The 115,343-nt window shown below is 60.3% G+C and carries 104 protein-coding genes and 1 tRNA gene (1 of these 105 running past the window's edge); 56 read left to right on the plus strand and 49 right to left on the minus strand.

What is annotated here, in order from left to right:
* Positions 1–100: 100 nt before the first annotated feature.
* Positions 101–1,300 carry a tyrosine--tRNA ligase gene (tyrS, locus tag BFQ03_RS05770; RefSeq protein ID WP_032858492.1) on the minus strand — a complete coding sequence of 400 codons (1,200 nt, stop codon included), beginning with the start codon at positions 1,298–1,300 and terminating at the stop codon, positions 101–103.
* Positions 1,301–1,509: 209 nt separating this feature from the next.
* Between tyrS and BFQ03_RS05775 the strand changes: the two genes are divergently transcribed.
* The gene (locus BFQ03_RS05775) at positions 1,510–2,922 is read left to right on the plus strand and encodes a peptidoglycan DD-metalloendopeptidase family protein (RefSeq protein ID WP_032858493.1); all 1,413 of its coding nucleotides are present in this window, start codon (positions 1,510–1,512) and stop codon (positions 2,920–2,922) included.
* 3 nt (positions 2,923–2,925) lie between these two features.
* Positions 2,926–4,017: an anhydro-N-acetylmuramic acid kinase gene (locus BFQ03_RS05780; RefSeq protein ID WP_032858495.1), complete on the plus strand. Its 1,092-nt coding sequence runs from the start codon at positions 2,926–2,928 to the stop codon at positions 4,015–4,017.
* Positions 4,018–4,084: 67 nt separating this feature from the next.
* Here BFQ03_RS05780 and erpA read toward each other — a convergent pair whose 3' ends face one another.
* The gene (gene erpA, locus BFQ03_RS05785) at positions 4,085–4,435 is read right to left on the minus strand and encodes an iron-sulfur cluster insertion protein ErpA (protein ID WP_003176443.1); all 351 of its coding nucleotides are present in this window, start codon (positions 4,433–4,435) and stop codon (positions 4,085–4,087) included.
* A gap of 163 nt (positions 4,436–4,598) precedes the next feature.
* Positions 4,599–5,633, minus strand: a complete 1,035-nt coding sequence (gene argC / locus BFQ03_RS05790; protein ID WP_032858497.1) for an N-acetyl-gamma-glutamyl-phosphate reductase — start codon at positions 5,631–5,633, stop codon at positions 4,599–4,601.
* Between the two features lie 136 nt (positions 5,634–5,769).
* On the opposite strand from argC, the gene hemJ reads away from it, so the two are divergent.
* From hemJ to coq7, 6 genes are all read left to right on the plus strand, one after another.
* Complete coding sequence (hemJ, locus tag BFQ03_RS05795; protein WP_032858499.1) at positions 5,770–6,198, plus strand: protoporphyrinogen oxidase HemJ; 429 nt, start codon at positions 5,770–5,772, stop codon at positions 6,196–6,198.
* 35 nt (positions 6,199–6,233) lie between these two features.
* On the plus strand, positions 6,234–7,196 hold the full coding sequence (locus BFQ03_RS05800; RefSeq protein WP_032858500.1) for an NAD(P)H-dependent flavin oxidoreductase: 963 nt from the start codon (positions 6,234–6,236) through the stop codon (positions 7,194–7,196).
* A gap of 70 nt (positions 7,197–7,266) precedes the next feature.
* The gene (locus BFQ03_RS05805) at positions 7,267–8,229 is read left to right on the plus strand and encodes a DUF805 domain-containing protein (protein ID WP_065942661.1); all 963 of its coding nucleotides are present in this window, start codon (positions 7,267–7,269) and stop codon (positions 8,227–8,229) included.
* Positions 8,230–8,292: 63 nt separating this feature from the next.
* Positions 8,293–9,078 carry an SDR family NAD(P)-dependent oxidoreductase gene (locus tag BFQ03_RS05810; protein ID WP_032858504.1) on the plus strand — a complete coding sequence of 262 codons (786 nt, stop codon included), beginning with the start codon at positions 8,293–8,295 and terminating at the stop codon, positions 9,076–9,078.
* A 46-nt stretch (positions 9,079–9,124) separates the two neighbouring features.
* Positions 9,125–9,463, plus strand: a complete 339-nt coding sequence (locus BFQ03_RS05815) for a histidine triad nucleotide-binding protein (RefSeq protein WP_032858506.1) — start codon at positions 9,125–9,127, stop codon at positions 9,461–9,463.
* Positions 9,464–9,575: 112 nt separating this feature from the next.
* A complete protein-coding gene (gene coq7, locus BFQ03_RS05820) occupies positions 9,576–10,223 on the plus strand; it encodes a 2-polyprenyl-3-methyl-6-methoxy-1,4-benzoquinone monooxygenase (protein ID WP_029296753.1) in 648 nt (215 codons plus the stop codon).
* A gap of 120 nt (positions 10,224–10,343) precedes the next feature.
* Here the strand turns inward: coq7 and BFQ03_RS05825 are convergent, their stop codons facing one another.
* Positions 10,344–10,766, minus strand: coding sequence for an OsmC family protein (locus BFQ03_RS05825; RefSeq protein ID WP_005792019.1), 423 nt, complete (start codon positions 10,764–10,766; stop codon positions 10,344–10,346).
* A 234-nt stretch (positions 10,767–11,000) separates the two neighbouring features.
* On the opposite strand from BFQ03_RS05825, the gene crp reads away from it, so the two are divergent.
* Positions 11,001–11,648, plus strand: a complete 648-nt coding sequence (gene crp / locus BFQ03_RS05830) for a cAMP-activated global transcriptional regulator CRP (RefSeq protein WP_032858510.1) — start codon at positions 11,001–11,003, stop codon at positions 11,646–11,648.
* On the opposite strand, the gene BFQ03_RS05835 is transcribed toward crp, so the two are convergent.
* From BFQ03_RS05835 to BFQ03_RS05850, 4 genes are all read right to left on the minus strand, one after another.
* Entirely contained in the window at positions 11,645–12,340 is a 696-nt protein-coding gene (locus BFQ03_RS05835) for a lipoate--protein ligase family protein (protein WP_032858511.1), read from the minus strand. The two genes, crp and BFQ03_RS05835, sit on opposite strands and share 4 nt — an antisense overlap.
* A gap of 157 nt (positions 12,341–12,497) precedes the next feature.
* On the minus strand, positions 12,498–13,334 hold the full coding sequence (gene trpC, locus BFQ03_RS05840; RefSeq protein WP_065942662.1) for an indole-3-glycerol phosphate synthase TrpC: 837 nt from the start codon (positions 13,332–13,334) through the stop codon (positions 12,498–12,500).
* Positions 13,331–14,380: an anthranilate phosphoribosyltransferase gene (gene trpD, locus BFQ03_RS05845; protein ID WP_032858515.1), complete on the minus strand. Its 1,050-nt coding sequence runs from the start codon at positions 14,378–14,380 to the stop codon at positions 13,331–13,333. The genes trpC and trpD overlap by 4 nt, the downstream gene beginning before the upstream one ends.
* Before the next feature lie 9 nt (positions 14,381–14,389).
* A complete protein-coding gene (locus BFQ03_RS05850) occupies positions 14,390–14,983 on the minus strand; it encodes an aminodeoxychorismate/anthranilate synthase component II (RefSeq protein WP_032858516.1) in 594 nt (197 codons plus the stop codon).
* Between the two features lie 420 nt (positions 14,984–15,403).
* On the opposite strand from BFQ03_RS05850, the gene estP reads away from it, so the two are divergent.
* A complete protein-coding gene (gene estP, locus BFQ03_RS05855) occupies positions 15,404–17,326 on the plus strand; it encodes an esterase EstP (protein WP_065942663.1) in 1,923 nt (640 codons plus the stop codon).
* Between the two features lie 136 nt (positions 17,327–17,462).
* On the opposite strand, the gene trpE is transcribed toward estP, so the two are convergent.
* The 10 genes from trpE to BFQ03_RS05905 all read right to left on the minus strand — a co-directional run bounded on the left by trpE (position 17,463) and on the right by BFQ03_RS05905 (position 29,639).
* Positions 17,463–18,944, minus strand: coding sequence for an anthranilate synthase component I (gene trpE, locus BFQ03_RS05860; RefSeq protein ID WP_065942664.1), 1,482 nt, complete (start codon positions 18,942–18,944; stop codon positions 17,463–17,465).
* 68 nt (positions 18,945–19,012) lie between these two features.
* The gene (locus BFQ03_RS05865) at positions 19,013–19,831 is read right to left on the minus strand and encodes a phosphoglycolate phosphatase (protein ID WP_065942665.1); all 819 of its coding nucleotides are present in this window, start codon (positions 19,829–19,831) and stop codon (positions 19,013–19,015) included.
* The gene (rpe, locus tag BFQ03_RS05870) at positions 19,828–20,502 is read right to left on the minus strand and encodes a ribulose-phosphate 3-epimerase (RefSeq protein ID WP_032858521.1); all 675 of its coding nucleotides are present in this window, start codon (positions 20,500–20,502) and stop codon (positions 19,828–19,830) included. The genes BFQ03_RS05865 and rpe overlap by 4 nt, the downstream gene beginning before the upstream one ends.
* A gap of 84 nt (positions 20,503–20,586) precedes the next feature.
* A complete protein-coding gene (locus BFQ03_RS05875; protein ID WP_065942666.1) occupies positions 20,587–21,735 on the minus strand; it encodes an iron-containing alcohol dehydrogenase in 1,149 nt (382 codons plus the stop codon).
* Positions 21,736–21,950: 215 nt separating this feature from the next.
* A complete protein-coding gene (locus BFQ03_RS05880; RefSeq protein ID WP_032858524.1) occupies positions 21,951–22,778 on the minus strand; it encodes an ABC transporter permease in 828 nt (275 codons plus the stop codon).
* Positions 22,779–22,790: 12 nt separating this feature from the next.
* On the minus strand, positions 22,791–24,038 hold the full coding sequence (locus tag BFQ03_RS05885) for an ABC transporter permease (RefSeq protein ID WP_032858526.1): 1,248 nt from the start codon (positions 24,036–24,038) through the stop codon (positions 22,791–22,793).
* 104 nt (positions 24,039–24,142) lie between these two features.
* Positions 24,143–25,183, minus strand: a complete 1,041-nt coding sequence (locus BFQ03_RS05890; protein WP_032858528.1) for an ABC transporter substrate-binding protein — start codon at positions 25,181–25,183, stop codon at positions 24,143–24,145.
* Positions 25,184–25,229: 46 nt separating this feature from the next.
* The gene (locus BFQ03_RS05895; protein WP_065942667.1) at positions 25,230–26,342 is read right to left on the minus strand and encodes an ABC transporter ATP-binding protein; all 1,113 of its coding nucleotides are present in this window, start codon (positions 26,340–26,342) and stop codon (positions 25,230–25,232) included.
* A 252-nt stretch (positions 26,343–26,594) separates the two neighbouring features.
* Complete coding sequence (locus BFQ03_RS05900; protein WP_029296794.1) at positions 26,595–27,224, minus strand: response regulator; 630 nt, start codon at positions 27,222–27,224, stop codon at positions 26,595–26,597.
* Positions 27,225–27,245: 21 nt separating this feature from the next.
* The gene (locus tag BFQ03_RS05905; protein WP_065942668.1) at positions 27,246–29,639 is read right to left on the minus strand and encodes a PAS domain-containing sensor histidine kinase; all 2,394 of its coding nucleotides are present in this window, start codon (positions 29,637–29,639) and stop codon (positions 27,246–27,248) included.
* A gap of 58 nt (positions 29,640–29,697) precedes the next feature.
* On the opposite strand from BFQ03_RS05905, the gene BFQ03_RS05910 reads away from it, so the two are divergent.
* Complete coding sequence (locus BFQ03_RS05910) at positions 29,698–30,675, plus strand: alpha/beta hydrolase family protein (RefSeq protein ID WP_065942669.1); 978 nt, start codon at positions 29,698–29,700, stop codon at positions 30,673–30,675.
* Between the two features lie 114 nt (positions 30,676–30,789).
* Here the strand turns inward: BFQ03_RS05910 and BFQ03_RS05915 are convergent, their stop codons facing one another.
* The 3 genes from BFQ03_RS05915 to BFQ03_RS05925 are packed head-to-tail and all read right to left on the minus strand — an operon-like array spanning position 30,790 to position 33,255.
* The gene (locus tag BFQ03_RS05915; protein ID WP_065942670.1) at positions 30,790–31,557 is read right to left on the minus strand and encodes a TerB family tellurite resistance protein; all 768 of its coding nucleotides are present in this window, start codon (positions 31,555–31,557) and stop codon (positions 30,790–30,792) included.
* A gap of 1 nt (position 31,558) precedes the next feature.
* Positions 31,559–32,233, minus strand: a complete 675-nt coding sequence (gene murU, locus BFQ03_RS05920) for an N-acetylmuramate alpha-1-phosphate uridylyltransferase MurU (RefSeq protein ID WP_065942671.1) — start codon at positions 32,231–32,233, stop codon at positions 31,559–31,561.
* Positions 32,230–33,255 carry an aminoglycoside phosphotransferase family protein gene (locus tag BFQ03_RS05925; RefSeq protein WP_065942672.1) on the minus strand — a complete coding sequence of 342 codons (1,026 nt, stop codon included), beginning with the start codon at positions 33,253–33,255 and terminating at the stop codon, positions 32,230–32,232. The genes murU and BFQ03_RS05925 overlap by 4 nt, the downstream gene beginning before the upstream one ends.
* 130 nt (positions 33,256–33,385) lie before the next feature.
* Here BFQ03_RS05925 and BFQ03_RS05930 point away from each other — a divergent pair, with 130 nt between their 5' ends.
* From BFQ03_RS05930 to BFQ03_RS05980, 11 genes are all read left to right on the plus strand, one after another.
* Positions 33,386–36,157, plus strand: coding sequence for an LPS-assembly protein LptD (locus tag BFQ03_RS05930; protein WP_065942673.1), 2,772 nt, complete (start codon positions 33,386–33,388; stop codon positions 36,155–36,157).
* Positions 36,138–37,472 (plus strand): peptidylprolyl isomerase, encoded by a 1,335-nt coding sequence (locus BFQ03_RS05935; RefSeq protein WP_175403881.1) that lies wholly within the window; start codon positions 36,138–36,140, stop codon positions 37,470–37,472. The genes BFQ03_RS05930 and BFQ03_RS05935 overlap by 20 nt, the downstream gene beginning before the upstream one ends.
* Complete coding sequence (gene pdxA / locus BFQ03_RS05940; protein WP_032858540.1) at positions 37,469–38,458, plus strand: 4-hydroxythreonine-4-phosphate dehydrogenase PdxA; 990 nt, start codon at positions 37,469–37,471, stop codon at positions 38,456–38,458. The genes BFQ03_RS05935 and pdxA overlap by 4 nt, the downstream gene beginning before the upstream one ends.
* Positions 38,455–39,267 (plus strand): 16S rRNA (adenine(1518)-N(6)/adenine(1519)-N(6))-dimethyltransferase RsmA, encoded by an 813-nt coding sequence (gene rsmA, locus BFQ03_RS05945; RefSeq protein ID WP_065942675.1) that lies wholly within the window; start codon positions 38,455–38,457, stop codon positions 39,265–39,267. The genes pdxA and rsmA overlap by 4 nt, the downstream gene beginning before the upstream one ends.
* A 137-nt stretch (positions 39,268–39,404) precedes the next feature.
* Positions 39,405–39,785 carry a Co2+/Mg2+ efflux protein ApaG gene (gene apaG, locus BFQ03_RS05950; protein WP_032858544.1) on the plus strand — a complete coding sequence of 127 codons (381 nt, stop codon included), beginning with the start codon at positions 39,405–39,407 and terminating at the stop codon, positions 39,783–39,785.
* On the plus strand, positions 39,785–40,636 hold the full coding sequence (locus BFQ03_RS05955; protein WP_065942676.1) for a symmetrical bis(5'-nucleosyl)-tetraphosphatase: 852 nt from the start codon (positions 39,785–39,787) through the stop codon (positions 40,634–40,636). Before apaG ends, BFQ03_RS05955 begins: the two co-directional genes overlap by 1 nt.
* A 32-nt stretch (positions 40,637–40,668) precedes the next feature.
* Entirely contained in the window at positions 40,669–40,998 is a 330-nt protein-coding gene (glpE, locus tag BFQ03_RS05960; RefSeq protein WP_032858547.1) for a thiosulfate sulfurtransferase GlpE, read from the plus strand.
* Positions 40,999–41,281: 283 nt separating this feature from the next.
* Positions 41,282–43,204, plus strand: a complete 1,923-nt coding sequence (locus BFQ03_RS05965) for a PrkA family serine protein kinase (protein ID WP_017739508.1) — start codon at positions 41,282–41,284, stop codon at positions 43,202–43,204.
* A gap of 137 nt (positions 43,205–43,341) precedes the next feature.
* A complete protein-coding gene (locus BFQ03_RS05970) occupies positions 43,342–44,613 on the plus strand; it encodes a YeaH/YhbH family protein (RefSeq protein WP_016977872.1) in 1,272 nt (423 codons plus the stop codon).
* Entirely contained in the window at positions 44,610–46,172 is a 1,563-nt protein-coding gene (locus BFQ03_RS05975; RefSeq protein ID WP_032858548.1) for a SpoVR family protein, read from the plus strand. Before BFQ03_RS05970 ends, BFQ03_RS05975 begins: the two co-directional genes overlap by 4 nt.
* A gap of 63 nt (positions 46,173–46,235) precedes the next feature.
* A complete protein-coding gene (locus tag BFQ03_RS05980; protein ID WP_065942677.1) occupies positions 46,236–47,465 on the plus strand; it encodes a multifunctional CCA addition/repair protein in 1,230 nt (409 codons plus the stop codon).
* Positions 47,466–47,555: 90 nt separating this feature from the next.
* On the opposite strand, the gene folK is transcribed toward BFQ03_RS05980, so the two are convergent.
* Both folK and folB read right to left on the minus strand, forming a co-directional pair.
* Positions 47,556–48,074 (minus strand): 2-amino-4-hydroxy-6-hydroxymethyldihydropteridine diphosphokinase, encoded by a 519-nt coding sequence (folK, locus tag BFQ03_RS05985; RefSeq protein ID WP_065942678.1) that lies wholly within the window; start codon positions 48,072–48,074, stop codon positions 47,556–47,558.
* The gene (gene folB / locus BFQ03_RS05990; protein ID WP_032858551.1) at positions 48,065–48,418 is read right to left on the minus strand and encodes a dihydroneopterin aldolase; all 354 of its coding nucleotides are present in this window, start codon (positions 48,416–48,418) and stop codon (positions 48,065–48,067) included. The genes folK and folB overlap by 10 nt, the downstream gene beginning before the upstream one ends.
* Before the next feature lie 74 nt (positions 48,419–48,492).
* On the opposite strand from folB, the gene plsY reads away from it, so the two are divergent.
* Positions 48,493–49,062 (plus strand): glycerol-3-phosphate 1-O-acyltransferase PlsY, encoded by a 570-nt coding sequence (gene plsY, locus BFQ03_RS05995; protein ID WP_029296831.1) that lies wholly within the window; start codon positions 48,493–48,495, stop codon positions 49,060–49,062.
* A 33-nt stretch (positions 49,063–49,095) separates the two neighbouring features.
* Here plsY and tsaD read toward each other — a convergent pair whose 3' ends face one another.
* Positions 49,096–50,121, minus strand: a complete 1,026-nt coding sequence (gene tsaD / locus BFQ03_RS06000) for a tRNA (adenosine(37)-N6)-threonylcarbamoyltransferase complex transferase subunit TsaD (RefSeq protein ID WP_032858553.1) — start codon at positions 50,119–50,121, stop codon at positions 49,096–49,098.
* A 203-nt stretch (positions 50,122–50,324) separates the two neighbouring features.
* Here tsaD and rpsU point away from each other — a divergent pair, with 203 nt between their 5' ends.
* The 16 genes from rpsU to pqqE all read left to right on the plus strand — a co-directional run bounded on the left by rpsU (position 50,325) and on the right by pqqE (position 69,102).
* Positions 50,325–50,540 carry a 30S ribosomal protein S21 gene (gene rpsU, locus BFQ03_RS28865; RefSeq protein ID WP_002551877.1) on the plus strand — a complete coding sequence of 72 codons (216 nt, stop codon included), beginning with the start codon at positions 50,325–50,327 and terminating at the stop codon, positions 50,538–50,540.
* 446 nt (positions 50,541–50,986) lie between these two features.
* Positions 50,987–52,957, plus strand: a complete 1,971-nt coding sequence (gene dnaG / locus BFQ03_RS06010) for a DNA primase (protein WP_032858554.1) — start codon at positions 50,987–50,989, stop codon at positions 52,955–52,957.
* A gap of 67 nt (positions 52,958–53,024) precedes the next feature.
* Entirely contained in the window at positions 53,025–54,875 is a 1,851-nt protein-coding gene (gene rpoD, locus BFQ03_RS06015; RefSeq protein ID WP_032858556.1) for an RNA polymerase sigma factor RpoD, read from the plus strand.
* Between the two features lie 124 nt (positions 54,876–54,999).
* The gene (locus tag BFQ03_RS06020; protein WP_032858558.1) at positions 55,000–58,743 is read left to right on the plus strand and encodes an EAL domain-containing protein; all 3,744 of its coding nucleotides are present in this window, start codon (positions 55,000–55,002) and stop codon (positions 58,741–58,743) included.
* A gap of 15 nt (positions 58,744–58,758) precedes the next feature.
* Positions 58,759–58,835: transfer RNA gene (locus tag BFQ03_RS06025), tRNA-Ile, on the plus strand.
* Between the two features lie 244 nt (positions 58,836–59,079).
* Positions 59,080–59,580 (plus strand): hypothetical protein, encoded by a 501-nt coding sequence (locus BFQ03_RS06030; protein ID WP_065942679.1) that lies wholly within the window; start codon positions 59,080–59,082, stop codon positions 59,578–59,580.
* Between the two features lie 10 nt (positions 59,581–59,590).
* Positions 59,591–59,833, plus strand: coding sequence for a hypothetical protein (locus BFQ03_RS06035; RefSeq protein WP_065942680.1), 243 nt, complete (start codon positions 59,591–59,593; stop codon positions 59,831–59,833).
* Between the two features lie 233 nt (positions 59,834–60,066).
* Positions 60,067–60,528, plus strand: a complete 462-nt coding sequence (locus BFQ03_RS06040; protein WP_032858561.1) for an Lrp/AsnC family transcriptional regulator — start codon at positions 60,067–60,069, stop codon at positions 60,526–60,528.
* Between the two features lie 146 nt (positions 60,529–60,674).
* Positions 60,675–62,366, plus strand: a complete 1,692-nt coding sequence (locus tag BFQ03_RS06045) for a flavin monoamine oxidase family protein (RefSeq protein WP_065942681.1) — start codon at positions 60,675–60,677, stop codon at positions 62,364–62,366.
* Between the two features lie 11 nt (positions 62,367–62,377).
* Positions 62,378–63,172 (plus strand): carbon-nitrogen hydrolase family protein, encoded by a 795-nt coding sequence (locus BFQ03_RS06050; protein ID WP_065942682.1) that lies wholly within the window; start codon positions 62,378–62,380, stop codon positions 63,170–63,172.
* A gap of 50 nt (positions 63,173–63,222) precedes the next feature.
* Positions 63,223–65,622: a pyrroloquinoline quinone biosynthesis protein PqqF gene (pqqF, locus tag BFQ03_RS06055; protein WP_065942683.1), complete on the plus strand. Its 2,400-nt coding sequence runs from the start codon at positions 63,223–63,225 to the stop codon at positions 65,620–65,622.
* A 162-nt stretch (positions 65,623–65,784) separates the two neighbouring features.
* Positions 65,785–65,859, plus strand: coding sequence for a pyrroloquinoline quinone precursor peptide PqqA (gene pqqA, locus BFQ03_RS06060; protein ID WP_003194766.1), 75 nt, complete (start codon positions 65,785–65,787; stop codon positions 65,857–65,859).
* A gap of 75 nt (positions 65,860–65,934) precedes the next feature.
* On the plus strand, positions 65,935–66,846 hold the full coding sequence (pqqB, locus tag BFQ03_RS06065) for a pyrroloquinoline quinone biosynthesis protein PqqB (protein ID WP_032858567.1): 912 nt from the start codon (positions 65,935–65,937) through the stop codon (positions 66,844–66,846).
* Between the two features lie 108 nt (positions 66,847–66,954).
* Positions 66,955–67,707, plus strand: coding sequence for a pyrroloquinoline-quinone synthase PqqC (gene pqqC, locus BFQ03_RS06070; RefSeq protein ID WP_032858569.1), 753 nt, complete (start codon positions 66,955–66,957; stop codon positions 67,705–67,707).
* Positions 67,704–67,979: a pyrroloquinoline quinone biosynthesis peptide chaperone PqqD gene (pqqD, locus tag BFQ03_RS06075; protein WP_032858571.1), complete on the plus strand. Its 276-nt coding sequence runs from the start codon at positions 67,704–67,706 to the stop codon at positions 67,977–67,979. The genes pqqC and pqqD overlap by 4 nt, the downstream gene beginning before the upstream one ends.
* Positions 67,951–69,102 carry a pyrroloquinoline quinone biosynthesis protein PqqE gene (gene pqqE / locus BFQ03_RS06080; protein WP_032858572.1) on the plus strand — a complete coding sequence of 384 codons (1,152 nt, stop codon included), beginning with the start codon at positions 67,951–67,953 and terminating at the stop codon, positions 69,100–69,102. Before pqqD ends, pqqE begins: the two co-directional genes overlap by 29 nt.
* A 4-nt stretch (positions 69,103–69,106) precedes the next feature.
* Here the strand turns inward: pqqE and BFQ03_RS06085 are convergent, their stop codons facing one another.
* The 4 genes from BFQ03_RS06085 to BFQ03_RS06100 form a co-directional block, all read right to left on the minus strand.
* On the minus strand, positions 69,107–69,265 hold the full coding sequence (locus BFQ03_RS06085; RefSeq protein ID WP_032858573.1) for a YqaE/Pmp3 family membrane protein: 159 nt from the start codon (positions 69,263–69,265) through the stop codon (positions 69,107–69,109).
* Positions 69,266–69,363: 98 nt separating this feature from the next.
* Positions 69,364–69,684: a helix-turn-helix domain-containing protein gene (locus tag BFQ03_RS06090; RefSeq protein WP_032858574.1), complete on the minus strand. Its 321-nt coding sequence runs from the start codon at positions 69,682–69,684 to the stop codon at positions 69,364–69,366.
* Complete coding sequence (locus tag BFQ03_RS06095) at positions 69,668–70,033, minus strand: type II toxin-antitoxin system RelE/ParE family toxin (protein WP_032858575.1); 366 nt, start codon at positions 70,031–70,033, stop codon at positions 69,668–69,670. Before BFQ03_RS06095 ends, BFQ03_RS06090 begins: the two co-directional genes overlap by 17 nt.
* Positions 70,034–70,266: 233 nt before the next feature.
* Positions 70,267–71,547, minus strand: coding sequence for an aspartate aminotransferase family protein (locus BFQ03_RS06100; RefSeq protein WP_065942684.1), 1,281 nt, complete (start codon positions 71,545–71,547; stop codon positions 70,267–70,269).
* Between the two features lie 206 nt (positions 71,548–71,753).
* On the opposite strand from BFQ03_RS06100, the gene BFQ03_RS06105 reads away from it, so the two are divergent.
* Positions 71,754–72,674 (plus strand): LysR family transcriptional regulator, encoded by a 921-nt coding sequence (locus tag BFQ03_RS06105; protein WP_032858579.1) that lies wholly within the window; start codon positions 71,754–71,756, stop codon positions 72,672–72,674.
* 226 nt (positions 72,675–72,900) lie between these two features.
* On the opposite strand, the gene BFQ03_RS06110 is transcribed toward BFQ03_RS06105, so the two are convergent.
* The 10 genes from BFQ03_RS06110 to bioB form a co-directional block, all read right to left on the minus strand.
* Positions 72,901–74,679: an acyl-CoA dehydrogenase C-terminal domain-containing protein gene (locus BFQ03_RS06110; protein WP_065942685.1), complete on the minus strand. Its 1,779-nt coding sequence runs from the start codon at positions 74,677–74,679 to the stop codon at positions 72,901–72,903.
* 142 nt (positions 74,680–74,821) lie between these two features.
* Positions 74,822–76,606, minus strand: coding sequence for an acyl-CoA dehydrogenase C-terminal domain-containing protein (locus tag BFQ03_RS06115; protein ID WP_065942686.1), 1,785 nt, complete (start codon positions 76,604–76,606; stop codon positions 74,822–74,824).
* Between the two features lie 90 nt (positions 76,607–76,696).
* Positions 76,697–77,989: a GGDEF domain-containing protein gene (locus tag BFQ03_RS06120; RefSeq protein ID WP_032858583.1), complete on the minus strand. Its 1,293-nt coding sequence runs from the start codon at positions 77,987–77,989 to the stop codon at positions 76,697–76,699.
* Positions 77,990–78,196: 207 nt separating this feature from the next.
* Positions 78,197–80,002, minus strand: coding sequence for a phenylacyl-CoA dehydrogenase (locus BFQ03_RS06125; protein ID WP_029296902.1), 1,806 nt, complete (start codon positions 80,000–80,002; stop codon positions 78,197–78,199).
* Positions 80,003–80,289: 287 nt separating this feature from the next.
* Positions 80,290–80,571 (minus strand): hypothetical protein, encoded by a 282-nt coding sequence (locus tag BFQ03_RS06130; protein ID WP_029296904.1) that lies wholly within the window; start codon positions 80,569–80,571, stop codon positions 80,290–80,292.
* Between the two features lie 107 nt (positions 80,572–80,678).
* The gene (gene bioD, locus BFQ03_RS06135) at positions 80,679–81,359 is read right to left on the minus strand and encodes a dethiobiotin synthase (protein ID WP_032858585.1); all 681 of its coding nucleotides are present in this window, start codon (positions 81,357–81,359) and stop codon (positions 80,679–80,681) included.
* Positions 81,356–82,168 carry a malonyl-ACP O-methyltransferase BioC gene (gene bioC / locus BFQ03_RS06140; protein WP_065942687.1) on the minus strand — a complete coding sequence of 271 codons (813 nt, stop codon included), beginning with the start codon at positions 82,166–82,168 and terminating at the stop codon, positions 81,356–81,358. The genes bioD and bioC overlap by 4 nt, the downstream gene beginning before the upstream one ends.
* Positions 82,161–82,892: an alpha/beta fold hydrolase gene (locus BFQ03_RS06145; RefSeq protein ID WP_032858588.1), complete on the minus strand. Its 732-nt coding sequence runs from the start codon at positions 82,890–82,892 to the stop codon at positions 82,161–82,163. Before BFQ03_RS06145 ends, bioC begins: the two co-directional genes overlap by 8 nt.
* Entirely contained in the window at positions 82,885–84,063 is a 1,179-nt protein-coding gene (gene bioF, locus BFQ03_RS06150) for an 8-amino-7-oxononanoate synthase (RefSeq protein ID WP_065942688.1), read from the minus strand. Before bioF ends, BFQ03_RS06145 begins: the two co-directional genes overlap by 8 nt.
* A 145-nt stretch (positions 84,064–84,208) precedes the next feature.
* A complete protein-coding gene (bioB, locus tag BFQ03_RS06155) occupies positions 84,209–85,264 on the minus strand; it encodes a biotin synthase BioB (RefSeq protein ID WP_029296913.1) in 1,056 nt (351 codons plus the stop codon).
* A gap of 92 nt (positions 85,265–85,356) precedes the next feature.
* On the opposite strand from bioB, the gene BFQ03_RS06160 reads away from it, so the two are divergent.
* The 4 genes from BFQ03_RS06160 to rarD all read left to right on the plus strand — a co-directional run bounded on the left by BFQ03_RS06160 (position 85,357) and on the right by rarD (position 89,169).
* The gene (locus BFQ03_RS06160; RefSeq protein WP_032858592.1) at positions 85,357–86,094 is read left to right on the plus strand and encodes a ComF family protein; all 738 of its coding nucleotides are present in this window, start codon (positions 85,357–85,359) and stop codon (positions 86,092–86,094) included.
* A gap of 65 nt (positions 86,095–86,159) precedes the next feature.
* On the plus strand, positions 86,160–86,924 hold the full coding sequence (locus tag BFQ03_RS06165) for a TOBE domain-containing protein (protein ID WP_032858594.1): 765 nt from the start codon (positions 86,160–86,162) through the stop codon (positions 86,922–86,924).
* Positions 86,925–87,100: 176 nt separating this feature from the next.
* Positions 87,101–88,075: a serine/threonine protein kinase gene (locus BFQ03_RS06170; protein WP_032858595.1), complete on the plus strand. Its 975-nt coding sequence runs from the start codon at positions 87,101–87,103 to the stop codon at positions 88,073–88,075.
* A gap of 209 nt (positions 88,076–88,284) precedes the next feature.
* A complete protein-coding gene (gene rarD, locus BFQ03_RS06175; RefSeq protein ID WP_032858597.1) occupies positions 88,285–89,169 on the plus strand; it encodes an EamA family transporter RarD in 885 nt (294 codons plus the stop codon).
* 222 nt (positions 89,170–89,391) lie between these two features.
* On the opposite strand, the gene BFQ03_RS06180 is transcribed toward rarD, so the two are convergent.
* The gene (locus BFQ03_RS06180; RefSeq protein ID WP_065942689.1) at positions 89,392–89,910 is read right to left on the minus strand and encodes a glycine cleavage system transcriptional repressor; all 519 of its coding nucleotides are present in this window, start codon (positions 89,908–89,910) and stop codon (positions 89,392–89,394) included.
* A gap of 533 nt (positions 89,911–90,443) precedes the next feature.
* On the opposite strand from BFQ03_RS06180, the gene BFQ03_RS06185 reads away from it, so the two are divergent.
* The gene (locus tag BFQ03_RS06185) at positions 90,444–92,621 is read left to right on the plus strand and encodes a malate synthase G (protein WP_032858601.1); all 2,178 of its coding nucleotides are present in this window, start codon (positions 90,444–90,446) and stop codon (positions 92,619–92,621) included.
* Between the two features lie 66 nt (positions 92,622–92,687).
* On the opposite strand, the gene BFQ03_RS06190 is transcribed toward BFQ03_RS06185, so the two are convergent.
* The gene (locus BFQ03_RS06190) at positions 92,688–93,077 is read right to left on the minus strand and encodes a hypothetical protein (protein WP_065942690.1); all 390 of its coding nucleotides are present in this window, start codon (positions 93,075–93,077) and stop codon (positions 92,688–92,690) included.
* Between the two features lie 129 nt (positions 93,078–93,206).
* Positions 93,207–93,653, minus strand: a complete 447-nt coding sequence (locus tag BFQ03_RS06195; protein WP_032858604.1) for a response regulator — start codon at positions 93,651–93,653, stop codon at positions 93,207–93,209.
* Positions 93,654–93,899: 246 nt separating this feature from the next.
* Between BFQ03_RS06195 and BFQ03_RS06200 the strand changes: the two genes are divergently transcribed.
* The 9 genes from BFQ03_RS06200 to BFQ03_RS06245 all read left to right on the plus strand — a co-directional run bounded on the left by BFQ03_RS06200 (position 93,900) and on the right by BFQ03_RS06245 (position 106,210).
* A complete protein-coding gene (locus BFQ03_RS06200) occupies positions 93,900–95,822 on the plus strand; it encodes a putative nucleotidyltransferase substrate binding domain-containing protein (RefSeq protein WP_032858605.1) in 1,923 nt (640 codons plus the stop codon).
* Positions 95,819–96,529: a 3'-5' exonuclease gene (locus tag BFQ03_RS06205; protein WP_065942691.1), complete on the plus strand. Its 711-nt coding sequence runs from the start codon at positions 95,819–95,821 to the stop codon at positions 96,527–96,529. The genes BFQ03_RS06200 and BFQ03_RS06205 overlap by 4 nt, the downstream gene beginning before the upstream one ends.
* A 128-nt stretch (positions 96,530–96,657) precedes the next feature.
* A complete protein-coding gene (locus tag BFQ03_RS06210; RefSeq protein ID WP_065942692.1) occupies positions 96,658–97,176 on the plus strand; it encodes an RNA polymerase sigma factor in 519 nt (172 codons plus the stop codon).
* On the plus strand, positions 97,173–98,153 hold the full coding sequence (locus BFQ03_RS06215) for a FecR domain-containing protein (RefSeq protein ID WP_065942693.1): 981 nt from the start codon (positions 97,173–97,175) through the stop codon (positions 98,151–98,153). Before BFQ03_RS06210 ends, BFQ03_RS06215 begins: the two co-directional genes overlap by 4 nt.
* 146 nt (positions 98,154–98,299) lie before the next feature.
* A complete protein-coding gene (locus tag BFQ03_RS06220) occupies positions 98,300–100,729 on the plus strand; it encodes a TonB-dependent siderophore receptor (RefSeq protein ID WP_065942694.1) in 2,430 nt (809 codons plus the stop codon).
* Between the two features lie 72 nt (positions 100,730–100,801).
* Entirely contained in the window at positions 100,802–101,905 is a 1,104-nt protein-coding gene (locus BFQ03_RS06225) for a PepSY-associated TM helix domain-containing protein (protein ID WP_032858611.1), read from the plus strand.
* Positions 101,902–102,081, plus strand: coding sequence for a hypothetical protein (locus BFQ03_RS30540; protein ID WP_032858613.1), 180 nt, complete (start codon positions 101,902–101,904; stop codon positions 102,079–102,081). The genes BFQ03_RS06225 and BFQ03_RS30540 overlap by 4 nt, the downstream gene beginning before the upstream one ends.
* A gap of 688 nt (positions 102,082–102,769) precedes the next feature.
* On the plus strand, positions 102,770–105,241 hold the full coding sequence (locus BFQ03_RS06235) for an Ig-like domain-containing protein (protein WP_139115650.1): 2,472 nt from the start codon (positions 102,770–102,772) through the stop codon (positions 105,239–105,241).
* Positions 105,242–105,580: 339 nt separating this feature from the next.
* Positions 105,581–106,210, plus strand: a complete 630-nt coding sequence (locus tag BFQ03_RS06245; RefSeq protein WP_032858615.1) for a glutathione S-transferase family protein — start codon at positions 105,581–105,583, stop codon at positions 106,208–106,210.
* A gap of 169 nt (positions 106,211–106,379) precedes the next feature.
* Here BFQ03_RS06245 and creD read toward each other — a convergent pair whose 3' ends face one another.
* The 4 genes from creD to BFQ03_RS06270 are packed head-to-tail and all read right to left on the minus strand — an operon-like array spanning position 106,380 to position 110,480.
* The gene (gene creD / locus BFQ03_RS06255; RefSeq protein ID WP_065942697.1) at positions 106,380–107,753 is read right to left on the minus strand and encodes a cell envelope integrity protein CreD; all 1,374 of its coding nucleotides are present in this window, start codon (positions 107,751–107,753) and stop codon (positions 106,380–106,382) included.
* 51 nt (positions 107,754–107,804) lie between these two features.
* Positions 107,805–109,244 carry a two-component system sensor histidine kinase CreC gene (creC, locus tag BFQ03_RS06260; protein WP_032858619.1) on the minus strand — a complete coding sequence of 480 codons (1,440 nt, stop codon included), beginning with the start codon at positions 109,242–109,244 and terminating at the stop codon, positions 107,805–107,807.
* On the minus strand, positions 109,244–109,921 hold the full coding sequence (gene creB / locus BFQ03_RS06265; protein ID WP_065942698.1) for a two-component system response regulator CreB: 678 nt from the start codon (positions 109,919–109,921) through the stop codon (positions 109,244–109,246). Before creB ends, creC begins: the two co-directional genes overlap by 1 nt.
* Positions 109,922–109,979: 58 nt before the next feature.
* Positions 109,980–110,480, minus strand: a complete 501-nt coding sequence (locus BFQ03_RS06270) for a retropepsin-like aspartic peptidase RloA2 (protein WP_032858623.1) — start codon at positions 110,478–110,480, stop codon at positions 109,980–109,982.
* A gap of 175 nt (positions 110,481–110,655) precedes the next feature.
* Between BFQ03_RS06270 and BFQ03_RS06275 the strand changes: the two genes are divergently transcribed.
* Complete coding sequence (locus tag BFQ03_RS06275; protein ID WP_032858624.1) at positions 110,656–111,534, plus strand: acyltransferase; 879 nt, start codon at positions 110,656–110,658, stop codon at positions 111,532–111,534.
* A gap of 41 nt (positions 111,535–111,575) precedes the next feature.
* On the opposite strand, the gene BFQ03_RS06280 is transcribed toward BFQ03_RS06275, so the two are convergent.
* Complete coding sequence (locus BFQ03_RS06280) at positions 111,576–111,821, minus strand: hypothetical protein (protein WP_032858626.1); 246 nt, start codon at positions 111,819–111,821, stop codon at positions 111,576–111,578.
* Between the two features lie 141 nt (positions 111,822–111,962).
* The gene (locus BFQ03_RS06285) at positions 111,963–112,532 is read right to left on the minus strand and encodes a DUF2780 domain-containing protein (protein WP_032858628.1); all 570 of its coding nucleotides are present in this window, start codon (positions 112,530–112,532) and stop codon (positions 111,963–111,965) included.
* A gap of 181 nt (positions 112,533–112,713) precedes the next feature.
* On the opposite strand from BFQ03_RS06285, the gene BFQ03_RS06290 reads away from it, so the two are divergent.
* A complete protein-coding gene (locus tag BFQ03_RS06290) occupies positions 112,714–113,172 on the plus strand; it encodes an anti-sigma factor domain-containing protein (RefSeq protein WP_065942699.1) in 459 nt (152 codons plus the stop codon).
* Between the two features lie 62 nt (positions 113,173–113,234).
* Here BFQ03_RS06290 and fdhA read toward each other — a convergent pair whose 3' ends face one another.
* The gene (gene fdhA, locus BFQ03_RS06295) at positions 113,235–114,434 is read right to left on the minus strand and encodes a formaldehyde dehydrogenase, glutathione-independent (RefSeq protein WP_032858631.1); all 1,200 of its coding nucleotides are present in this window, start codon (positions 114,432–114,434) and stop codon (positions 113,235–113,237) included.
* A gap of 189 nt (positions 114,435–114,623) precedes the next feature.
* Positions 114,624–115,343, minus strand: the 3' portion of a protein-coding gene (gene purU / locus BFQ03_RS06300) for a formyltetrahydrofolate deformylase (protein ID WP_029296961.1). The gene runs 138 nt beyond the window's last position; only the last 720 of its 858 coding nucleotides appear in the window; its start codon lies off the right edge, out of view — the gene reads right to left on this strand; its stop codon occupies positions 114,624–114,626.

The following is a 115,343-nucleotide window of genomic DNA, read 5'->3' on the forward strand; positions in this document are numbered from 1 at the left end:
CGTAACTCATTGTTTACCAAGGAGTTTTCCGTTTCGACTGCGCCGGAAGTGGGGCGAATTATAGACAGATATAAATCGCCGTCAACCGTTAATTCCAGGTTTATTCGGATTTAAGCGTAATACGCGCAAATGCCTTCTTGCCGGCCTGGCAAACGTGGGTAGCACCCAGTTCGTATATAAAGGTGCGATCGACAACCTCACCATCTATACGCACACCGCCAGACCCCAGAAGGTCGCGCGCCACTGCCGAATTCTTCACCAGGCCCGCCTTATTAAGGACAGCAGCAATCGGCATCGCCTCGGCAGCAGTCAATTCAATCTCCGGCAGATCATCCGGCAACTCGCCATCCTTCATGCGATTGCCCGCAGCACGGTGAGCGCTGGCCGCAGCCTCTTCACCATGGAAGCGCGCAACAATCTCTTCCGCCAGCTTGATCTTGACGTCCCGCGGATTCGCACCCGCCTCTACGTCAGCACGCAATGCGTTGATCTCATCCATCGAGCGGAAACTCAACAGCTCGAAGTAACGCCACATCAACGCATCAGGAATAGAAACCAGCTTGCCGTACATCACACCCGGCGCCTCCTGGATACCGACATAGTTACCCAAGGATTTGGACATTTTCTTGACGCCGTCCAACCCCTCCAGCAAAGGCATGGTCAGAATGCACTGGGCCTCTTGCCCATACGCACGCTGCAACTCACGCCCCATCAACAGGTTGAACTTCTGGTCGGTACCGCCCAACTCGACATCGGCACGCAACGCCACCGAGTCATACCCTTGAACCAGCGGGTACAGGAACTCATGAATGGCGATAGGCTGATTGGTGGAGTAGCGCTTATCGAAGTCATCGCGCTCAAGCATGCGCGCAACGGTGTACTGGGACGTCAGGCGAATGAAGTCCGCCGGCCCCATCTGATCCATCCACGTGGAGTTGAATGCCACTTCAGTCTTGGCCGGATCGAGAATCTTGAAGACCTGGGTCTTGTAGGTTTCGGCGTTTTCGAGAACCTGCTCACGAGTCAGCGGTGGGCGCGTAGCGCTCTTGCCGCTCGGATCGCCGATCATCCCGGTGAAGTCACCTATAAGGAAGATCACCTGATGCCCCAGCTCCTGGAACTGGCGCAGCTTATTAATAAGCACCGTGTGACCCAGATGCAGATCCGGCGCCGTCGGATCAAAGCCAGCCTTAATACGCAGGGGTTGGCCACGCTTGAGCTTTTCGATCAGCTCGGCCTCGACCAACAGTTCTTCCGCACCACGTTTGATCAGCGCTAGCTGCTCTTCAACCGACTTCATAACAGACCCGCAAGGCTCAGATTCAAAGGGAACCAACCATACAAGATCAGGGACTAATTACAAGTTTTGCCCTGCAAACGGACACCATTCGGCGAGCCCGGCATTCGCAAGCTTGCGCCACAGATGATTTGGTTATATTTTATACAGTTATTTCATCTTCATCATGTCATTCATCTTTTCCATTTCATCTTTTCAAAGTCAAATTACCTATGACCACTGAACCGTCTAAAGCGCCGCCGCTTTACCCGAAGACCCACCTGCTCGCCGCAAGTGGTATCGCCGCCCTTCTCAGCCTGGCACTCCTGGTATTCCCTTCCAGTGACGTAGAAGCCAAACGAACGACTCTGAGTCTTGACTTGGAGAGCCCGATTGAACAACTGACACAAGATCAAGACGCTTCTGACGCGCAGCAAGCCACAACCGCAAGCGTCGAGTCTCCCTTTGCACAGATTGAAGACAGTGCGGACGAGACCAAGGAGACCGCCCAGGCAGCACCTGCACCCCAGGTAGCGAAAGGCCCGGAGCACCGCGAAGTGATCGTGGCCAAAGGTGACACGCTGTCGACGCTGTTCGAGAAGGTCGGCCTTCCCGCCACGACCGTTAGCGACGTACTGGCCAGCGACAAGCAAGCCAAGCAATTCACCCAGCTCAAGCGTGGCCAGAAGCTTGAGTTCGAGCTGAACCCGGAAGGTCAACTGACCACCCTGCACACTAAACTCAACGACCTCGAAAGCATCACCCTGACCAAAGGCGCCAAAGGCTTTGCCTTCAATCGTGTGACCACCAAGCCGGTGATGCGCTCTGCCTATATTCATGGCGTGATCAACAGCTCGCTGTCCCAGTCGGCGGCACGCGCAGGCCTGTCCCATAGCATGACCATGGACATGGCCAGCGTATTTGGCTACGACATCGACTTCGCTCAGGATATTCGCCAGGGTGACGAATTCGACGTGATCTACGAGCAAAAGGTGGCCAACGGCAAGGTCGTCGGCACCGGCAATATCCTGTCGGCGCGCTTTACCAACCGCGGCAAGACCTACACCGCCGTGCGCTACACCAACAAACAAGGCAACAGCAGCTACTACACCGCCGATGGCAATAGCATGCGCAAGGCCTTTATTCGTACTCCTGTTGACTTCGCCCGTATTAGCTCGCGTTTCTCCATGGGCCGCAAGCATCCAATTCTGAACAAAATCCGCGCGCACAAAGGCGTGGACTATGCCGCACCGCGCGGCACGCCGATCAAGGCTGCCGGCGATGGCAAGGTACTGCTGGCCGGGCGCCGCGGCGGTTACGGCAATACTGTGATCATCCAGCACGGCAACAGCTACCGGACGCTTTACGGCCACATGCAAGGCTTTGCCAAAGGCGTGAAAACCGGTGGCAACGTCAAGCAAGGCCAGGTGATTGGCTATATCGGCACCACCGGCCTGTCTACCGGCCCGCACCTGCACTATGAGTTCCAGGTCAACGGCGTGCACGTCGACCCGCTGGGTCAGAAGCTGCCAATGGCCGACCCGATCGCCAAGGCCGAGCGCGCGCGCTTCCTTCAGCAAAGCCAACCGCTGATGGCACGCATGGACCAGGAACGCGCCACCATGCTGGCTTCGGCGAAGCGTTAAGCGATGGCGCTCTATATAGGTGTGATGTCCGGGACCAGCCTTGATGGCCTGGACATTGCGCTGATCGAGCAGGACACCGCGGTCAAACTGATCGCCACGCATTACATTCCCATGCCTGAAACTCTGCGTGCGGAGCTGCTGGACCTTTGCGCCAGCGGCCCGGACGAGATTGCCCGCTCGGCGATTGCCCAGCAAAACTGGGTAACACTCGCCGCCCATGGCATTCATGCCTTGCTGAAGCAACAGCAGCTCACTCACCACGACATCCGCGCGATTGGCAGCCATGGGCAAACCATTCGCCATGAACCTGCCCGTGGTTTTACCGTGCAGATTGGCAACCCCGCACTACTGACCGAACTGACCGGGATAACCGTCGTCAGTGACTTTCGAAGCCGCGATGTGGCTGCCGGTGGCCAGGGCGCGCCACTGGTGCCAGCCTTTCACGAAGCACTGTTCGGCGAAGCTCGCGGCAACCGGGCAGTACTGAATGTCGGCGGCTTCAGCAACTTGAGCCTGATCGAGACCGGCAAACCGGTAGCGGGTTTTGACTGCGGTCCGGGCAATGTCCTGCTGGATGCCTGGATTCATCAGCAACAGGGCGTAACTTTTGACCGCGACGGCCAATGGGCAGCTGCAGGCAAGGTCGAGCCACTGCTGCTCAACGCCCTGCTCAGCGACCCTTTCTTCCTGACCCAAGGCCCGAAAAGCACTGGGCGCGAAGTGTTCAACCTGCCCTGGCTGCAACAGCATCTCGGCCAACTGCCAACCTTCAAGGCGCAAGATATCCAGGCCACGTTGCTGGAGCTGACAGCGCAGACCATCGTCGAATCGCTGAAAACCGCACAGCCGCAAACCGAAACCCTGCTGGTGTGCGGCGGCGGCGCTCATAACACGACACTGATGAACCGCCTCGCAGCCATGCTACCCGCCACCCACGTCAGCAGCACCGCCACCCATGGCGTAGACCCCGACTGGGTTGAGGCCATGGCCTTCGCCTGGCTGGCGCATTGCTGCCTTGAAGGCATCGCCGCCAACCGCCCAAGCGTGACAGGTGCCCGCGGCCTTCGCGTACTTGGCGCGATCTACCCCGCCTGAAACGCAGATAGCAAAACGCCGCTTGACCCCATAAGAGTCAAGCGGCGTTTTGCCTAGACGCTATCGATCAGATCGAGAACGACGAACCGCAACCACAGGTCGTGGTGGCATTCGGGTTCTTGATCACAAAGCGCGAGCCTTCCAAACCTTCCTGGTAATCCACCTCGGCACCTGCCAAGTACTGGAAGCTCATCGGATCCACGACCAGGCTTACGCCCTCGCGCTCGACAATGGTGTCGTCATCGGCCACATCTTCATCGAAGGTAAAGCCGTACTGAAACCCTGAACAACCGCCGCCCGTAACGAATACGCGCAGCTTCAAGCGATCATTACCCTCTTCATCGACCAGGCTCTTCACCTTGTGCGCAGCACCGTGGGTGAATTGCAAAGCCGTGGGGGTGAAGGATTCAACGCTCATGCTGATAATCTCCCGGCGTAGCGCCGCCATATGCGTGATGGCGGCCATTATCCGCTTCTCCTAGAAAAGCGGTCAACTATTGTTACGGTATATCAATCTGCGCAGCCGCCCTTAAAAACACAAAAGGCCCGATCAACGGGCCTTTTGCACAGCAGCCAACGTCTTAAGGCAGCATGCCGGCATGGGACAAGCCGAGCTTCTCATCGAGGCCGAACAAGATGTTCAAGTTCTGTACCGCCTGGCCTGACGCGCCCTTGACCAGGTTATCAATGACCGACAACACCACCACCAGGTCGCCATCCTGCGGACGATGCACGGCAATCCGGCACACGTTGGCGCCGCGAACACTGCGGGTTTCCGGATGACTACCAGCCGGCATCACATCGACGAACGGCTCATTGGCGTAACGTTTTTCAAACAATGCCTGCAAATCCACCGAGCGGTCCGTGACGGTTGCATAGAGTGTCGAGTGAATCCCACGGATCATCGGGGTCAGGTGCGGCACGAACGTCAGGCCGACGTCACTGCCGGCAGCCCGACGCAGGCCCTGGCGAATTTCCGGCAGGTGGCGATGCCCCTTAACGGCATACGCCTTCATGCTTTCCGAGGTCTCGGAGTACAAGGAACCTACGGCCGCGCCACGACCAGCGCCGCTGACGCCCGATTTGCAGTCGGCAATCAGGCGCGAGGCATCTGCCAGGCCGGCTTCGAGCAGCGGCAGGAAGCCCAACTGGGTAGCCGTCGGATAGCAACCTGGCACGGCAATCAGGCGCGCCTGTCTGATCTGCTCGCGATTGACCTCAGGCAAACCGTAAACTGCCTCTTCAAGCAGCTCTGGAGCGCCATGGGGCTGGCCATACCACTTGGCCCACTCATCGGCATCCTGCAGGCGGAAGTCCGCCGAGAGATCAATGACCTTGGTCCCGGCGGCCAACAACTCGCCCGCCAACGCATGGGCAACGCCGTGGGGAGTGGCGAAGAACACCACATCGCAGGCGCCCAGGGTCTTGATGTCTGGCACGCTGAATGCCAGGCCATCGTAATGACCGCGCAGGTTGGGGTACATATCGGCAACGGCCAGGCCGGCCTCGGATCGGGAGGTGATGACCACCACCTCTGCCTGCGGATGCTGAGCCAACAGACGCAGTAATTCGACACCGGTGTAACCCGTGCCGCCGACGATACCGACCTTGACCATAAACCTGCCCTCAACGAACCCACTGGAAAGCCGTCGATAATAGGGGCCGTATCGTTCTGCGACAACCGTCAAGGTGACGCGTGGGCGCTCTAACCTCTACTATCTCCAGTTACCGTGAACCTGGGAATAACTAAAAATGCTTTATCTATGGCTCAAAGCTTTTCATATCGTCAGCATTGTCTGCTGGTTTGCCGGGCTTTTTTACCTGCCGCGCCTGTTCGTCTACCACGCACAAAGCCAGGATGCTGTCAGCCAGGAACGCTTCAGTATCATGGAGCGCAAGCTGTACAAGGGCATCATGCTGCCGGCGATGATCGCTACGCTGGTATTCGGCATCTGGCTGATCAGCCTTAACCCGAGCGTTTTCAGCCAGGGTGGCTGGATGCACGCCAAGCTGACCCTGGTGGTGATCCTGATCGGCTACCACCATATGTGCGGCGCCCAGGTAAAACGTTTTGCCCGTGGCGAAAACACCCGCAGCCATGTCTTTTATCGCTGGTTCAATGAAGTGCCAGTTCTGATATTGCTGGCTATTGTAATTTTGGTCGTCGTAAAGCCGTTCTAACTCTAATCAGCCGCACTTAATCCGGGGTACTTCCAATGTCGCTGCCCGCTCTGCTTGAACAACGCCTGCGCCTGCCTGTAGTGGCTGCGCCGATGTTCCTGATTTCCAACCCGCAACTGGTCCTGGCGTGCTGCCGCAATGGCGTGGTCGGGAGCTTCCCGGCACTCAACCAACGCGAAAGCAGCGGTTTCAAGGCCTGGCTGGAAGAAATCGAAGCGGGCCTGGCGCTGCTGGACAACCCCGCGCCCTACGCGGTCAACCTCATTGTGCACAACAGCAACCCGCGCCTTGAGGCTGACCTGGCGATCTGCGTCGAGCACAAGGTGCCGATCGTCATCACCAGCCTGGGGGCGGTCAAGGAGCTGGTAGACGCGGTACACAGTTACGGCGGCCTGGTGTTCCACGACGTCACCACCCGACGCCATGCCGAAAAAGCCGCCGAGGCCGGGGTTGACGGGCTGATCGCCGTAGCCGCAGGGGCTGGTGGCCACGCGGGCACCTGGAGTCCATTCTCGCTGATCGCGGAAATTCGCCAGTTCTTCGACAAGACCCTGCTGCTGGCCGGCTGCCTGAACCATGGGCACGAGATCCTCGCCGCGCAATTGCTCGGTGCCGATCTGGCCTATTTCGGCACGCGGTTTATCGGCACCACTGAAAGCCACGCCCCCGATGCCTACAAAGAGATGCTGCTCACATCCCGCGCAGCCGATATCGTGCACACTCCGGCGGTGTCCGGCGTACCCGCGAGCTTTATGCGCCAGAGCCTGGAAAACGCCGGTTTCGACCTCGCCGCCCTGCAAGGCAAAGGTGAAGTCAACTTCGGCTCCAAGCTCAAACCTCTGAGCGACGAGGCAAAGGCCTGGAAGACGGTATGGTCCGCCGGCCAGGGCGTCGGTGAAATTGACGACTTACCCAGCGTCGATGAACTGGTTGCCCGCCTCGATGCCGAATACCGCAAGGCGCGTGAGCAAGCGGTACAATTGCGCTGGCCACGCTGACCCACCCGCCAGGCCTGCCGATTGAAGCAGGCCTGCATTACTCCCCCTGAAAAGTGACAAGGATGCCCGCATGAGCGACAACCGTTTCAAGATTGTGTTTGATGGAGCCCTGCTCCCGGGTGTCGAAAGCACCACTGCCAAGCTGAACCTGGCCGACTTGTTCAAAAGCGAAGTCGAGGCAATCGAAAAGCTCTTCACCGGACGCCCGGTCGCCCTGAAGCGCGACCTGTCTCGCCCCGATGCCGAAACCTACCTGGCCGCGCTGAAAAACGCCGGGGTTGATGCACGTATCGAAGCCGAACAGCCCGTGTCCTTCAACCTAGCTGAAACCCACGAGACCGATTCCGGCGCCTCTGACTTTTCGCGCCCGGCCGCGTCGCCGTATGCACCACCGCGCGCAGCCGTGGGAGATAACCTTCCTGAGTTTTCCACCCTTAAGGTCTTCACCATCAACGGGCGGATAGGTCGCCTGCGCTTCCTCGCCTGGACGCTGGTATTGAGTATGGTCTTGTCGGCCATCGTTGGCGCCCTGTTCACGGTCGGCCTGGGTGTTGCGGCCGTCTCCCCCACTACGGCAATCATCATTGGCTCACTGCTCGGTATCGCCCTGTTCGTGGCCTCTGTGTGGATCAGTGTCCAGATCACCGTGCAACGCCTGCATGACCTGGGCTGGTCCGGATGGCTATGGTTCCTGAACCTGGTGCCAATCGTAGGCAGCATTTTCCCGATCCTGCTGATCGTGCTGCCAGGCAATGCGGGCGCCAACCAATATGGTGCGCCACCGCCACGCAACTCCACCGCAGTGAAAGTCCTGGCCACTCTGTGGCTGGCAGTCATCCCGCTGATATTCGCCGCCGCAGTGATGCTGGGCATGAGTGGCTATCTGGACCAACTGGAAAGCAGCGTGGACAGCGGCTACGAAAGCAGCGCCATGACCACCGACGAAGAGGCTGACCAGAGCGTCATCGCCGGTGAAGAAGACGTGCAAAGTGCTGACGATGCGGCCGAACCTGTAGACTCTCCAGAAGAATGAAGAAACGCCCCACGCCTGTGACGCATCTGTCGCAGGCTCGGTGGCGTTGCGATGGAGAAACGCATGACCCGTTACGCTCTGATCACCGGTGCCTCCAGCGGCATCGGCCTGGCCTTGGCCGAAGCACTGGCCCGTCGCGGCCGCAGCTTGATTCTGGTGGCCCGCCAGCGTGATCAGTTGGAAAGCATTGCCATTGAACTGACCCAACGCTTTGGCGTCGAGGTGCTGTTCCGTGCCTGCGACCTGGGCGAGCCACTGCGGCTTTCCGGGTTCCTGCTGGAACTGGAAGAGGGTGAGCGACAGATCGACTTGCTGGTCAACTGCGCCGGCATGGGCACCAGCGGCCCGTTTCTCGCCCAGGACTGGATGACCGAGCAGGACCTGATCGAAGTCAACATCCTGGCCCTCACTCGCCTGTGCCATGCACTGGGTAATTCCATGGCCCTGCAGGGTGGCGGGCAGATTCTCAACGTCGCGTCAGTCGCAGCCTTCCAGCCGGGACCATGGATGAGTACTTATTACGCCAGCAAGGCCTATGTACTGCACTTCTCCGAAGGCCTGCGCGAAGAGCTGAAGAGCTGCGGCATCAAGGTTTCAGTGCTTTGCCCAGGCCCGACACGCACCGCGTTCTTCGGTACTGCACAAATGGACACCGTCAAGCTGGAGCGCCAGCAACTGATGAGCCCGGAAGAAGTGGCGCTGCACACCGTGCGTGCCCTGGCAAAGAACAAAGCGATCATTATTCCCGGTCGCCGTAACCGCTGGCTGGCGTTCAGCCCGCGCTTGAGCCCGCGCTGGTTGACCCGCAAGATTGCCGGCGCCATCAACAAGGCCTATTGCCCGCGCTGACCGGCTGAGTACACTCACCCTGCACTTTCATAATGGAGAAACAGCTGTGGATACTCTGTTCACCAAGATCATCAACAGAGAAATACCCGCGAGGATTATCTACGAAGATGACCAGGTCCTGGCCTTCCACGATATTGCGCCAATGGCCCCCGTGCATTTCCTGGTGATTCCGAAAAAACCGATCCGCACCCTCAACGACCTCACGGAAGAAGACAAGGGCCTGGCCGGACATATCCTGTTCACTGCCCAGCGCCTGGCGGTGGAACAAGGCTGTGAAAAAGGTTTTCGCGTGGTGATGAACTGCAATGAGGATGGCGGCCAGACCGTCTATCACATTCATATGCATGTACTGGGTCAGCGCCAGATGAACTGGCCACCGGGCTGAAACCCTATTGTAGGTGCCGGCTTGCCGGCCCCTACAAGAAGCATGACCCAGCGCAAACGCACGCCCCTCTCTTGCGGTAAACTGGCCGCCGAGATTTTTTCCGGAGGTCAGCATGACTACCCAACGTCACTACTCGCCGATTGACCGACTGTTGCTGCAAGCCGACACCGCCATGCGCACACTGCTGCCGTTCAGCGGCCAACCGTATCGCCCGTCACCTGCCATCGTGCAACCCGAAGCACAAATGAGCGAGACGGATACCCGTCATGTCGCCGGCCTGATGCGTATCAACCATACCGGCGAAGTCTGTGCCCAGGCGCTGTACCAAGGCCAGGCCCTGACCGCCAAGCTGCCGCAGGTACGCGCAGCCATGGAGCATGCGGCCGAGGAAGAAATCGACCACTTGGCCTGGTGTGAACAGCGCATCCGTCAGTTGGGCAGCCACCCCAGTGTGTTGAACCCGCTGTTTTATGGTTTGTCGTTTGGTATCGGCGCGGCGGCTGGCTTGATCAGTGACAAGGTCAGCCTGGGTTTTGTCGCGGCGACCGAACATCAGGTGTGCAAGCACCTGGATGAGCACCTGGAACAACTGCCGGCCGAGGACGAAAAATCCCGGGCGATTCTTGAGCAGATGCGTATCGATGAAGAGCACCACGCAGAAAGCGCGCTGGATGCTGGCGGTTTCCGCTTCCCGGCGCCGGTAAGGTTTGGCATGAGCCTGATGGCCAAGGTCATGACCAAAAGCACTTACCGCATTTAAACCTCACACGAACATTGTAGGAGCGAGCTTGCTCGCGAAAAACTCAAGGACACTGCGGGTAGCCTGACTAAACCCGTTATCGTTGGCGTTCTTCGCGAGCAAGCTCGCTCCTACAGAAGGTCAACCCAACTCAATGATCTCGTAATCATGAGTAATGGCCACACCGGCCGCGCCAAGCATGATCGAGGCCGAGCAGTACTTCTCCGCCGACAGTTCGATGGCCCGCTTGACCTGCGCTTCCTTCAGCGCACGCCCCTTGACCACAAAATGCATATGGATCTTGGTAAACACCTTTGGATCTTCAGTGGCGCGTTCGGCCTCCAGAAAGGCTTCGCAGCTTTCCACCGCCTGGCGCGACTTCTTCAGGATGCTGACCACATCGAAGTTGCTGCAACCACCCACGCCGAGCAGGAGCATTTCCATAGGCCGTACACCCAGATTGCGGCCACCGGCTTCCGGCGGGCCATCCATGACCACCACATGGCCACTACCCGATTCACCGAGGAACATGGCTTCGCCCGCCCATTGGATGCGTGCCTTCATCGCCCAGACTCCACTGCTAAAAAAGGGGCGCCAGCTTATCACAGCCCCCCGCAAGCGCAGTGTTCTGCCGGAATACGATCAACAGCAGGCCCTGATAGATAAATTCCCTGATCGAGTCAGAATGTGTCTGTTAAGCTGGCGCCAAATCAATGGCGCATTGCCATCCACTGGATGGACCTCGCTCGATAAAAAAACAAGTCCAACCACACCGTGCAGTCTTTTCGGGATACAACCATGGTTGCTATTACCCCCCTCACACCCAAGATCAAGAACCTCGACAAGTTGCTGACTCATTGTCAGCGGCGTCGCTATCCGGCGAAACAGAACATCATCTGCGCCGGGGAACGCTCGGAAACCCTGTTCTTCATTATCAAAGGCTCGGTCACGATCCTGATCGAGGATGAAGATGGCCGCGAAATGATCATCGCCTACCTCAATACCGGTGACTTTTTCGGAGAGCTGGGGCTGTTTGAGCAGGCCGGGAAAGAACAAGAACGCAGCGCTTGGGTGAGAGCCAAGATCGAGTGTGAGGTCGCGGAAATCAGCTACGCAAAATTTCGCGAACTGGCCCAACAAGATCCAGACATCCTCTATGCCCTGAGCGGTCAGATTGCCCAGCGCTTGCGCAACACCACGCGCAAAGTCGGCGACCTGGCGTTCTTCGACGTCACCGGGCGCGTCGCCCGCTGCCTACTGGAACTGTGCAAGCAACCGGATGCCATGACCCATCCTGACGGCATGCAGATCAAGGTTACGCGCCAGGAAATCGGGCGCATCGTCGGTTGCTCGCGGGAGATGGTCGGTCGAGTGCTCAAGGATCTGGAAGAGCGCAACCTGGTTCACGTCAAAGGCAAGACGATGGTGGTGTTCGGCACTCGCTAAGGCGCAAAGACCTGCGCCAGCATCTGCCGGTATAAACCGTCGAGGCGGCTGATCGCATCTGGCGCAGCAAAGGCTTCATGCAGGGCGATATGACTGTCGGCCCGAACCCGTTGCTCCAGGCCGCACGCCTGGTTAAAGCGATTGACCGCAGCAATCAGCTCCTCGCGATGGTTATCCAGCAACAGTGCGCCATGCACCAGGCCCACCGGGCGCCCACCACTCTGGCGCCAGCGCTGGGCGGTGCCGACCATCTTGCGTCCGTCGAGGTTGACGTTATAGCGGCCATCGCAAAAGGCGCCGTCGATTTCACCCACAGAGGCATCGCCCCCCAACTCGGTCAGCAAATCGCAGATGGGCTGACACAGACGCAAGTATCCGGTTTCAATCCGACCCTGGTCGCTCTCACTGCGCGGCGGGGCGTAGACCAGAGCGATATTGACCGTGGCGCTCGATTGCGGCACCGGCTCACCACCGGTTTCCCGTAGCAACACCGGCCAACCGTGGTCTGCCGACACTTGGCTCGCCGCTTCAAACGCGGGCAAGCGGCTCAGGCGGCGAGGCATCACCAATGCCTGGTCGCTGGGCTGCCAGAACAGCAGGCCGAAGGATTGCTCACCCGCACAGACGGCAGCCAGTAAGTCCTGCTCGGCGGCAAGGCCTGCTTCAACGGTCATCGCTACGGGCTGGATCATCGGGCATCTACCTCTCTGAATAAACACAAAAGCAAATGTGGGAGCTGGCTTGCCTGCGATAGCGGACTTTCAGTCAACACATTGGCGACTGATACATCGCTATCGCAGGCAAGCCAGCTCCCACACAAGCCAGCTCCCACAGTGACCGCGTTTCAAATCAATCCAGCGTCGAACCGCTGACCGGCAGGCCACGCTCCGGGAAAAACAGGCGCTGCAACTCAGCGCCTGGATTCTCCGCACGCATGAAGGTCTCGCCGACCAGGAACGAGTAGACGTCGCTGATTTCCATCAACTCCACATCCGCACGATTGACGATCCCGCTCTCGGTAATCACCAGTCGGTCGCGGGGAATGCGCGGCAGCAAGTCCAAGGTGGTTTCCAGGTTGACTTCAAAGGTGTGCAGATTGCGGTTGTTGACCCCAACCAGCCGTGTATCGAGGGTTTTCAGCGCTCGCTCCAGCTCATCACCGTCGTGGACTTCGACCAGCACATCCAGGCCCACCCCTTTGGCAACTGCCGCCAGCTCGGCCATCTGTACGTCGTCCAGCGCCGAAACGATCAGCAGCACACAATCCGCGCCCAATGCCCGGGCTTCGACGATCTGGTACGGATCGATCATGAAGTCCTTGCGGATCACCGGCAACTTGCACGCAGCGCGGGCTTGTTGCAGGTAAGCGTCGGAGCCCTGGAAATAGTCGATGTCAGTCAGCACCGAAAGACAGGTCGCGCCGCCCTTCTCGTAACTGGCAGCAATCTCTGCCGGTACGAAGTGCTCGCGGATCACACCTTTGCTCGGCGAGGCCTTTTTGATCTCTGCGATCACCGCTGGCTGCTTGAGCTTGGCCTGGGTAATCAGCGCATTGGCAAAGCCACGCGGCGCATCGGCGCTTTTAGCCAGGCCTTCCATCTCGGCAAGGCTCACACGGGCGCGGCGCTCGGCCACCTCCTCAACTTTGCGCGCGAGGATGTTTTCCAGGACTGTTGGCACGCTCATCCTTCATTCTCCATCTTGAATACGGCCGTGAATGCTCCCAGCTCTTCGAGTTTTTCGCGAGCCAGACCCGTATGCAGCGCATCGTGGGCCAAGGCGACACCTTCTGTAAGACTATAGGCGTGATCGGCTGCGTAAAGTGCCGCGCCAGCATTCAGAACAATCATCTCAGCCGCTTTCTGACCGTTTTCGGTCTTGCGACGCCCCAAGGCATCGCGAATCAATTCCAGGGAAGCCGCCGGGCTTTCCACCGCCAGGCCATGCAGGCTCTGGCTCTTCATGCCGAGGTCTTCTGGTTCGACCCAATACTCAGTGACCTGATCGTTTTTCAGCTCCGCCACAAAGGTCGGGGCCGCCAGGCTGAATTCGTCCAGGCCATCCTTGGAATGCACCACCAGCACATGCTTGCTGCCCAGGCGTTGCAGGACTTCGGCCAATGGCCGGCACAGCGCCTGGCTGAACACGCCCACTACCTGATGTTTCACACCGGCCGGATTCGTAAGCGGGCCAAGCATGTTGAACAGGGTACGCAGGCCCAGGTCCTTGCGCGGACCAGCGGCGTGCTTCATCGCCCCATGGTGGGACTGGGCAAACATAAAGCCGATGCCGACGTTATCAATGCAGCGCGCCACCTGGACCGGGGTCAGGTTCAGGTAGATCCCAGCCGCTTCCAGCAGGTCGGCACTGCCGCTCTTGCCCGACACGGCGCGGTTGCCGTGCTTGGCTACGGTACAGCCGGCCGCCGCCACTACAAAGGAAGACGCCGTCGACACGTTGAAGATGTTCGCACCATCGCCACCGGTGCCAACCACATCGACTACGCCATCGAGGGTCTTGAGTTCGACCTTGTCCGCCAACTCGCGCATCACCGAGACGGCGCCGACGATTTCGTCGATGCTCTCGCTTTTCATGCGCATGGCCATCATAAAGGCGCCAATCTGCGCATCGGTGCATTGACCGGTCATGATTTCGCGCATGACATCGCTCATTTCAGCGGTGCTCAGGTCCAGATGGCCGACGATACGGCTCAGGGCAGTCTTGATATCCATGGAAAGTCCTTAGCGCGTGCCGCCGCTCTGCTTGAGAAAGTTGGCGAACAGCTCGTAGCCCTGCTCGGTCAGAATCGATTCAGGGTGAAATTGCACCCCTTCGACATTCAGTGTCTTGTGCCGCAGGCCCATGATCTCATCGACCGAGCCATCTTCCAGTTGGGTCCAGGCCGTCAGTTCCAGGCACTCGGGCAAGGTTTCGCGCTTGACCACCAGCGAGTGGTAGCGGGTCACCGTCACCGGCAGGTTCAGGCCCTGGAACACACCCTGGTCATGATGGAACACCGGGCTGGTCTTGCCGTGCATCACCTGGCGGGCACGCACTACATCGCCACCAAACGCCTGGCCGATCGACTGGTGTCCCAGGCAAACCCCGAGAATCGGCAGCTTGCCGGCGAAATACTTGATCGCTTCAAGGGAAATACCCGCTTCGGTCGGCGTGCACGGCCCGGGCGAAACGACGATGCGCTCCGGGTTCAAGGCAGCGATCTGTGCCACGGTCATTTCATCGTTGCGCACCACCTTGACCTCGGCACCCAGCTCGCCCAGGTATTGCACAACGTTGTAGGTAAAGGAGTCGTAGTTATCAATCATCAGCAACATGTGGGTTCAAACCTCTTGAATTCACTGATTTCGAGTGACCGCCTTCCAAGAGAGTGACCCGCTGCCAGACGCACGTTCCGGTTGCCAGGGTCAGCCGGCAAGGGGCGTCAAACAAAGGGTGAAGAAGGCAAATCGGTACAGGTCCGGCCGGGCCGGCAGAGAAAATTCAGGCGCGCCAACGCCAACGGGCGTGTGCCTTGACTACGTGCATCAAGAGTTTGCTGATGATCAACACGGGGAGGGTCTCATTCATACGTTCAAACACAGTAACGTAGCCTCGCCAGCGGTGCAATATGGAGTAGCAAATACGGGGGCCATGACAAAGGGTTTGTAAGAAAATAACGATTTTCCTTACAGAGAACTCCCACTACATTGCTAGTGTTTCACTTCCGATACAAAAATAATCACATGGAATTTCGTATGCTCAGACCCTCTTTTGTCGCGCCCCTTGCCGGCTGCCTCTTGGCACTGGCCTGCACGCAAGCGTTTGCAGCACCTTCACCGTATTCAACCATGGTCGTTTTTGGCGATAGCCTGGCGGACGCAGGCCAGTTTCCCGATGGGTTGTCCGGCGCCACCCTGCGTTTTACCAACCGTACCGGCCCTACATTCCAGGGCGACTATGGCCAGGTTTCATCGACCCTATTGGGCTCGAAACTGGGCGTCGCAGCAAACGACCTGAATGCCTCCACCTCACCGGTTCGCGCGGCGCAAGGCTTGCCTGACGGCAACAACTGGGCGGTCGGCGGCTACCGTACCGACAACATCCTGGACTCCATCACCTCGGTATCCAACACGGCGATCCCACCTGGCAATGCGGGTGCTGGCACTGTTTTGCGCAGTCGCCAGGGCTATCTGCCGGCTAACGGCGGGCGCGCCGACCCCAACGCCCTGTATTTTCTGTCCGGTGGCGGCAATGACTTCCTGCAACAGCGCATCGGTAGCCCGGGCGACGCCATTGCTGCCGGCGGGCGCCTGGCCGACAGTGCCCAGGCCCTGCAACAAGCGGGCGCACGCTACATCATGGTGTGGATGCTGCCCGACCTGGGCCTGACACCCGCCATCAACGGCACACCGCAGCAGGCAGCGACGTCCGCCCTGAGTAATATTTTCAACCAGGCATTGGTACAACGCCTGTCGCAGATCGATGCGCAGATCATCCCGTTGAATATTCCACTGTTGTTGCAGGAATCCTTCGCCGACCCGGGCCGATTTGGCCTGGCGACCGGGCAGAACCTTACCGGCACCTGCTTCAGTGGCAACAGTTGCACCGCCAACCCGGTCTACGGCATTGGCGGCACCAACCCGGATCCGACCAAGCTGATCTACAACGACTCGGTCCACCCCACCGTCGCAGGGCAACGCTTGATCGCCGACTACGCCTATTCGCTGCTCGCCGCCCCCTGGGAGCTGACCTTGCTGCCGGAGATGGCCCAAGGCACGCTGCGTGCCCATCAGGATGAACTGCGCAACCAATGGCAGGCTGACAACGGCAACTGGCAGGCTGTCGGACAGTGGCGGGCGATTGTCGCCGGCGGTGGCCAGCGTCTGGACTTTGATGGTCAAGACAGCTCGGTCAGTGGTGACGGTAGCGGCTACAACCTGAATGTCGGCACCAGCTATCGACTCGACGAGAGTTGGCGCGTAGGCGTTGCGGCGGGGTTGTATCGCCAGACCCTAGAAGCCGGCGCCAGCGACTCAGACTACAAGCTCAACAGCTACATGGGCAGCGCATTCGCGCAGTATCAGAACAATCACTGGTGGGCCGATGCCACATTGACCGGCGGCCGGCTGGACTTCGACAGCCTCAAGCGCAAGTTCGCCCTGGGCGTCAGCGAAGGCTCCGAAAAAGGCGACACCGATGGCTGGCTCTGGGCCTTGAGCGGCCGCGTGGGCTATGACATTGCCGGGGTCGGCAGCGATTGGCACCTGTCCCCGTTCATCAGCGCCGACTATGCGCGGGTCGAAGTTGATGGCTACTCGGAGAAAGGCAGCCGCTCCACCGCGCTGACGTTTGATGACCAGCAACGCGACTCCAGGCGCCTGGGTGTTGGCCTGCAAGGCAGCTACCGGATCACCCCGCAAACCCAGGTGTTTGGCGAAGTGGCTCACGAGCATGAGTTTGAAAATGACACCCAGAAGGTCAACATTTCGCTCAACAGCGTGCAGGGGATCGACTTCAAGCTGGACGGCTACACCCCTCGCAGCAACTCGGAGCGCTTGAGCCTCGGGGTCAGCCACAAGTTGACCCAGGATCTGGCGTTGCGGGCCGGCTATAACGTGAGGAAGGATGACAGCCTGACCCAGCAAGGGGTCAGTGTCGGGGTGAGCCTGGATTTCTAATGCAGTCGTAAGCCCAACAAAAAACCAATGTGGGAGCGCGGTGGATCAGTCAATACATGTACCGACTGATCCACCGCATTCGCGAGCAAGCCCGCTCCCACATAAGCTCGCTCCACAGTTGGATCTGGATCGGCCGTTAGTCCTGCGGGGTTTGTTCGGCCAACGCCACCGCACGGAACATCGCCCGGCGCTTGTTCAGGGTTTCTTCCCACTCAAGGGCCGGAACCGAGTCGGCAACAATCCCGCCGCCCGCCTGCACATGCAGTTCGCCGTCCTTGATCACCGCCGTGCGGATCGCAATCGCGGTATCCATGTTGCCGTTCCAGGCAAAGTAACCCACCGCCCCGCCGTAGACACCACGCTTGACCGGCTCCAGTTCGTCGATGATTTCCATCGCGCGGATCTTCGGTGCGCCAGACAAGGTGCCCGCCGGCAGAATCGCGCGCAACGCATCCATCGCCGTCAGGCCGGCCTTTAGCTCGCCGGTGACGTTGGAGACGATATGCATCACATTGGAATAACGCTCGATCACCATTTTCTCGGTGAGCTTCACCGAGCCGATCTCTGAAACGCGCCCGGTGTCGTTACGCCCCAGGTCGATCAGCATCAGGTGCTCGGCAATTTCCTTGTCGTCGGACAGCAGGTCCTGTTCCAGGGCCAGGTCCGCCTCTTCGGTCGCGCCGCGAGGACGAGTCCCGGCAATCGGGCGTACGGTGATCAGGTTGTCTTCAACACGCACCAGCACTTCCGGCGAGCTGCCGACCACGTGGAAATCGCCAAAGTTGAAGAAGTACATGTACGGCGTCGGGTTGAAGCAGCGCAGTGCCCGATACAGATCAATCGGCGCGGCCTTGAAGTCGATGGACATACGCTGCGACGGCACCACTTGCATGCAATCACCGGCGAGGATGTATTCCTTGATGGTATCGACCGCGCGCTCGTAGTCATCCTGGGTAAAGCTTGAACGAAAGATCGGATCGGCCGCCGGCGGACGACTGAGGTCCAGGCCACGACGCGGGGTGATCGGCTGGCGCAGTTTTTCCAGCAGGGCTTCGAGGCTGGCCTGGCCTTGTTCGAACGCATCGGCCTGGGCCGGGTCGGCCAGGACAATCGCGTGCATCTTGCCGGCAAGGTTGTCGAATACCACCACCGCGTCGGAAACCATCAGCAGGATGTCCGGCACGCCCAACGGATCGGGGTTCGGGCATTTGCCCAGGCGCTGTTCCACATAGCGTACGCAGTCGTAGCCGAAATAACCGACAAGGCCGCCGTTGAAACGCGGCAAGCCGGGAATGGTCGGCACGTTGTAGCGCGCCTTGAAGGCTTCGACAAAGGCCAGCGGGTCTTCGACATCGTGGCTTTCGATCTCGACGCCATCACACGTGATGCTGACGTGATGGTCATGCACCCGCAGCACGGTGCGGCACGGCAGGCCGATGATCGAGTAACGGCCCCACTTCTCGCCGCCCTGTACCGACTCCAGCAGGTAGGAGTTGGGCTCATCGGCCAGTTTCAGGTAGATCGACAGCGGCGTATCGAAGTCGGCCAGGGTTTCCCGGGCCATAGGGATGCGGTTGTAGCCGGCAGCGGCCAAACGCAGGAATTCTTCGCGGATCATGAGGTGCCTCGTGGCGTGAGGGTCTAACAGTCAGGTATGCAAACGTGCCGCAGCGCGGCCAGGATCAGTCAGGCGCGCCAACGCCAGCGGGCCAGGGCCTTGATGACTTTCATCCAGAGTTTGCGAGTGACCACCACGATGGGATTTCCAGAAGGGGATGGGACAGCGTCGGGCAACGTTATCTCAGCGCCCGCTCCCAAGCAACCGGGGATTAGCAGTCGCAGGTCATCAATGACCAGCGCCGGCGATTCCTCGGCGATCGGCCGGCCATGGTTGTAGCCGTAGCTCAAGGCCACGCACTGCACGCCCGCCGCTTTCGCCGCCAGCACATCACTGCGCGAATCGCCGACAAACAACGACTGGGACGCCGGGATGTTGGCCATTTTCATCACGAAGAACAGCGCCGCCGGATCAGGCTTTTTCTGCGGCAAGGTATCGCCACCGATGATCCAGCGGAAATACCGACCGATCTTCATCTGGTCCAGCAGCGGCGCAACGAAGCGTTCCGGCTTGTTGGTGATCAGGGCCATTTCCACGCCCTGCTTATGCAACCACTTGAGGGTGTCGCGCACGCCGGGGTAAACCACAGTCAGTTCGTGGCCGTCTTCATAGGCGGCATTGAACAGCTCCAGCGCGTGCTCGGCCTCGACTTCATCGACACCTTCAGCCTCAATGTGATTGGCCAGGGCCCGGCGCACCAGCATCTGTGCGCCGTTGCCGACCCAGTCACGCACCGACTCGATACCCACGGGCTTGCGCCCCAGTTTGAGCAGCATCTGGTCCACCGCAACGGCGAGGTCCGGCACCGAGTCGACCAGGGTGCCGTCCAGATCGAACATCACCAGCCGTGGCAATTTGCCGGGGAACAGCTGCTCAAAACCACTCATGGACGTGCCAGCGCCAGTTCTGCACGCATTTTGGCGATCACCGCCTGATAGTCAGGGGTGTTGAAGATTGCCGAACCGGCGACGAAAGTGTCGGCGCCCGCCGCCGCGATCTCACGTATGTTGTTGACGTTGACCCCACCGTCGATCTCCAGGCGGATATCGCGGCCAGAAGCATCGATCAGCGCCCGGGCTTCACGCAGTTTGTCGAGGGTGCCGGGGATGAATTTCTGCCCGCCGAAGCCTGGGTTGACGCTCATCAGCAGGACCATGTCGACCTTGTCCATCACGTACTTGAGCGTGTCCAGCGGGGTCGCCGGGTTGAACACCAGCCCGGCCTTGCAACCGCCTTCGCGGATCAACTGCAGGGAGCGATCGATGTGCAGCGTGGCTTCCGGGTGGAAGGTGATGTAGGTCGCGCCGGCTTCGATGAAGTCACCGATGATGCGATCCACCGGGCTGACCATCAGGTGCACGTCAATCGGTGCGGTCACGCCGTACTTGCGCAGCGCTGCGCAGACCATCGGACCGATGGTCAGGTTCGGCACGTAGTGGTTGTCCATGACATCGAAGTGCACGAAGTCGGCACCGGCGGCCAACACGTTGTCCACTTCCGCGCCTAGGCGGGCGAAGTCGGCGGAGAGGATCGATGGAGCAATAACGAAGGGCTGCATGACGCACCTTTTCTGAGCTAAATCACGATGGCGCGCATTGTATACCTCATGCTTTGCTGCGCGCACCGTGACCTGACTCAATGGCTAGTAGGCAGCGCGGTAGATTTTCTCGATATCCGCCGCGCTGAGCTTGCGCGGGTTGTTGCGCATCAGCCGCTCGATTCCCGCCGCCTCTGCCGCCATGCCCGGGATCGCGTCCTCAGGCACGCCGAAGCTGTGCAGGCCTTGGGGGATTTCCACTGCGGCACATAGCCGCGTCATCGCCTCCACCGCCTGGTCGGCAGCGTCGTTGATACTCAAACCGCTGACATTCACGCCCATGGCCTGGGCAATATCCTGCATGCGCTCGACACAGGCCAGCTTGTTCCAGTGCATGACGTAAGGCAGCAGCAATGCATTGCTCACCCCGTGGGCAATATTGAAGCGCCCGCCCAACGGGTAGGCCAAGGCATGCACCGCGCCCACCCCGGCGTTACCAAACGCCATGCCGGCCATCAGGCTGGCGGTGGCCATATCGTCACGCGCCTGCAGGTTGGCCGGGTTGGCGTAGGCCTTGGGCAGCGCATTGGCGATCAGCTTGATTGCACCGATGGCCAGGGCATCCGTGATCGGCGAGGCGTTCAGGGAAAGATAGGACTCGATGGCATGCACCAGGGCATCCACGCCACTGGCCGCCGTCACACTGCGCGGGCAGGTCAGGGTCATTTGTGGGCTGATCAGCGCGACATCCGGCAGCAGGTAGTCGCTGACGATGCCTTTTTTCAATTGCGCGGCCTTGTCCGACAGAATCGCCACATTGGTCACTTCCGAACCGGTGCCGGCCGTGGTCGGGATGGCAATCAGCGGCGGGCCTTTGCGCGGCACCTGGTCCACACCGAACAGGTCAGCCAGGGCGCCGTGATAACCGGCATAGGCGGCAACGCTCTTGGCAATATCGATGGCACTGCCACCGCCCACGCCGATCAGGCCATCATGCCCACCGTCGCGGTAGACCTGCATACAATCTTCGACGATGGCGATCTCCGGGTCGGGCTGCACGCGGTCGAAAATCTCAAAGGGACGATCACCCAACTGCGCCAACGCCAGTTGTACCGTGCCGGACTTGACCAGCGCGGCATCGGTGACGATCAGCGGGTTATCAACATCCAGCCGGGTCAGCTCAAAGGCCAGTTGCTCGATGGCGCCTGGGCCGGTGAGCAGTTTGTGGGCGATCTTGAATGAGGAAGTACTCATGTGCGCGGCCTCTTATAGGTTGGGGGGCTGGCACAAGAATAGCTGGGGAATATGGGTTGTCTGCCATTCAGCGGCTGAATGGTCAGATGACTCAAGGCGGGCCGTTCAATGTTGGAGCTGGCTTGCCTGCGATGGTATCGGCTCGGTGTGTCAGGTGTACCGAGGTGATGCCATCGCAGGCAAGCCAGCTCCCACAGGTGATCGGGTTTCAGCAGTCAGACCTGCGCGGTGCGCAGTTTTTCGCTACGGCCACGCAGCCATTCCAGGGTCAGCAGCAATACCACCGAGAAGGCAATCAGCAAGGTCGCCGCTGCGGCGATGGTCGGGCTGAGGTTTTCGCGGATGCCACTGAACATCTGCCGAGGCAAGGTCGCCTGCTCGGGCCCGGCGAGGAACAGCGTCACCACCACCTCGTCGAAGGACGTGGCAAAGGCAAACAGTGCCCCGGAAATAACTCCCGGCGCAATCAGCGGCAGCGTCACCCGGCGAAAGGCAGTCAGTGGCGATGCACCCAGACTGGCCGCCGCCCGCACCAGGTTATGGTTGAACCCCTGCAAGGTCGCCGACACGGTAATGATCACAAACGGTACGCCCAACACCGCATGCACCACGATCAGCGAAAAGAAGCTGTTGCCCAATCCCAGCGGAGCGAAGAACAGATAACTGGCCACGCCGATAATCACCACTGGCACCACCATCGGCGAAATCACCAGGGCCATCACCAGCGCCTTGCCGGGGAAATGGCCACGGGTCAGGCCGATGGCTGCCAATGTGCCGAAGATCATCGCCAGCACCGTGGCCGCCGGGGCGACAATGATGCTGTTCTTCAACGCGCGCATCCATTCCGCCGAGGCGAAGAAGTCCTGGTACCAGTGCAACGAAAACCCCTGCAACGGGTACACCAAAAAACTCCCGGAGTTGAACGACAGCGGGATGATCACCAACACCGGCAGGATCAGGAACAACAGGATCAGGCCACAGAGAATCCGCAAGCTGTAGAACCACACCCGCTCGATGGGTGACATGTAAGGACTGCTGGTCATTTCAGGCGCTCCTCAGCTCAGGCGCAGGCGGCTGGCGCCCACCAGCCAGTTGTAGATCAGGTACAAAACAACGGTCGCCAGCAGCAGCAAGCCACCCAGCGCCGTGGCCATGCCCCAGTTGATGCTGGTGTTGGTGTAGAAAGCCACGAAGTAGCTGACCATCTGGTCGTTCGGGCTGCCCAGCAGCGCCGGGGTGATGTAGTAACCAATCGCCAGGATGAACACCAGCAGGCAGCCAGCGCCGACGCCGGCGTAGGTCTGCGGGAAGTACACCCGCCAGAAACTGGCAAATGGATGACAACCCAGGGAAATCGCCGCGCGCATATAGGTCGGCGAAATGCCTTTCATCACGCTGTAGATCGGCAGAATCATGAACGGCAGCAGGATATGCACCATGGAGATGTAGACCCCAAGCCGGTTGAACACCAGCTCCAGAGGTTTATCGATGATGCCCAGGCTCATCAGCGCGCCGTTGATCAGGCCGCCAGACTGCAACAGCACGATCCATGCAGCCACGCGCACCAGTACCGACGTCCAGAACGGCAACAGCACCAGAATCATCAGCAAGTTGCTTTGCCGCGCTGGCAGGTTGGCCAGCAGGTAGGCCAGCGGATAAGCCAGCAGCAAGCAGCACACGGTGATTACCAGGCCCATCCAGAAGGTACGGGCAAAGATATCGAGGTAGATCGCCTGATCCGGCGTGGCCGGCGCAACTTCGCCGAGGTCGTCGATACGGTGATCGACCGCCGCCAGCAGGTAATAAGGCGTCAGGCTGCTGGTGTTGCGGCGGATTGCCTGCCAGTACGCGGGGTCGCCCCAGCGTTCGTCGAGGTTTTCCAGCGCTTCTTTATAAGAGGCCGGTGCTTCGCTAAACGGCAGCGCCCGCGCGGTCTTGGTCAACAGGCTGCGATAGCCTGCCAGTTCCATGTTCAAGCGTTTGGACAAATCGCCCAGGGTCTGGTTTTTGCGGGCCTCGCCCAGGTCCTCGCTGATGGCCCGGTACACCGGTTCGTCAGGCAGGCCGCGACCATCCCACGCGGTTACCGCGACCACGGTACGCGGCAGGCCGGCGACCACTTCCGGGTTGCCGACGCTTTTGTAGAGCAGCGCAACGATAGGCACCAGGAACACCAGCAGCAAAAACACCACCAGCGGCGCAATCAAGGCCTGGGCCTTCCAGCGATTAAGCCGCTCGGCACGCGCCAGGCGCTGTTTCAAGCTGGGGGTGGTGACCTCGTTCGAGGGAACGGCGATGGCCATGGCAAACTCCGGGTATCGAAAATAAATGCAATCTGCTGAACATCGCAGATCCCCTGTGGGAGCGGGCTTGCTCGCTCCCACAATGGGTTGTGCGGTGGGGCCTATTACTTGGCGGCCCAGGAATTGAAGCGCTGCTCCAGTTGCTCGCCGTTATCCGCCCAGAAGCTCACATCGATCTGCACCTGGTTGGCGATGTTTTCCGGAGTGGTCGGCATATCCTTGAGGACGTCCTTGGCCAGCAGCGGCACGGCTTGGGTGTTGGCCGGGCCATAGGCGATGTTTTCGGAGTAGATTTTCTGTTGTTGCGGGGCGACCGAGAACGCGATGAATTTCTTCGCCACTTCTGCGCGCTCCTTGCTCAGGCCCTTGGGAATCGCCCAGGCATCGAAGTCGTAGATGCCGCCGTTCCACACCACCTTCAGGTTGCTTTCTTTCTGCACTGCAGCGATCCGGCCGTTGTAGGCCGAGCTCATGACCACATCGCCCGAGGCCAGGTACTGCGGCGGCTGTGCGCCGGCTTCCCACCACTGGATCGACGGTTTGAGTTCATCGAGTTTCTTGAAGGCACGGTCCTGGCCATCTTTGCTGGCCAGCACTTTGTACACATCCTTGGGCGCCACACCGTCGGCCATCAGGGCAAATTCCAGGGTGTATTTGGCGCCTTTGCGCAGGCCACGCTTACCGGGGAATTTCTTGGTGTCCCAGAAATCCACCCAGCCGCCTGGTGGCGCTTTCAGCTTGTCGGCGTTGTAAGCCAGCACGGTGGACCACACGAAGAAACCCACGCCGCAGGGCTGGATCGCGCCTTTTACGTAATCTTCAGTCTTGCCGAACAACGCTGGGTCCAACGGTTCGAAGAGGTCTTCGTCACAGCCACGGGACAGTTCCGGCGACTCGACTTCCACCAGATCCCAAGACACGCTCTTGGTGTCGACCATGGCTTTGACCTTGGCCATCTCACCGTTGTACTCGCCAGCGATGATCTTGCCATTGCCCGCGCTTTCCCACGGGGCATAGAAGGCCTTGACCTGAGCCGCCTTGTTCGCGCCGCCAAACGACACCACTGTCAGGTCGGGACCTGCCATGACCTGTGAAGCACCCGCCAGGCCAATGGCCAGGGCGGTCAATTTCAGGGATCTCAACATTTATTGTTCTCTCCACGTGCAGGGTTGGGTGAAGCCAAGGGGGCGATCAATTCGCCTCTAGAAGTGGGTCGAGTGCGCGAACGTGCTCGACTTGCCAGCCAATCGGAACCACGTCGCCGACCGTCAGCGCCGGGTCCAGCTCGGCGATCGGTTGTTTCACAAAGAAATCGGCCTTGCCGCAGACCTCCAGGCGCACGCGTACGTGGTCGCCCAGGTAGATAAATTCCGCCACCCGGCCCGAGAAGCGATTGCTGCAGCTTTCGCTGGAACCGTTGAGACTGACCCGCTCCGGGCGCACCGACAGGGTCACCGGGCCACCGATCTGGCCGACGTTGACCGCCAGCGCCTCGACCTTCTCGCCCCGCGCCAACTCGACCACACACCGTTCGCCGGTATGGCTGTGCAGGCGGCCGTTCAAACGGTTGTTCTCGCCAATGAAGTTGGCGACAAAGGTATTTTTCGGTTCTTCATACAAGGTGCGCGGAGGGGCGATCTGCTGGATCTCGCCCTGGTGGAACACCGCCACCCGATCAGACATGGTCAGCGCTTCACCCTGGTCGTGGGTCACGTAGACCACGGTCACGCCGAGGCGCTGGTGCAGGTGCTTGATCTCCATCTGCATATGTTCACGCAGCTGTTTATCGAGAGCGCCGAGAGGTTCGTCCATCAGCACCAGTTGCGGTTCGAACACCAGTGCGCGGGCCAGCGCGACCCGTTGTTGCTGGCCGCCGGAAAGTTGCGCGGGGTAGCGCTGGGCGAAGGCATCGAGCTGGACCATGCTCAGCACACGTTTGACCCGCTCGCTGATATCGGTCTTGCTCAACCCCCTTACCGACAGGGGGAACGCCAGGTTCTCGGCCACAGTCATGTGCGGGAACAGCGCATAGTTCTGGAACACCATGCCAATGTCGCGCTTGTGCGGCGGCACATTGTTGATGGAGCGCCCGGCCAGCAGGATTTCCCCGGCTGTCGGGGTCTCGAAACCGGCGAGCATCATCAGGCTGGTGGTCTTGCCCGAACCGGACGGCCCCAGCAGGGTAAGAAACTCGCCTTTGCGAATGTCCAGGTTGAGGTCTTTGACGATCAGGTTCTCGCCGTCGTAGCTCTTCTGCACACCACGAAAGCTGACCAGCACATCATTTGAATCCACCTCGCTCATACCCGCACCTTTTTGTTTTGGACTGCTGTGGAGCTAGCGTAGTCCAGGCGCAAGCCCCCGGAAATCGGGGCGCAAGAGAGATTGGCATCAGCGCGATGGAAGGTTCGGGGTAGGGGTTGCCCTACACGGATGGCGGGTAGGGAACAGTGCAGCGGCAAGCTTCAAGCGATAAGCCGCAAGCATGGGCTGCGGGGTGTTTCAGGAGTGTCGCAAATAGATACGTCCCCTGTAGGAGCATGGCAAGCCAGTCTCCTACAGGAGTTTGTGCTCCATCGCGTACTTCACCAGTTCTGCCAGGGAGGTGATGTTGAGCTTCTGCATCAACCGCGCCTTGTGGGTGCTGATGGTCTTGCTGCTCAAGGCCAGTTGCTGGGCGATATCGTTGACATTGGCGCCTTGGGCCAGGCGCTCGAACACCGAGAACTCACGCTCGGACAACAACGAGTGCAAGGGCCGGGCATCGGTGAGACCGACTTCAAACACCATGCGGTCGGCCAGGTCCGGGTCGATATAACGCCCGCCCGCGGCCACCTTGCGAATCGCCGTCAACAACAGGGCCGGATCACTGTCCTTGGTCGCATACCCCGCCGCGCCGACCTTCAGCGCCCGGGCGGCCATTTGCGCTTCGTCATGCATCGACAGCACCAGGATCGCCGGCGGATTGTTCAGCGCGCGAATCCGCGCAATCGCTTCCAGGCCGTTGACCCCGGGCATCGAGATATCCAGCAACACGACCTCACAGGGCGTATGGCGCAAGGCTTCCAACAGTTGCTCGCCATTCCCCGCCTCGCCCACCACCAGCAGGTCCTTGGCCAGGCCGATCAACTGCTTGATGCCTTCGCGGACGATGGTGTGGTCTTCGGCTACCAATACGCGGATCACAGGACTTTCCTCTTGTTGTGGTTAGGCATCCAGCGGCACTGTCACGCTCAGGGTGGTGCCCTCCCCCAGTTCGCTGTCGAGGGTCAACTGCCCGCCCATGATCAGCACGCGCTCGCGCATGCCCACCAGGCCAAACGACACCGGACGTCCTGGCGCAGGGACGAAGCCTGCACCATCATCGCTGATGGTCAGCCGCAGGTGATCGCCGTCGACCACCAGGGTCAGCTCCACAGTATGCGCCTGGGCATGGCGCATGACATTGGTCAGGGCCTCTTGCAGGATGCGGAACAGGCCAATGGCCTTGGCGTCGCTCAGGGCTGGGAGGTTGTCCGGCACTTGCACCAGGCATGGAATCTGCGTGCGCGCCTCGAACCGCCGCGCCTGCCATTCGATGGCCGAGGCAATCCCGGCGTCGAGAATCGGCGGGCGCAGCGCGGTGGCCACATCACGGACCAGTTGAAACAACTGTGCGATCAAGCGTTTCATGCTGTTCAGGCGCTCGTGCAGGCCGGGGTCCAACTGCGCGTAGGCCAACTCGCACATAGAGGTTTCCAGCTTCAACACGGTGAGCATTTGCCCCAGTTCATCGTGGACTTCACGGGCGATGCGCGCCTTCTCTTCCTCGCGCACGGTTTCCAGGTGGGCCGACAGCTCGCGCAGTTGCGCCCGCGAGGCGTCCAGCTCCAGCTCGATACGTTTGCTGTCGCTGATGTCCCAGACGATCCCGTCCCAGACCACCGCGCCATCGGCCAGGCGCCGGGTAACGGCCTTGATCTCGGCCCAGCGCTGCTCGCCCTGGCGAGTGAGGATGCGGCCCTGCCACGACCAGTTGCTCTCGCTGTCGATGGCGTGGTCCTGGGTCTGGTGATAACTGGCCCGGTCATCGGGGTGGACCAGGCTGCGAATTCCCACATCACGGTGGCTGAGGAAAGATGGCGAGTACCCCACCAGGCGCTCGCTGCCTTCGCTGATATAGGCAAAGTCGATTTCAGCACTCCGCGCCAACCGCTCCAGGCGAAATACCATCCCCGGTACATTGGCGGCGATGCCTTGCAGGCGCGCTTCACTTTCCTGCAGGGCGGCCAATGCCCGGCGGCGCTCGGTAACGTCGGTGAGGTACACCACCAGGTATTCGCCGTCGGCAAAACGCAGGAAACTCAGCGACACATCCGTGGGTAACAGACTGCCATCGGCGCGCAGGCACTGGGTGGCAAAGCTCTGTGGCCCGTCCTCGCTGGCCCGGGCGCGCTTCCATAGGTGCAGCCAGCGGTCCATGCTCAAGTTGGGTTCGAACTCGATCAGCGGTCGCTCGATCAGCGCGCCCGAAGCGTAGCCGAGCATGGCTTCGGCAGCGACGTTGGCGTAGCGAACGTGACTGTCCCAGTTGACCCAGAGGATGCCGACGGTGCTTTGGTCGATGGAAAACTGGGTCAGGCGCAACGCTTCGGCACCCGCCGCACGGGCGGCGCTTTCTTCACGGGTTGCCAGCAGTTCCTGTTCCAGCACACGCTGGTGGCGGCGCTGCCACAGGGCAACCGCCAGACAGGCGAGCAACAACAGGCCCAGCAACAGGCTCAGGTTCTGCCAGAACCCCGGCGATTCCGAGAGCCGTGGGTATTTGGGTTGCAGCCAGCGGGCGTGCAATTGCTCCAGCTCCCGGGCGGGAATCGCCCGCAGGCCGCTCTCGATAATGTCCGCCAAAGGCTGCCAGTCACGTCGAGTGGCCACCCGCAGCAACTGAGGCAAACCAATATCACCGACCACCGCCAGAGCCGCGAACTCAGGCTCGGCGGACAGACGACTCAACTGCGCCTCATCAATCACCGCATAGCGCGCCTGCTGGCTGACCAACAATTGCAGGGCCTGGCGCTCCTGGGGCACGCCTTGCAGGTTCAGATTGGGGTAATTGCTGCGCAAGTAATCGGCCACCGCACTGGGCATGCGCACGGCGACCCGGGAATGTTCGTCGAGTTTTTCCAGGTCTACCGCGCCGCTGCCGTCACGGATGCCCACGATATGCTGGGGCACACGCATATACGGGTCGGAAAACAGCCACAGGCGCAGCCCGGCCGGGGTTTGCAGCAGGCCAGGCGCGAGGTCGACCGCGTCTTCGCGCAAGGCCTCCTCCAACTGCTCTTGCGTGGGGAAGTTGCGCCAGGTCAGTTCGATATTCAACGCCTTGGCCAGCGCCTGCATCAGCTCGACATTGGCCCCGGACAACCGCTGCAGGCGCCGGTCGTATTGCGCGTAAGGTGCCTGCAACACCACGCCGACCCGCAGTTGCGGGTGCTGCGCCAGCCACTCGCGCTGCTGGGCGCTGAGCACCGCTGGCGGCACCACGGACGCAGGCGCGGCAATCGCCATCAAGGGAAAGCACAGGTAGCCGATAACCAGCAGACAGCGAAAAATCATCATTCACATCTCACATCCAACCCATTAGGCTGCCGGGATCACTTCTGGCCGGAATTGCACTATGCCCCTGCTTCACCGTTCGACACTGCCAGCATTGTGCCTGTCGCTCCTGTTTACCAGCACCTTTTGCGTGCAGGCGGCGGACACCGCGCCGGCTACCGCCGAAAAACCAGTGCAACGCCTGCCTCTGCCCGAGCGCAGCCAGGAGGAAGCCAGCGCCCTTGAGCGGCAACTGCCACCCCAGGAGCAGCAACAATTGCAGGCAGGCGACGAGTCGTTCCTGGCCCTGTGGAAGCCGGCCAACAGCGCCGAACCGCAAGGTGTGGTGATTATCGTGCCGGGTGCCGGGGAAACTGCTGACTGGCCGCAGGCAATCGGGCCTTTGCGCCAGAAGTTGCCGGATGCCGCCTGGGGCAGCCTGAGTTTGTCGCTACCCGACCTGAGCCTGGACACCCTGCCGCCTCGGGTCATCCAGGCTCCCGACGCGGCCGTCGACACCAGCAGCAAGGATGCCAGCACCGCCGCGCCCAAACCGATCGAACAGGCGGCCAGCGCCGAAGCCGAGGGCACCGACCCGGCCGTGGTTGCCGGCGTGGATGAGCAGGACAAGACCGATGCGACACGGATCTTCGCCCGTATCGATGCCGCCGTGGCCTTCGCCCAGACCCAGAGCGCCCGCAGTGTGGTGCTGCTGGGGCACGGCACCGGGGCCTGGTGGGCAGCGCGCTACCTGAGCGAAAAACAACCTGCCCAGGTGCAGAAGTTCATCATGGTCGCCGCGCAAACGCCGGTGGGTCGTCAACCGGACCTGCAACAGTTGGCGCCGACCTTGAAGCTGGCGACCGCCGATGTCTTCTACCAGGACAACGCCTTGGCAAGCAAAATGGCGCTGGAACGCAGCCAGGCGAACAAGCGGCTGAAGAATGACAACTACAAGCAAGTGTCGTTGAAGACCATCCCCGGTAATAGCTCGGCCGGGCAGGAACAGTTGTACCGACGCATTCGCGGCTGGTTGAGCCCGCAAAACAGCGGAAGCTGACCGCCCCCTTGTAGGAGCGAGCTTGCTCGCGAAAAACGTAAGCTCAATGCGTTTAATCTGGCTAAACGTGGCGACCTCAGGTTTTTCGCGAGCAAGCTCGCTCCTACAAAGGGCTCAGCGGAAATTGCGCTGCTCGCGAATTATCGTATAAGCACTATGCAGCTCACGCGTGCGCTCGGTGGCCTCGCGCACTTGCGCAGGGCTGGCGCCGCTGCCGGCAATCTTGTCCGGGTGATGGCGGCTGAGCAGCCGTCGATAGGCACGCTTGATGGCCGCAGGCTCGGTAGTAGTGCTCACGCCGAGAATCCGTAGGGCTTCCTGGTAGGTGCCACCGCGAGTGGCCAGGGGTTTGCGCTCCGGCTCGTAATCTTGAGCCAGGGCCTGGATCTGTTGCGGCGTCCACCCCAGCCACTTACCCCAGAGTTCGATCAGGTCGCGCTCGGCATGGCTGGCCTTGCCGTCGGCCCAGACCATGCGCCAGCAGGCGCGCAGCACGCCTTCTGCCGCATGGGGCTGGGCCTTGAGCACACGCAGGTAACTGCGCACGCGATCGGTCCCCGACTTGCCCCGATTGAACGCCGCAATCGCACGGCGCTGGGCCGGCTCGGTCATATCCAGCGAACGCATTTCCACCCGCGCCTGCTGGATATGCCCGTCCACCACCCGCCCGTTGCTCTTGGCCAGACGACCCAACAACACAAACAGCAATTCGTCATTACGCAGCGTCGGACGGCCGCCCAGGCGCTCGCGCAGGTGCGCCCAACTGCGCAATTGCAGGCGCCGATCCAGCGCCTGGCCCAATAACGCACCCAACATGGCCCCCGGAATGCTGGCGATGGCAAACCCCGCCCCGGCTCCGATCAGCGTCCCTGGCCACAGCATCTTACTGGCCCACGGTCAGCAGGTGTTCGACCTGCGCCAGGCGCTCCAGCGTACCGACGTCAATCCAGCGTCCATCCATGTGTTCCCCCGTGACCAAGCCTTGAGCCATCGCTGTGCGCAACAACGGCGCCAGCTTGAAGGCACCGGCACTGCAACCCGCGAACAGTTTGGGATGCAGCACCGAAATACCACTGAAGGTCAGGTTATCGGCACCGGGCGCGGCATCATGAAGCAAACCGTCCTTGATATAGAAATCGCCACCGCTGGGGTGATGCGCCGGGTTGTCGACCATCACCAGATGCGCCAGGCCGCTTGGGGGCTGCTTGAGGCGGGCAAAGTCGTAGTCGGTCCAGATATCGCCATTGACCACCAGGAACGGCTCGTCGCCCAGCAAGGGCAAGGCCTGGAAAATCCCGCCGCCGGTTTCCAGGGGCTCGCCTTCCGGGGAATAGCGGATCCGCAGGCCAAATTGCGCACCGTCCCCCAAGTAACTCTCGATTTGCTGGCCCAACCAGGCATGGTTGATGACGATATCGGTGAATCCCGCTTTCGCCAGCGCCTCCAGGTGATACTCGATCAGGCGCTTGCCACCGGCCTGGACCAGTGGCTTGGGGGTGTGCAAGGTCAGCGGGCGCATCCGCTCGCCCTTGCCTGCTGCGAGGATCATGGCCTTCATGCGTGGGCCTCGGCCGGTTGGCGCAGGCTGGCCAGCAACTCGCCCAATTCAGCCAGCTCCGGGCGATCCACCAACACCGCTTCTATATAAGCAAAGAAGCGCGGCACGTCCGCCAGGTAGCGGGGCTTGCCATCACGGTGGCAGATACGCGCGAAGATACCGATGACCTTGAGGTGACGCTGCACCCCCATCAAGTCGCTGGCACGCAGGAAGTCTTCAACATCCGCCTGTACCGGGATGCCCAATTGGCCGGCACGCTGCCAATAGCCGCGCTGCCATTCACGCACCCGCGCCTGGGGCCAACTGAGGAAGGCGTCCTTGAACAGGCAGGTGATGTCATAAGTGACGGGGCCGTAGACCGCATCCTGGAAGTCCAGCACGCCAGGGTTCGGGGCGCTGATCATCAGGTTGCGCGGCATATAGTCGCGATGCACCAAGACCTTGGGCTGGGCCAGGGCGCTGTCGATCAACAATTGGCTGACCCGTTGCCACAGGGCCAGTTGCTGCTCGTCAAGCTCGATGCCCAGGTGCCGGCGCACGTACCACTCGGGAAACAGCTCAAGTTCGCGGCGCAACAATGCCACGTCATAGCTGGGCAACCCGGCGTCCATCGGCAATTGCTGGAAAGCCAGCAGCGCGTCGATGGCATCGGCAAACAATTGATCGGCATTTTCGCCGTCAATCACATCCAAATAGGTTTTTTGGCCAAGGTCGTTAAGCAAAAGAAAGCCCTGGGACAAATCTTCTGCATATATTTGCGGAACATTTATGTCTGATTTCGCCAGCATTCGAGCGATATCGACGAAAGGTTTGCAGTTTTCCTGGGGGGGCGGAGCGTCCATCACAATGAATGTGCGGCCCTCGCCCTCCCAGCGGAAGTACCGCCTGAAACTCGCGTCGCTGCTGGCCCCGGTCAATGTGGCCGGGGGCACGGCACCCCAACCCTGAGTCGCAAAAAGGATAGGTAACTGCTGATCAAGCCAGACTTTCAGGTGTTGCAAACGTAGATCTTGGTCGGGCATTACAAGGGTCTCCGACGGCGCTAGCCGTCAAGCGGGTCATGCTTTATTATCACCCATCTTTTTCAGACCATCGAGAGGCGTGCGGCCCACACCGCGGGCAGATGGCACGCAGGAAGCCCGGACTAATAAGATGGCATTGAAATCCCCCGCGTTTCGTAGAAAATTTCCGTTGCTGGTAACCGGCAGTCTGCTGGCCATGCAACCCTTCGCCACCTCATTCGTGGTCGCCGCGGAACAGTATGACTGCTCAGTCTCTGCTTCGGGTGCCTGGGATTGCGCGCCGAAAGCCAGCGCAGCCCCTTTGCCACCGCGTCCGGTGCATGACGGCAGTGCCGTCAGCTCGGCCAACAGCACGCCGCAAGGCGAAGCTGCAGGTGCCGAAGCCGTGCCGCAGACCAAGCTGGTCACCGAATCCAAGGGCCGTGGCCTGCGTTCGCGCAGCGCCGACTACAGCCACCTGGACTGGGTCCCTCGGGAAAACCTCACCGCCGCGCAACTGGCCGAAACCGGTCCTTATTGCGCCGGTGCGTACATCGAGCCGATCCGTCCTGGCATGAACGACAAGACGAACAAGAGCGACGCACCGACCTTCATTGGTGCCAAGGCCTCTCGTTACGAGCAGGAAACCCAAGTGGCCACCCTGGCCGGTGACGTGGTCATGCGCCAGGGCAGCATGCAGGTCGAGGCCGAAGAGGCCAGCCTGTACCAAGCTGAAAACCGTGGCGAGCTGAACGGCAACGTCCGCCTGCGCGACAATGGCGCGCTGATCGTCGGCGACCATGCCCAAGTCCAGTTGGACACCGGCGCCGCGCAGATCGACAACGCCGAATACGTGATGCACAAATCGCGCATCCGCGGTAACGCGCTGTACGCCAAGCGTGCCGAAAACGCGATCATCCGTCTCAAGGACGGTACGTACACCACCTGCGAGCCGGACAGCAATGCCTGGCAACTGCGCGGCAACAACATCACGTTGAACCCGGCCACCGGCTTCGGTACGGCGACCAACGCGACGTTGCGGGTCAAGAACATACCGATCCTGTACACCCCGTACATCTACTTCCCGATTGACGATCGTCGTCAGTCCGGCTTCCTGCCGCCGAGCTTCAGTTCGGGCGGGGAAAGTGGCTTTACGCTGGTGACGCCTTACTACTTCAACCTGGCGCCGAACTACGATGCCACGTTGTATCCGCGCTACATGACCAAGCGTGGCTTGCTGATGGAAGGCGAATTCCGCTACCTCACCAAGTCCAGCGAAGGTCAGGTCGGCGGTGCTTACCTGAACGACGACAACGACGAACGCAGCAAGCAGACGGATTTCGAGAAAACCCGCTGGATGCTCAACTGGCAGCACAAGGGCGGCCTGGATTCGCGCGTCATGACTGAAGTCGACTACACCGACATCAGCGACCCGTACTACTTCCAGGATCTGCAGACTGATCAGATTGGTGTTGAGCGGCGTGATGCGCTTAATCAGCAAGGTGCGGTCAACTATCGCGGTGACAACTACAATGCGCGACTGAACTTGCAAGCGTATAAGTTGGCGACGATTTCCCAGATTACGCCGTATAACCGTCTGCCGCAGATCACCTTCAATGGTTCGCTGCCCTACCATCCGGGCGGTCTGAACTTTGCGTATGACACCGAAGCGGTAAGGTTTGACCGGGATCTTGAGACTGGGGACTTTACTGACAAGGATGGCGTACCGTCCCGACGCCTTGATACCTACGTCACCGGCCTGACCCGTGCCAACGGGACACGGTTGAATGTAGCGCCAAGTGTTTCGCGACCGATGAACTGGAGCTACGGTTTCATTACACCGAAGCTCAAGTATGCCTACACCAAGTACGATCTTGATCTTGACAGTACCGGCAAGTCGCAACTGGCTGCTGGCCAGAAGTTCAAGAGTTCTCAAGATCGCTCCATACCAATCGCCAGCGTCGACAGCGGGCTATTCTTTGACCGCAGCACCCAGTGGTTCGGCAAAGACTACAACCAGACCCTGGAGCCGCGCCTGTTCTATCTCTATGTTCCGGAGAAAGATCAGGACGATATCCCTGTGTTCGATACCAGCGAAACCTCGTTCAGCTACAGCTCGCTCTTTCGCGACAACCGCTTCTCGGGTTCTGACCGGATCGGCGACGAAAACAAACTGTCCCTGGGCGTAACCAGCCGCTGGATCGAAGAAAACGGCTTTGAGCGTCAGCGCGTTTCCGTCGGTCAGGCCCTGTACTTCAAGGATCGTGAAGTGCAACTGCCTGGCATCGTGGCCGCCGACCGTGCGGATTCGCGGTCAGACGTCTCGCCAATCGCACTGGACTACGAGTTCCGGTTCAACCGCGACTGGCGCGCGACAGCCGACTACAACTGGGACACCGAGGAGCACTCCCCACGCTCCGGTAGCGCGATGTTCCACTACCAGCCAGAAGACAACCCGAACAAGGTTATCAACGTTGGTTATCGCTATCGCAATGACCAGGTGGTCTACAACCAGTTGACCGGCAAATGGCAGTTTGGTGGTGATTTCGGTACCGAAGGGCAACCAGGCTTCGAGAAGGATTACTACAAAATCCAGCAACACGACTTCTCGATGATGTGGCCGATCGTTCCACAATGGAACCTGATTACCCGCTGGCAGTATGACTATGCACGCAACCGTACCCTGGAAGCCTTCGGTGGTTTCGAATACGACAACTGCTGCTGGAAACTGCGTGTGATCAACCGTTATTGGGTTTCCAACGACGAATACACCCAGATCGCCCCGCAGAACGAAAAAGGCGACCACGGGCTCTTCCTCCAAATCGTCCTCAAGGGACTCGGCGGCCTGACTGGCGCCAAGGTAGAGAGCTTCCTCGACAAAGGCATCCAAGGTTATCGTGAACGTGAAGATAAAGCTTTCTGAGTGTCTGCGCCCGCTGATGCTGGGCGCGCTGTTCCTGGGTACTGCTGCGGCACACGCGGCAGTGCAACCGTTGGACAAGGTAGTGGCCATCGTCGATAACGACGTGATCATGCAGAGCCAACTCGACCAACGGGTCAAGGAAGTTCAGCAAACCATCGCCAAGCGTGGCGGTGGCGTGCCGCCGACCAGCGTCCTGGACCAGCAGGTGCTGGAACGCCTGATCGTCGAAAACCTGCAATTGCAGATTGGCGACCGCTCGGGCATCCGCATCACCGATGAAGAGCTGAACCAGGCCGTCGGCACCATCGCTCAGCGCAACAACATGAGCATTGATCAGTTCCGTGCGGCCCTGGCTCGTGATGGCCTCTCCTATGAGGACGCCCGTGACCAGATCCGCCGCGAAATGATCATCAGCCGCGTGCGCCAGCGCCGTGTGGCCGAACGCGTGCAGGTCTCGGAGCAGGAAGTGAAGAACTTCCTGGCCTCGGACCTGGGCAAGATGCAGCTCTCCGAAGAGCTGCGCCTGGCCAATATCCTGATCCCGACGCCAGACAGCGCCAACGCCGAGCAGCTCAACGCCGCAGCGGCCAAGACCCAGGCGATCTATGACCGTCTCAAGGCAGGTGCTGACTTTGCCCAGATGGCCATTGCCCAGTCCGGCAGCGACAACGCCCTTGAAGGCGGTGACATGGGCTGGCGTAAAGCCGCTCAATTGCCACCACCGTTTGACCGTGAGCTGAGCGCCATGGAAGTGGGTGGTATCACCCAACCTGCGCGCACGCCTGGCGGCTTCATCATTCTCAAGTTGCTGGAACGTCGCGGCGGTGAGGCTTCGTTGAAGGACGAAGTGCATGTCCGTCACATCCTGGTCAAGCCAAGCGAGATTCGCACCGAGGCTCAAACCAAGGAACTGGCGCAGAAGATCTATGAGCGCATCGAAGGCGGCGAAGACTTCGCCACCCTGGCCAAAAGCTTCTCGGAAGACCCGGGTTCTGCCCTCAACGGTGGCGACCTGAACTGGATCGACCCACGAGCCCTGGTGCCCGAGTTCCAGCAAGTCATGAACGATACGCCGCAAGGCGTGCTGTCCAAGCCGTTCAAGACCCAATACGGCTGGCATGTCCTGGAAGTCCTTGGCCGCCGCGCCACCGACAACACCACCCAGGCCCGCGAGCAGCAAGCGCTGACCGTATTGCGTAACCGCAAGTACGATGAAGAGCTGCAAACCTGGTTGCGTCAGATCCGTGACGAAGCCTACGTGGAAAACAAGCTTCCTGGCGCCGAACCGACAGGCACCGACCAGGCAGCCCAGTGAAACCCCAGCGTTTCGCGTTGACACCCGGCGAGCCGGCCGGCATAGGTCCAGACCTGTGCCTGCTGCTCGCCTCGCACGCCCAGCCACATCCCCTGATTGCCATTACCAGCCGCGACCTGCTCCTTGAGCGGGCCGCGCAGTTGGGCGTGGCGGTCAACTTGCTGGACGTCGCACCGGGCAACTGGCCCGACCTGCCAGCACCCGCGGGCAGCCTGTATGTGTGGGACACCCCGCTGCAAGCCAAGGTGATCGCCGGGCATCTGGACAAGGCCAATGCGGCGTTTGTGCTAGAGACCCTGACCCGTGCCGGGCAAGGCTGCATCAACGGCGACTTTGCTGGCATGATCACCGCCCCTGTGCACAAAGGCGTGATCAACGAATCGGGCATCGCCTTTTCCGGTCACACCGAATTCCTCGCCGAGCTGACGAACACTGCGCAAGTGGTGATGATGTTGGCCACGCGCGGCTTGCGAGTCGCCTTGGTGACCACCCATCTGCCGCTGCGCGAGATTGCCGATGCCATTACCGTCGAACGCCTGGAGCGTGTAACGCGCATCCTGCACGCCGACCTGCAACAAAAATTCGGCATTGCCCAACCGCGCATCCTGGTCTGCGGGCTCAACCCCCACGCCGGCGAAGGCGGCCACTTGGGCCATGAAGAAATCGACATCATCGAACCAACCCTGGAGCGTCTGCGCCAAGAAGGCATGGACCTGCGTGGCCCACTGCCAGCGGACACTCTGTTTACCCCCAAATATCTGGAGCACTGCGATGCAGTGCTGGCGATGTACCATGATCAGGGGCTGCCAGTGCTGAAATACAAAGGCTTCGGCGCCGCAGTCAACGTGACACTAGGCCTGCCGATCATCCGCACCTCCGTCGACCATGGCACCGCCCTGGATTTGGCGGGCAGCGGCAAGATCGATACCGGCAGCCTGCACGTGGCCCTGGAAACCGCCTATCAGATGGCCGAGACCCGTATATGACCGAGCATTACCAACACCGGGCGCGCAAGCGCTTCGGGCAAAACTTCCTGCACGATGCCGGCGTCATCGACCGCATCCTGCGCTCCATCCACGCCAAGCCTGAAGACCGCCTGCTGGAAATCGGCCCGGGCCAGGGCGCACTGACCCAGGGCCTGCTCAACAGCGGCGGGCAGTTGGATGTAATTGAGCTGGATAAAGACCTGGTTCCAATCCTCAACCAGCAATTCGCCGGCAAGCCCAACTTCAACCTGCACCAGGGCGATGCACTGAAGTTCGACTTCAACAGCCTCAATGCTGCCCCCCACAGCCTGCGGGTTGTCGGCAACCTGCCGTATAACATCTCCACGCCGCTGATTTTTCACCTGCTGAACAACGCAGGCATCATCCGCGACATGCATTTCATGCTGCAGAAAGAAGTGGTCGAGCGCCTGGCGGCCGGCCCAGGCGGCGGTGATTGGGGTCGCCTGTCGATCATGGTTCAGTACCACTGCCGGGTCGAGCACCTGTTCAATGTGGGCCCGGGCGCGTTCAATCCGCCGCCAAAAGTCGATTCGGCGATTGTGCGCCTGGTGCCGCACGCAGTCCTTCCGCACCCGGCCAAGGATCATCGCCTGCTGGAGCGGGTAGTACGCGAAGCATTCAACCAGCGGCGCAAGACCTTGCGCAACACGCTCAAGGCACTCTTGAGCAACGCCGAGATCGAAGCCGCCGGTGTCGACGGCAGCCTGCGCCCGGAGCAACTGGACCTGGCCGCGTTCGTGCGTCTGGCGGACCAGCTAGCCATCCAGCCAGCGCCCGTCGTCGACTGACCCACCGCCATCGCCGGCAAGCCGGCTCCTGCACGGGAGCGCACCAGGTCAGACAGCATGTCTGGCCTAGTGCCTACCTCATGGCCTAGACTGATCCGCATCTGCTGTCCTCCGCTTTTGCTCTTAAGGCCTCTTGCATGTCCGATCCTCGCTATCAGATCGACGTCAGCGTCGTCACCCGCTTCCTGGCGGAACAATCGCAACCCGAACAGAATCGCTATGCCTTTGCCTACACCGTCACGGTGAAGAACAATGGCCAGGTGCCTGCCAAGCTGTTGTCTCGCCACTGGGTGATCACCGACGGTGACGGCCATGTCGAGGAAGTGCGCGGTGCCGGCGTCATCGGCCAACAGCCACTGATCGGCAGCGGCGCAAGCCACACCTACAGCAGCGGCACCGTGATGACCTCCAAGGTCGGCACGATGCAAGGCAGCTACCAGATGCTTGCCGACGACGGCAAACACTTCGACGCCATCATTGCCCCCTTCCGCCTGGCGGTGCCGGGAGCCCTGCACTGATGGCAACCTATGCTGTCGGCGACCTGCAAGGCTGCCTGGAGCCGCTCAAATGCCTGCTTGACCGCGTAGCCTTCGACCCAGCCAAAGATCGCCTGTGGCTGGTGGGCGACTTGGTCAACCGCGGCCCGCAATCCCTGGAAACCCTGCGCTACCTGTATCGTCTACGCGATTCCCTGGTGTGCGTGCTGGGCAACCATGACCTGCACCTGCTGGCGGCCGGCAATAACATCGAGCGTCTGAAAAAGGGCGACACCCTGCGCGAAATCCTCGAAGCGCCGGATCGCGCCGAGCTGCTCGACTGGCTGCGCCGGCAGAAACTCGTGCATTACGATGAAAGTCGTAATATCGCCCTGGTACATGCTGGCATCCCGCCGCAGTGGACCCTCAAGAAGGCGCTCAAATGTGCCGCCGAAGTCGAAGCCGCCCTGGCCGATGACACCCTGTTCGCCACTTATCTGGACGGCATGTACGGCAATGAGCCGGTCAAGTGGGATAACGACCTGACAGGCGTCGCCCGCCTGCGAGTCATCACCAACTACTTCACGCGCATGCGCTTTTGCACCGCCGAAGGCAAACTCGACCTAAAGAGCAAGGAAGGCGCAGAAACCGCCCTCCCCGGCTACAAACCCTGGTTCGCCCACAAGGAGCGCAAGACCCGTGAGACGAAGGTCATCTTCGGTCACTGGGCCGCCCTTGAAGGCCACTGCGACGAGCCCGGCGTATTCGCCCTCGACACCGGTTGTGTCTGGGGCGGCGCCATGACCCTGATGAACATCGACACCGGCGAGCGCCTGAGCTGCCAGTGCGAATCTCCCCTTCCCGTTACACTGCCGGCTGCCGCCAAGCGCTAGACGCCGCTTGCCGCCCGCCCAAGGAGCCCGCCATGAGCGAATTCAAACGTATCCCTCCCGAACAAGCCCAAGCCCTGCGTGAGCAAGGCGCCGTGGTGGTGGATATCCGTGACCAGCCTACTTACGCCGCTGCCCACATCAGCGGGGCCAAGCATTTGGACAACGTCAATATCGCCGACTTCATCCGTGCCGCCGACCTCGACGCACCGCTGATCGTCGCCTGCTATCACGGTAACTCCAGCCAGAGCGCGGCCGCCTATCTGGTCAGCCAGGGCTTCTCCGATGTCTACAGCCTGGACGGTGGCTTTGAGCTATGGCGTACGACCTATCCTGCAGAAATTGCCACAGGCGATTCGCAATAATTTTTTTCAAACCCCGCTACCCCGCGTCAAGCTTGGGCTCGCGCCGTTTCTGACGAACGGTGCGCCCAAACTAATTCGGCATCTCGCCTTGACCTCCCGGATTCCCAACTATCATTAAGCGCAGGCCATCCAAAACAGGGGAGAGCCGGTACACCGGCGTGCGGGTCATCGGTAGCGTTTCAGGGTGTTCTGGGGGGAAATGGCCACGGCAAGCGCCACTGGCTGCCAGCATCGACTGATTGATCCGGCGTCGGCTCCACGTATCGAGCGAGGTGACGACGTCATGAGTATTTTTAGCCACTTCCAACAACGCTTCGAGTCCACACAGCAGGAAGAACTCACGCTGCAAGAGTATCTTGAGCTGTGCAAAAAAGACCGCAGCACCTACGCATCTGCCGCCGAGCGCCTGCTACTGGCGATTGGCGAGCCTGAGCTGGTAGACACCTCCAACAACTCGCGGCTGTCGCGAATATTCTCCAACAAGGTGATCCGCCGCTACCCGGCCTTTGAAGACTTCCATGGCATGGAAGAATGCATCGACCAGATCGTCTCCTACTTCCGCCATGCCGCCCAAGGCCTGGAAGAGAAGAAACAGATCCTCTACCTGCTCGGCCCCGTGGGCGGCGGTAAATCTTCCCTGGCCGAAAAACTCAAGCAACTGATCGAAAAGGTGCCGTTCTACGCGATCAAGGGCTCCCCGGTGTTCGAGTCGCCCCTTGGCCTGTTCAACGCCACGGAAGATGGCGCAATCCTCGAAGAAGACTTCGGCATCCCACGGCGCTACCTCAACACCATCATGTCGCCCTGGGCCACCAAGCGCCTGGCCGAGTTTGGCGGCGATATCAGCCAGTTCCGGGTGGTGAAGCTCTATCCGTCAATCCTCAACCAGATCGGCGTCGCCAAGACCGAACCGGGGGATGAGAACAACCAGGATATTTCGGCACTGGTGGGCAAGGTCGATATTCGCAAACTGGAGGAGTTCCCACAGAACGACGCCGATGCCTATAGCTACTCGGGCGCGCTGTGCCGGGCCAACCAGGGCCTGATGGAATTCGTGGAGATGTTCAAAGCGCCGATCAAGGTGCTGCACCCACTGCTCACCGCGACCCAGGAAGGCAACTACAACAGTACCGAAGGCCTGGGGGCGATTCCGTTCACTGGCATCCTGCTGGCCCACTCCAACGAATCGGAGTGGCACACCTTCCGCAACAACAAGAACAACGAAGCCTTCATCGACCGGATCTATATCGTCAAGGTGCCGTACTGCCTGCGGGTCAGCGATGAAATCAAGATTTACGACAAGCTGCTGTTCAACAGCTCCCTGGCCAAGGCCCATTGCGCACCAGACACCCTGAAGATGCTCGCCCAGTTCACCGTGCTGTCGCGCCTCAAGGAGCCGGAAAACTCGAACATCTACTCGAAAATGCGCGTCTACGACGGGGAAAACCTCAAGGACACCGATCCCAAGGCCAAATCGATCCAGGAGTACCGCGATACGGCGGGCGTGGATGAGGGCATGAACGGCCTGTCGACCCGCTTCGCGTTCAAGATCCTGTCCAAAGTCTTCAACTTCGACCCCCATGAGATCGCGGCCAACCCGGTGCACCTGCTCTATGTACTGGAGCAGCAGATCGAACAGGAGCAATTCCAGGCCGAAACCCGCGAGCGCTACCTGCGCTTCCTCAAGGAGTACCTGGCACCGCGCTATATCGAGTTCATCGGCAAGGAAATCCAGACCGCTTACCTGGAGTCCTACAGCGAATACGGCCAGAACATCTTCGATCGCTATGTGCTTTACGCAGACTTCTGGATTCAGGACCAGGAATATCGCGACCCGGAAACCGGCGAGATCCTCAACCGCGTGGCCCTCAACGAGGAACTGGAGAAGATCGAGAAGCCGGCCGGCATCAGCAATCCGAAGGATTTCCGCAACGAAATCGTCAACTTCGTGTTGCGCGCCCGGGCCAACAACAACGGCAAGAACCCTACCTGGCTCAGCTACGAGAAGCTGCGGGTGGTCATCGAGAAGAAAATGTTCTCCAACACCGAGGATCTGCTGCCGGTCATCAGCTTCAACGCCAAGGCCAGTAAGGAGGACCAGCAAAAACACAACGACTTCGTCACACGAATGGTCGAGCGCGGCTACACCGACAAACAGGTACGCCTGCTCTCCGAGTGGTACCTGCGGGTCAGAAAATCCCAGTAAGGCAGCGACAAGCGGCACGCTGCAGGCTACTGGCGCCTCGATTGGGGCGCCTTGGCTGCGGCAGCCGACCGCTTGTCTTTAAGCTTCCAGCTTGGCGCTTGAAGCTTGTAACTTGAAGCTGCCCGGAGGGCTCCACCATGAGCTATGTGATCGACCGACGCCTCAATGGCAAGAACAAGAGCACGGTAAACCGCCAGCGTTTCCTGCGGCGCTACCGTGACCACATCAAAAAAGCCGTCGAAGAGGCGGTGAGTCGCCGTTCCATTACCGATATGGAGCATGGCGAGCAGATCAGCATTCCCGGTCGTGATATCGACGAACCGGTGCTGCATCACGGCCGCGGCGGCAAGCAGACTGTGGTTCATCCGGGAAACAAGGAATTCACCACCGGCGAGCATATCCAGCGTCCTCAAGGCGGCGGGGGCGGTAAAGGCCCAGGCAAGGCCGGCAACTCCGGCGAAGGCATGGACGAGTTCGTATTCCAGATTACCCAGGAAGAATTTCTCGAATTCATGTTCGAGGACCTGGAACTGCCCAATCTGGTCAAGCGCAACCTGACCGGCACCGATACCTTCAAGACCGTACGCGCCGGCATCAGCAACGAGGGCAACCCCTCGCGGATCAATATCATCCGCACCCTGCGCTCGGCCCATGCGAGGCGTATCGCCCTGTCGGGCAGCAGTCGCGCCAAACTCAAGGAGGCCAAGGAAGAGTTGGCGCGCTTGAAGCGCGAAGAACCGGACAACTTCGGCGATATCCAGGAAATCGAGGCAGAAATCGAGAAACTCAGCGCGCGTATTCACCGCGTGCCATTCCTTGACACCTTCGACTTGAAATACAACTTGCTGGTCAAGCAACCCAACCCCAGCTCCAAGGCGGTGATGTTCTGCCTGATGGACGTTTCCGGCTCGATGACCCAGGCGACCAAGGACATCGCCAAGCGCTTCTTTATCCTGCTGTACCTGTTTCTCAAGCGGAACTACGACAAGATCGACGTCGTCTTCATTCGCCATCACACCAGTGCCCGCGAGGTCGACGAAGAAGAGTTCTTCTATTCCCGGGAGACCGGCGGCACCATCGTCTCCAGCGCGCTGAAACTGATGCAGGAAATCATGGCTGAGCGCTATCCCGCCAACGAATGGAACATCTACGCCGCCCAGGCTTCCGATGGCGACAACTGGAACGACGACTCGCCCATCTGCCGCGACATCCTGATCAACCAGATCATGCCGTTCGTGCAGTACTACACTTATGTGGAGATTACCCCCCGCGAGCACCAGGCCCTGTGGTTCGAATACGAGCGCATCGGTGAAGCTTTCGCCGATACTTTCGCCCAGCAACAACTGGTCTCGGCCGGCGATATCTATCCGGTCTTCCGTGAACTCTTCCAGCGCAGGTTAGTGACATGACCGCCAAAGAGCATAAGCGCCAACCCATTTCCACGGGGTCCGAATGGACCTTCGAACTGATCCAGGCCTATGACCGGGAAATCAGCCGCATTGCGGCCGGATATGCTCTGGATACCTATCCCAACCAGATCGAAGTGATCACCGCCGAGCAGATGATGGACGCGTATGCCTCGGTGGGCATGCCCCTGGGCTATCACCATTGGTCCTACGGCAAACACTTCCTCAGTACCGAGAAGTCCTACACACGTGGCCAGATGGGCCTGGCCTACGAGATCGTGATCAACTCCGACCCGTGCATTGCCTACCTGATGGAAGAAAACACCATCTGCATGCAGGCGCTGGTTGTGGCTCATGCGTGCTATGGCCACAACAGTTTTTTCAAGGGCAACTATCTGTTCCGCACCTGGACCGACGCCAGCTCGATCATCGATTACCTGGTGTTCGCCAAGCAGTACATCATGCAATGCGAGGAGCGCCACGGGATCGACGCGGTGGAAGACCTGCTCGACTCCTGCCATGCCCTGATGAACTACGGGGTGGACCGCTACAAGCGCCCCTACCCCATTTCCGCCGAGGAAGAACGGCTGCGGCAGAAGGATCGAGAAGAGCATCTGCAAAAACAGATCAACGACCTGTGGCGCACCATTCCCAAACGGGCCGACAAAAACAGCGACAAGGACAATGCACGCTTCCCCGTCGAACCCCAGGAAAACATCCTCTACTTCCTGGAAAAACACGCCCCGCTGCTGGAGCCGTGGCAACGGGAAATCGTGCGGATCGTGCGCAAGATCGCCCAGTATTTCTATCCACAGCGCCAGACCCAGGTGATGAACGAGGGTTGGGCCACGTTCTGGCATTACACCCTGATGAACGACCTCTATGACGAAGGGCTCGTGACTGATGGCTTCATGATGGAGTTCCTCACCTCCCATACCAGCGTGGTCTTCCAGCCGGGCTTCGACAGCCCCTACTACAGCGGCATCAACCCCTATGCACTGGGCTTTGCCATGTATCGGGATATCCGGCGTATGTGCGAACACCCAACCGAAGAGGATCGCCGCTGGTTCCCGGAGATCGCCGGCAGCGACTGGCTATCGACCATCAAGTTCGCCATGAGCAGCTTCAAGGATGAGAGTTTTATCCTGCAGTACCTGTCACCCCAGGTCATCCGCGACCTCAAACTGTTCAGCATCATGGATGACGACCTCAAGGACGACCTGCTGGTACCCGCGATCCATGACGAAGCCGGTTACCGCACCATCCGCGAGACCCTGGCGGCCCAGTACAACCTGGGCAACCGCGAGCCCAACGTGCAGATCTACAGTATCGATATGCGCGGTGATCGCTCCCTGACCCTGCGCCACCAGCAACATGACCGCAAACCCCTGGGAGAGTCCACGGACGAGGTACTCAAGCACTTGCACCGGCTATGGGGGTTCGATATTCATCTGGAAACGCTGCAAGGCGATCAGGTCATGAAGACTCACCACGTGCCACCGCGCAACGAACACAACGACAACGATTACGGCCGCCTGGACCTGGCCGTCATTCACCTTTGACGCAGCATTGCCTCCATTGGCCAGGCACAGGCGTTATCCTGTAGGGCTAATGGAGGCTTTTTCATGCGAATTTACAAAGTCGGCGGTGCGGTACGTGATCGCCTGCTGGGCATCTCGGTTACCGATATCGACCGCGTCGTCGTAGGTGCCACCACCGAAGAAATGCTCGCCAGGGGCTACAAGCCTGTGGGCTCTGACTTCCCCGTGTTCCTTGACCCGAGCAATGGCGACGAATATGCCCTCGCCCGCACCGAGCGCAAGAGCGGCCGGGGTTATGGCGGCTTTGTGTTTCACGCCAGCCCCGATGTCAGCCTGGAAGAAGACCTGATCCGCCGCGACCTGACCATCAACGCCATGGCCGAAGACGACGACGGCAACCTGACCGATCCGTACCACGGCCAACGCGACCTTAAAGCGCGCGTTTTACGTCACGTTTCCCCGGCATTCGCCGAAGATCCCTTGCGAGTCCTGCGGGTCGCACGGTTTGCCGCACGTTATGCCGGACTTGGTTTTACCGTCGCCCCCGAAACTCTTGAACTCATGCGCCAGCTCAGTGACTCCGGCGAATTGGAAGCCCTGACACCCGAGCGCTGCTGGAAGGAAATTTCCCGGGCGCTGATGGAAGACCAGCCCCAAGTATTTATCCAGGTGCTACGCGACTGTCACGCCCTGAAAACCTTGCTGCCGGAAGTGGATGCGCTGTTCGGCGTTCCACAACCCGAAGCGCACCATCCAGAAATTGATACCGGCATTCACACCTTGAGCGTGCTGGAGCAGGCCGCCCTGCACGACCAACCCTTGACCGTGCGCTGGGCTTGCCTGCTGCATGATCTGGGCAAGGGCCTGACGCCTGTGGATAAGTTGCCCCGACACATCGCCCACGAACAGAGGGGCCTGAAGCTGATCAAGGCGGTCAATGAGCGCTTCAAAGCACCGAAAGACTGCCAGGAGCTGGCGCTGCTGGTAGGTGAATACCATACCCACGGTCACCGGGCGCTGGAGCTCAAGGCCTCGACGCTGCTGGAGTTATTGCAGAATTTTGACGTGTTCCGCCGGCCACAGCGCTTTGAAGAGTTTATCGTCGCTTGCGAAATGGACGCGCGGGGCCGCAAGGGTTTTGAGCAGAGAAGTTATCCACAGGCGGATTATTTACGGGCCGCCGCGCAGGTGGCGCGAGGTGTTGCAGTGGCGCCGCTGCTGGAGAAAGGCTTCAAGGGCCCGGAACTGGGCGAAGCCCTCAAGCGCGAACGGCTCAAGGCCCTGAAAACCTACAAAGAACAACATTCACTGTAGGAGCGGGCTTGCCCGCGAAAAACGCCAGAACGACACAGTAAACCTGAACGCCCGCGTTATCGTTGACGTTTTTCGCGAGCAAGCTCGCTCCTACAGAAGAACGTCCGGGGTCAGTTGCAGGTCGCGCCATTTGAAGACAACAGGAGCCAGCACCTGATCGATCTGTGCATCGCGCCACAACGCGGCAAACGTTTTGCCCACTACAGGATGCACACGTTCCGGCGCCATCAACGACAGCGGCCACAACACAAAGGCGTTCTTCAGGATTTCCGCCCGCGGCAACACCAGACCATCGAAATCACCGGTCAGGTCGCCATACAACAGCACATCAATATCCAGTGGCAGCCCCTTGCGATCCGGGGCATAGCGGCCATTATCAGCCTCGATCGACTTCAACCGCCGATCCAGTTCCGCCAACGATAAATCGGTATACGCCGACACCACCAAATTGAAGAACGGTCCACTCTTGATTCCCACCGGCTGGCTTTCGAACACGGCGGAGCAGCGCAAATCCGTCAAAAAGCCTGAGAGCGCGTCAAGGCCCGCATGCAAATGAGACTCGCGCTCGATATTGCTGCCAAGACCAAGGTAAACCTGAGTTAGCGACATCCGCGCTCGATCTCCACGCCCACGCCCTTGGCAGCCGGGACGGCACCGGGCTTGGTCAACTTGAGGTGCAGCCAGGGAATCTGGAACTCTTCCATCAAAACTTGCGCCAGGCGCTCGGCAAACGTTTCCACCAGCTGGAATTGCGCCTGCGCGGCAAAGGCCTGGATACGTGAGGAAACACTGGCGTAGTCGAGCGCCAGGGTCAGGTCATCACCGGCCGCGGCCGGGCGATTGTCCCAGGCGAAACTCAGGTCCAGGCGCAGGCACTGACGGATACCTCGCTCCCAGTCGTAGGCCCCGATCACGGTGTCGACTTCCAGGCCTTCGATAAACACTCTGTCCAAGCACTCTTCTCCACAGCACGACAAGGGCGCAATGCCCCGTTAGAATCAAGGCGTCCTCGCCCGGAATAGTTAGCATGTCTTGGTTACTGGCGACCCTCGCCTACCTGCTCGGCTCGCTGTCCTTTGCCATCTTGCTCAGCCGCCTGACGGGAAATCCCGACCCGCGAATGAGTGGCTCAGGCAATGCCGGCGCCACCAATATGTTGCGCCTGGCCGGTAAAAAACTCGCCGTACTGACGTTGTTCGGCGACGTCTGCAAAGGCCTGTTGCCGGTACTGATCGCCGATCTCGCTGGCCTCTCCCTGCAACAACAAGCCTGGATTGGCGTATGCGCCGTGCTCGGCCATCTGTTCCCACTGTACTTTCGCTTTCGCGGCGGCAAGGGCGTCGCGACGGCAGCCGGCATGCTGCTGGGGATCTACCCGCCAGCGGCGCTGCTGGCCATTGCCGCCTGGCTGCTGACGTTCTACCTGACCCGCACCAGCTCCCTCGCAGCGTTGATCGCCACCCCCCTGACCCTGCCGCTGCTGGCCTGGCAGGAGCCGGCAGCACTGCTACCGATGAGCGTGCTCACCCTGCTGATCGTCTGGCGCCATCGCGGCAATTTACGCGACCTGTTTGCCGGGCGCGAACGGCATTTTTAAATACGCCCGGTGAACCCGGCTCATGTTCGTCGATCACAACGGCGGCAACTGCTCCATCGGCCAGCGCGCCTGCACACTGATAGCCAGGCTCTCGTGCTGACCTGCCTGCAAGCGCTGGCAACCGGCAAAAGCGATCATCGCGCCGTTATCGGTGCAAAACTCGGGGCGCGCGTAAAACACATCGCCCTTGAGGTCGCCGAGCATTTTCTCCAGCGACAGACGCAACGCCTGGTTGGCGCTGACACCGCCAGCAATCACCAGGCGCTTCATGCCCGCCTGCTTCAAGGCGCGCTTGCACTTGATGGTCAAAGTCTCCACCACCGCCTGCTGGAACGCCAGAGAGATGTCGCAACGGACTTGCTCACTGTCGTCCCCGGCGCTGACGCTTTGCTGCCAGGTGTTCAAGGCCGAGGTTTTCAAGCCACTGAAGCTGAACATCAGGCCAGGGCGGTCACACATGGGACGCGGGAAGGTATAGCGCCCTGCCACACCTTTTTGCGCCAGGCGCGCGATTTCCGGCCCACCGGGATAATTGAGGCCCATCATCTTGGCAGTCTTGTCGAAAGCTTCACCGGCGGCATCGTCCAGGGTTTCCCCCAGAAGCGTGTACTGACCGATTGCATCGACCTGAACCAACTGCGTATGGCCGCCCGAAACCAACAAAGCGACGAACGGGAACCCGGGTGGGTTTTCTTCCAGCATGGGTGCCAATAAATGGCCTTCCATATGGTGCACGCCAAGGGCTGGAATACCCCAGGCAAATGCCAGCGCCTGGGCGCAGGAAGCCCCAACCAGCAGGGCCCCGACCAATCCAGGGCCGGCGGTGTAGGCAATGGCATCAATCTCGGTCGCGACACAATCGGCCTCGTCCAACACCTGACGGATCAATGGCAGCATGCGTTTGACGTGATCACGGCTGGCCAGCTCCGGCACCACGCCGCCATAGGCCCGGTGCAAGTCGATCTGACTGAACAGTGCATCGGCCAAAAGCCCGCGTTCACTGTCGTAAAGCGCGACGCCGGTCTCGTCGCAGGAGGTTTCTAAGCCCAGTACTAACATGGGTTTGCGCCTTGTAGAGGCTGAATTCGAAGGCGCGCATAATAGTCGCCACTTCCGGCCCCGACCAGCGGTTTTCGATCAGAGGCTTTGCATTCCGGTCAATGAGGGGTTAACATCCGCAACCCTTAAAAACCGACGACCTCAGCCGCGAATTTTTTGCGACGAGAACGTTGATTCCCGGTAATGAAAGAAGGTAGCTCTGGATGCCAGCCGTCAAAGTAAAAGAGAACGAACCCTTCGACGTAGCTCTGCGTCGTTTCAAGCGCTCCTGCGAAAAAGCCGGTGTTCTGGCTGAAGTTCGTAGCCGCGAATTTTATGAGAAGCCAACTTCTGAGCGTAAGCGTAAAGCAGCAGCCGCTGTTAAGCGTCACGCCAAGAAAGTTCAGCGCGAACAGCGCCGCGCCGTTCGTCTGTACTAATACACAGACGTTCGTAGCAAGCTTCTGCCAAGCCCGGCCCTCAGCCGGGCTGTTGGCATTTGCGGATATCGCTTGATGCTTCACCGTCGACGCCGCACACGCGACCGAGACAAAGCTTCACACGTCAGGACTGGCTCTTTTGCCAGCGGTGCACGTCTCTTCTGACGAGCCTATCAAGGCTACTGACGAGCACACCTATTTTTCAGGCAGACGGTCAATAGATCGGCTGTGCCCCACGATGAGCCTCCGAGGCCGCCATTGGCCGTGACCGGACTCCAGGGCAACACTTTCAAACACGTCGAAGACTGATTGGAACTAACGTCAGTGAACGCTCGACAGATAGACTTCCTGACAGCCCAAACAGACAATCGATGATCAAGACGCCGCCAAGTGCGCCTTGAGTGTGTCGCGGGCCCTCATTTACACGCAGTGATGACGAGAACGCCATGGCCGGGCTAATTCCCCAGAGCTTTATTGACGACCTTCTGAACCGCACCGACATCGTCGATGTTGTCAGCTCGCGCGTGCAAATGAAAAAGGCTGGCAAGAACTACACCGCCTGCTGCCCGTTCCACAAAGAAAAAACCCCATCATTCAGCGTCAGCCCCGACAAGCAGTTCTATTACTGCTTCGGCTGTGGCGCTGGCGGCAACGCTCTCGGCTTTATCATGGACCACGACAACCTGGATTTCCCCCAGGCCGTCGAGGAACTGGCCAAAGCCGCTGGCATGGAAATCCCTCGCGAAGAAAGTGGCCGGCCGCACAAACCGCGCCAGCCCACCGACTCGCCGCTGTACCCGCTGCTCACCGCCGCCGCCGAGTTCTACCGCCAGGCACTGAAAAGCCATCCCCAGCGCAAAGCCGCCGTGAACTACCTCAAGGGCCGCGGCCTGACCGGGGAAATCGCCCGCGACTTCGGCCTGGGCTTCGCCCCGCCGGGCTGGGACAACCTGTACAAGCACCTGAGCAGCGACACCCTGCAGCAAAAAGCCATGATCGACGCCGGCCTGCTGGTGGAAAACGCCGAGACCGGCAAGCGTTATGACCGCTTCCGCGACCGGGTGATGTTCCCGATCCGCGACAGCCGTGGCCGCATCATTGCCTTTGGTGGCCGGGTGCTGGGCGACGACAAGCCCAAATACCTGAACTCCCCGGAAACCCCGGTATTTCACAAGGGCCAGGAACTCTACGGCCTGTTCGAAGCGCGCAAGAACAATCGCAACCTCGATGAAATCATCGTGGTCGAAGGCTATATGGATGTCATCGCACTGGCCCAACAAGGTCTGCGCAATGCCGTGGCGACCCTTGGCACCGCCACCAGTGAAGAACACATGAAGCGCCTGTTTCGCGTGGTGCCCAGCGTGCTGTTCTGCTTCGACGGTGACCAGGCCGGCCGCAATGCCGCCTGGCGCGCCCTCGAAGCCACGCTGTCGAGCCTGCAGGATGGGCGCCGCGCGCGCTTTCTGTTCCTGCCCGAAGGCGAAGACCCGGACACCCTGGTGCGCTCCGAAGGCACCGATGCGTTCCGCGCGCGCATTCATCAGCACGCACAACCGCTGGCCGATTATTTCTTCCAGCAATTGACTGAAGAGGCTGATCCGCGCTCCCTCGAAGGCAAGGCCCACATGGCCACCCTCGCGGCACCGCTGATCGACAAGGTACCCGGCGCCAACCTCAAGGCCCTGATGCGCCAGCGCCTGCTGGAAATCACCGGCCTGAGCGGCGAGGCAGTCAGCCAACTGGTGCACAGCGCGCCACAGGATGCGCCACCGGCTTACGATCCAGGCTTCGACTACGACGCCATGCCGGACTACGCTGACTTTCACCAGCCTCAAGAAGCCTTTGCGCCTCAACAGGAGTGGACGCCGAAGAAACCCGGCGATGGCGGTAAAAAGTGGGACAAGAAGCCCTGGAGTAAAAACGGTAAGCGTGGTGATCGCGACGAGTCGTACGCCCCCCGCACGCCGGTGGCCGTGGAAGCCCCGACGCTGATTGCCCTGCGCACCCTGATCCACCACCCGCAACTGGCGGGCAAAGTAGAAAGTGCCGAGCATTTTGCCAACGAGAGCAATACCTACGCTCAGGTGCTAATCGCCCTGATCGAGGCCGTGCAGAAAAATCCTAAGCTAAACTCAATCCAGTTGATGGCCCGCTGGCACGGAACAGAACAAGGGCGATTATTGAAAGCCCTCGCCGAAAAGGAATGGCTAATTGACGGCGATAACCTTGAACAACAGTTTTTAGACACCATTACTAGGTTATCCGCGGGCCAGCATACGCAGACCCTCGATGAACTTATCAAGAAAGCAAGGCAGCCGGGATTGTCGGCTGAAGAGCAAATTCAGATAGCAAAACAGATGCGCGACCTCTTAAAACAGAATGTTTGCGCATCAAACCCGACCTCAACTGGCGCGTGAGGTCATAGCTCGGGTATAATCCTCGGCTTGTTTTTTGCCCGCCAAGACCTTCAGTGGATAGGGTGTTATGTCCGGAAAAGCGCAACAGCAGTCTCGTATCAAAGAGTTGATCGTCCTTGGTCGTGAGCAGGGTTACCTGACTTACGCGGAGGTCAACGACCACCTGCCGGAGGATATTTCAGATCCGGAACAGGTGGAAGACATCATCCGCATGATTAACGACATGGGGATCAACGTATTCGAAGCTGCGCCAGATAAGGATTCTCTTATGCTGGCGGACGCCGATACCGACGAGGCCGCCGCTGAAGAAGCTGCTGCCGCGCTGGCTGCTGTGGAGACCGATATCGGTCGTACCACCGACCCTGTGCGCATGTATATGCGTGAAATGGGTACCGTCGAGCTGCTGACACGCGAAGGCGAAATCGAAATCGCCAAGCGTATCGAAGAGGGCATCCGTGAAGTGATGGGCGCAATCGCGCACTTCCCAGGCACGGTTGACCACATTCTCTCCGAGTACACCCGCGTTACCACCGAAGGTGGCCGCCTGTCCGACGTCCTGAGCGGTTACATCGACCCGGACGACGGCATTGCGCCGCCTGCCGCCGAAATACCGCCGCCTGTCGATCCCAAAGCCGCGAAAGCGGACGACGAGACCGACGACGACGAGGCTGAAGCCAGCACCGACGACGAAGAAGAAGTCGAAAGCGGCCCGGATCCGATCATCGCAGCCCAGCGCTTTGGCGCAGTCTCCGATCAGATGGAACTGGCGCGCAAGGCCCTGAAGAAGCACGGTCGTGGCAGCAAGCAGGCAACCGCCGAACTGCTGGCCCTGGCTGAGCTGTTCATGCCGATCAAGCTGGTGCCCAAGCAATTCGAAGGCCTGGTTGAGCGGGTTCGTAGCGCCCTTGAGCGTCTGCGTGCACAAGAGCGTGCGATCATGCAGCTCTGTGTCCGTGATGCGCGCATGCCGCGTGCCGACTTCCTGCGCCAGTTCCCGGGCAATGAAGTTGACGAAAGCTGGACCGACGCACTGGCCAAGGGCAAAAGCAAATACGCTGAAGCCATTGGTCGCTTCCAGGCCGACATCGTTCGTTGCCAGCAGAAGCTGACTGCATTGCAGACCGAAACCGGTCTGACGATTGCCGAGATCAAGGACATCAACCGTCGCATGTCGATCGGCGAGGCCAAGGCCCGCCGCGCGAAGAAAGAGATGGTTGAAGCGAACTTGCGTCTGGTGATCTCCATCGCCAAGAAGTACACCAACCGTGGCCTGCAATTCCTCGACCTGATCCAGGAAGGCAACATCGGCTTGATGAAAGCGGTGGACAAGTTCGAATACCGTCGTGGCTACAAGTTCTCGACTTATGCCACCTGGTGGATCCGTCAGGCGATCACTCGCTCGATCGCCGACCAGGCCCGCACCATCCGTATTCCGGTGCACATGATCGAGACCATCAACAAGCTCAACCGTATTTCCCGGCAGATGTTGCAGGAAATGGGTCGTGAACCGACCCCGGAAGAGCTGGGCGAACGCATGGAAATGCCTGAGGATAAAATCCGCAAGGTATTGAAGATCGCTAAAGAGCCGATCTCCATGGAAACCCCGATCGGTGATGACGAAGACTCCCACCTGGGTGACTTCATCGAAGACTCGACCATGCAGTCGCCAATCGATGTCGCCACCGTTGAGAGCCTTAAAGAAGCGACGCGCGACGTACTGTCCGGCCTCACTGCCCGTGAAGCCAAGGTACTGCGCATGCGTTTCGGCATCGACATGAATACCGACCACACCCTTGAGGAAGTCGGTAAGCAGTTTGACGTGACTCGCGAGCGGATCCGTCAGATCGAAGCCAAGGCGCTGCGCAAGTTGCGCCACCCGACGAGAAGCGAGCATTTGCGCTCCTTCCTCGACGAGTGATCACAAAACCCCCAGGCCCTGGCCTGGGGGTTTTGCTTTGTGCAGATTAAATCTCCCCCGCTTTACCCCCCCTCGCAATGCCCGTCTACACTCGAAACATTCCCCGTGCCATAACGAGACCGTTATGCCCAGACTGCCGGCCGTGCTACTGCTGTCGCTGCTGACCTGGACCGCAACGGCTGGCGCGTTGACTCTCACCGATGAAGAGCATGGCTGGTTGGCGGCCCACCCAGAATTGCGCCTGGGCGTTGATGCTTCGTGGCCGCCGTTTGAATACCGCGATGAAGACGGCCGCTACCAGGGCCTGGCCGCCGACTATGTGCGGCTGATCCAGGAACGCCTGGGCATCAAGATCAGACTGATCGAGCCCGCCAACTGGAGCGCGCTACTGGAGCAGGCCCGGAACAACCAGCTCGACCTGTTGCCAGGGATTATGTCCACCCCGGAGCGTCAGGGTTTCCTGGCATTTTCCCGGCCTTACCTCGACTTCCCCATCGTCATTCTTGCCCATGAAGGCGGTGCCCAACCCCGCTCCCTCAAGGACCTGTATGGGCTGAAGATCGCGGTGGTGGAGAACTATGCCCCCCACGAATTGCTGCGCACCCACCATCCCGACCTGAACCTGGTAGCGATGCCCAACGTCAGTTCGACGTTGCAGGCCCTGGCCACTGATGAGGTAGACGCCGTAGTCGGAGACCTGGCCTCCAGTGTCTGGAGCCTGCGCCAGCTCAAGCTCGACGGTTTATACGTCAGCGGCGAAACACCGTATCGCTACCAACTGGCAATGGGCGTGCCCCGCCAGAACAAAATGCTGATAAGCATTCTGGATAAAGTACTCGCCGACCTGAGCCCCAGCGAAATCAACGAGATCCAGGAACATTGGGTCGGCAATGTCATCGATCATCGGGCCTTCTGGGCCGACTTGCTGCTCTACGGCCTGCCTGCCGTGCTGCTGTTGAGCACCGTGCTGGCCATCGTGATCCGAATCAACCGCCGGCTCAGCTCGGAAATTTCCCGCCGGGTAGCCCTGGAGCAAGAGCTGCGCAGCAGCGAATACCATTACCGTGGCCTGGTGGAAAGCCTGTCGGCCATCGCCTGGGAAGCGGACATCGCTGACTTCACCTACAGCTATGTGTCACCCCATGCCGAGGAACTGCTGGGCTATCCACGGGCTCACTGGCTGATCCCGGGCTTCTGGCGCAACATCATCCACCCCGCCGACCTGACCCGCGCCGAAGCCTTCTGCCAGCGTGAAACCCGCGCCAACCGCGACCACAGCATCGACTACCGAGTGATCACCGCCGACGGTCGTTGCCTGTGGGTCAGGGACATTGTCAGCCTGATCAAGCATGGGCATGAGCCGGTCATGCGTGGGCTGATGATCGACATCAGCGAGGCCAAGCGCACGGAGGAAGCGCTACAACTTTCGCAGGAGAAATTCGCCTCGGTGTTCCAGCAATGCCCGGACATATTGGTGATCGCCCGCTTGTCCGATGGCTGCTTGCTGGAGGTCAACAAGGCCTTTGAGGACCAGATTGGCCTGAGCGCCGCCGAGGTCATCGGCAAGACCGCCACCGAGCTGAATATCTGGGGCATCCAGGGCGTGGGCCCCAACCTGCTCAAGCGCGTACAGACCACCAGCATTCGCAACCTGGAGATGCCGTTCCTGCGCAGTAACGGCCAGGCGTTTACCGGGCTGATTTCTGCCGAACCCTTCCAGCTCGATGCGACCGAAGCGTTGGTGGTCGTGGTGCGGGACATCACCCAACTGAAAGAAACCCAACAACTGTTGCAAACCTCCGAAGAGAAGTTCGCCAAGGCCTTCCATGCCTCGCCCGACGGCTTATTGCTGAGTCGCCAGCGCGATGGCCTGCTGCTGGAAGTCAACGAAGGCTTTAGCCGTATCACTGGTTTCAACAGTGCAACGTCCCTGGACCAATCGACCCTGGACCTGGGCATCTGGGTGGACTTGAACGAACGCAAGCACATGCTTGACCTGCTGCAGCGCGACGGCCTGGTGCGTGATTTCGTCTGCCATATCCGGCGCAGTGACGGCCAAATTCGCCTGTGCGAAGTGTCCAGTCGCCCACTGCCCATTGGCGACGAAGACTGCATGCTGACCATCGCCCGGGACATCACCGAACGCCAGTTGATGCAGGAAAAACTGCAACAGGCTGCGACGGTTTTCGAAAGCACCGCCGAAGGCGTGTTGATCACCGATACCCGGCAGAACATCAGCGCCGTCAACCGCGCCTTCAGCGAAATCACCGGCTACAGCGAAGCCGAAGCCCTCGGCCACACCCCGCGCCTGCTGGCCTCCGGGCTGCACGACAGCGCGTTCTACGCCGCCATGTGGCACCAACTGACGGCCAACGGCCATTGGCAAGGCGAGATCTCCAACCGACGCAAGAACGGCGAGCTGTATCCCAGTTGGCTGACCATCAGCGCGGTGCGCAACCCCGACCAGTCAATCACCCACTTCGTCGCGGTGTTTGCCGACATCTCCAGCCTCAAGCACGCCCAGGCGCGGCTCGACTACCAGGCACATCACGACCCGCTCACCGGCCTGCCCAACCGCACTCTGTTTGAAAACCGCCTGCAAACCGCCCTCAACAATCAACCGGGAACGGCCAGCCAGGGTGCGGTGCTGTTTCTCGACCTCGACCGCTTCAAGCACATCAACGACAGCCTCGGCCACCCGATTGGCGACCTGCTGCTCAAAGACATCGCCGTGCGCCTCAAGGAACAACTGCGCGATATCGACACCGTGGCCCGCCTGGGCGGTGACGAATTCATCATCCTGCTGCCCGGCCTGCAACAAGCCAGCGACGCCCAACACCTGGCCAATAAACTGCTGGCCTGTTTCACCCTGCCCTTCCAGGCAGGCGAACACGAGTTTTTTATCAGCGCCAGTATCGGTACCAGCCTCTATCCGCAGGACGGTATCGACGTCGCCACCCTGGTCAAAAACGCCGATGCCGCCATGTATCGCTCCAAAGCCAAGGGCCGCAACCGGGTCGAACGCTACACCCAGGACCTGACCGCCCAGGCCAACGAGCGCGTCGCCCTCGAACACGAACTGCGCCGGGCCATCGAGCGCGAAGAACTGTTTCTGTATTACCAGCCGAAATGGAGCCTGGAAACCCAACAACTGATCGGCGCCGAAGCACTGATCCGCTGGCGCCATCCGACATTTGGCGATGTGCCTCCCGAGCACTTCATCGCCCTGGCCGAAGAGAACGGCATGATCCTGCAAATCGGCGACTGGGTCCTGGAACAGGCTTGCCGCCAACTGCACCTGTGGCGCAAATCCTATGACGACTTTGGCCCGCTCTCCGTCAACCTCGCCGGCGCCCAACTGCGCCACCCCAACCTGCTGGGGCGCATCGAGCAACTGCTGCAGGACAACCGCCTGGAACCGGGCTGCCTGCAACTGGAAATCACCGAAAACTTCATCATGAGCCAGGCCGAAGAAGCCCTGGAAGTGCTGCATCAACTCAAGCGCCTGGGCGTGCAACTGGCCATCGACGACTTTGGCACCGGCTACTCATCCTTGAGCTACCTCAAGCGCCTGCCCCTGGATTTCCTGAAAATCGACCAATCCTTTGTCCGCGGCCTGCCGGACGACCCCCACGACGCCGCCATCGTGCGCGCCATCATCGCCCTGGGCCACAGCATGCAATTCACCATCATCGCCGAAGGCGTGGAAACCCCCGCCCAGCAAGCCTTCCTCACCGCCGAAGGCTGCGAACAAATGCAAGGCTACATCGTCAGCCTGCCCCTCCCCGCCGACATCTTCGCCGCGACCTTCCTTCACATGACCCATTCGGATTTTTCGGATAGCACAGTGGAGAAACCATCGTTATAATCCGCGACCTACTGAGGGCCTATAGCTCAGTTGGTTAGAGCAGGGGACTCATAATCCCTTGGTCGTAGGTTCGAGTCCTACTGGGCCCACCAACTCCAAAGCCGCGCATTGCGCGGCTTTCGTGTTTCTGGATGGACCACCGCAGATACAGTCTGAATCCCCTCGGCCTAACGTCTCCAAAACCGACGCGCTCGATGAGTTGTTAGCGGGGAGTTGGCTTCTGGCGATGAGCCCCATGCAGACGTCAAATTCCACGGGGCCTCACATCAAAGACTGTTTGCATCTTAGTCACCGCTTGTAGAAAATCGTCGTCTTTTTGCACGAATGGATACGCGCATGAAGTTCGAGAAGACCACGCAGTACAGGTCCGAGGAAGGGATCGTCTTCAATCTGTCTCAAATCACCCTCATGGAAAGCGACCGAGGTCGCCTGCGCGAGCTGCACTTTGGCGAAGCGAAACGCGCCCATTACCAAGTCAACAGCATGGTCGTCGATATGTACGACCGAATGCAGACTCGAAACCTGCCATGCCTGCTGACAGTCTGCATTTCCAATCCCCTCATCCGGCAGCAGGCCGATGCTATCAACACTCTGCGCGGCAACGCCGCCAAGGGAATTGCTGCGGCCTCAGGTGGCGTTGCCGGGAAGGTAGGTGCGTTCGGTGGGCCGCTCATTGGCTGGGCTTCAGGTGCAGTCGTGACGACAGGTGTCAACTGGTACCTCAAAGGGGCCCTGCCGAACCTGCATGCAGGTGACGTGCTGGTCAGCATCGAGGGAGAGGTCCATGGCGGGATTGGCCCACAGCGCTCTGTCGTGACGCTGGTCATCAAGGTCTGAGGAACTGCACATGCCCTACATCATGCAAACTGTCGTCCTTCTGGTGCTGGGCGCGATCCTCGTTCAGTTTCTGAAACCATACCCGCTGCGCAAGTGGCTGGGTTTGGCGCTGCTGGCAACGGGCTTGGTCAGCCTCTTCAAGGTGGGTGAGCAGCAGGCGCTGGGCTTTGATCTGGAGCTGCTAGCACTGCTGGCCGTGCCGCTGGGCGTAGTGCTTTTCCTGACGCGGCGGCGGTTCACGGAGGGGGACTGAAGCCCTGGCACGATTTCTCGGTGCCGTCTCTGGTACTCAGCTTGAACAACCTTCTCAAAATTACGCTTAACACCACGTATTACAGGGCCTCCAGCGGGTTCGAGTCCTACTGGGCCCACCCTCTTTAAAAGCCGCGCACTGCGCGGCTTTTGCGTTTCTGGCGGTCGCCCTAAGCACCCGCGAACACGAGCCTGTAACATGCTCCCTCATTGCCACCCACGCCGGAGCCCATCTTGTCCGCCACCCGCCCTCCCGTCCTCGATGAAATCGACCGCCAGTTGATCGCAGCCTTGCAGATCAATGCCCGTGAAAGCGTGGCCATGCTCGCTCGGCAATTGGGGATTGCCCGCACCACCGTGACCTCGCGCCTGGCGCGCCTGGAAAAGACCCAGGTGATCACCGGCTATGGCGTGCGCCTTGGTCAGCGTGTGGTGGATGGTGGGTTGCAGGCGTATGTGGGGATTACCGTGCAACCGCGTTCCGGCAAGGAAGTGCTGCGTCGCCTCAGCGCCATGGCGCAGGTCCAGCAGCTGTGTGCGGTCAGTGGTGAGTTTGATTATGTGGCCTGGCTGCGCACCGACTCGCCGGAACAGCTGGATCAGTTGCTGGACCAGATCGGCAGTGTCGATGGGGTGGAAAAGACCACCACTTCGATCATCCTCAGTAACAAACTGGATCGCGGACAACCAGTTTGACCACCAATATCGTCACTTCGACTGAAAACAATTCAATTCGACGACACATTGCGTCTTATTAACGAGCGCTACGCTCCCTAGAATGGCTGCCATCTTTTCCTATACTCAACGGGTCGTGCCCCGTCGAGTTGCCAGCAAGGTCAGCCATGAACGCCACCCACAAGAACAATCGCCACCCTGCAGACGGTAAAAAGCCCATCACTATCTTTGGCCCGGATTTCCCGTTCGCCTTCGATGACTGGATTGAACACCCGGCTGGACTGGGCAGTATTCCCGCCGCCAACCACGGGGCCGAAGTGGCGATTGTCGGCGCAGGTATCGCCGGGCTGGTGGCCGCCTACGAGTTGATGAAGCTCGGTCTCAAGCCAGTGGTGTATGAAGCCTCGAAAATGGGTGGGCGCTTGCGCTCCCAGGCGTTTGAAGGGGCCGAAGGCATCATCGCGGAGCTGGGTGGCATGCGCTTCCCGGTGTCGTCGACGGCGTTCTACCACTATGTGGACAAGCTGGGCCTGGAAACCAAGCCATTCCCCAACCCGTTGACACCGGCCTCCGGCAGCACCGTGATCGACCTGGAAGGCCAGACTCATTACGCACAGAAAATCTCCGACCTTCCTGCGCTGTTCCAGGAAGTGGCTGACGCCTGGGCCGACGCCCTGGAGGCCGGCTCGCAGTTCGGAGATATCCAACAGGCAATTCGCGACCGTAACGTGCCACGGCTCAAGGAGCTGTGGAACAAGTTGGTGCCGCTGTGGGACGACCGCACCTTCTATGACTTCGTCGCCACCTCCAAGGCGTTTGCCAAACTGTCGTTCCATCACCGCGAAGTGTTTGGCCAAGTGGGTTTCGGCACGGGTGGCTGGGATTCGGACTTCCCCAACTCGATGCTGGAAATCTTCCGCGTGGTGATGACCAACTGCGACGACCACCAGCACCTGGTGGTCGGTGGCGTGGCGCAAGTGCCCATGGGTATCTGGCGCCATGTGCCTGAGCGTTGTGCACACTGGCCGCAAGGCACCAGCCTCAGCTCCCTGCACCATGGCGCGCCACGGGCCGGGGTCAAGCGCATTGCCCATGCGGCCGACGGGCGTTTCGCGGTGACCGACAACTATGGCGACACTCGTGAATACGCCGCCGTGTTGACCACCTGCCAGAGCTGGCTGCTGACCACCCAGATCGAATGCGACGAGAGCCTGTTCTCGCAAAAAATGTGGATGGCCCTGGACCGTACGCGCTACATGCAGTCGTCGAAAACCTTTGTCATGGTTGACCGGCCTTTCTGGAAAGACAAAGACCCGCAAACCGGCCGCGACCTGATGAGCATGACCCTCACTGACCGCCTGACCCGCGGCACCTACCTGTTCGACAACGGCGACGACAAGCCCGGGGTCATTTGCCTGTCCTATTCGTGGATGAGCGACGCGCTGAAAATGCTCCCGCAGCCCATCGATAAACGAGTGAAGCTGGCCCTCGACGCGCTGAAAAAGATCTACCCGAAAGTCGACCTCAAGGCGCGCATCATTGGCGACCCGATCACCGTTTCCTGGGAGGCCGATCCGCATTTCCTCGGCGCATTCAAGGGCGCGTTGCCGGGCCACTACCGCTACAACCAGCGGATGTATGCGCACTTCATGCAAAAGGACATGCCGGCCGAGCAGCGCGGGATTTTCATCGCTGGCGACGATGTATCCTGGACACCTGCCTGGGTCGAAGGCGCAGTGCAGACCTCACTGAACGCGGTTTGGGGCATCATGAACCACTTCGGTGGCAGCACTCACCCAGAGAACCCGGGACCGGGGGATGTGTTCGATGAAATCGGCCCCATCGCCCTGGCCGAATAAGGAGTCAAGCCATGCGTGTCGCCCTGTATCAATGCCCGCCATTGCCGCTGGATGTCGCTGGCAATCTCAAGCGTCTGCATAGCGTCGCCCATGAAGCGTGCGATGCCGACGTGCTGGTGCTGCCGGAGATGTTCCTCACCGGCTACAACATCGGTGCAGAAGCGGTGGGGGCGCTGGCCGAAGCGCAGGACGGGCCGTCGGCGCAGACCATTGCCGAACTGGCAAAGAACACCGGCCTGGCGATTCTCTATGGCTACCCGGAACGCACCGAGGACGGTCAGATCTACAATGCCGTGCAATTGATCGACGCCAATGGCCAGCGCCTGTGCAACTACCGCAAGACGCACCTGTTCGGCGACCTCGATCACTCGATGTTCAGCGCCGGCGGCGACGAATTCCCTGTCGTCGAGCTGAACGGCTGGAAGCTGGGACTCCTCATCTGCTACGACCTGGAGTTCCCGGAAAACACCCGACGCCTGGCCCTGGCGGGTGCCGAGTTGATCCTTGTACCGACGGCCAACATGGTGCCCTTCGACTTCATCGCCGACGTCACCGTCCGGGCACGGGCCTTTGAAAACCAGTGCTACGTGGCCTACGCCAACTATTGCGGGCATGAAGATCAGATCCAGTATTGCGGGCAAAGCAGCATCGCCGCGCCGAATGGCCAGCGTGTCGCCCAGGCGGGCCTCGATGAGGCGTTGATCGTCGCCACCCTCGACCGCCAGCTGATACACGACGCGCAAGCCGCCAATCACTACCTGGCGGACCGTCGCCCCGAGCTTTATGCAGCGTTGCACAAGCACTGACGGCCGCGCTTTGCGCTAGCATAGGCACTTCCTACGTTCTGGAAGTGTCCATGCCTGTGCCGGCCCACCCTCATCACCTGCAACTGACCCTGGCCAATGGCCTGCGGGTTTCCCTGCGTCATGCCCCACATCTGAAGCGCTGTGCAGCAGCCTTGCGGGTAGCGGCCGGCAGCCATGACGTGCCGCTGGCCTGGCCGGGGCTGGCACACTTTCTGGAGCACCTGCTGTTTCTTGGCACCGAGGCTTTTCCTGCATCTGATGGCTTGATGGCCTACGTGCAGCGCCACGGTGGGCAGGTCAACGCCAGCACCCGCGAGCGCACCACTGACTTTTTCTTCGAAGTGCCCAAGCAGGTATTGGGCGAAGCGCTGCAACGCCTGGCCGATATGCTCGCTCAGCCGCGCCTGGCCATGGACGATCAACTGCGCGAGCGTGAAGTGCTGCAGGCAGAATTTGTCGCCTGGTCCCAGGATGCCGAGGCACAACATCAGGTTGCGCTACTCGAAGGCCTCGCTGCCGGGCATCCGCTACGGGGTTTCCATGCGGGCAATCGCGACAGCCTGCCGGTTCCACACGAGGACTTTCAACAAGGGTTGCACACGTTTTACCAAGGTTTCTATCACACCGGGCAGATGACCTTGAGCCTTGCCGGCCCACAGTCGCTGGAGGCGCTGCAAGTCCTGGCCCAGCGCTTTGGCGACAGCCTGCGCCCAGGGCCGCTGCGCCCACAGCAAGCACCACCGGCATTGATGAGCGGTGATAAACACCGCTACTCACACCTCGAAAAAAACCGCTTGCATCACATCATTGCCTGCAACACGCCCCGTGAAGCATTGCAGTTCCTTTGCACCTGGCTGAATGCTGCGGCGCCGGGCGGTTTGCTTGCCGAGTTGAAAACCCGCGGATGGGCGAGTGCGTTGCACGCCAAGGTGCTGTACGCGTTTGCCGGGCAGGCACTGCTGGATATTGAGTTCACCCTGGGGCCCAAAGGGGCGCAACAAGCCCCGGCAATCGAAGCACTGTTGAATGACTGGCTGAGCTTTTTTGCTCACAGCGATTGGACTGCGCTGCGTGCAGAGTACGCCCTGTTGGTCGCCCGCCAGCAGCAAACCCGGGGCGCCCTGGCCCTGGCACGGCAGGAAACGCCGCAGTTGTGCGAAGAGCATTGCCAGACCCTTCAGGCGATGCTGGATGCACAGCACCTGACGCCCGCCGAACAAGCCTGGAAGTTGCCGCCAGCCAATCCATTCCTGCAACAGGCATCCAAAGAGCAACGCCCCGGACTGATTCGCGGCCAGACCAGCGCCCATCGCGGGTTACGGACCTTTGCCCAGGATCGCTCCCGTGGCAGACGGGACCTGCCAGCCCTGACGTTCAGCAGAGCATTGCCAGACGACAATGACGAAGGCGCCCTTTACCTGCGCTGGCAGTTCGATTCATCCGAGCATGGAGCGTTTTTCCCACGCTTGGCCAGCAGCCTCCAGCCGCTGCGAGAAAACGCCCGTCAGGCCGGCGTGGAAATATCCTTCGAGGCCATAGGCAATGACTGGCTCCTGAGGATGACCGGGCTGCATGAGCCCATGCCACTCATCGTCGAACAACTGGCACGCGACCTGGCTCAACCCGACGCGAGCCTTTGGCAAGAGACGCCTGCCAGCCCGGCACCACAGATGGCCATTCGCGAATTGCTCAAGGCATTGCCGGCCTCTACTGCGGACACCGGGCTCATCGCTGATCTCAACGTGTTACCCGACCTGTGGGCCACCGCCCACTGGCAAGGCCTGGGCGTCGGCCTGCCGGCCGCCTGTGAAATGGCGATCAAAAGTGCGGCGGCACGCCTGCCCGGACAATGCGCCGACGTTGAACACAAGACCCAGCCCATCAACGGCCAACATCGCTGGCAAACAGTAAACACCGCTGGCGATGAAGCCGCCTTGCTGCTGTTCTGCCCGGCACCGAGCCAGTCTCTCGCCGACGAGGCCGACTGGCGATTGCTCGCCCACCTGGCCCAGACCCCGTTCTACCAGCGCCTGCGCGTCGAGCTGCAAGTGGGCTACGCCGTATTCAGCGGTATCCGACAGCTCAATGGGCAAACCGGCTTGCTGCTTGGCGTACAGTCGCCCAGCGTGGCGCTTGAGGGGTTGCTCACTCACATCCGGGCCTTCCTCATGCAACTGCCGGCCTTGATCAATGCCGACGAGAACATGGGCAACGCGGCCCTGGCCGAGCAGTTTTCGCCACACGCACTGCCGATACCCCAAGCCGCCGAATGGCTCTGGCAGGCCCGCCTGGCAGGGCATGGCGCGGACTATCTTGAGCAGTTGCAACAGTTGATCCAGACCCGCACACGCCAGCAGTTGATCAACGCGGCGCAACAACTCAACCAAGCCGCCGGCGGCTGGCTCTGCCTGGCCAATGGGGCTGCGGTGGGCGATCCCTGGCAGCTATGAGCTGATCGTTGCTGATGCTGCAACAGGCTTTTTCCACCAAGACAGCGCTAGCTCGACGAGAAATGAGTAATATTCCCACACACATCTGAACATCTCCGCCTGGAGGTGGACTATATGTATTACTTGGTAGTAAACGTCCCATCCCTTCGTAGGAGTATGAATATGACTTGGTCCAAACCTGCTTACACTGATCTGCGTATCGGTTTTGAAGTCACCATGTACTTCGCCAGCCGCTGATTGCTTTTGTATTGCAATGCAACGCCTCGGCTCGCCGGGGCGTTTTTATTTTGAGTCTTGTGTGAAGGAGCGGCGATGTTTGTCCAGATTCTAGGTTCGGCTGCCGGTGGTGGGTTCCCACAGTGGAACTGCAACTGCGTGAACTGCGCCGGCTTTCGCGACGGCAGCCTGCGCGCCCAGGCGCGCACCCAATCGTCCATCGCCCTGTCCGACGATGGCGTGAATTGGGTGCTGTGCAACGCCTCGCCGGATATCCGCGCCCAATTGCAGGGCTTTGCGCCGATGCAACCGGGCCGAGCCCTGCGCGATACCGGGATTAGCGCAATCATCCTGATGGACAGCCAGATCGACCACACCACTGGCCTGCTCAGCCTGCGCGAAGGCTGCCCGCACCAGGTGTGGTGCACCGACATGGTCCATGAAGACCTGAGCACCGGTTTCCCATTGTTCACCATGCTGACCCACTGGAATGGTGGCCTGGATTGGCAGCGCATCGAGCTGGATACCAGCTTCACCGTCCCTGCCTGCCCCAACCTGCGCTTCACCCCGCTGCCCCTGCGCAGCGCTGCGCCGCCCTACTCGCCCCATCGGTTCGACCCGCACCCCGGTGACAATATCGGCTTGATCGTCGAAGACCTGCGCACCGGCGGCAAGCTGTTCTATGCCCCTGGCCTGGGCAAGGTCGACGCGCCGTTGCTGGAGATCATGGCAGGCAGCGATTGCCTGCTGGTGGACGGCACGATGTGGGATGACGATGAAATGCAACGGCGTGGCGTCGGCACCCGTACCGGCCGCGAAATGGGCCACCTGGCACAGAACGGCCCCGGCGGCATGCTGCAAGTGCTGGAGCAATTGCCCAAGCAGCGCAAGGTGCTTATCCACATCAACAACACCAACCCGATCCTCGACGAGGACTCGCCCGAACGGGCCGAGTTGGCGCGGCGCAACGTGGAAGTAGCCTACGACGGCATGAGCATCAAACTGTAGGAGCGAGCTTGCTCGCGAAAAACGTAAGAGCAACGCATTTATCCACAATGCCCACGTCATCGTTAACGACCATCGCGAGCAAGCTTGCTCCTACAACGGAGAGCCCCAATGACCGATACACCGCTGACCCCCGCCGAGTTTGAACAGGCCTTGCGAGCCAAAGGCGCCTTCTACCATATCCATCACCCCTACCACGTGGCGATGTATGAAGGCCGCGCCACCCGCGAGCAGATCCAAGGCTGGGTCGCCAACCGGTTCTACTACCAGGTGAATATCCCACTGAAGGACGCCGCGATCCTTGCCAACTGCCCGGATCGGGAAGTCCGCCGCGAGTGGATCCAGCGCCTGCTCGATCATGACGGCGCCCCCGGCGAAGACGGCGGCATCGAAGCCTGGCTGCGCCTGGGCCAGGCGGTGGGCCTGGACCCGGATCAACTGCGCTCCCAGGAGCTGGTGTTGCCCGGCGTGCGGTTTGCCGTCGATGCCTACGTCAACTTCGCCCGCCGGGCCAGTTGGCAAGAAGCAGCCAGCAGTTCGCTGACCGAGCTGTTTGCCCCACAGATCCACCAATCGCGCCTCGACAGCTGGCCCCAGCATTACCCGTGGATCGATCCTGCCGGCTATGAGTATTTCCGCACCCGCCTGGGCCAAGCCCGACGGGATGTCGAGCACGGGCTGGCGATCACGCTTGCGCACTATACCAGCCGCGCCGGCCAGGAGCGGATGCTGGAGATTCTCCAGTTCAAACTCGACATTCTTTGGAGCATGCTCGATGCCATGAGCATGGCCTACGAACTGAACCGCCCGCCCTATCACAGCGTGACTGCGCAGCGGGTCTGGCATAAAGGGATCACCCTATGAGTTTCGACCGCAGCAAAAAACCGACCTGGCGCCAGGGCTACCGCTACCAGTACGAGCCGGCGCAGAAGGGCCATGTGTTGCTGTACCCCGAAGGCATGATCAAGCTCAATGACAGCGCCGCGTTGATTGGTGGCTTGATCGACGGAGAGCGCAGTGTGGCGGCCATCATTGGCGAGCTGGAGCAGCAATTCCCCGGCGTACCCGAACTCGGTGAAGACATCGAGCAATTCATGGAGGTGGCGCGTGCAGAGCACTGGATCGAACTTGCCTGAAAAGCCCGAGATTGGCCTGCCGCTATGGTTGCTTGCCGAGCTGACCTATCGCTGCCCGTTGCAGTGCCCGTACTGCTCCAACCCGCTGGACTTCGCCGAGCAGGGCAAAGAGTTGAGCACCGAACAGTGGATCAAGGTGTTTCGCGAGGCCCGGGAAATGGGCGCGGCACAACTGGGGTTTTCCGGTGGTGAGCCGCTGGTGCGCCAGGACCTCGCCGAACTGATCAGCGAAGCGCGCAAGCTGGGGTTCTATACCAACCTGATCACCTCCGGTATCGGCCTGACCGAGCAAAAGATCAGCGACTTCAAGAAGGCGGGCCTGGACCATATCCAGATCAGCTTCCAGGCCAGCGACGAACAGGTGAACAACCTGCTGGCCGGCTCCAAAAAAGCTTTCGCGCAGAAGCTGGAAATGGCCCGGGCGGTCAAAGCCCATGGCTATCCGATGGTGCTGAATTTCGTTACCCACAGACACAATATCGACAAGATCGATCGCATCATCGAGCTGTGTCTCGCCCTTGAAGCAGATTTTGTCGAACTCGCTACCTGCCAGTTCTACGGCTGGGCGCAACTCAATCGCGTTGGCCTGCTGCCAACCCAGGAACAACTGACCCGCGCCGAACGCATCACCAACGAATACCGCGCCAAGCTGGAAGCCGAAGGGCATCCGTGCAAGCTGATTTTCGTCACGCCGGACTATTACGAGGAACGCCCAAAGGCCTGCATGAATGGTTGGGGCAGCATCTTTCTGACAGTCACACCAGACGGCACCGCCCTACCTTGTCACGGTGCCCGACAAATGCCGGTGCAGTTTCCCAATGTGCGCGATCACAGCATGCAGCACATCTGGTACGACTCGTTTGGTTTCAACCGCTTTCGTGGTTATGACTGGATGCCCGAGCCCTGCCGCTCGTGCGACGAGAAGGAAAAGGACTTCGGCGGTTGCCGCTGCCAGGCGTTCATGCTCACGGGGGATGCCAGCAATGCTGACCCGGTGTGCAGCAAATCCGCCGACCACGGCATCATCCTTAATGCCCGTCTTGAAGCCGAACACGCCACGCAGACCATCGAGCAACTGGCTTTTCGCAATGAGCGAAACTCCCGGCTGATCGCCAAAGGCTGACCGATCAGCGCTTGGCGATGATGTACACCGCATGCACGATGCCTGGGATGTAGCCGCACAGGGTCAACAGAAGATTCAGCCAGAACGCGCCGGCGAAACCCACTTGCAGGAACACACCCAGTGGCGGCACCAGAATGGCGATGATGATACGAATGATATCCATGGGTTCAGCTCCGAAAAATCGGCTCGTGTGAGCCGTACAGCTAATCGACCCTGGGCGTGCGCGAGGGTTCAGTAGAATCTGGCACGGGGCCATCTTCCTCAGGCAAGGATATCCAACCCATGCTTTTGCACGATACTCAGCAACTTGAGCGCCATGCCGCTGGGCTGCTTCTCACCGGATTCCCATTGCTTGACTGTCGAGGCGCTGGTGTTCAGGTAACGGGCGAACACCGGTTGGCTGACATGACTGCGCTCGCGCAGTTGCTTGATCTGGTCGGCAGGTATCTGTGCCGGTACAGGCGCAATGCACAGCTCATCGAATTCACGAAGGGTGGTCTTGCTGATGGCGCCAATCGAATGCAGCGCGCTGGCCGATTGGTGAATGGACTCCAGCGCTTGGCTTTCATATTTTCTGGTCATGATGTATCTCCACAAACTCCCTGAGATCCAGTAATTGCTGGATCTGTATTTCGTTTAAGCCTTCATAGGCCTTTGCCAACGCCCGAAACCCAGTCAATTCCTTGTGACTGATATTGCTTTGATCTTGCTTGGCGAACAGAAACTGGTAAACCCAGTAATGCCTGCCCTTCGCCAGGACGATGGAACGATGCCGGTTGTGATTGAGGCGTTTCTTCCAGACTCCACCGCCCAGATTGTCCGCCTGGCCCCTGAGCATTTCGCCAAATGCCTCTCCTAATTCCGAATCGCAGATCCAGGCCTTGCTGGCGGCATCAGCAAAATGCCGGCTTTTGAATAGTCGCAGCTTCATAGGCATCCCTTCCCCATAAACATACCACCCAGTGGTACAGATTAGAAATAGGGCTCACAAAAAATCTTTGCGCCCTACCGGCACTCCCTGCCGGTGCTCGCTAAAAAGCCATTTTTCTCGATAAGCCTCAAGCATCCTTTTCAATCCAGAAATGACACACAAAAAAACGCCCCCAGCCAAAAAAATCAAGCTGGAGGCGCTGCGTATACCGCGAGACGGTTCAGGAAAAAGGGTTAAACCGCGATGCCCTTGCGGCATTGCAGTTGGGCGCTGTGCACGCGGGAGAATGCGCGAGCCAGGCGCAGTAGCATTTCGTCGATATTGCTCTTGCTTAACGTCAGTGCCGGGGTAAAGCGCAGGCAGTTGGGTTGTGGGGCATTGAGGATAAGGCCCTCATAAAGCGCCGCTTTTACCACCGCATCTGCCGAATCATCTGACAAGCTCAGGCCCAACAACAGGCCATGCCCTCGCAGTTCGCCCTGGCCGTAGCGGTGGGCAAGGCGCGCCAGGCCTTCGCCCAAGTACTGGCCGGTATCACGCACGTGTTCGAGGAAGTCGTGGCTCAGCACGCTTTCGAGCACGGCAACTCCAGCAGCAGCCATCAGGGCATTGCCGTGATGGGTACCTTCCAGCTCACCCAGTTCAAAGCAGCAGGCTTTGCCGCGAGCCAGCAGGGCAGCCAATGGCACCCCACCGCCCAATCCCTTGCCCAGGGTGACGATGTCGGCGCGCACGCCGTAGCGTTGTTCGGCCAGCAAGGTGCCGCAGCGGCCCATCCCGGTCTGCACCTCGTCGAGAATCAACAAAATGCCCAGCTCCCGACACAAGCGCTCAACCCCCTTGAGATAATGCTCGGTGGCCGGGATGACACCGGCTTCGCCCTGGATCGGCTCCAGCATGATCGCCACGGTTTGCGCATCGACTGCGGCATGCAAGGCTGGCAGATCGTTGAACGGTACATGGCAAAAGCCCGGCAGTTGCGGTTCGAAACGATTGTCACCAGCCCCCGCCGAGGCCGCCAGCGTGGTCAGGCTGCGGCCGTGGCAGGCGTTGCTCGCGGTGATGATTCGATAGGCTCCGCCCCGGTGCACTTGGCCCCACTTGCGCGCCAACTTGATGGCCGCCTCGCAGGCTTCTGCACCGCTGTTGAGCAGGTAGGCCTGGTCGCTGCCGGTGCTGTGGCACAGGCGCTCCACCAGGTTCAATTGGCTGCGGTTGTGCAGCCCTATGCCGGGGTTGATCAGCGCCTGCGCCTGGTCGGCCAATGCGCGCACCAGTACCGAAGGGCTGTGGCCGAGGCTGTTGGCAGCACCGCCCTGGGTAAAGTCCAGGTAGGCACGGTCTTCGCTGTCCCACAGCCAGGAACCCTGGCCACGTACGAAAACCTGCGGCGGACGGGCCACGGTCGGCATCAGGGATTGGCTGGAAAGCTCATCGCGCAGCATCGAGGGTTTCGTGTCCAGTAGCAGATCATCCAGGCTGGGTGCCGGGCGGCGCAGGTTGAACAGGTTCATGCCTGCACACCCCACAGGCGGTTGGCAACCTCAGGTTGGCGGGAGCTCGGCCAGTGGTTTTTTGCCTTGCCTATGTAAACACCATCACTGTAAACGGTATTCATCGCGCGTCTTGGCCCTGTAAGCCCTTTGAATAGGCGCTAGACTAGGCGCCTTGAGGGCGTACAGCCATTTCGATTTTCCAGCTTTTTCGATAAGCGTTACTTATGGATTTCAAGCAACTGCGTTATTTCGTCGCGGTGTACGAAGAAGGCCATGTCGGCCGGGCCGCAGAGCGCCTGTCGATCTCCCAGCCGGCGCTGTCACAGCAGATCCGCCAGCTGGAGCAGCACCTGGACGTGAGCCTGTTCGAACGCAGCAGCAAGCGCCTGTTGCCGACCCTGGCCGCCCACACGTTGTACAACCACGCCCTGCCGTTGCTCGATGGCATGCAGCAAGCCGTCGAGGCCCTGCGACACTTCAAGGGCCAGGCGCTGCGTACCCTGGCCATCGGCGTGCTGCAAACCGTGCATACCAGCCTGGTGCCGCAGATGCTCGAACGTGTGCGTAAAGCCCAGCCACACTTGGTGGTGCAGATCTACGAACTGACGGGCCTGGAGATCGAACGCCGCCTGCTCAATGGTTCTCTGGACATTGGCATCAGTTACCTGCCCGCGCGTCAGCCCGGTCTGCACGGCGTATTGCTGTATGAAGATGAACTGAAAGTAGTCATCCCGGCTGACCATCCTTTGCGTGAATTCAAGAAGGTTTCCCTCAAGCAAGCGGCGGAGTTGCCCATGCTGTTACTGGGGGAAGAGTTCCAGGTCAGACAGATCTGGCAGGCGCAGTTGGCGAACCTGGGGCGCCGGCCACAGGTCCAGGCGGAACTGAACACCATGGTGGGGATTCTCGACAGCCTGCCCCATACCCGGCTGGCAACCGTTCTGCCCGGCCGCTCACAGGACGAACACAGCAGCCAGGCGCTCCTGTGGAAACCCTTGAGTGAGCCACGGGTACCGCTGAAGGTCGGATTGGTGTGCCGGGATATACAAAGGCAGCAGGCAACGCTTGAACTACTGCGCACCTTGCTCGAAGACGTGATGAATGGCCCGCATGGACCGGCGGCCACGGTAGACGGGCTGGCTTGAACTTTTTCACGGGCAATAAGAAAACCCCGCCGAAGCGGGGCTTTGCAGACTGTTTCCCTGACATCCATTTCACTCCGCCATCCTGGCAGAATCCTACGTGTCCCTGTTGTTGCTTTGCGCTTCCTGCGCGACGTCCATGTGAAGTAGATTAGCTGTGGATCCAATCTTGCGATAGAGGACGATTAGCAGCACGTCATGTAAGAGAATGCTTACACGCCCTCCCCGCTTAGAACTGTGCTTCGTCCAGCAAGAACAGCGATTCACTACCGGCCTTCACCGAGGCGCTCAGGGAGTGAATTCGCGGTAGCAGGCGGGCAAAGTAGAAGCGCGCCGTCCCCAGTTTGCTGGCGTAGAAATCTTCCTCGGTTTCTTTACCCAAGGCCGCCTTGGCCATCAGTGCCCACATGTAGGCGTAGGCCATGTAGCCAAAGGCGTGCAGATACTCCACCGAGGCCGCGCCGATTTCATTCGGGTTGGTCTTGGCGCGATCCAGCACCCAAGCGGTCAAGGTATCGAGCTCATCGACGGCAACACCCAGCGGTTGGGTGAACTCGGCCAGGTCGCTGCTTGCGGTGGCGATGAAATGGCGGATCTCATCGGCGAACAGGGTGTAGAACGCCCCGCCGCTGCCAACGATCTTGCGCCCCATCAAGTCCAGCGCCTGGATGCCGTTGGTGCCTTCGTAGATCTGGGTGATACGCACGTCACGCACCAACTGCTCCTGGCCCCACTCACGAATATAGCCATGGCCGCCAAAAATCTGTTGGCCGTGCACGGTGGTTTCCAGGCCCAGGTCCGTGAGGAACGCCTTGGAAACCGGGGTCAGCAGCGCCACCAGGTCATCCGCGCGCTTGCGGGTCGCGGCGTCTTCGCTGAACTTGGCGGTGTCCAGTTGCATCGCCACATAAGTGGAGAACGCACGACCGCCTTCGTTCGCCGCCTTCATGGTCAGCAACATGCGCCGCACATCAGGGTGGTTGATGATCGGGTCGGCGATCTTGTCCTTGGCCTTGGGGCCAGTCGGCGAGCGGCTTTGCAGGCGATCACGCGCGTATTCCACAGCGTTCTGGTAAGAGCGCTCGCCAGTCGCCAGCCCCTGGATGCCGACGCCCAGGCGCTCGTAGTTCATCATGGTGAACATCGCCGCCAGGCCACGGTTCGGCTCGCCCACCAGGTAGCCGACGGCTTCGTCGAAGTTCATCACACAGGTGGCGGAGGCCTGGATGCCCATCTTGTGTTCGATCGAACCACAGGTCACCGGGTTACGTGCCCCCAGGCTGCCATCGGCATTGACCATGAACTTGGGCACCAGGAACAGCGAAATGCCCTTGGGCCCCGCTGGAGCGTCCGGCAACTTGGCCAGCACCAGGTGGATGATGTTTTCGGTGAGGTCGTGTTCGCCACCGGTGATAAAGATCTTGGTTCCGCTGACCTTGTAGGAACCGTCCGCCTGAGGCTCAGCCTTGGTACGAATAATCCCCAGGTCGGTGCCGGCATGAGGTTCAGTCAGGCACATGGAACCAGCCCACACGCCCGAGTACATATTCGGCAGGTAGGTGGCTTTAAGTTCATCGCTGGCGTGGGTATTGATCGATACGCAGGCGCCGGACGTTAGCATCGGGTACAAGCCAAACGCCAGGCCCGATGAGTTGATCATTTCTTCAACCTGGGCCGACACGGCCTTGGGCATGCCCATGCCGCCGTAGGCCGGATCGCCACCTACGCCCACCCAGCCACCTTCGGCATAAGTCTTGTAGGCTTCGGGGAAGCCGGCCGGGGTGGTGACCACGCCGCTGTCCCAGCGGCAACCTTCCTCGTCCCCGTTGCGACTCAGCGGGGCGATGGTCTTGGCCGTGACTTTGCCAGCCTCTTCAAGGATTGCCTCGACGGTTTGGGCGTCGACGGTCTCGGCCAGGGCCGGCAATTGCGCCCACAGCTTGGCAACCTCGAATACTTCGTTGAGGACGAAGCGCATATCGCGCAGCGGCGCTTTGTAGTCAGCCATGGCAAACCTCGTAGGAACGTTAAAAGTGATTCGGTAGGATCGGTTTCACAGACCCTGAGTGTAACCGAACAACTTTTGTGACACATAGGGTCTGCTTGTGACCGACAAGTATTTTTCAGTCACGCAACCCTCACTCCTACCGCTACAGGGCGAACATCTCGGCAGGCAGACTCATCAAGCAATCACTGCCCGCCTCCACCGCCGCACGATGGGCACTGGTGCGCGGCAACAGACGCTTGAAGTAAAACTCGCAGGTCGCCAACTTGCCACGGGCGTAGTCCGCATCGCCCTGGCCTGCATCCAACTGCGCCTGGGCCACCAGCGCCATGCGTAGCCACAGGTAGGCATGGATGATGTAGCCGCTGTACATCAAGTAATCCAGGGCCGCAGCACCGACTTCATCGGGGTTTTTCATCGCGGCCATGCCGACCTTGGTCGTCAACTCGCCCCATTGCTGGTTCAACTCATTGAGCTGCGCGACCTGGGCCTTGAGTTGTGGATGCTCGGCATTCGCCGCACAAAACTTATGCACGATTTTGGTAAAGCCGCGCAGCAGCTTGCCTTGGCTGCCCAGCACCTTGCGCCCCAGCAAATCCAGGGCCTGGATGCCGTTGGTGCCTTCATAGATCGGTGCGATCCGACAGTCGCGCACCAACTGTTCCATGCCCCATTCGCGGATAAACCCGTGGCCGCCAAACACCTGCATGCCGTGGTTGGTCACCTCCAGGCCGGTTTCCGTCATAAAGGCTTTGCAGATCGGGGTGAGGAACGCCAACAGATCCTCAGCCTGCTGGCGCTGCTGCGGGTCGTCGCTCAGGTGCGCGGTATCCAGCAGTTGTGCGGTGAAGTACGTCAGGGCGCGGTTACCTTCATTGAAGGCCTTCATGGTCAGCAACATGCGCCGCACATCGGGATGCACGATGATCGGGTCCGCCGGTTTTTCCGGGGCCTTGGCGCCCGTCAGGGCGCGCATCTGCAGACGGTCGTTGGCGTACTTGATCGCGCCCTGGAAGCTCGCTTCACCCAGGCACAACCCCTGCATGCCCGTGCCCAGGCGCGCATGGTTCATCATGGTGAACATGCAGTTCAGGCCCTTGTTGGCCTCACCGATCAGGTAGCCCTCGGCACCATCGAAATTCAGCACGCAGGTGGCCGAGGCCTTGATCCCCATCTTGTGCTCGATGGAGCCGCAACTGACCCCATTGCGCGCGCCGGAATCGGCGAGGAACTTGGGCACGATAAACAGCGAAATCCCCTTGGTGCCAGCAGGCGCGTCCGGCAACTTGGCCAACACCAGGTGGATGATGTTTTCACTCATGTCGTGCTCGCCGGCAGAGATGAAGATCTTGCTACCGGTCACCGCATAGCTGCCGTTGGCCTGGGGCACAGCGCGGGTCTTGATGATGCCAAGGTCGGTGCCACAGTGGGCTTCGGTCAGGCACATGGTGCCTGTCCACTGTCCGGCGGTGAGTTTGCTCAGGTAGGTGTCTTTCTGCTCTGCGGTGCCGTGGGCGTGAATCGCCGACATGGCACCGTGGGTCAGGCCAGGGTACATGCCCCAGGAGGTGTTGCTGGAGCCGATCATCTCGCTGAGCACCAAGCCCAGGGAAGACGGCAGACCTTGGCCGCCGTAGGCCGGATCCGCTGCCAGGCCATGCCAGCCGCCCTCGACGTATTGCGCGAAGGCTTCCTTGAAACCTTTGGGTGTGGTCACCACGCCGTTGTCAAAATGGCAGCCCTCTTCATCACCTGGACGGTTCAACGGGGCCAGCACGTTTTCGCAGAACCGGGCGCCCTCTTCGAGGATCGCGCTGACCATATCCGGGCTGGCCTCGGTGGCCCCCAGGGCAGCGTAATGAGCAGGGAAGTCAAACACGTGATCGATCAGAAAGCGCATGTCGCGCAGGGGAGCTTTATAGGCAGGCATGGTGATGTCTCCGGCGGCAGATGGCTTCAACCTACTGCTGCCGATGGCCCTGGACAATCACTGTACAGGCGCTGAATACACCGCCATCACTCAACCGGCAGCGCCCTGCATACGCACCGCGCCACGGCGGTTCTGGCCGGCGGCCACCACGCAGTTACGCCCGGCGCCCTTGGCGTTGTACAGCGCCTGGTCCGCAGACTTGAGCACTTCTTCCGGGGTGCGTTGCTCGGCCTGGCGCTCGGCGACGCCGATGCTCACGGTCACCGACACGCTGGAATCACCGCCACCCGAACGGCGCTGACGCCCCTGGTGATCGTCCTGGGGGCGGTTGTCCTGGTTGCGCAACTTGATGTGGTAATTGGCGATGATCTCGCGAATTTCTTCCAGGTGCGGCAGGCATTCATCCAGGGTCTTGCCGGCAAACACCACGGCAAACTCTTCGCCGCCATACCGATAGGCCCGGCCACCGCCGCTGACTTTCGACAGCTTGCTGGCCACCAGCCGTAGCACCTGGTCGCCAACGTCGTGGCCGTGGGTGTCGTTGAAACGCTTGAAGTGATCGACGTCGCTCATCGCCAGCACATAGTTGCGCCCCAGGCGCTGCATGCGCTCGTTGAGGGCCCGGCGCCCCGGCAGGCCGGTGAGTTCATCGCGAAAGGCCATCTGATAGGCCTCATGGGCCACACCCGCGGCGATCATCAACATCACCTGGCTGCACATGATGTTCAGGGTGAACGGCAGGATAAAAGTCTGCGGCAACATCCAGAACATCCCCAGCAACCCCACCAACTGCGCGGCATGCAACGGCCGAGGCTCACGCCAGTACTGGGCTGCCAGTGCGACAAAACCCAGCAGGAACATCGGGTACGACAGCTGGATCAGACTCATCCACGCGCCATGCAACGCAGGCCAGCGAATCTCCGCCAGCCAGTTGAGCAACGGCCCCGGATAACTCTGCTCCAGGCCCAAGGCCACGCTGCCTACGGCAAGCAGCACCGCGCAGCGTGCGACAAAGTCGCGGAACAAGTGAGTCTTCTCCTGCCAGAGTGCATAGATGCTGAACAACATCGGCAGGAGCAGGCACACCAGATGAAACACCACGGCGGCGTCTTCACGCACGCGGCCATGGTCGCGGTAGAAATCCGTCTGGGTATCCAGCAAGAAGTAGGCGACGTACACGGTAATCATCAGGAACAGCTCACGCTGCCTGCGGTACACCGCGCAATAGGCACCGCCCAGCAGCAACACCAGGGTCGGCAGGACGTTGAACAAGGAGGTGAAGAAGACGTTGAGGTCCTTGACGTAAGCAGCCGACAACCCCGCCAGCAATAACAGCAACGATGGTAGGAAATGACTGAAACGTACAGCAGACGCGCGCGACAAGGGTAAAGCTCCGACCCACAAAAAAAGATGGCACAGTGCCTTCACTGTTCACAGTTAAGCACATTCAATGTGACCTGCATCACATTGCCATCACTGTAACGGCAGCAAGGCGTAATCCCTGAGCGTGCCACTCAGGTTTTTTCACCCGTCCACAAAAAAGCCGCCGCTCCCGAAAGAGCGGCGGCTTGGCAGTGAACCCGCCGGGGCTTAGTAGCCCAGGTCGAAGTTCTCTTCTTTCATGTCCATCAGGTTGTTGGCACCCGACAGCATGGTTGCTACGTGGGTGCGGGTACGCGGCAGGATGCGCTGGAAGTAGAAGCGCGCAGTCTGCAGCTTGGCGGTGTAGAAGCCTTCTTCGCTGGTGCCGGCAGCCAGTTTTTCGGCAGCCAGGCGCGCCATGTCGGCCCAGAAGTAAGCCAGGCAGGCATAACCGGAGTACATCAGGTAGTCCACGGAGGCGGCACCGACTTCTTCACGGTCCTTCATGGCAGCCATGCCGACCTTCATGGTCAACTCGCCCCATTCCTTGTTCAGTGCCGCCAGCGGTGCGACGAACTCGCTGACCGCTGCATTGCCTTCGTTGGCCTGGCAGAACTTGTGCACGATCTTGGTGAAGCCCTTGAGCGCTTCGCCCTGGGTCATCAGCACTTTACGGCCGAGCAGGTCCAGCGCCTGGATGCCGGTGGTGCCTTCGTACAGCATCGAGATGCGGCTGTCGCGAACGTTCTGCTCCATGCCCCACTCGGCGATGAAGCCGTGGCCACCGTAGATCTGTACGCCGTGGTTGGCGGATTCAAAACCGACTTCGGTCATGAACGCCTTGGCGATTGGAGTCATGAAGGCCAGCAGGCCATCAGCCTGTTTCTTGGCTTCGTCGTCGGTGCCGTACTTGACGATGTCCACTTGCTTGGCAGTGAAGTACACCATCGCACGGTTGCCTTCGGCGAAGGCTTTCATGGTCAGCAGCATACGACGCACGTCCGGGTGGACGATGATCGGGTCAGCGGCCTTGTCCGGCGCTTTCGGGCCAGTCAGGGAACGCATCTGCAGGCGGTCACGCGCATATTTCAGGCCACCCTGGAAACCGATCTCGGCATGGGACAGGCCTTGCAGCGCGGTACCCAGGCGAGCGGTGTTCATAAAGGTGAACATGCAGTTCAGGCCTTTGTTCGCCGGGCCGATCAGGTAACCGGTGGCCGCGTCGAAGTTCATCACGCAGGTGGCGTTGCCGTGGATGCCCATCTTGTGTTCCAGGGAGCCACAGGACACCGCGTTGCGCTCACCCACCGAACCATCGGCGTTGGGCAGGAACTTAGGCACGATAAACAGCGAAATACCTTTGGTGCCAGCCGGAGCATCCGGCAGGCGGGCCAGTACGATGTGGACGATGTTGTCGGCCATGTCGTGCTCACCGGCCGAGATGAAGATCTTGGTCCCGGAGACTTTGTAGGAACCGTCGGCCTGAGGCTCGGCCTTGGTGCGCAGCATGCCCAGGTCGGTGCCGCAGTGCGGTTCGGTCAGGCACATGGTGCCGGTCCACTCGCCCGAGACCAGTTTGGTCAGGTAGGCGTCTTGCTGCTCGGGGGTACCGTGCTCGGAAATGGTGTTCATCGCGCCATGGGACAGGCCTGGGTACATGCCCCACGACCAGTTGGCTTCACCGACCATCTCGCTGACAGCCAGGCCCAGGGATTCCGGCAGGCCTTGGCCGCCGTGCGCCACGTCGTGGGCCAGGCTCGGCCAGCCGCCTTCGACGAATTGCTTGTAGGCTTCTTTGAAACCAGTAGGGGTTTTAACGCCTGACTCGCTCCAGGTGCACCCTTCGATGTCACCGACGCGGTTCAACGGGGCCAGCACTTGCTCACAAAACTTGGCGCCTTCTTCGAGAATGGCGTCAACCATGTCTGGGGTAGCGTCCTGGCAAGCCGGCAGACTCTGATAGTGCGCTTCGTAGCCGAGCAGTTCGTCACGAACGAAGCGAATATCACGCAAGGGGGCCTTGTAGTCAGGCATAGCGATAAACCTCTGCTGATGAATCCTGGAATGAACAACCGCGTGGATTTGTTGTAGCGGTCAAACAGTTGTTTGAAACATACGTTTACGACCAATCCTTGTCAAGCGCCCAGCAGATGCCGTTTGTCATGACGTAGGTCAACGCCAGGCGCGACGAGGCCTGCAGCGTGATGCCGCACAGAATTTCAACGGGAGATAAATGTAGGAGCCGGCTTGCCGGCGATAGCGGTGTGTCTGGCACGCCGCAATCGCCGGCAAGCCGGCTCCTACAGGAGAATTGGGGGGGATCAGGCGTAGGTGTCGATCAACGTGCCGAGCATTTCGTCGGAAGCCTTGGCGACTTTCGCACCCAGCTCCACTTGAAGCTTGCCTTCAGCCAGTTCCACCATATTGCTTGCGGAGCTGGTCGGCTGGCCGCGATTGACCGCCTGCAAGCGGTCATTCTGCGCATCCGAAGGCTGGCTGGTGGCAGCACTGGCGATTTTGCCGGCGGCCTGGTCGACGCGGTTTTGCCCAGCCTGAATCGTGCTCAGGCCTGAATAAAACGCACTGCTTCCAGAGATTTCCATGGCGTGAACCTGCCTTGCAATAAATCGTGAATCCTTATTGAAGCAGACAATCTGGCAAAAGGCCCGTCAATAACACTAATGGCATAATGCCTTATCGCTAGGAAAAACTAATCAAGCAAGTCCAATTGCAGGTACTCGGCCACCGCTTCGGCCGTGGGCTGCTTGAGCCTCGGCACCCGCCCCAGGCATGGCGCGGGCAGGCGTTCGGCCAAGGTGGCGAGGTTTTCTTCCAGACGGGAGGTCTTCGGGTCGATGATATTGGCCACCCATCCTGCCAACGGTAAACCGTCCCGGGCGATGGCTTCGGCGGTCAACAAGGCATGGCTGATGCAACCCAGGCGTACGCCCACCACCAGAATCACCGGCAGCTTGAGCGCCTTCGCCAGATCTGACAGGTTGTCCTGGTCGGCCAGCGGCACGCGCCAGCCGCCTGCGCCTTCGATCAAGGTGAAGTCTGCTTGCTTGCCGAGGATATGTTGCATCGGCTTGAGCAAGGCTTGCACAGTCAGCGCCACACCGGCTTCACGGGCCGCCAGGTGCGGCGCAATGGCGGGTTCAAAGGCCAGTGGATTGACTTCGGCGTAGGTAAGCGGCAACGAGCACTCGGCCAGCAAGGCCAGGGCATCGGCGTTGCGCAAGCCACGGCTGGTCACTTCGCACCCAGAGGCCACAGGCTTGCCGGCGGCGGTGCTCTTGCCGGCCTGTCGGGCGGCGTGCAGCAGGCCGGCGGCGACGGTGGTCTTGCCGACATCGGTGTCAGTGCCAGTGATGAAATAGGCAGCGCTCATAATGGTTTCTCCAGTACGGCGTACACAACTTGATAGGTTGCCGGCAGGCCCCGGGCCTGGCGGAACTGCTCATAGGCCTGCACCAGTGCAACAATCCGCGCCCGGCCCGTCAAGCCACCGGGGCGCCCCGGGTTCAGATTGTGCGCCCCCAATGCTTTCAATTCGTGGGTCAGGCTGCGCACATCCGGGTAATGCAGCACGTGGGGGCACTGTTCCAGGCTCACCACGCGCAAACCACTGGCGGCGCACAGCTGTTGATAAGCACTGAACGGGCGAAAGCGATTGACGTGCACCAGGCCGTCCGCCGCCCGCCAGCTTTCGCGCAGCTCATCCAGCGTACCGACGCACAGGCTGGCAAACGCCAGCACCCCGCCAGGCTGCAATACGCGTCGGGCTTCACTGAGCACCGCGGTGAAGTCCGCGCACCACTGCACCGCCAGGCTGGAGAAGATCAACTCACAACGGCCATCCTGTAACGGCAAGCGTTCGGCATCCCCGGCGATAAAATGCTCGGCACCGCCCAAGGGTCGCGCGTGATGGAGCATACCTTCGGCGATATCCAGCGCCAGGCCCTGGCTCTGGGGAAACGCCCCATTCAATGCGCGACTGAAATACCCGGTGCCGCAGCCCAGGTCCAGCCAGCGCCCGGGCAGTAGCGACGACGGCAAGCGCCTGAGCAACTCGCCGCCGACGTCACGCTGCAACTGGGCAACGCTGTCATAACTGGCCGCCGCCCTGGAAAACGACGCCGCGACCTGGCGCTTGTCGGGCAAGGCGCCCGGCAGTGGAGGATGGGACAAATCAGTCATCACCGCACTCATGCAAGAAAGCCTGGATCGCCCCCGCCACTCCATGGGGGTTATCCAGTAGGAAAGCGTGGCCGGCTTGTTCAATCAGGCCGATCTCAACATCAGGTAACAACTTCAGCAACTCGGTTGCCGCCTCACAGGGCACCAGCTCGTCCAGGCCGGCAAACAGATGCAACTGCGGACCACGAAAAGCCTGCAAGGCCTCGCGGGTGTCCAGTTGTGCGAGCAGTTCAAGGCCGGTCATCAACATGCTGGACGGGGTAGCCGGCGCGCTGCTGACCAGCAAGCGCGCAATGCCCCGTGGGTCTTGCGTGCCCTTGGCACACAGCAAGCCGAAGCGTTTGAGGGTGACTTGCGAGTCGGCATGGCAACCGGCCAGGAACGCATCAAAGGTCTCAGCCGGCATTGCGCTGGGCCAGCCCTCATGGGCAACAAAACAGGGGTTGCTGGCCAAGGTCAGCAAGCCGCAGCAGCGTTCACCGCGCCGTGCCGCCAACTCGGACGCGAGCATCCCGCCCAGGGACCAGCCGCCCAGCCAGACGTTATCTGGCAAGGTGGCGTCGAGTTCGTCGAGCCATTCATCAAGATCGCTGCCGGCGAGCGCTGGCAACGGCTCGATATCCACCCGCAGATGCTCATCCAGACCACGCAGGGCAGCAGCCAGGGGCTCCAGTGGCGATACGCCCAGGCCCCAACCGGGAAGTAATATCAGTCGGTCACGCATGGTCGGACTCCCGGCCTGACAAGCGGAAACACTCGTCCAGTGCGTCTAACAATAGTCGCACCTGCGCCTCGTTGTGGGCGGCACTCAAGGTCACGCGCAAACGGGCACTGCCAGCCGGCACAGTGGGCGGGCGGATTGCCGTGACCATGATCCCGCGCTCACGCAGCATCTGCGACAGACGCACCGCCCGAGCACTGTCGCCAATCATGATCGGCTGGATCGGTGTGAAGCTGTCCATCAACTCCAAGCCGATCTGCTCGGCACCCTCGCGGAACTGGCGGATCAGCGCATTCAAATGCTCACGCCGCCAGTGTTCGCTGCGCAGCAACTCCAGGCTTTTGAGGGTGGCGCAGGCCAGCGCCGGCGGCTGGCTGGTGGTGTAGATGTAGGGGCGGGCAAACTGGATCAGGCTTTCGATCAGTTCCTCGCTGCCGGCAACAAACGCCCCCGCGGTACCGAACGCCTTACCCAGGGTGCCGACCAATACCGGCACATCTTCCTGGCTCAGGCCGAAATGTTCGACGATCCCACCACCCTTGGCGCCCAGCGGGCCGAAGCCGTGGGCATCATCAACCATCAGCCAGGCGCCCCTAGCCCGTGTTTCGCGGGCCAGGGTCGGCAAGTCGGCAAGGTCACCGTCCATGCTGAAAACGCCGTCGGTAACCACCAGGGTATTGCCGCAGGCTTTTTCCAGGCGTGTGGCCAGGCTGGCCGCATCGTTGTGCAAATAACGATTGAACCGCGCACCAGACAGCAAACCCGCGTCCAGCAGGGACGCGTGGTTGAGCCGGTCTTCCAGCACCGTATCACCCTGCCCCACCAGCGCGGTGACGGTGCCGAGGTTGGCCATATAACCGGTGGTGAACAGCAAGGCACGCGGGCGCCCGGTGAATTCGGCCAATGCCTCCTCCAACGCATGGTGCGGCGTGCTGTGGCCGACCACCAAGTGTGAGGCGCCACCGCCCACGCCCCAACGGGCAGCACCAGCCTGCCAGGCTTCGATCACTTGTGGGTGATTGGCCAGGCCCAGGTAATCGTTATTGCAAAAGGCCAATAACGGCTGGCCGTCCACCACCACCTGCGGGCCTTGCGGGCTTTGCAACAGCGGGCGTTGGCGATAGAGATTATCGGTACGGCGGGCAGCGAGGCGCGCGGCGAGATCGAAAGACATGCTGGCCTCATATTCAAGGGATTGAACTCGATCAAAAATGTGGGAGCGGGCTTGCCCGCGATTACGGTGTGTCAGTCAGCTAATGTCTTGACTGACTCTCCCTGATCGCGGGCAAGCCCGCTCCCACATTTGGATGGCGTTTCAATCAGACGACAGCGTTGTAGAACTGCTCGCTGCTCTTCTGCTCGACCAACGCCTGCTCAATCGCCGCCTGGTGGACCTCATCGGCGTGCTCTTCACGGGCTTCCGGCAAGATGCCCAGGCGTGAGAACAGCTGCATGTCCTTGTCCGCCTGCGGGTTGGCGGTGGTCAGCAATTTGTCGCCGTAGAAAATCGAGTTGGCGCCGGCAAAGAACGCCAGGGCCTGCATCTGCTCGTTCATCGCTTCACGGCCGGCGGACAGGCGCACATGGGATTGCGGCATCAGGATGCGCGCCACGGCGAGCATGCGGATAAAGTCGAACGGGTCGATATCCTCGGCATTCTCCAGCGGCGTACCCGCCACCTTCACCAGCATGTTGATCGGCACCGATTCCGGATGCTCCGGCAGGTTGGCCAACTGGATCAGCAGGTTGGCGCGGTCGTCCAGGGATTCGCCCATGCCGAGGATGCCGCCCGAGCAGATCTTCATCCCCGAATCACGCACATACGCCAGGGTTTGCAGGCGCTCGCTATAGGTGCGGGTGGTGATGATTGAGCCGTAGAACTCCGGCGACGTATCCAGGTTGTGGTTGTAGTAGTCCAGGCCTGCCTGGGCCAGGGCCTCGGTCTGGTCCTGGTCCAGACGACCCAGGGTCATGCAGGTTTCCAGGCCCATGGCCTTCACGCCTTTGACCATCTGCAACACATAGGGCATGTCTTTGGCCGATGGATGCTTCCAGGCGGCGCCCATGCAGAAGCGGGTCGAGCCGATAGCCTTGGCACGTGCCGCCTCTTCGAGGACTTTCTGCACTTCCATCAGCTTTTCTTTTTCCAGGCCGGTGTTGTAGTGGCCCGACTGCGGACAATATTTGCAATCTTCCGGGCAGGCACCGGTCTTGATCGACAGCAACGTGGAAACCTGCACCCGATTGGCATCGAAATGCGCGCGGTGCACGGTCTGCGCCTGGAACAGCAGGTCATTGAACGGCTGGACGAACAGGGCTTTGACTTCGGCCAAAGACCAGTCGTGACGCAAGGTGGCAGTGAGGCTGGCGCTCATGGGCGATTCCTTGTTTATGCTTGGGCAAGCGCTGTGGGAAGGGCAATACCCACAGGCACGACACGGATGCTCGGCATATTTAAGGAAGATTCATGCACTGTCAACCTGACTACAAACACAAGGTTTACATCTGGTTAAAAAGCAATCAAATCTGTTTGATCTGTGATGAAGCCACTGACTCGGCCGCGACGTTGTGCAACGCCTGCGAAATCGACCTGCCGTGGCTGACACAGGGCTGCCAGGTGTGTGCCCTGCCCTTGCCAGCCAGCGGGCTGATCTGCGGCCAATGCCAGCGGTCACCGCCCGCGTTCAACCAAGTGGTGGCGCCGTGGACCTACCACTTTCCCGTGGACAGCCTGATCAGCCGCTTCAAGCACCAGGGCAAATGGCCCCTGGGGCATTTGCTGGCGAGCCTGTTGGGAGAATGCCTGCAACACCGCTTCGACAATGCCGAACTGTCACGGCCCGAGCGCTTGCTGGTGGTGCCGATGGCCACCAAACGCTTGCGCCAACGCGGTTACAACCAGGCCGCCATGCTCGCCCGCTGGCTGAGCCAGGACCTCGACCTGCCCCTGGATGAACAGGCGCTGCTACGCCCCCATGACACCATCGCCCAGCAGCAACTGGACGCCAAGCAGCGCCAGCGCAACCTGCTCAAGGCCTTTGCCCTGGCACCCGGCGCGCGGGTCCAGGGCCAACATCTGGCGCTGGTGGATGATGTGCTGACCACCGGCGCCACCGCCCACAGCCTGGCGCGCTTGCTGATGGACGCCGGCGCGCGCCAGGTCGACGTGTATTGCCTGGCGCGCACACCCAAGCCCGGCACATGACTTGACTCTGGCGACGCCTGCCCGCAACGTCCTGTGCATTCCAAGCCAGTGTGCAGCCGTTCGCCATGCCTTTACCGTCTCTGTTGAGCCAACATATCGTCCGTCGCCCGCAGCGCATCGCCTTGCTGCAACATATCGCCGAACAGGGCTCCATTACCCGCGCCGCGAAAAGCGCCGGTTTAAGCTACAAGGCCGCGTGGGATGCCATCGATGAATTGAACAACCTGGCGCAAAAACCCCTGGTCGAACGCAGCGTCGGCGGTAAGGGCGGCGGCGGTGCGCGGCTCTCGGCAGAGGGTGAGCGGGTGTTGCGCCTGTATCAGCGCCTGCAAACCCTGCAAGCCCAGGTACTGGAGGCCGCTGAAGACGCCAGCGACTTCAACCTGCTGGGCCGCCTGATGCTGCGCACCAGCGCGCGTAACCAATTGCATGGCCAGGTGATCGCCATCGATAGCCATGGCCGTAATGATCGGGTGCGCCTGGAACTGGCCGGTGGCCTGACCCTCGATGCACAGATCACCCATGACAGCACCCTGCGCCTGGAGCTGGAAATTGGCACTGAGGTGGTCGCGCTGATCAAGGCCGGCTGGCTGGAGTTGATCGCGGCGGACCTGGCACCTGAGCCTGGATTTAACTGCATGGGCGGCGTGGTCGAGGCCATTCTTGATGCCGATGATGGTCCCAGTGAGGTGCGCATTGTCTTGCCGAATGGGCTGGTGCTGTGTGCACTGGCGGCGCCCGAGCAGCTCAAGGCGCTGGGGGCGGGTGAAGGCACGCGGGTACAGGTGCAGTTTGCGCCGAGCAATGTGCTGTTGGGCACGCCGGTTTAGGTGATCTTTAGGGCCTCATCGCGGGCAAGCCTGCTCCCACATTTGACCGGTGTACACAGAAACATTGTGGGAGCGGGCTTGCTCGCGAAGGCGATAGTACACACACCACCTATCTCCAGCCCGGTGCGCTACCATACCCGGCCGGACGCGGCGACCTGCTGCGCGCAGGAGTTCGCATGGCCCACCCGTTTGAAACATTGACCCCCGACCTGGTTCTTGACGCTGTCGAAAGCATCGGCTTCCTCAGCGACGCCCGCGTATTGGCGCTCAACAGCTACGAAAACCGCGTCTATCAGGTCGGCATCGAAGACAGCGAACCGCTGATCGCCAAGTTCTACCGGCCCCAGCGCTGGACCAACGAGGCGATCCTCGAAGAACACCGCTTCACCTTCGAACTGGCCGAGTGCGAAGTGCCGGTCGTGGCCCCGATGATCCATAACGGCGAAAGCCTGTTCGAACACGCGGGTTTTCGTTTCACCCTGTTTCCCCGCCGTGGTGGCCGGGCGCCGGAGCCGGGCAATCTTGATCAGTTGTACCGCCTCGGGCAGTTGCTCGGACGCTTGCATGCGGTCGGTGCCACCCGTCCCTTCGAACACCGCGAAGCCCTGGGCGTGAAGAACTTCGGCCATGACTCCCTGAACACCCTGCTCGAAGGCAATTTCATTCCCAAGAGCCTGTTGCCCGCCTACGAGTCCGTAGCCCGCGACCTACTCAAGCGCGTGGAAGACGTGTACAGCGCCACGCCGCACAAGAACATCCGCATGCACGGCGACTGCCACCCCGGCAACATGATGTGCCGCGACGAGATGTTCCATATCGTCGACCTCGACGACTGCCGCATGGGCCCGGCGGTGCAGGATTTGTGGATGATGCTCGCCGGTGATCGCCAGGAATGCCTGGGGCAACTGTCGGAACTGATGGACGGCTACCAGGAGTTCCACGATTTCGACCCTCGCGAGCTGGCGCTGATCGAACCCTTGCGCGCCTTGCGCCTGATGCATTACAGCGCGTGGCTGGCACGGCGCTGGGATGACCCGGCGTTCCCCCACAGCTTCCCGTGGTTTGGCAGCGAGCGGTATTGGGGCGACCAGGTGCTGGCGCTGCGCGAGCAATTGTCGGCGCTTAACGAAGAACCGTTGAAGTTGTTTTAAATGAAATCACGCGCGCTCAGCATGTAGGAGCGTGCTTGTCTCCGGGCGGCGTTCCGACGAAGGTCGTTAACGATAACGCGGGAAACCTGACACCCAGCGGTGCCCTCAGGTTTTTCGCGAGCAAGCTCGCTCCTACAAAAAGCCAACCCATCGATAGACAAATTTCCTTACAATCACGGCTTTGTTAGCTGCCTATGCAAGGATTCTGCATGCAAGCCGCCAACCCGCGTCGCGGGTACATCCTGGGCCTGAGTGCCTACATCATCTGGGGCCTGTTCCCGCTCTACTTCAAAGCCATCGCCAGCGTGCCGGCTGCCGAAATCATCGTCCACCGCGTGCTGTGGTCGGCGCTGTTCGGCGGTTTGCTGTTGCTGGTGTGGAAACACCCCGGCTGGTGGCGTGAACTGCGGGACAACCCCAAGCGTCTGGCGATCCTGGCGCTGAGCGGCTCGTTGATCGCGGGCAACTGGCTGACCTATGTGTGGTCAGTCAACAGTGGGCGCATGCTCGAAGCCAGCCTGGGTTACTACATCAACCCGCTGGTCAACGTGCTGCTGGGCATGCTGATCCTCGGCGAACGCCTGCGCCGCCTGCAATGGGTGGCCGTCGGGCTGGCCGCCGTGGGTGTGGCGCAACAGGTGTGGCAGGTCGGCAGCTTGCCGTGGGTGTCGCTGGTACTGGCGCTGACCTTTGGCTTCTATGGCTTGATCCGCAAGCAGGCGCCGGTCAAGGCGCTGCCGGGGTTGGTGGTGGAAACCTGGATGCTGGTGCCGATTGCCCTAGCGTGGTTGCTGCTCAATCCGACAGCCCACAGCGCGAATATGGCGTTCTGGAGCACCTCCGAGGCCTGGTGGCTGGTAGCCGCAGGCCCGGTGACCTTGATCCCGTTGGTCTGCTTCAACGCCGCTGCGCGGCATTTGCCGTACACCACCCTGGGATTCCTGCAGTACCTGGCGCCGACCCTGGTGCTGCTGCAAGCCGTATTGCTGTTCGGCGAACACATGACCCCCGCCAGCCTGGTGGCGTTCGTGTTTATCTGGGCCGGGCTGGCGGTCTACAGCGTTGATGCATGGCTGAGCCTGCGCAAACGCTGATCAAATAACGTACAAACCCCTGCATGCCACAGCCGGCGTGGCTTGCAGGCTTTCACCCCAAGGTTATCCACAGCCTGATCCCCGGTGTTTGTGCACAAGCCGTTGAAATTGCTCGTTTTTTGCTCAGCGCACGGAGAGCCCCGGCCGGCGTGGCCTGGCGCCGGGTCTCTACAGCTTATCCACAGGCCCATGCAAGATTTCCATGAACAACCCTGTGGACGGTTATTCCTCGCTGCGCAGTTGCAATTCCACCATCAAATCGTCGGCCAGGGTTTCCAGCGCAGCCTGCAACTCATCCAATGCCAGGGTGGAGGGCACCGCCAGCGCAGCTTCGGCGTGAAACAACGGGTCGCTGCTCATTGGCGCCGGACGCACGTCGGTGCTCAGGCGTTCCAGGTTGACTCCTTGCTTGCTCAACAGCGCGGTGATTTCGCGCACGATGCCTGGCCGATCATTGCCCACCAGGGTCATCAGGATCGGCTTGCTCGCGCTCGCCTGCCCGCCACTGCTCTCACCCACCAGCACCCGAATGCCATGGGTGGATAGGTCCTCCAGGGCGCTGACCAATTCGCTGCGGTTTTCCATCGGCACACTGACCCGCAGGATCCCGGCAAATTGCCCGGCCATATGGGCCATGCGGCTTTCCAGCCAGTTGCCACCGCGTTCGGCAATGCAGTGGGCAACACGTTCGACCACACCGGGTTTGTCGGCGGCGATGACGGTGAGTACGAGATGGTCCATGGCAACAGTCCTCTGGTGATGAATACTCGATTATAGGCACCTGCATGTAGGAGCGAGCTTGCTCGCGAAAATCGCTAGCGATGACGCGGGCATCCTGGATGTACGCGGCGCACTTGAGTTTTTCGCGAGCAAGCTCGCTCCTACAGGGGATTTGGCTAAGCGAAAAACAAATCGTGTACCATTTTTATATTTATCTGGAACAATCCATTAGTTTTTTGAGAACATCCCATACCCCGCTGTGACCGTACAACCAAAGTGGGTCGCTAAACGACGTATTTAGTCTAATTTTCACAACCGCAACTCATCATGTAGTATGCCTCGGCGCGCACTACATAACGTTAGGTCGATGTCTGCCCAGGCGCCGTCGTAACCCCGAACACCCCGTCAGCAAGCCTTGCGCCGTTGATTGGAACCACCCAGCCGCCGTTGATGGCATGTACTGGTGCCTTGGGTTTGTGGTTTAAATGGCCGAAGGCTTCATTGGTAAATTGAAAAGCTGAAAAGCGAATTAGCTCCGCAGAGTGAGGCAAGCAATGACTGAACACGTTCAAGTCGGTGGCCTGCAGGTCGCCAAAGTCCTGTTCGACTTCGTAAACAACGAAGCCATTCCCGGTACCGGCCTGACCGCCGACCAGTTCTGGGCCGGTGCCGACAAGGTCATTCACGACCTGGCACCGAAGAACAAAGCCCTACTCGCCAAACGCGACGATTTCCAAGCGCGGATCGATGCCTGGCACCAGACCCACGCCGGCCAGGCCCATGACGCGGTGGCCTACAAGGCCTTCCTGCAAGATATTGGCTACCTGCTGCCAGAAGCGGCGGACTTCCAGGCGACCACACAAAACGTCGATGACGAAATCGCCCGCATGGCCGGCCCCCAGTTGGTGGTGCCGGTGATGAATGCGCGGTTCGCCCTCAACGCCTCCAATGCCCGCTGGGGCTCGCTGTACGACGCGCTGTATGGCACCGACGCCATCAGCGAAGCCGACGGCGCCGAGAAAGGCCCGGGCTACAACAAGGTGCGTGGCGACAAGGTCATCGCCTTCGCCCGCGCCTTCCTCGACGAAGCCGCACCGCTTACCGCCGGCAGCCACGTTGACTCCACCGGCTACAAGATTGTCGATGGCAAGCTGATTGTCAGCCTCAAGGGCGGCAGCAACAGCGGCCTGCGCGACGATGCGCAACTGATCGGCTACCAGGGCGATGCGGCCCAGCCAATCGCGATCCTCCTGAAAAACCACGGCTTGCATTTCGAAATCCAGATCGACGCCAGCACCCCGGTCGGCCAGACCGACGCCGCCGGCGTCAAAGACATCCTGATGGAAGCCGCGCTGACCACCATCATGGACTGCGAAGACTCCGTCGCCGCCGTCGATGCCGACGACAAAGTGGTGATCTACCGTAACTGGCTCGGCCTGATGAAGGGCGACCTGGCCGAAGAAGTGGCCAAGGGCGGCAAGACTTTCACCCGCACCATGAATGCCGACCGCAGCTACACCGGCATCGACGGCAATGCCGTGACCTTGCATGGTCGCTCGCTGCTGTTCGTGCGTAACGTTGGCCACCTGATGACCATCGACGCGATCCTCGACGCCCAGGGCAATGAAGTGCCCGAAGGCATCCTCGACGGTCTGATCACCAGCCTGGCAGCGGTCCATAGCCTCAATGGCAACAACAGCCGCAAGAACAGCCGCACGGGCTCGGTGTATATCGTCAAGCCGAAGATGCACGGCCCGGAAGAAGCCGCGTTTACCAACGAGCTGTTCGGCCGTATCGAAGAGGTACTGACCCTGCCGCGCAACACGCTCAAGGTCGGGATCATGGACGAGGAGCGCCGCACCACGGTCAACCTCAAGGCCTGCATCAAGGCGGCCAGCGAGCGCGTGGTGTTTATCAACACCGGCTTCCTCGACCGTACCGGCGACGAAATCCACACCTCCATGGAAGCCGGCGCGATGGTGCGCAAGGCCGCGATGAAGGCGGAAAAATGGATCAGCGCCTACGAAAACTGGAACGTCGATATTGGCTTGAGTACCGGCCTGCAAGGTCGTGCGCAAATCGGTAAAGGCATGTGGGCGATGCCCGACCTGATGGCTGCCATGCTGGAGCAGAAGATCGCGCACCCACTGGCCGGCGCCAACACCGCTTGGGTCCCATCACCTACCGCCGCGGCGCTGCACGCACTGCATTACCACAAGGTCGACGTATTTGCCCGCCAGGCCGAACTGGCCAAGCGCGAGCGTGCTTCGGTGGACGACATCCTGACCATTCCCCTGGCGCAGAATACCGACTGGTCCGAGGAAGAAATCCGCAACGAACTGGACAACAACGCCCAGGGCATCCTCGGTTACGTGGTGCGCTGGATCGACCAGGGCGTGGGTTGCTCGAAAGTGCCGGATATCAACGATGTGGGCCTGATGGAAGACCGCGCCACCCTGCGTATCTCCAGCCAGCACATCGCCAACTGGCTGCGCCATGGCGTGGTCAGCCAAACCCAGGTCATGGAAAGCCTCAAGCGCATGGCGCCGGTGGTGGATCGGCAGAATGCCGGGGATGCGCTGTACCGTCCGTTGGCTCCGGATTTTGACAGCAATATCGCGTTTCAAGCCGCGATTGAGCTGGTGATTGAAGGGACCCAGCAGCCCAATGGTTATACCGAGCCGGTGTTGCATCGCAGGCGTAGGGAGTTCAAGGCCAGGAATGGCCTGTAACTGACAACTGAAATAAAGAAGCCCCGGCCATATGGCCGGGGCTTTTTATATAGCGTGTAGAAAGATTTAACTGACAATAATGACGTAGGTCCCCGAAAGCAGAGCCTGAGCCCCAGCCCCAGAACCCGTTCCGTCAACTTTTACACCGGTCAATGTGCCCATATGCACGTTACCGACAACCTTCACCTGGATGGTGCCTGCAACCGGGGGTGTAAAGGTGCGCCCAGCAGGGTCCAGATAATCTATCTGAAATTGCGTATGCGTTAAATTGTGAGTCCCCTGTCCCAGGGACTGGCCATAGTCAATCTCCAGGTGCGTGGTATCACTGCTAGCGACCAGCTTGACCCCAGACGAACTGCCAGAAAATTGATTCGGGAAAAAGCCTTGATCTTGCCCATCGATACGCACCGAGATGTTTGCTTCGACCGTGGTGGTGCTATTACATACATTACTCATGGTGAACTCCTGTTCGCAGCATTGAGGGGCGCCGATCCCAAGCCAGCACCCTCCCAACGATTAAACAGGCCCCCCTCAAAACGCCGATACTGTGAAATCTGACAGTCCCGACCAACGGCCCAACCCCGCCTACTGCGCCATCCCCAACTCGCGCTTGACCATCTTCGCCAACTTCACGCTATCAATCGGCTTGAGCAGAAAGTCCACCACGCTCAAGTGCATCGCATCAATCACATCCGGTGCCTCGGCATCCCCGGACATGATGATGATCGGCAACGCCGCCCGGGTGGACTCGCGCACCCGTCGGATCAATTCCAGGCCGTTGCTGGGAGCCATGCGCAGATCGGTGATCAATAACCCGATGGACGTGTTGGAGTTGAGGAGCTGCCACGCCGCCTCGCCACTGTCCGCCGTCATGCAACGAATGCCGTCCAGCCCAAGGATTTCGGCCAGTAATTCACGGGCGTCTTTATCGTCATCAACGATCAGCACCCGTTGCGGCGGTAGATCAGGCTCCAGCATCACGGCGCTCAGCGCCTCGCGCTCGGCATCACTCAAAATATCTTGGTCGGGCATAGGTTTCTCGGCAGTTCAACTCAATCTCCCAGCACAGAAGTCAGACATCACCGGAAGGGCGAACAATGTGCACTTCGTCGGATAGTTTTCCTAGTGGGCGTTCTACGGGTCTGGACGATATTCATGTAAGGTTTTTCCTTAGTCATTGAAGGCCTTATAGCTACCTAGACTTACGTCCAATGGGCACCCGTCGCGTGGGGGTCGACCATGAGGCACGATAACGACAAAAAAACTGCGGTCATGGTTATGAGTAAAGCTGATGCTTTCACCCAGGCAGGGAAAACTGCGGTGTTGCAGAACATTCACGGCACCCTGCAATTCCTGCAACGGTTCCCGCCCTTCAACCAGATGGAAAACGCCCACCTGGCGTTTCTGGTGGAGCAGTGCCAATTGCGCTTCTACGGCCCCGGCGAGAGCATCCTCAAGCCGTCGGCAGGCCCGGTGGAGCACTTCTATATCGTCAAGCAGGGGCGTGTGGTTGGCGAACGCCCGGACTCGGCCGAAACCACCTTCGAAATCACCACCGGAGAATGCTTCCCCCTGGCCGCCCTGCTGGGGGAACGGGCCACCCGCACGGAGCACAAGGCCGCCGAAGACACCTTTTGCCTGCAACTGAACAAGCCGGCGTTTATCAAGCTGTTTGCCCTCTCCGGACCGTTCCGCGATTTTTCCTTGCGCGGGGTCAGCAGCCTGTTGGATCAGGTCAACCAGCAAGTCCAGCAAAAAGCCGTAGAAAATCTTGGCACCCAGTATTCATTGAATACCCGCCTGGGCGAGTTGGCCATGCGCCACCCGGTGACGTGCAGCCCGCTGACGCCGCTGCGTGAAGCGGTCACATTGATGCATGAGCAGCAGGTCGGCAGCATCGTGGTGGTGGATGAGCACAAGACGCCCCTGGGGATTTTCACCCTGCGCGACCTGCGTCATGTGGTGGCCGACGGCATCAGCGATTTCACCCAGGCCATCGAGCGCCATATGACCCAGGCGCCGTTCTTTTTAAGCCCCGATCACAGCGCCTTCGACGCGGCGATTGCCATGACCGAACGGCACATCGCCCATGTGTGCCTGGTCAAGGACCGGCGCCTGTGCGGCGTGGTGTCCGAGCGCGATCTGTTCTCCCTGCAACGGGTCGACCTGGTGCACCTGGCGCGCACCATCCGCAATGCGCCACGGGTGGAGAACCTGGTGGCGATTCGCGGGGAGATCGGCCAATTGGTCGAACGCATGCTGGCCCACGGTGCGTCGTCCACCCAGATCACTCAGATTATTACGTTGCTCAACGATCACACGGTGTGCCGGGTGATCGAGTTGACCCTCGCCGAGAAAGGCGACCCCGGCGTGCCCTTCAGTTGGCTGTGTTTCGGCAGCGAAGGCCGCCGCGAGCAGACGCTGCATACCGACCAGGACAACGGCATTCTGTTCGACGCCAGGGACGCCGCCCACGCCGCCGAGATTCGCGGCCTGCTGTTGCCGCTGGCGCAGCAGATCAATCAGAGCCTGGCGCTGTGCGGCTTTACCCTGTGCAAGGGCAATATCATGGCCGGCAACCCCGAGCTGTGCCTGTCCCGTGCCGAATGGGCCCGGCGCTTTGCGGCGTTTATCCGCGAGGCGACGCCGGAGAACCTGCTCAAATCCAGTATCTACTTCGACCTGCGGGTGGTCTGGGGCGATGAACAGGGCTGTGAGCAATTGCGCCAGGACCTGCTTGAGCAGGTCGCGGACAATCGCCTGTTCCAACGGATGATGGCCGAGAACGCCTTGCGCCAGCGCCCGCCGGTGGGGCGTTTCCGTGATTTCGTGCTGACGCGCAAAGGCGCGGACAAGGCCACGCTCGACCTCAAGGTGCAGGGTTTGACACCCTTCGTCGATGGCGCCCGCCTGCTGGCCCTGGCCAATGGGATCGCCGCCAACAACACTCTGGAACGCTTGCAGCAACTGGTGGACAAGGAGGTGATCGAACGCCTGGACGGCGCAGCCTACGAAGAGGCCTACCACTTTATCCAGCAAACCCGCATGCAGCAGCACCAGTTGCAGACCCGCGAGAACCAGCCGTATTCCAACCGGGTCGATCCCGACAGCCTCAACCACCTGGATCGGCGCATCCTGCGTGAATCCTTGCGCCAGGCCCAGCGCCTGCAAAGCAGCCTGGCCCTGAGGTATCAGTTGTGAGCCTGTTCAGTTGGCTGCGCCCTTCCCGTCCGGGGCTGGATGAGCATCAACAAGCACACCTGCAGCAATTGCCAGCAGCGCCCGCAGTGCTCGGCGAAACGACCCTGCGCGACCAGCGCTGGGTCGTCCTGGACCTGGAAACCAGCGGCCTGAACCTCAATCGCGATCAGGTACTGTCGATTGGCGCGGTGGTGATCGAAGACGGTGCCGTCGATTTTTCCCAGCAGTTCGAGCGCACCCTGCAACGGGCGCAAACCAAACTCAGCCCCAGCGTACTGATCCACGGCCTCGGCCCCAGTGCGATCGCCGCTGGTTGCGACCCAGCCGAGGCGTTGCTGGACTTCATGGACTTTGTCGGCGACAGCCCACTGTTGGCGTTCCATGCACCGTTCGACCAACACATGCTCGGCCGCGCGCTCAAGGACAGCCTGGGTTATCGCCTGGCCCACCCATTCCTCGACGTGGCAGACCTGGCGCCGCTGCTGTGCCCGCAAGCGCATATCCGCGAAGCCGGCCTGGATGACTGGATCGCCCACTTCAACCTGCAGGTCGGTGAGCGCCATCACGCCAGCGCCGATGCCCTGGCCACCGCTGAGTTGATGTTGATTCTGTTCAGCCGTGCCCGCCAGCAAGGGCTGGACAGCCCCGCTGCGTTGCAGCAACGCCTGAACCAGTGGAAACGTCGCAAGCAAGCCCCTTCCTTCTAAACACCGCAACCGGCTCCTGCAATGGGTTGTGGTGCCATCACCCGACCAACGCCAATTGCGCCCATTCCGCGCCTCTGCCACAATCGCGAATAATTCTCGTTAGTTTAAACTTCTCGATTGGTGATGCCTTGTCGTCAGCCCAAAGTCCCCACAGTGAGCTTGTTGGCACGTTGTACCGTGACCATCGCGGCTGGCTGCTGGCATGGCTGCGGCGCAACGTGGCCTGCCCCAGTCGGGCCGAAGACCTGAGCCAGGACACCTTCATGCGCCTGCTGGGCCGTGAAGAACTGCGTGCGCCCCGTGAACCGCGGGCGTTCCTGGTGGCCGTCGCCAAGGGCCTGCTGTTTGACTATTTCCGCCGCGCCGCGCTGGAACAGGCCTACCTCACCGAACTGATGCTAATCCCGGAAAGCGAACACCCGTCCCCGGAAGAACAGCACCTGATCCTCGAAGACCTCAAGGCCATCGACCGTCTGCTGGGCAAGCTCTCCAGCAAGGCTCGCGCCGCCTTCCTCTACAACCGCCTGGATGGCCTGGGCCACGCCGAAATTGCCCAGCGCCTGGGGGTTTCCGTGCCACGGGTGCGGCAGTATCTGGCCCAGGGGATTCGCCAGTGCTACATCGCACTGTATGGCGAGCCGCTGTGAGTCAGATCAGTTCAAAACCGGTTTCTGCGCGAGTGCTGGATGCCGCGATTGCCTGGCAACTGTCCCTGGATTCCGGGGATGGCAGCGCCGTGGAGCATGAAGAATTCAATAAATGGCTGGCCAGCAACGAAGAACATGCTCGCGCCTGGCGCCAACTGGGCATGCTCGATCAGCGCTTTTGCGTGGCCAGCGGCCCGGCGCGGGCGGCGCTGCTGCAATCGCGTGAAAGTATCCGGCGACGGGTGCGCAAGCTCGGCAGTGGCCTGGCCAGTGTGGTGCTGGTCTGCGGCCTGGCGCTGTTCGCCGGCCAGCGCTACGTGCCCATCAACTATTGGCTGGCCGACCAACGCACCGCCACCGGCGAACAACGCACGCTGAAACTGGCGGATGGCACGCTGATCAACCTCAACACCCACAGTGCCATTGACGTGCGCTTTGACGAAAAACGCCGGGTGATCGTGCTGCAGGACGGCGAGATCCTCGTCGAGACCGGTCACAACGATGCACGCCCCTTTGTCGTCGAGACCCGCGACGGCAGCCTGCGCGCCCTGGGCACGCGGTTTATCGTCAAACGCGAGGACAACGGTACGCGGCTCAGCGTTTTGCAGTCGGCCGTGGCAGCGCAGCCTGAGGCGTTGCATCAAGAACAGGTGTTCAAGGAAGGCCAGCAGGTCCTGATGCGCCATGACGGCCTCGGTCCACTGCTGACGGTCACTCCCGGCTCCGATGCCTGGACCCGCGGCATGCTGGTGGTCGACAACGCGCGGCTGGGGGATGTGGTCGAAGAACTCGGCCGCTACCGCAGCGGCTACCTGGGTGTGGATAAAAACGTGGCCGACCTGCGCATCACCGGCAGCTTTCCGCTGCAGGACACCGACCTGGCCTTGAATGCGCTGCTGCCGACCTTGCCAGTGCAGATCCAGCAGCGTACGCCGTGGTGGGTGACGGTAGTGCCAAAGGTCGCGGGTAACCCTTAGGGCCCTATCGCAGGCAAGCCTGCGATAGGGCTCTGACCCCCCCCATTTCCTCCCAGACAAAAAATATTTCCCCCCAGCCCTATCACTTTTTGATTCTCGCTCGGCACACAGGCAATTGAGAAATATTTCCATTCAGGAGCCGCCCTATGTCCCGCACGCTAGACACCTTGTTGCGCCCCAGCCTGTTAGCCGTGGCCATTGCCCTCAGCGCCCCGCTGGCCAGCACTGCGCTGATCGCTGCCGAACAGGCGTCTAGCGTACGTGCCTATAACCTGCCGGCCGCCCCCCTGGCCAGCACCCTGAACCAGATCGCCAGCCAGGCCGGCCTGGCCCTGACCCTCAACCCCGCGCTGGCAGCGGGCAAGACCTCGGCCCCGGTCAAGGGCCAGTTCGACGCCCAGGGCGCCCTGCGTGAAGCCTTGCGCGGCAGTGGTCTGCAGTTGGAGCAGAGCAGCGCCGGCACGTTCAGCCTGGTGCCGGTCCCGGAGGGTGTGGTTGCACTGCCAGAGACCAGCATCATTGGCCAGGGCAATTATGAAAGCGCCTGGGGGCCGGTGGAGGGGTATGTGGCTACGCGTACGGCGGCGGGGAGCAAGACGGATACCGCGCTGGTAGAAGCCCCCCGTTCGATCTCCGTCGCGACCCGTCAGCAGATGCTGGATCGCAACGTGCAGAACCTGGATGACGCGGTCAAGTACATGCCCGGCATCGTTTCCGCCAGCTACGGCAGTGACACCCGCTACGACTGGATGCGCGTGCGTGGCTTCGAACCGACCCACTTCCTCGATGGCCTGCCCTTGCCACGTGGCGTGTATGCCAACCCGAAAGCCGAAACCTGGAACCTCGACCGCCTCGCCCTGCTGCGTGGCCCGGCCTCGTCGGTCTACGGCCAGACCCCGCCGGGCGGCCTGCTGGACATGGTCAGCCGCCGCCCCAGCGCAGAGTCAAGCAATGCCATCCAGGTGCAGTACGGCAGCGACAACTATCGCCAGATCAACTTCGCCAGCACCGGCAAGATCGATGATGAAGGTCAGTTTCTCTATGGCCTCAGTGGCGTGGTGCGCGATGCTGGCACTCAGGTCGACCATATCGACAACAAGCGCTACAACATTGCGCCGAGCCTGACCTGGAATATCGATACCGATACCAAGCTGACCTTCCTGTCGCAGTTCACCCGCGACGATACCGGCGCTACCAGTCAGTTCCTGCCGATCGTGGGCACCAAGATCAAATCACCGTTGGGCAAGGTGTCCCATCACAAGAACCTCGGTGACCCGGACTACGAGTTCTACGACCGCACTTACTACGCGCTGGGCTATGCCTTTGAACACCGCTTCAACGATACCTGGCAGTTCAAGCAAAACTTGCGTTACACCAAATCAGAGCTGTCCTTCCAGCAACTGACCGTGGGCTCTTACTTCTACGCCCCGGTGGACGCTGAGGGCAATATCAGCCGCTCCTCGACCAACGTGGACGAGGACATCGGTCAGTTTGCGGTGGACAACAACTTCCAGGCTGACTTCGCTACCGGCAACATCACCCACACCGTGTTGATGGGCCTGGATCATCAGCGCACTGACTCCTCCTATCTGTCTATTTTTGGCGGCGCGGGGACTACGAACATCTTCAAACCGGTTTACGGGCAGCCAATTGAACGTCCGGCGCGCAAAGATGCGTTCTACGACTACAACCAGAAAACCGTACAAACCGGCCTCTACGTACAAGACCAGATGGCCCTGGACAAATGGCGCCTGACCCTGGGTGGACGTGAAGACTGGGTGCATCAAGGCACCACGTACTTGAACAAGAAAGATGCGACCAACACTGATCGCAGCAAAAACTTCAGCGGCAATGCTGCACTGAGCTACGTGTTCGACTCGGGCTTTGTGCCATACCTGTCCTACGCCGAATCATTCCAGCCAGCGAGCAACGCCAGCGTTGACCCGGTCAAGTCGTACAAGCCCACCGAAGGCAAGCAATGGGAGCTGGGCGTCAAATATCAGCCACCCGGCACCAACACCCTGCTCAGCGCTGCGATTTATGACCTGACCCAGAAAAATGTGCTGGTCACCCGCTTCGGGTCTGGAGGCGAGTCGATCACCGACCAGGCCGGCGAAGTGAAGGTCAAGGGCCTGGAGCTGGAAGCCATATCTGACGTGACCGAGAACCTCAAGGTCATCGCGGCCTATACCCTGGCCAAGTCCGAGGTGCAGACAGGCATCCACAAAGGCAACCGCCTGCAACTGATGCCAAACCAGCAAGCCTCGTTGTGGACCGACTACACCTGGCACGACGGCGTGCTCGACGGTTTCGGCATCGGCTTTGGTGCCCGCTACACCGGAAATACCTACGGCGACCAAGCCAACACCTGGCTGGGTAAAGCCGATGCTTACACGGTGTTCGACGGTGCAGTGCATTACGACCTGGGCCGCCTGAACAACAGCCTCAAAGGTGCTTCGGTAAAACTGAATGCCACCAACCTGTTCGATAAGCAGTACATCTCCACCTGTGATGCCTCCTACTGCTACTACGGCGACCAACGCAGCGTCGTCGCCAGCGCCACCTATCAGTGGTAACGCACTGAGCTAACCTGCTCCACAACCAAGCCGTCCTACGTGGGCGGCTTTGGCTTGTCTGAAGGCTATGAAATGAAAAGCACAACCATCCGCCGCTGGTCCTTCATCCACACCTGGACCAGCCTGATCTGCACCGTGTTCCTGCTGATGCTGGCGCTGACCGGCCTGCCGTTGATCTTTCACCATGAGATCGATCACCTGCTGGGCAACGAGCCCGAACTCCAGCAGATGCCAGCCGATACCCCGCAGCTCAACCTTGAGCAACTGGTGGCCAAGGCCCAGGCCCATCGCCCTGGCGAAGCCATGCAGTACCTGGCCTGGGATGAAGACGACAAGAACGGCGTGATCGCGATCATGGCGGCCACCGCCGGCACCGAGCCGAACGCGTCCCACACGTTCATGCTCGACGCCCGAACCGGGGACAGTGTGGAGATGCCCTCGGCCAATGGCGGGCTGACGATGTTCCTGCTACGCCTGCATGTGGATATGTTCGCCGGGTTGCCGGGCAAGTTGCTGCTGGCGTTCATGGGCATACTGTTTGTGGTCGCGATCATCTCCGGCACGGTGCTGTACCTGCCGTTCATGCGCCGTTTGAAATTCGCCACCGTGCGCCAGGACAAGTCCACACGCCTGCGCTGGCTCGACCTGCATAACCTGATCGGCGTCGTCACCCTGACCTGGGTGCTGGTGGTGGGCGTCACCGGGGTGATCAGCGCCTGTGCCGACCTGATCATCGCCGCCTGGCGCAATGACAGCCTCACCGCGATGATCGAACCCTATAAGAACGCGCCGCCGCTGACCTTGCGTGCGCCGGCGACCGACCTGCTGAAGATCGCCGAACAGGTCGCGCCGGGCATGACGCCAGACTTTATTGCGTTTCCCGGTACGCGGTTTTCCAGTGAGCACCATTACGCGGTGTTCATGAAAGGCAGCACGCACCTGACCTCGCACTTGCTGACGCCGGTGCTGATCGACGCCAGCGACCTGAGCGTCACCGCCGTGGCCGGGCGGCCGTGGTACATGGACGCCATGGGCATGTCCCAGCCCCTGCACTTTGGCGACTACGGCGGCATGCCGATGAAAATCCTCTGGGCGGTGATGGATGTGTTGACCATCATCGTGCTGGGCAGCGGTGTGTACCTGTGGCGGGTGCGGCGCAAGGCGGCCAAGCCATGAGGCCGCGGCAGTCGAACTTCTGGAAGGTGTTTGGGGTGCCGCTGGGGATCGGGTTGCTCAGTGGTGCGGGGTTGTTTGCGGCGCTGTTGGGGGATGGAGTTTGGGACTCCCTTAGCTGGATTGGGTTGGGGATCCCGGCGGTAATCGGTGTATGGGGGTTGGTGCGGCGGCCTTGAGAACGCTTTCGCGAGCAAGCCCGCTCCCACATTCGACAGTGTTCACGGCATATCAGAACTACAGGACAAGATTTATCGGCTTACATGCCGTCACACCTATTTAGATCATCCTTACACGTGAGTCGAGAAGCATAAGCGAAGCAAGCTGCTATCGAAACCGGAGGGGGCGAAAGATTCGCAAGGTATGTTTACCGTACGCTTACCTATCAGGAGCGTTGCTTGAAGTATTACTTGTATGTTCCGTTTTTAGAAAAGTGCTCTGCTTTGCCGAAGCGAACAGATAATCCGAGAACAAATAACTAATCAGTAGAGTTAACGGCCCAAGCTTTACCACGACGCACACCATAAGGAAATTTAAACTAGCTGGAGCGCCATGATATTTATTGGGTCTGGGCCGTCATATAAGATCTATCTTAACTCAACTCAGCAGAACGCCTTAGCCGATAAATGGAGCTCAATCCGACACTCATGCCCCTTGCACAAGACGAGGGCAAGCACATACGTAACGACAGAAAAACAAGACACTCCTCAAATATCTTTCAAGTCAGTGCCCATTACGGAATTCAATCAAAGTTATATCGTTACAGTCGTGTAATTTTTCCCCATTTTCAAACTCTCCTATCAGCAGGGTCGTTTCAATCCCCCTCTAAACCTGCAGGTTCCGCCATCCTCCTAGGAGTAACTAAGCATGCCTATAAAAAAACGCATCATCGAGACTGCCACAGTGAACTCGGATATATCCCAGTTTCAAGATGCTGCTTCGATGACACCAGGTGTTACCCCTACCTTGAGCGAAGATAGCGTCACTTCGTCCACAGACATCACTTCCACCCCCGCCATCACGAAGGTATTCGACAACGTCGGAGAAAGCGTAGGCTTCCGTGGCAGTAGCAGCAGCACAGATGACACTCGGCCTACCGTCCAAGGCATCGCCGAACCCAATAGCTTGGTGACTGTCCGTGACAACGGTGTATTACTCGGGACAGCCCAGGTCAATGCCTCCGGCGAGTGGAGTTTCACTCCCGCCATCGACCTGAGCCCAGGTGACTACAATCTGCGTGTCAGCGACTCTTTTGGCCAGAGCGAAGTGTTCGTGTTACGTATTCTGGGACCGGGAGAAGCTGCGCCCGAAGTCGGCATCACGTACTATTTCGATGATACCGGCGTACAACAGGGGTACTTCCCCAATAACACCAGCACCGACGATGCCCGCCCTACCTTCGGTGGAGTTGCTCAGCCCAAGGCCATCGTCACGATATATGAGGGTGATCAGGTCATCGGTTCAGCTCAGGCTGATGCCAAGGGTAAATGGCAATTCACACCAACCAATGACCTAAGTGTTGGCGCTCATAGTTTCACGGTGATCGATGCCAGCGGTCAGCATAGCGACGTCTTCAACGTACAGATCCAAGACCCGACGCAAGCGCCGGATCCAACACCTCGCATCAGTTGGGCCGTTGATAATGTAGGTTCAAGTCAAGGTAACCTCGGTAACGGCGCCAGCACTGATGACAACTTTCCGGTATTGTCCGGCCACGGCAAGCCCAACAGCGTACTCAATGTATATGCCAATGGCACTTATCAGGGGGTGGCTAACGTTGATGCCAGCGGCAACTGGTCCTTCAGCTTCAGCCAACCACTACTCGAGGGTAATCAGATCCTCACTGTGGAGGACATCACCGACGGCTTGGTCAGCGCGGACTTCAACTTACATATTGAATCCTTGCCAGCGTTACCTCAGCCGCCAAACATTGAATCGGTCTTTGATAATGTCGGCTACAGCCAAGGCAGCCTGGCCAGCGGCGCCAGCACCGATGACCTGCGCCCACAGTTGCAAGGGAAAGGCTCCCCCAATAGCGAGCTGCATATCTTCGATAACGGCATCTACCTGAACTCGGTCAAAGTCGACAATGGCGGCAACTGGTCACTCAACACCTTCAAGGATTTGAGTGGCGGGGCTCACAGCTTCACCGTGGTGAATACTGCCGGACAGAGCAGCCAACCCTTCGAACTGAATGTCATAGCCCCGCCCGAGCCGAGTATTGAATCGGTCTTTGATAATGTCGGCTACAGCCAAGGCAGCCTGGCCAGCGGCGCCAGCACCGACGACCTGCGCCCTCAGTTGCTAGGGAAAGGCTCCCCCAATAGCGAGCTGCATATCTTCGATAACGGCATCTACCTGAACTCGGTCAAAGTCGACAATGGCGGCAACTGGTCACTCAGCACCTTCAAGGATTTGAGTGACGGGACTCACAGCTTCACCGTGGTGAATGCTGCCGGACAGAGCAGCCAACCCTTCGAGCTGAATGTCATAACCCCGCCCGCGCCAAATCCAAGTATTGGATCGGCCCAAGACAATGTCGGTGGTGAACAGGCATTTCTCACCAATGGCGCCAGCACCGATGACGCTCGCCCAGGCCTGTATGGGGAAGGCCGACCTAACTCGGTTATCACGATCTATGACGGTGAGCAGGAGATCGGTTCGACAATCAGTAACACTGGAGGTGATTGGTACTTCAGCCCACGTACCGAACTGTCCTTGGGTGATCACCATTTCGTAGCTGTCGACAGTGCTGGCGAACGTAGCGAGACCTTCTCGCTGACGGTAGAACCTCAGGCCCCCTTTATCAGCTACTTTATCGACAACGTTGGTATCGAAACGGGTTACTTTGGTGATGGAGACGCTACCGATGACGCTACGCCTACGTTCACTGGCAGCGGCATACCTGATAGCCTGATCACTTTCTACAGCGACGACCAAGTCATCGGCTCGGCTCAAGCCTCCGCTGACGGCCAGTGGCGGTTCACACCGGCACAGCCTCTGAGTGAAGGTGATCACAGCATTAGCGCGATAAGCACCAATGGCGTGATCAGCAATACATTCGAGCTGACAGTTACCCCTCTGACGGGGTTGAACAATCCGTTGGGGCTGACCCTGTCCGATGTCATGAGCGACACCAGTAAAGACTTCTTTGTCACAGCAGTACCTGAAGTCAGCAGCGGATTCTCCGTACCGGTCCTGGAGTTTGATGCACAACTGTTTGCTCAAGACAGCACATTATCGCCAATCCCCTCCACCGATTACGGTGTAACCGTTCAGGCCGACCTGACGATGGTGAACTTGATGGAGCAAATGCAGCTGCATCAGCCAATGACATAAAAACGATAAAAGTCTCAACTTAATCTGAAATTCCCCCTGAAGAAACGGGGCTGCCGGGCTGGATGATTGTGTGAGCGATCACCAGTCCAAGAGGTGTAGCCCCGCCTGGAAGCTGTCGGCGCAGCTGGGCTTATTAAACATGCCCGTCGCCAAGTCGTTGATCTTGAACCCGCGATTTTGTCCGAGAAAGGTGTCAAGGAGGAGCTCACGAGCCAGTGATATCCCCAGATCTAAATGTGGGGGCTTGCTCGCGAAGAGGCCCGCAAAAACACCGTAATGTCCCTCGCCAGCCACCCAACAACTGTCTAGTCTATGGCCGACCTTTTCCGAGGATTGCCCATGTCCGCGCCTAGCATGACGTTGTTCCAACATCCCGCTTCGCCATTTGTCCGCAAAGTCCTGGTCCTGCTCCACGAAACCGGCCAGCAAGACCGGGTCGCGCTGGAGACCGTGCAGGTCACGCCGATCAGCCCGGTCCCGGCGCTGAATGAAGGCAACCCGGTGGGCAAGATCCCGGCCCTGCGCCTGGCCGATGGCAATGTGTTGCACGACAGCCGGGTGATCCTCGACTACTTCGACCACCAGCATGTCGGCAACCCGCTGATCCCCCGTGATGGCTCGGCCCGCTGGCGGCGCCTGACCCTGGCCTCGATGGCTGACGCGGTCATGGATGCGGCCGTATTGATGCGCTATGAAACCGCCCTGCGCCCGGCCGACAAGCAGTGGGACAGTTGGCTGCAAGAGCAGCGCAACAAGATCCGCCGCGCCCTGGCCGAGCTGGAGCGGGACGCTATCGCTGAGTTGGCCTGCCATTTCGACATCGCCTCAATCAGCGTCGCCTGCGCCTTGGGTTATGTGGATTTCCGCCACCCGGGCCTGCAGTGGCGCTCCAGCAATCCAAAACTGGCAGCCTGGTACGCCGAGGTCAGCCAACGGCCTTCGATGCTGGCGACTCAGCCTCCGGCCTGACCGGCGTCCCCCCTGTAGGAGCGAGCTTGCTCGCGAAGGTATTGCAGGCGCATTGCCGAGGTGGATGTACCTTTTGCGCGAGCAAACTCGCTCCTACAAGGGGCGGGGAGCAAGGCGATGATCATCGCCACCAACTCTCCCCTCACCTGCTGATCCTCACGCAGCCCGATCATTGCACCGCCTCCAGGTCAAACGCCAACGGCTCGGCCGCCTTGCGCTTGCCCACGCCATACCAGTCCAGTTTGCGTGTCAGCACCATCACCGTGCCCAACAGCCCGAACAGCAACAACGAGCCCATCAACAGCGCGTAATCCTCGGCACTCAGCAGCCCGTACAGCAAGCCGTACAGCGCCGCCAACCCCGCCGAGAACCCCAGGCCGTGGGCCACGCTGCGCAGCACATGGCACACATAAAAACCGATCAACAACACACAAGCACTGGCCGAGATCAGGTACGCCAGGGCAAAGCCGATATGCTCGGACAGCGACAGCAGCAGCAGGTAGAAAAACGCCAGGGCCACCCCCACCAATGCATATTGGATCGGGTGCACCGCCAGGCTCTTGAGCACTTCGAACAGGAAGAAACCGGCGAACGTCAGGGTGATAAACAGCAGCGCATATTTGATCGCGCGGTCACTCTTGAGGTACTGGTCCACCGGGTCGATAAAGTTCACGCCAAAGCTGCGTTCGTTGAAGTCATCACAGCGACTGCCAACCACGCAGCCGTACAGCGCCTCCTCAAGGTTGGTGGAGAAAAACGACGTCTGCCAATTGGCGGTAAACCCCTGGTCAGTGACCTCGCGCTGCACCGGCAGGAAGTTGCCGACAAAACTCGGATGGGGCCAGTTGGAGGCCAGCTTGACCACGCTGGTCTTGCCCACCGGCAGCACTTGCAGTTGCTCGGTACCTTGCAGGCGCAGGTCGAAGGCGAAATCCAGCGGTGCGGGGTTCATGCTGTCTTGGGCCGGCAACGGTACATGCACGCCGGCACCGAGGAAGCTGACCTGGGTGCCCGGGGCAAACTCCAGGCGTTGGCTGCCCAACTCCAGCTTCAGGGCGTTTTCAATCCCACGGATGTCGCTGATGCCGACCGCCAGGAACGCCTGCTCAAACGTGTAATCGGCAAAGTTTTCCTTGATCCCCATCTGCGCCGGCAGCACAAACCGACCGCTGATACGGTTGTCGGCATGGAACAGCCGCGCCTGGTAAATCCCCCGCGCCCGCAGCTCGGTCTGCACCTTGCCGTCGAGTTCGAAATGCTCCGGCAGGAAGTACAGGCGCCCGTGTTCTTCGCTGAGCACTTCATAGCGTTTGTTGAGCTTTTCATTGAGCTTCCATTCACGCACGGTCTTGCGATACGGCACCACCATCAACGGCCCACTCACCTGCTGGCTGTAGCTGGAGCTGCGGGCAATGTCCATCAATACGCCGTCGCGCATCTCCTGGCGGTCGTTAATGATGCCGTCAATCATCAGCAACGGAATCAGCAATAGCAGGATCAGCAGCGCAATGGCGCCCAGTTTGAATAGCAGGCTGCGGTTCATGGGTCTCTCCCTGTTTGGATGGGGAGAGTCTGGTGGTGGCGTGTGGGGGATTTATGAGGGCAATGTGGAGACTGTGTGGAGATGCAGCACCACTTGCACACCACCGGGCACATTGCCGATCTGCAATGAGCCGCCATGCAGCTTCATCACTTCCTCGACAAAATTCAGGCCCAGGCCGGTGCTTTTGCGCCCGCTGGCCGGGCGTGGCAAGGAGTAGAAACGCTCGCTCAAGCGTGGCAAGGCATACTCGGGGATTGGCTCGGCCTGGTTGAACAGGCGCACATGCACATCCTCATTGTGCACCTGGGCACTGAAGCGCAGGATGCCGCCGGGCGGGGTGAAATCCAGGGCGTTTTCCAGCAGATTGCCCAGGGCCTGGCGCAGCAGGAACGGCTCGCCATACAGCTTCACGTCGGCTTCGATCAGGCGCTCGACCTGCAACCCGGCCTGTTCGATCCGCGCACATTGCGCCTTGAGCACCTCATCCACCAACGCCGCCAACGGCACCGCCGATTGCTGCTCCAGACCCTGGCGTTGTTCGACCTGGGCCAGGTTCAACAGGCGCTCGATCAACTGCTGCAACCGCGCGCTTTCGCTGGCGATATTGCCGACAAACCGTTGCTGCTGGACCGCTGTCATTTCACCCTGCAACAACTCCGCCGCACCACGGATCGCCGCCAGCGGGCTTTTCAGTTCATGGGTCAAGGTGTGTACATAACGCTCGACGTAGGCCTTGCCTTCCAGTTGTGTACGCATGTGCTCCACCGCCGTGGACAGCTGTTCCAGCTCACCGCCGCGATAATGCGGCAACTCGGCGCGCCGCCCTTCGCTGACGGCCTGGGCATAGGTGGTCAGGCGCCGCAGCGCAGCACTCAGCCACCACGACAACAGCGCCCCCAGCAATAAACCCAGCGCCACCAGGCCCGCGCCGTACCACAGTAAACGGCGCTCGGTACGGTCGACATAGGGTTGCAGCGAACTGTTGGGCTTGGCCACGGTAACCGCGCCGATGATCTGCCCGTTATCGCGGATCGGCGCGCCGACGTGCATCACCGACGAGGCCGGGTCATCGGCATCACTGCGGGTCGAACGGGCGCCATATTCGCCGCGCAGGGTCAGGTACACGTCGTTCCATTTCGAGTAGTCCTGGCCCACGGCTTCACCGGTGGAGTCCAGCAGCACAATGCCCTTGGCGTCGGTGACATAGATACGGTGGTTGACCTGGTTCTTCGCCAGCCCCCAGATCGTCGCGCCGGGCTGGCGCTCGCCATAGGCCTTGAGCACCGTCGGCCAGTGGCTTTGGCCCAGGGTGCCGTTCTTCACATCCTCACGCAGGATTTCCGCCAGCAGGTTGGCGGTGTCCACCAGGGTTTCCTCGGTGGACTGGCGCACGCCGGGGCGGATTTCCTTCATCACCGTGTTGAGCACAAAGTAGCCGGTCAGGCCGATAAACAGCGCATACACCAGGAAAATCCGCAGCCCCATGCGCATCAGGCGTGGCTCGGGCTGTAGCTGTAACCCAGGCCGCGATGGGTCTGGATCGGCTCGGCATCGGCCGCCACACTGCGTAGCTTGCTGCGCAGGCTTTTGATATGGCTGTCGATATTGCGCTCGTAGCCGGCATCGGCGGCCACACCGACAGCATCCAGCAGTTGCTCGCGGCTGAACACCCGCTCGGGCTGCTCCAGCAGGCAGTTGAGCAGACGAAATTCATGACGGGTGAGGTTCAAGGGCAGGCCACGGTAGTGGATCTGTACCCGCTCGTGATCGACCTGGAACAGTTCGCTGCTGGGCGGCGCCACGACCGGCATCACCCGCTTGAGGATCGCCTTGACCCGCGCCGCCACTTCCCGGGGGCTGAAGGGCTTGACCACATAATCATCGGCACCGATCTCCAGGCCCACCACGCGATCGATCTCACCGTCGCGGGCACTGAGGAACATCACCGGCACTTCACTGAAGCGGCGCAGTTGCTTGCAGGTTTCAAGGCCGCTGATGTCCGGCAGGCCGATGTCGAGGATCAGCATATCTGCCGGGGTCTGCCGTTGATGCTCCAGCGCCGCCTGGCCGAGGGTCAGCCAGGTGGTGGTGAAACCTTCGCCCTGCAGGGCAAAAATCAGCGTGTCGGCTATCGCCGCTTCGTCTTCGACAATCAGGATATGAGGCATGGCGTCCGAGCACAGGGAGCTAAAGGTGAACGGTGCCCCATGCCTTGTGCGGCGTCAATCAGCAGTCGGGTTTGTCGGCGGTATAGCGGCGGGCCGGGTTCACGGCGGCGCCGAATTCACGCAGGGCCTTGGCACCGATCAGCAGCGGGTAGTTGAAGCTGCTGCGATCGGTCAGGTTGACCTCGACGGTGCGCTTGACGTTGCCCAGGCACATTTCCAGGTCCACCACCGGGCGTTTGGCGACGCTGGTTTCTTCGCCGTCTTCATCTTCGTCAGCACGGTTCTTGATCTTGCTGATGCGCGCCACTTTGTGTTCGTAGACCTTGTTGCTCACATCCTTGCCACTGAGACGGAAGCGCACCCAATCCTCACCATCGCGGGTGAAGGTCTCGATGTCACGGGCCGACAGCGAAGCCGTCAGCGCGCCGGTGTCCATCTTGGCCTTGAAGGTTTCGCCGATCTCCGGCAACTGGATGTATTCGTAGCGCCCGTACAGGGTCGGCTCGGCGGCCATCACCGGCAGGGCAGCCAGGGCTAACAGAGCAAGGAGAGATTTCACGTCGGAGGGTTCCTTGAAGTAAGTAGGCCAATACTAGACTGCAAATACAGCCCGAAGTTGGATCATTACTTACCATACACAACACAAAGTGAAACATTCGTCAGGCGATTTGCGATTTGGCCTCTAGACTCAAGCTGCTTATGATGGCCCGTCCACCCGCTTGCAAGAGTTCCTTATGCGCCGCCTGCTCACCGGCTGTTTTGTCACACTGCTGCTGTTACTCAACACGCTGATCCTGATCGGCCCCCTGTTGGTATTCGCCCTGCTCAAGCTGGTGGCGCCCGGTCGTTCACGGGACTACGCCTCCGCCGCAGTGATGTGGATCGCCGAGACCTGGGCCGAGATCGACAAGCTGATATTCGCCTGGTGCATTCCCACCCAATGGGACATTCGCGGCGATACCGGCTTGCGTGGCGACACGTCCTACCTGGTGATCAGCAACCACCAATCCTGGGTCGATATCCCGGCGCTGATCCAGACCCTCAACCGGCGCACGCCGTTCTTCAAGTTCTTCCTGAAAAAGGAACTGATCTGGGTACCGTTCCTGGGCCTTGCCTGGTGGGCCCTGGACTACCCGTTCATGAAACGCTACAGCAAGGCGTTTCTGGCCAAGCACCCGGAACTGGCGGGCCAGGACCTGAAGATCACCCAACAGGCCTGCGAGCTGTTCAAGCGCCAGCCGGTGACGGTGGTCAACTACCTGGAAGGCACGCGGTTCACCCAAGCCAAGCGGGCACAACAGGATTCACCCTTCACCCACCTGCTCAAGCCCAAGGCCGGTGGCGTGGCGTTTGTGCTGGCGGCCATGGGCGAACAGCTGGACGCGATCCTCGACGTCACGGTGGTTTATCCACAAGACAGGATCCCGGGCTTCTGGGACTTGATCAGCGGCGCAGTGCCCCGCGTGATTGTTGATATCCGCACCCGCGAGCTGGATCCTGCGCTGTGGCAGGGCGATTACGAGAACGATCCGGCGTTTCGCCAGACCGTCCAGAACTGGGTCAACCAGCTCTGGATGGAGAAGGATGTGCGCATTGATGAGCTTGCCAGGTAACTCGTTGCCGACAGCGATTACCCCCAGACAAACTCACTCGTTTAAAACTCGACCGAAGCACTGCTTCCTGCACTGAAACCAATACCGCCAACGCTCCCCGAGGCGTGCGCACCACCGGAGGCATTACCCGCTCCCGACTCAGGTTTGTTACCGTTTGTCATTTCAGAGAAAGACATGAACTTCATACCGCTGGCCTTCTCAAACTCCTCCTTGGTCATTTTTTCGTTGGCGCCCTGGGGTTGCACGAATGACGAGACTGGGTTGCGCGATATTGTTGATTCACTCATTGAAAGATCTCCATGAAGGTAATGACACCCGTCCTGGCACTCCCTCACAGGAATAAGAAGAAGCCGGGTTCCAAGCGAGTGTTGATCAGTGGTACAGACCGACCGCTCAGTTCCCAGGACAACTTCACAGCGAGATGTTTCTCAGCTCCCCGCCCCCCAGATGCCGGCGAGCTTGCCCAGTACAGAAGTGCTTGCACCCTGGCCACCCAGATACTGCAGGATCACCGGGGCAAACTGGCCGATCATGCCGCTGTCCATGCCCAGGGCGCTGAAGGCGGTGTTCAGGTCGTTGGTGTCTTTGACGTTACCCAGCAGGCCATCGAGGCCGCTGGTCTTGCTGCCGCCGGTCTGGCCGAGCATGCCGCTCAAGGCGCCGAGGCTGCCCAACGCATTGTTGCCCGACAGCTTGTCCAGGCCCGGTACGCTCTTGCTCAACTGCGAGTAATCACTGCCGCCCAACTGGTTCTTGGCCAGGCCCAACATAGCGCCGGTACCACCGACCGCCTGCTCCGGGGTGATATTCAACTGCTTGGTCAACGCCCCCAGCAAACCGGCGGTTTCTGAAGTCGGTGCGGCAGCGGCGGCCTTGTTGGTACCTTGCGCGCCGGACACGGCGTTGGCCACATCGCCCAGGCTGAAGCCTGCTGCGAATACCGGGCTGGCAGCCACGGTCAGGAGGCAGGACAGGGCAAAACCGCGTGAAATCTTCATGGGGACAACCTCTAAAATTAGGAGCTAAAGCAGCCGTTGGACTCAGCATCCCGTAGGTTGTTCCGCCGCGCAGATTTGTTCAGATAGGCGACAAAAACCGACGCAATCAAATTGCCACTAGGAACCCATCACCGCTCATAGGGTCAATCAAGACACTACAAAATTTGTCAGGAAGAGCCTTATGACTGCGTCCCAACCTCCAGTGATCGAGCACAAGCCCTCATTCTGGACCCGCTCACGCCTGTTCATCGGCGCCTGTGTGGTGGTGGTTGCCGGCATTGGCGGCGCGCTCTACACCCAGGACAGCGTAAAAGCCGCTGCAACGCTGGTGAGCACTACGCAACAACCGGCTGCGCAAATCATGGCGCACAAGGATTACCTGGAAGTCCAACCGATTGCGGCCACCGCACCGGAGCCGGATCGCAGCCTTGAACTGTGGGCCCTGCCCGCTGGCGGCACACCGGTGTCCCTGGGCCTGTTGCCGGAGGATGGCAAAGGCATCATTGGCCTTAATCCGCGCCAACAGGAAACCATCAGCCAGCCGGTAGAGTTGATGGTCAGTTCGGAAACCAAGGGTGGCTCGGTGAGCAAGCAGCCTACCGGCCCGACGGTGTACCAGGGCGCGCTGGCAATCCGCTGACGCTCAAACACCACAAAACCAATGTGGGAGCCAGCTCCCACATTGGCTATTGGTGGCGGTGATTACGCCGCGCTGAACAACTTGTGCGGGTCAATCACAAACTTCTTCGGCACACCGGCATCGAACTCGCCATAACCGCGTGGCGCGTCGTCCAGGCTGATCACCTGTACGCCCACGATTTCGGCGATGTTGATACGGTCCCACATGATCGCCTGCATCAACTGGCGGTTGTACTTCATCACCGGGGTCTGGCCGGTGTGGAAGCTGTGGGACTTGGCCCAACCCAGGCCAAAGCGAATGCTCAGGCTGCCCATTTTCGCGGCAGCGTCCACCGCACCCGGATCTTCGGTGACGTACAGGCCGGGGATGCCGATCTTGCCCGCCACTCGTACCACGCCCATCAGTGAGTTGAGCACCGTGGCCGGGGCTTCCGCCTTGACGCCGTCGTGGCCGTGGCCGCGTGCTTCAAAGCCCACACAGTCGACGGCGCTGTCCACTTCCGGCTCGCCGAGCAACGCAGCGATTTGTTCGTGCAGCGGAGTGTCAGTGGACAGGTCGGCGATTTCAAAACCCTGGGCCTTGGCATGGGCCAGGCGGATCGGGTTGACGTCGCCGATGATCACCACCGCCGCACCCAGCAGGCGAGCAGAGGCCGCAGCGGCCAGGCCAACCGGGCCGGCGCCAGCAATGTAGACGGTACTGCCAGGGCCAACGCCTGCGGTGACCGCTCCGTGATAGCCGGTCGGCAGGATGTCGGAGAGGCACGTCAGGTCGCGGATCTTCTCCATGGCCTTGTCGCGATCCGGCAGCTTGAGCAGGTTGAAGTCGGCATACGGCACCAGCACGTATTCCGCTTGCCCACCCGTCCAGTCCCCCATATCCACATAACCGTAGGCACCACCGGCACGGGCCGGGTTGACGGTCAGGCACACACCGGTGTGTTGCTCTTTGCAGGAACGGCAGCGCCCGCACGCAACGTTGAACGGTACCGATACCAGGTCGCCAAGCTTCAGGTTCTCGACGTCGCTGCCTTTCTCGATCACCTCACCGGTGATTTCGTGACCCAGTACCAGGCCGGTCTGGGCGGTGGTACGGCCGCGCACCATGTGTTGGTCGGAGCCGCAGATGTTGGTGGAGACCACGCGCAGGATGACGCCGTGTTCGATCTTCCTGCCACGGGGATCCTGCATTTTGGGATAGTCGATTTTCTGTACTTCGACCTGGCCGTTGCCCAGATATACGACACCACGATTACCAGACATGCTTTCACCTCGCTGTTGTTTTTATGGAACTGCGCGGCCCCTTTGGGTGGGCGGCGCGTTTAAGTGCTCGGGTACAGATGCTGTTTCTTGTGTTGTTGCTGATGGCCTCTTCGCGGGCAAGCCCGCTCCCACATTTGATCGGGTTCACACAGTCAACCATGTGGGAGCTGGCTTGCCTGCGATAGCAATCTAAAGAACGACGGTGCGATTGGCGTTCAAGAATACCCGCCGCTCAATGTGATACCCCACCGCCCGCGCCAGGGTCAGGCCTTCAATATCCCGCCCCTTGGCAATCAAATCCTCGGGATAATGACTGTGGTCCACCACCTCCACGCCCTGGGCGATGATCGGGCCCTCGTCCAGGTCGTTATTGATGTAATGCGCAGTGGCGCCGACCAGCTTCACCCCTTTGTTGTAGGCCTGGTGATAAGGCTTGGCGCCCTTGAACCCCGGCAGCAACGAGTGATGGATATTGATCGCCTTGCCATCGAGCTTGCGACACAACTCTGGCGACAGCACTTGCATGTAGCGCGCAAGGATCACCAGTTCGGCGCCCGCCTCTTCAATCACTTGCCACACCTGACGCTCCTGGGACGGTTTGTCGTTGGGGTCGAGGGGGAAATGGTAGTAGGGAATCTGGTGCCAGTCGGCCAGGGGCTTGAGGTCGGGGTGGTTGGAGACCACCGCGACCACATCCATCGACAGTTGACCGATACGCTGGCGGTACAGCAGGTCGTTGAGGCAGTGGTCGGCCTTGGAGACCATGATCACCACTTTGGGCCGATAGTTCGGTGCCGTCAGCTCGAAGATCATGCCAAAGGCTTCGCCGCGCGTGGCCAGGCCATCACGGAAGCCTTGCTCGTCAAAACCATCGGGCTGGCGGAATTCCACGCGGATAAAAAAGCGGCC

Origin of the sequence: Pseudomonas sp. 25 R 14 (assembly GCF_900004755.1) — a bacterium.
Lineage (GTDB): Bacteria > Pseudomonadota > Gammaproteobacteria > Pseudomonadales > Pseudomonadaceae > Aquipseudomonas > Aquipseudomonas brenneri.

Bases quoted from the DNA above. Each gene is read 5' to 3' on its own strand.
- BFQ03_RS06095 (WP_032858575.1), bottom strand. From the start codon at position 70,033: ATGAAGCTGCGACTATTCAAAAGCCGGCATTTTGCTGATGCCGCCAGC.
- pqqF (WP_065942683.1), top strand. From the start codon at position 63,223: ATGCCTGTGCCGGCCCACCCTCATCACCTGCAACTGACCCTGGCCAAT.
- murU (WP_065942671.1), bottom strand. From the start codon at position 32,233: ATGAAGGCCATGATCCTCGCAGCAGGCAAGGGCGAGCGGATGCGCCCG.
- BFQ03_RS06225 (WP_032858611.1), top strand. From the start codon at position 100,802: ATGAAAAGCACAACCATCCGCCGCTGGTCCTTCATCCACACCTGGACC.
- BFQ03_RS05885 (WP_032858526.1), bottom strand. From the start codon at position 24,038: ATGGCCATCGCCGTTCCCTCGAACGAGGTCACCACCCCCAGCTTGAAA.
- BFQ03_RS06145 (WP_032858588.1), bottom strand. From the start codon at position 82,892: ATGCGTGACCGACTGATATTACTTCCCGGTTGGGGCCTGGGCGTATCG.
- crp (WP_032858510.1), top strand. From the start codon at position 11,001: ATGGTTGCTATTACCCCCCTCACACCCAAGATCAAGAACCTCGACAAG.
- BFQ03_RS06125 (WP_029296902.1), bottom strand. From the start codon at position 80,002: ATGCCTGACTACAAGGCCCCCTTGCGTGATATTCGCTTCGTTCGTGAC.
- rpe (WP_032858521.1), bottom strand. From the start codon at position 20,502: ATGCAGCCCTTCGTTATTGCTCCATCGATCCTCTCCGCCGACTTCGCC.
- BFQ03_RS06160 (WP_032858592.1), top strand. From the start codon at position 85,357: ATGCACTGTCAACCTGACTACAAACACAAGGTTTACATCTGGTTAAAA.
- BFQ03_RS06200 (WP_032858605.1), top strand. From the start codon at position 93,900: ATGAGTAAAGCTGATGCTTTCACCCAGGCAGGGAAAACTGCGGTGTTG.
- BFQ03_RS06115 (WP_065942686.1), bottom strand. From the start codon at position 76,606: ATGCCTGCCTATAAAGCTCCCCTGCGCGACATGCGCTTTCTGATCGAT.
- BFQ03_RS05980 (WP_065942677.1), top strand. From the start codon at position 46,236: ATGCGAATTTACAAAGTCGGCGGTGCGGTACGTGATCGCCTGCTGGGC.
- pqqB (WP_032858567.1), top strand. From the start codon at position 65,935: ATGTTTGTCCAGATTCTAGGTTCGGCTGCCGGTGGTGGGTTCCCACAG.
- tyrS (WP_032858492.1), bottom strand. From the start codon at position 1,300: ATGAAGTCGGTTGAAGAGCAGCTAGCGCTGATCAAACGTGGTGCGGAA.
- BFQ03_RS05905 (WP_065942668.1), bottom strand. From the start codon at position 29,639: ATGATGATTTTTCGCTGTCTGCTGGTTATCGGCTACCTGTGCTTTCCC.
- BFQ03_RS06180 (WP_065942689.1), bottom strand. From the start codon at position 89,910: ATGGACCATCTCGTACTCACCGTCATCGCCGCCGACAAACCCGGTGTG.
- BFQ03_RS06130 (WP_029296904.1), bottom strand. From the start codon at position 80,571: ATGGAAATCTCTGGAAGCAGTGCGTTTTATTCAGGCCTGAGCACGATT.
- BFQ03_RS05955 (WP_065942676.1), top strand. From the start codon at position 39,785: ATGGCAACCTATGCTGTCGGCGACCTGCAAGGCTGCCTGGAGCCGCTC.
- BFQ03_RS06105 (WP_032858579.1), top strand. From the start codon at position 71,754: ATGGATTTCAAGCAACTGCGTTATTTCGTCGCGGTGTACGAAGAAGGC.
- hemJ (WP_032858499.1), top strand. From the start codon at position 5,770: ATGCTTTATCTATGGCTCAAAGCTTTTCATATCGTCAGCATTGTCTGC.
- bioC (WP_065942687.1), bottom strand. From the start codon at position 82,168: ATGACTGATTTGTCCCATCCTCCACTGCCGGGCGCCTTGCCCGACAAG.
- creC (WP_032858619.1), bottom strand. From the start codon at position 109,244: ATGCGCATGGGGCTGCGGATTTTCCTGGTGTATGCGCTGTTTATCGGC.
- trpD (WP_032858515.1), bottom strand. From the start codon at position 14,380: ATGGATATCAAGACTGCCCTGAGCCGTATCGTCGGCCATCTGGACCTG.
- BFQ03_RS05775 (WP_032858493.1), top strand. From the start codon at position 1,510: ATGACCACTGAACCGTCTAAAGCGCCGCCGCTTTACCCGAAGACCCAC.
- BFQ03_RS05925 (WP_065942672.1), bottom strand. From the start codon at position 33,255: ATGCCCGACCAAGATCTACGTTTGCAACACCTGAAAGTCTGGCTTGAT.
- BFQ03_RS05970 (WP_016977872.1), top strand. From the start codon at position 43,342: ATGAGCTATGTGATCGACCGACGCCTCAATGGCAAGAACAAGAGCACG.
- BFQ03_RS06100 (WP_065942684.1), bottom strand. From the start codon at position 71,547: ATGAACCTGTTCAACCTGCGCCGCCCGGCACCCAGCCTGGATGATCTG.
- BFQ03_RS05800 (WP_032858500.1), top strand. From the start codon at position 6,234: ATGTCGCTGCCCGCTCTGCTTGAACAACGCCTGCGCCTGCCTGTAGTG.
- BFQ03_RS06290 (WP_065942699.1), top strand. From the start codon at position 112,714: ATGACTGCGTCCCAACCTCCAGTGATCGAGCACAAGCCCTCATTCTGG.
- creD (WP_065942697.1), bottom strand. From the start codon at position 107,753: ATGAACCGCAGCCTGCTATTCAAACTGGGCGCCATTGCGCTGCTGATC.
- BFQ03_RS06170 (WP_032858595.1), top strand. From the start codon at position 87,101: ATGGCCCACCCGTTTGAAACATTGACCCCCGACCTGGTTCTTGACGCT.
- BFQ03_RS05835 (WP_032858511.1), bottom strand. From the start codon at position 12,340: ATGATCCAGCCCGTAGCGATGACCGTTGAAGCAGGCCTTGCCGCCGAG.
- BFQ03_RS06020 (WP_032858558.1), top strand. From the start codon at position 55,000: ATGCCCAGACTGCCGGCCGTGCTACTGCTGTCGCTGCTGACCTGGACC.
- BFQ03_RS05930 (WP_065942673.1), top strand. From the start codon at position 33,386: ATGGCATTGAAATCCCCCGCGTTTCGTAGAAAATTTCCGTTGCTGGTA.
- fdhA (WP_032858631.1), bottom strand. From the start codon at position 114,434: ATGTCTGGTAATCGTGGTGTCGTATATCTGGGCAACGGCCAGGTCGAA.
- BFQ03_RS06045 (WP_065942681.1), top strand. From the start codon at position 60,675: ATGAACGCCACCCACAAGAACAATCGCCACCCTGCAGACGGTAAAAAG.
- tsaD (WP_032858553.1), bottom strand. From the start codon at position 50,121: ATGTTAGTACTGGGCTTAGAAACCTCCTGCGACGAGACCGGCGTCGCG.
- creB (WP_065942698.1), bottom strand. From the start codon at position 109,921: ATGCCTCATATCCTGATTGTCGAAGACGAAGCGGCGATAGCCGACACG.
- BFQ03_RS06050 (WP_065942682.1), top strand. From the start codon at position 62,378: ATGCGTGTCGCCCTGTATCAATGCCCGCCATTGCCGCTGGATGTCGCT.
- argC (WP_032858497.1), bottom strand. From the start codon at position 5,633: ATGGTCAAGGTCGGTATCGTCGGCGGCACGGGTTACACCGGTGTCGAA.
- BFQ03_RS06280 (WP_032858626.1), bottom strand. From the start codon at position 111,821: ATGAGTGAATCAACAATATCGCGCAACCCAGTCTCGTCATTCGTGCAA.
- BFQ03_RS06195 (WP_032858604.1), bottom strand. From the start codon at position 93,653: ATGCCCGACCAAGATATTTTGAGTGATGCCGAGCGCGAGGCGCTGAGC.
- bioD (WP_032858585.1), bottom strand. From the start codon at position 81,359: ATGAGCGCTGCCTATTTCATCACTGGCACTGACACCGATGTCGGCAAG.
- BFQ03_RS06110 (WP_065942685.1), bottom strand. From the start codon at position 74,679: ATGGCTGACTACAAAGCGCCGCTGCGCGATATGCGCTTCGTCCTCAAC.
- rsmA (WP_065942675.1), top strand. From the start codon at position 38,455: ATGACCGAGCATTACCAACACCGGGCGCGCAAGCGCTTCGGGCAAAAC.
- BFQ03_RS05865 (WP_065942665.1), bottom strand. From the start codon at position 19,831: ATGAGTGGTTTTGAGCAGCTGTTCCCCGGCAAATTGCCACGGCTGGTG.
- bioF (WP_065942688.1), bottom strand. From the start codon at position 84,063: ATGTCTTTCGATCTCGCCGCGCGCCTCGCTGCCCGCCGTACCGATAAT.
- plsY (WP_029296831.1), top strand. From the start codon at position 48,493: ATGTCTTGGTTACTGGCGACCCTCGCCTACCTGCTCGGCTCGCTGTCC.
- rpsU (WP_002551877.1), top strand. From the start codon at position 50,325: ATGCCAGCCGTCAAAGTAAAAGAGAACGAACCCTTCGACGTAGCTCTG.
- folK (WP_065942678.1), bottom strand. From the start codon at position 48,074: ATGTCGCTAACTCAGGTTTACCTTGGTCTTGGCAGCAATATCGAGCGC.
- BFQ03_RS06165 (WP_032858594.1), top strand. From the start codon at position 86,160: ATGCCTTTACCGTCTCTGTTGAGCCAACATATCGTCCGTCGCCCGCAG.
- BFQ03_RS06035 (WP_065942680.1), top strand. From the start codon at position 59,591: ATGCCCTACATCATGCAAACTGTCGTCCTTCTGGTGCTGGGCGCGATC.
- coq7 (WP_029296753.1), top strand. From the start codon at position 9,576: ATGACTACCCAACGTCACTACTCGCCGATTGACCGACTGTTGCTGCAA.
- BFQ03_RS06245 (WP_032858615.1), top strand. From the start codon at position 105,581: ATGTCCGCGCCTAGCATGACGTTGTTCCAACATCCCGCTTCGCCATTT.
- estP (WP_065942663.1), top strand. From the start codon at position 15,404: ATGCTCAGACCCTCTTTTGTCGCGCCCCTTGCCGGCTGCCTCTTGGCA.
- BFQ03_RS05895 (WP_065942667.1), bottom strand. From the start codon at position 26,342: ATGAGCGAGGTGGATTCAAATGATGTGCTGGTCAGCTTTCGTGGTGTG.
- glpE (WP_032858547.1), top strand. From the start codon at position 40,669: ATGAGCGAATTCAAACGTATCCCTCCCGAACAAGCCCAAGCCCTGCGT.
- bioB (WP_029296913.1), bottom strand. From the start codon at position 85,264: ATGAGCGCCAGCCTCACTGCCACCTTGCGTCACGACTGGTCTTTGGCC.
- BFQ03_RS30540 (WP_032858613.1), top strand. From the start codon at position 101,902: ATGAGGCCGCGGCAGTCGAACTTCTGGAAGGTGTTTGGGGTGCCGCTG.
- BFQ03_RS06030 (WP_065942679.1), top strand. From the start codon at position 59,080: ATGAAGTTCGAGAAGACCACGCAGTACAGGTCCGAGGAAGGGATCGTC.
- BFQ03_RS05805 (WP_065942661.1), top strand. From the start codon at position 7,267: ATGAGCGACAACCGTTTCAAGATTGTGTTTGATGGAGCCCTGCTCCCG.
- rarD (WP_032858597.1), top strand. From the start codon at position 88,285: ATGCAAGCCGCCAACCCGCGTCGCGGGTACATCCTGGGCCTGAGTGCC.
- trpC (WP_065942662.1), bottom strand. From the start codon at position 13,334: ATGAGCGTGCCAACAGTCCTGGAAAACATCCTCGCGCGCAAAGTTGAG.
- BFQ03_RS06190 (WP_065942690.1), bottom strand. From the start codon at position 93,077: ATGAGTAATGTATGTAATAGCACCACCACGGTCGAAGCAAACATCTCG.
- BFQ03_RS05780 (WP_032858495.1), top strand. From the start codon at position 2,926: ATGGCGCTCTATATAGGTGTGATGTCCGGGACCAGCCTTGATGGCCTG.
- BFQ03_RS05910 (WP_065942669.1), top strand. From the start codon at position 29,698: ATGCCCCTGCTTCACCGTTCGACACTGCCAGCATTGTGCCTGTCGCTC.
- BFQ03_RS06085 (WP_032858573.1), bottom strand. From the start codon at position 69,265: ATGGATATCATTCGTATCATCATCGCCATTCTGGTGCCGCCACTGGGT.
- BFQ03_RS06235 (WP_139115650.1), top strand. From the start codon at position 102,770: ATGCCTATAAAAAAACGCATCATCGAGACTGCCACAGTGAACTCGGAT.
- BFQ03_RS05875 (WP_065942666.1), bottom strand. From the start codon at position 21,735: ATGAGTACTTCCTCATTCAAGATCGCCCACAAACTGCTCACCGGCCCA.
- BFQ03_RS05965 (WP_017739508.1), top strand. From the start codon at position 41,282: ATGAGTATTTTTAGCCACTTCCAACAACGCTTCGAGTCCACACAGCAG.
- BFQ03_RS06285 (WP_032858628.1), bottom strand. From the start codon at position 112,532: ATGAAGATTTCACGCGGTTTTGCCCTGTCCTGCCTCCTGACCGTGGCT.
- apaG (WP_032858544.1), top strand. From the start codon at position 39,405: ATGTCCGATCCTCGCTATCAGATCGACGTCAGCGTCGTCACCCGCTTC.
- BFQ03_RS05975 (WP_032858548.1), top strand. From the start codon at position 44,610: ATGACCGCCAAAGAGCATAAGCGCCAACCCATTTCCACGGGGTCCGAA.
- erpA (WP_003176443.1), bottom strand. From the start codon at position 4,435: ATGAGCGTTGAATCCTTCACCCCCACGGCTTTGCAATTCACCCACGGT.
- BFQ03_RS05890 (WP_032858528.1), bottom strand. From the start codon at position 25,183: ATGTTGAGATCCCTGAAATTGACCGCCCTGGCCATTGGCCTGGCGGGT.
- BFQ03_RS06275 (WP_032858624.1), top strand. From the start codon at position 110,656: ATGCGCCGCCTGCTCACCGGCTGTTTTGTCACACTGCTGCTGTTACTC.
- dnaG (WP_032858554.1), top strand. From the start codon at position 50,987: ATGGCCGGGCTAATTCCCCAGAGCTTTATTGACGACCTTCTGAACCGC.
- BFQ03_RS05810 (WP_032858504.1), top strand. From the start codon at position 8,293: ATGACCCGTTACGCTCTGATCACCGGTGCCTCCAGCGGCATCGGCCTG.
- trpE (WP_065942664.1), bottom strand. From the start codon at position 18,944: ATGATCCGCGAAGAATTCCTGCGTTTGGCCGCTGCCGGCTACAACCGC.
- rpoD (WP_032858556.1), top strand. From the start codon at position 53,025: ATGTCCGGAAAAGCGCAACAGCAGTCTCGTATCAAAGAGTTGATCGTC.
- BFQ03_RS06220 (WP_065942694.1), top strand. From the start codon at position 98,300: ATGTCCCGCACGCTAGACACCTTGTTGCGCCCCAGCCTGTTAGCCGTG.
- BFQ03_RS05880 (WP_032858524.1), bottom strand. From the start codon at position 22,778: ATGACCAGCAGTCCTTACATGTCACCCATCGAGCGGGTGTGGTTCTAC.
- BFQ03_RS06185 (WP_032858601.1), top strand. From the start codon at position 90,444: ATGACTGAACACGTTCAAGTCGGTGGCCTGCAGGTCGCCAAAGTCCTG.
- BFQ03_RS05915 (WP_065942670.1), bottom strand. From the start codon at position 31,557: ATGCTGTGGCCAGGGACGCTGATCGGAGCCGGGGCGGGGTTTGCCATC.
- BFQ03_RS06090 (WP_032858574.1), bottom strand. From the start codon at position 69,684: ATGACCAGAAAATATGAAAGCCAAGCGCTGGAGTCCATTCACCAATCG.
- pqqD (WP_032858571.1), top strand. From the start codon at position 67,704: ATGAGTTTCGACCGCAGCAAAAAACCGACCTGGCGCCAGGGCTACCGC.
- BFQ03_RS05850 (WP_032858516.1), bottom strand. From the start codon at position 14,983: ATGTTGCTGATGATTGATAACTACGACTCCTTTACCTACAACGTTGTG.
- pqqC (WP_032858569.1), top strand. From the start codon at position 66,955: ATGACCGATACACCGCTGACCCCCGCCGAGTTTGAACAGGCCTTGCGA.
- BFQ03_RS05825 (WP_005792019.1), bottom strand. From the start codon at position 10,766: ATGAAGGCACGCATCCAATGGGCGGGCGAAGCCATGTTCCTCGGTGAA.